This window comes from Arsukibacterium ikkense (assembly GCF_000987775.1).
In the GTDB taxonomy this organism is placed as follows: Bacteria; Pseudomonadota; Gammaproteobacteria; order Enterobacterales; family Alteromonadaceae; genus Alishewanella; species Alishewanella ikkense.
Genome location: NZ_LAHO01000001.1, coordinates 115,344 through 230,686 on the forward strand (window position 1 = coordinate 115,344; position 115,343 = coordinate 230,686).

Sequence of the window (115,343 nt, forward strand, 5' to 3'; positions counted from 1 at the left end):
TTCGGCGCTGCTGGTTGATGATACCAGTACGGTCCGGGAATTTCTGCGACAAATTCTTAGTCAGCTTGGTATTGCTACCATATATGAAGCTGCGGATGGCGCCACTGCGGACCACATCTTTAGCACTTACCATCCTCAGTTAGTTTTTCTTGATATTCAGCTGCCAGACATTAATGGCAAGGTATTATTACAGCGTTTTAAGCAACAGGATATGCGCACCCATGTGTTTATGGTGTCGGCTTACTCCAGTGTTGAAAACCTGAAGGATGCGATTGCCGGTGGTGCTAATGCTTTCGTGGTTAAACCGTTTTCGGCAAAGCGAATATGTAACTTAGTAACGTCACTGCCTCATTAGTTGTTATTTTGGCAGTGCTTATTTAATGTTCGTTTAATGTATAATCTTGTTAAATAAGAATGATTATCTTGTCGCGTTCGGGTCTAATCGGTAATAATGAACCCAATACAGATAGCCAGAGAACTGAAAAATGAACTTGAATGACATGCTGGAAAATTCAGCACACGCCGTTAAGCTGCTTAAGGCTGTATCGAACGAACGACGTTTATTAATTTTATGTCACTTGCTGGAAGGTGAGATGTCGGTTGGTGATATTAACGACAAGTTAGACTTAAGTCAGTCGGCATTGTCGCAACATCTGGCATTACTGCGGCGGCATAAGCTGGTAAAAACCCGCAAAGTGGCGCAAACCGTGTATTACCGGCTAAACAGTAGTGAAGCCGAGCAGCTGATCGCATTAATGCATAAACTATATTGCAGCTAATTTAATAAGGTTTAAAAACAAAAAAGCCAGCTTGCGCTGGCTTTTTTGTTGGTAGCTATCAATTAAGCTGTTTTTAATGCCTTAACATGCGCATTTAGACGAGCTTTATGACGTGCTGCTTTGTTCTTATGGATCAAGCCTTTGGCCGCCATACGATCAATTACAGGTACCATTTTGTTAAACGCTTCAGTTGAAGCGGTTACGTCAGCAGTTAATACCGCTGCGTAGGTTTTCTTGATGAAAGTACGCATCATAGAACGTTGACTGGCGTTTTGCTGACGACGTTTTTCTGATTGAATTGCGCGCTTCTTAGCAGACTTAATGTTAGCCAAGGTAACACTCCTAAAAACTAAAACCGGACTCTTTAAAGGCCGCATAATATGCCTATTTAATGGCCCGTTGTCAAATGCTTTCACGTTAAAGTGCAGCAATTAAATTGTTGCAGCTACTGGTAATCGGGTGTGATAACAAGCCAAAATAGCCCTGGCGTAAATAAAGGAGTTGCGGGTGTCGGGAAAATTACTAAAATCTGGCTTAATTGTCAGTGCTATGACGCTGATTTCACGAGTATTAGGCTTGATCCGGGATGTAGTGGTGGCTAACTTTGTTGGCGCCGGTGCAACAGCAGACGTATTCTTTTTTGCCAACCGCATCCCGAATTTTTTACGCCGTTTATTTGCCGAGGGTGCTTTTTCGCAAGCTTTTGTACCGGTATTAAGTGAAGTTAAAGCGCAGCACGGTGATGACGCGGTACGGGAATTAATTGCCAAAGTGGCCGGTACCCTGGGGGTCATTGTTACTTTGGTTACCCTGTTTGGCGTGATAGCGTCGCCGCTTCTGACTATGTTATTTATGACTGGCTGGTTTATTGAATGGCTGAACGACGGCCCCGACGCCCAGAAATTTGAATTAGCCAGCCTGATGCTGAAAATCACTTTTCCTTATTTATGGTTTATCAGTCTGGTGGCGCTCAGTGGTGCTGTGCTCAATACCTATAACCGCTTTGCCGTTGCCGCCTTTACCCCGGTTTTTTTAAATATTGCCATTATTGGCGCTGCCTGGTATCTGGCACCGCAGTTGAATGAGCCCGCTATGGCCCTGGCCTGGGGGGTATTTATCGGCGGCCTGGTGCAGCTGTTGTTTCAGCTGCCTTTTCTGGCCAAAGCGGGTTTGCTGGTGCTGCCAAAATGGGGCTGGCGTGACCCTAACGTGACAAAGATCCGCACCCTGATGCTGCCTGCATTGTTTGGTGTGTCGGTCAGCCAGATTAATTTATTGTTTGATACGGTGATAGCGTCGTTTTTACTGACTGGCGCCGTCAGCTGGTTGTACTATTCTGACCGACTGATCGAGTTTCCACTGGGGTTGTTTGGTATTGCCATTGCCACGGTGATTCTACCTAATTTATCGCGCCATCATGCCAGTGCCAGCGGCGCGAAGTTTCGCCATACTCTGGACTGGGCCATCCGCTTTGTCGCCATGTTTGGCTTACCGGCGATGGCGGCACTGATGGTGCTGGCGCAGCCTATTATTATGCTGCTGTTTATGCGCGGCGAATTCAGTCAGCAAGATGTGATGATGGTATCGTACAGCCTGATAGCCTACGCCACCGGCTTATTGAGTTTTATGCTGATTAAAGTGCTTGCCCCGGGTTTTTACGCCCGCCAGGATATTAAAACCCCGGTACGGATTGGTATTATTGCCATGGTTGCGAATATGGGGTTGAACCTGCTACTGGCACCCTGGCTTAGTTATGTTGGTCTGGCGCTGGCAACGGCTTTATCAGCCAGCTTAAATGCTTATTTACTATATCGGGGGCTGGTGTTGGCTGGTGTGTTTAGTTTTAGTAAATCCAGCTGGGTGTTTCTGCTGAAGATAGCTCTGGCCAGTAGCGTGATGGCCGCGGGCTTGTATTGGCTAAGCCCGCCGTTTGCGGCCTGGCTACTGCTGGATTTCTGGGCGCAGGCGAGCCGGCTGGGGTTGTTATGTGTGCTGGGTATTGTCAGTTATTTTGTTATGTTGTGGCTGCTGGGGGTGCGGTTATCCCATTTTCGTGTGCAAACTATTGCTGAAAGCAATTAAGTTAGTGGTTATAATGCCGCGTTTATCAGCAGTAACAGCAACCTTAAGGCAGGCATGGAGTTAATTCGCGGCTTACATAATATTCAACCCCGGCACCATGGCTGTGTGTTGACCATAGGTAATTTTGATGGTGTGCATCTGGGGCATCAGGCGGTGCTGCAAAAGGTGCAGGCTATTGCTAAGCGTTTAACCCTGCCATCCTGCGTGATGGTATTTGAACCGCAACCGCTGGAATTGTTTGCTGGTAGCGCTGCACCGGCCCGCTTAAGCCGTTTTCGGGAAAAATATACAGAACTGGCCCGGCTGGGCATTGACCGTTTAGTTTGTGTTGGCTTTAATCCGACGTTTGCTGCCATGCAACCTGCAGTTTTTATTGAGCAATTGTTGTTAAAACAGCTTGGTGCCCAGCAGTTGATTGTTGGCGATGATTTTCGCTTTGGTAACAACAGAGCGGGCGATTTTGCTATGCTGGCACTGGCCGCGGAACGCTATCAGTTTGGTTTGAACAGCACCTCCAGTTTAAAACTGGGACAACAACGGGTAAGCAGTACTTTGATCAGACAAGCCCTGCAACATGATGATTTATCGGCAGCGGCCGCGATGTTAGGCCGGCCGTTCAGTCTGACGGGGCGGGTGCGGCATGGCCGCAAGCTGGGGCGGGATTTAGGTTTTCCCACCGCGAATGTCTGGTTATACCGGCGCAAACTGCCGGTAGGCGGTGTCTATGCCATTACTGCGCAAACCAAATATGGCTGCTTTCAGGGCGTGGCCAATATTGGCAACCGACCGACGGTACAAGGTCAGCGTGAACAGTTAGAAGCACACCTTTTTGATTTTAAAGCTGATTTATATGGCAGCCAGATAGCGGTAACTTTGCATCATAAGTTACGCAATGAACAACGCTTTGCTGATTTGGCGGCGTTACAACAGCAAATTACGGCAGATATGCACGCTGCCAAAACTTATTTTAGTCGGCTGGCCAAAACTGCCAGCAGCCTTAGCTAACTTTAAAACGGAATAATACGGATGAGCGATTATAAGCATACCCTTAACTTGCCAGAAACGGCCTTTGCCATGCGTGGCAACCTGGCCCAGCGCGAGCCGCAAATGCTGGCAGAGTGGACGGCAGATGGCCTGTATCAGCAGATCCGCAGTGCCAAACAAGGCAAAAAGAGCTTTATTCTGCATGATGGCCCACCGTATGCCAATGGCAATATTCATATTGGCCATGCCGTTAATAAAATTTTAAAAGACATTATTGTTAAAGCGAAAACGTTGTCAGATTTTGATGCGCCCTATGTGCCGGGTTGGGACTGCCATGGCTTGCCGATTGAGCTGGTGGTAGAGAAAAAGCACGGTAAACCCGGCGTAAAATTATCGGTTGCGGAATTTCGCCAGCATTGCCGCGATTATGCGCAAAGCCAAATAGAAGCGCAGAAAACCGATTTTATCCGCTTAGGCGTTTTGGGCGACTGGGATAACCCGTACCGCACTATGGATTTCAGCTCGGAAGCGAATATTATCCGGGTGCTGGGCCGGATTATCGATAATGGTCATCTGCAGCAAGGTTCGAAGCCGGTACATTGGTGTACCGATTGTGGCTCGGCGCTGGCTGAGGCTGAAGTGGAATATCAGGATAAAGTATCACCGGCGATTGATGTGCGGTTTAAGGTGGTCGATGAGCAGCTGGTCGATAAATTTGATCACCCTGAGCAGCATAGCGGCCAGGGCCCGGTATCGGTGGTGATCTGGACCACCACCCCCTGGACTATTCCGGCTAACCGCGCGGTAGCTGTGCATGCCAAACTGGATTACAGCCTGGTGCAGATTGAGCAGGGGCCAAATGGCCCGGAGCGGTTAATTATTGCCACCGATCTGGTGAATGACGTGATGGCCCGCGCCAATATCGAACATTACCATGCGCTGGGCTTTTGTAAAGGTGCCGCATTAGAGTTGGCCCAGTTACGCCACCCACTTTATGATTTCAGTGTGCCGGTAATTTTGGGCGAGCATGTAACCACTGAGTCCGGTACCGGCTGTGTGCATACGGCCCCTGGCCATGGCCAGGAAGACTTTGTCGTCGGCAAGCAGTATGGCCTGGAAGTGGCAAACCCGGTTGGCGCCAATGGCGTTTACTTACCGGATACGCCGCTGTTTGCCGGCCAGCATGTGTTTAAAGCCAACGACAGTGTGGTGGAAGCGCTAAAAGCTGCCGGTGCGTTACTGGTGCATAAAGCCTATAAGCACAGCTACCCTCATTGCTGGCGCCATAAAACACCTATTATATTCCGCGCCACGCCGCAGTGGTTTATCAGTATGGATAAGCAGGGCTTACGCGACAAGTCGCTGGCTGAAATTGCTAACACCCGCTGGATCCCGGACTGGGGCCAGCAGCGGATTGAAAAAATGGTGGCAGGTCGTCCGGATTGGTGTATTTCGCGTCAGCGTACCTGGGGCGTACCTATTGCGCTGTTTGTCGATAAAGACACCGGTGCCTTGCATCCGGATACGCAAAGCTTACTGGAGCAGGTAGCCAGAAAAGTGGAGCAGGGCGGTATTCAGGCCTGGTTTGATTTAGAAGCAAGCGAACTGCTGGGGGTTGATGCTGAGCAATACGTCAAAGTCAGTGATACGCTGGATGTCTGGTTTGACTCAGGAGTGACTCATGCTTTTGTAGTTGACCAGCGCCCCGAATTTAAGCACGCCACACAGGCTGATTTATATCTGGAAGGCTCTGATCAGCATCGTGGCTGGTTTATGTCATCGTTAATGACCGGGGTTGCCAGCAAAGCGCATGCACCTTATCGGCAGGTGCTGACTCACGGTTTTACTGTGGATGGTGAAGGCCGCAAAATGTCTAAATCCTTAGGCAATGTGGTTTCGCCGCAAGACGTCATGAACAAACTGGGTGCTGATATTTTACGGTTATGGGTGGCCACGGCCGACTATACCTCTGAGATGACAGTGTCAGATGAAATTCTGAACCGCGCTGCCGACAAATACCGGCGCATCCGCAATACTGCACGCTTTTTGCTGGCTAACCTGAATGGTTTTAACCCGGCAACCGATTTAGTGCCGTTTAGCGAAATGGTTGAGCTGGACTTATGGATGGTTAGCCGCGCTGCCAAATTACAGCTGGAAATTGTTGAGGCGTATGACAACTATCAGTTCCATCAGGTGAGCCAGAAATTAATGAATTTCTGTACCGTGGAGCTGGGCAGTTTTTATCTGGATGTGATTAAAGACCGCCAGTACACCGCGCACCAAAACAGTGTGGCCCGCCGGTCCTGCCAAACGGCGTTGTACCATATTGCGCAGGCGATGGTACGCTGGATGGCACCAATTATGAGCTTTACGGCTCAGGAAATCTGGCAGGCGCTGCCTGGCGAGCGCAGTAAATATGTGTTTACCGAGGTTTGGTATGACGTGCTGGCGACCGTTGCTGCCGGCCAGTTTGACGACAATTACTGGCAACAGGTGCTACAGGTACGGGACGAGGTAAACAAGGTGCTGGAAGCAGCACGGCGCGAGGATAGAATTGGCGCCTCACTGCAAGCCGAAGTCACCCTGTATGCCAATGCAGAGCTTGCTGCTGCGCTAAGTAAATTGGGTGACGAGCTGCGCTTTGCCTTAATTACCTCTACCGCGCAGGTCAGTACCGAGGCGCCACCGGCTACAGCGGTGGCCACTGATATTGCCGGGTTAAGTGTGCTGGTAAGCGCCTCTGCGGCGCCGAAGTGTGAACGCTGCTGGCATCACCGGCACGATGTTGGCGCTGATACGGCCCATCCTGGTATTTGCTTGCGTTGTGTTAGTAATGTCGCAGGCAGCGGCGAGCAACGGAAGTTTGCCTGATGCGCTTGTTTAAAGAAACAGGCTGGCGCTGGTGGTGGCTGATTATCGGTTTTATTGTGCTGGATCAGCTGACTAAGCAAGTGGTGCATCAGCAAATGGCATTGTACGATTCGATTGAATTGCTACCCTTTTTCAACCTGACCTATGTGCGTAATTATGGTGCGGCCTTCTCTTTTTTAAGTGATGCCGGCGGCTGGCAGCGTTGGTTTTTTACCTTGATTGCCGTGGTTATCAGTATGGTGATTGCCGTGTGGCTGAGCCGGGTGGGGCGGCAGGAACTGAAATTAAATCTGGCACTGGCGCTGGTGCTGGCTGGTGCTATTGGCAACTTAATTGACCGGATGGTATTCGGTTATGTCATCGACTTTTTCCATTTGTACTATCAGAACTGGCACTACCCGGCATTTAATATTGCTGACTCAGTGATCTGTATTGGCGCGGGCCTGCTAATCTGGGATAGTTTTAGCAGTAAAGCAGAGGATAAAGCATGACGCAGTCGCAAATCGGCCCAACCAGTACGGTGTTGTTTCATTTTGACATTACCTTAACCGACGGCAGTGCTGCCGAAAGTACCCGGGTGCACAATAAACCCGCTAAATTGCAAATGGGCGATAACAGTATTTCTCCGGCGTTTGAAGCCCATTTGCTGGGTATGGTTGCTGGGGCAAAGAAAACCTTCACCCTGCAACCAGAAGATGCCTATGGCATGCCCAACCCTGACAATATTTATTATGTTGATCGCAGCAAATTCTCGATTGATGCACCGGCGAAAGTAGGCAGTATTATTGGCTTTGCGATGCCAGATGGCTCTGAGTTACCGGGGCTGGTGCGTGATGTGGTTGGCGATTCGGTGACAGTGGATTTTAATCATCCGCTGGCCGGGCAAACCCTGACCTTTAATGTTGAAATTGTAAAAGTGAGCTAAGCAGATGGATATTTTGTTAGCCAACCCCCGTGGGTTTTGTGCCGGGGTCGACCGGGCCATCAGTATTGTGGAGCGGGCACTGGAATTGTACGAACACCCCATTTACGTGCGGCATGAGGTGGTGCATAACAAATTTGTGGTGGATGGCTTGCGGCGCAGCGGTGCGGTGTTTGTCGATGAGCTGGACGAAGTACCCGATGGCAATATTGTTATTTTCAGTGCCCATGGCGTGTCGCAAGCCGTGCGCGAAACCGCCAAACAGCGCGGTTTAAAAGTATTTGATGCTACCTGCCCCCTGGTAACCAAGGTGCATATGGAAGTGACCCGGGCCAGCCGTAAAGGTATTGAGTGTATTTTGATTGGCCATGCCGGCCATCCGGAAGTTGAAGGCACCATGGGCCAGTACGATAACCTGGCCGGTGGTATTTATCTGGTAGAGTCTGCGGAGGATGTTGCTAGGCTACAGGTGAAAAATCCGGCGCAATTATGCTATTCCAGCCAGACTACCTTGTCGGTTGATGATACGGCTGATGTGATTACTGCGCTGCGTAATCGTTTTCCTGAGATCGACGGGCCACGCAAAGATGATATTTGCTATGCCACCCAGAACCGGCAGGATGCGGTGCGTGATTTGGCATCGAAGGCAGACTTACTGTTAGTGGTTGGAGCCAAAAACAGCAGTAATTCTAACCGCTTACGTGAGCTTGCTGAAAAAATGGGCTGTATCGCTTACTTAATAGATACCGCTAATGATATTCAGCAAAGCTGGCTGGATAATGTTAAGGCGGTAGGAGTAACCGCCGGTGCCTCAGCCCCTGAAGTATTAGTGCAACAGGTTGTGGCGCAGCTGAAAATGTGGGGTGGTAACACCGTGAATGAAAACCCCGGTCGACCTGAAAACGTGGTATTTGCTATTCCGGCAGAGCTGCGTTAACCGCGCAAAGGGAGCTAAGGTGAATAAAGCAGTGACTGCCACACCTTACCCGTTATTTCCGCTGCCTGATTTATGTCATGGCCGGATGGTAATGCGAATGCTGGTGCTGGCTCAGGCTGTTGCAATTATGCTGGCGTTTGCGCCCGCTGCAGCGGAAAGCCCCTGGCAACGTTTAGGCCTGATCAGTTTGTTTGTGCACTGGATTGCCCTGTTGTCCGGTTACAGCTATTGCAAGTTACGGCCGCAGCTGGCCCGGCAAAAGCCATTAATGATTGCCACTGCTTGTCTGAGTTTACTGTTTCTGATGACGGTGCTGGTCAGTAGTCTGGCCTGGTTATGGTTACATGATCTGGGTGTGTTAGGTTCCCAAAGCTTTTGGCATTTTATGCTGGCGAATCTGATGATAGCGCTGATCGTTGGCCTGATGGCGATACAACTGGGGTTAATGCATGCTGAGCGCAGCCAGCAACTAGCAGCGCAAAGCCGGGCTGAACTGGGTGCCTTGCAAGCGCGGATCCAACCACACTTTTTATTCAACAGTTTGAATACCGCCGCCGAATTAACCCAGCAGGACAGCCAGGCTGCCGAGCAGGCTTTACTTAACCTGGCCGATTTATTCCGGGCGGCGATGCACGCCGGTGAGCAGATCAGCCTGGCAGAAGAACTCACCCTGGCGCGGCAATATCTGGCGCTGGAACAATGGCGGCTTGGCGAGCGTTTACAGCAGAACTGGCAACTGCCTGAGACCTTACCTAAGCTGCAGGTACCGGCGCTGACTATTCAACCCTTATTAGAAAATGCGGTGCGCCACGGCATCGAGAGCGATCAGCGTGGTGGCAGCATAGACATTGAACTGATTAACAGCAGCCAGTCGGTGACTTTACTAATAACCAATCCTTTTTTACCTGCCCTTGATAAAAGCCGCAGCAATGGCGTCGCGCTGGTTAATATCCGCCAGCGGCTGCAGCTGTATTTCGGTGATAGCGCCAGTTTAAGTCGCAGTATTGTCGATGGCAAATTTCGGGTTAAACTGGTGTTACCTAAAACCCAGCCCGGCACAAACAGATGAAAGTACTGATTGTCGACGATGAGCCGCTGGCCCGCGCCCGCTTGCAGCGCTTACTTAGCGCTATACCTGATTTTAGTTGTGTGGGCGAAGCGCAGAACAGCCAGCAGGCCTTAACCTTGTGTCAGCAATTACAGCCCGATGTCTTACTGCTGGATATCGCCATGCCCGGTAGCGATGGTTTGCAACTGGCGGCAGAGCTGGCCAGCCAGCCGTTGCCACCAGCTATCATCTTTGTTACCGCCCACCCTCAGCATGCGCTGGATGCTTATCAGGTATGCCCGGCGGACTATATTTTAAAACCGGTATCGCTGGAGCGGTTAAGCGCTGCGCTGGCCCGCGTAGGCAACCGCACCCGGGCGCATCTAGAGCGCACGCCGCAACCGGCTGAGCTTATCAATTATCAACTGGGCTCAGCGACCCGCCAGATCAGTTTAGATAAGGTTCACTATTTTAGTGCTGACAGTAAATATGTGCGGATGGTGTTCGCCGGTGGCGAAGCTTTGCTTGAGCTAAGCCTGAACCAGTTGCAACAGCGTTACCCGCAGTACCTGGTGCGTATTCATCGCAGCACTCTGATTAACAAGCAGTACTTTAGCGCGCTGCGCTCGGCTAGCGACGGCAAACATTATATTGAATTAACCGGCGTTGCTGACCGGTTAGAGGTCAGCCGCAGAGCGCTGAGTCAGGTGAAACAGGCATTAAAACTTAATCTTAATTAGTTGCAGAGCCATATGAGAGTTATGTGCCGTTTATCGGCTGATCATACCTTTAGTCAGGCCCGGGCTGGGCATAGTCATTGTGGTTTGCTAGGGTGACGCTAGCAATAAAGTGATTACCTATTACTTAACCTAAGAAGTGGAAAACACTATGGCATTAGTGGTTGCAGATAACAATTTACAGCAACATAGGGTACAGCAACGCAGGCGCATGGCTGCACTGGGTGGTTTTACCCTGATCGAGCTGATGGTAACGGTAGCAGTGCTGGCGATAGTCCTGACAGTGGCGGTACCGAGTTTTGCCAATCTGGTTAATTCAAATCGGCTTAGTGCTCAGGCCAATGATATGCTGGCTGGCCTGATTCTGGCCAGAACTGAAGCGATAAAGCAAAACCAAAGCATGCTGTTTTGTCATACTACCGATGGTGAAAACTGTTCTGTACCGCCCGCTGCAGGCTGGCAAGGTTGGTTAGTGCGGGGTACGGTTGACACCGCGCCCGTTGCAACCAGTGTCATGCTGTCAGCCAATCTCAGAGTATTGTCCAGTGCCAATGTGGCAAATGCCACTGTAGACGCTACCGGGCATTCTATTCGCTTTAATCCGCAGGGGCTGGTTCGCAGTGGTAATGCTAACAATGCCCTTAATGGTGTGCTACGGATTTGCCTGCCAGATAATCAAATTAACCCTAACAGCCGGGATATTGAGTTGCGCTCTGGTGGCCGTACCCGGGTGGTCAGTAATAACGTGGCAGTCAATTGCCCGACGCCGGCTGATCCGGCTTAATAAGGGGCAAATTATGAAAAAACAGCCTTTAGGATTAAAAAAGCAGCAAGGTGTATCGTTGCTGGAAGTGATGATATCGGTGTTGGTGCTGGGTATTGGCTTACTTGGGGTGGCGGCGTTGCAAACTTCCAGCATGCGCAATACTAACAGCTCATTGGAGCGCACCATGGCGGTGATTCTGACCGATACCCTGTCGGAATTGCTTCGTGCAAACCCGGAGGCCGCCCGGCTGGGGAACTATGCATTCAGTGATTGCGCTGGTAGCGCTGAACTCGGCACGGCTGCCTGGGTAGAAGATGTTAAACAAGCGACCCGGGCAGATACCTGCCCGGTTGTAAGCTGGGAAGGCGATCGCTATACCGTAACCATTAACTGGGGCGATGAACGACTTGGTGCAGAGAATCAAATAGTAACGCAGGTAATGCCATGAAAATAAAACAACAGGGTTTCTCATTAGTGGAACTGATGATCGCCATGGTTCTGGGGTTGCTGGTAATAGGCGGCGTTATTGGTGTGTTTATTGCTAACCAGGCTACCAGCAGGGCAAATATGACGCTAAGTGAGCTGCAAAATACCGCCCGCTTAAGCTTCCAGTTAATGTCACAAGATATTCGTAATGCCGGTTTTATTGGTTGTAATAATTCACCCTGGGTAGGCAATAGCATCGCTATAGCAGGTGTGCGCCCGGCATGGGCTGACTGGGCAACTGGCTCAGGCATTTTAGGGCTGGCGGCACCTGTTGCTGCTATTAATGGTGTAACACCAACGAATGGTACTCAGGCGTTGCGGTTGATGTTTGCGGCAGGTAATAGTAATTCAATAAATAATTATGTCGGTTCAACCCTTAGTTTAAACACTAATTCAGTTGTTGCAGCTGGCCAGGTTGCCGTAGCATGCGACGAAACGATGTCTAGTATTTTTCAGGTGACAACCGCAGTTGCTGATGAAGTTACGCATAATGTTTCAGGTTTAAATGCAGATGCTGACTTGGGTTTTATCAGCCCCTGGGCTCCGGGTACTTCACCGCCACGTAACTTTAGCAACAATGCAATGCTAATGCGTTTTGAATCAATAGCATGGTTTGTGGCGCCTAGCCGCGATGATACAACCGTTAATTCGCTCTATCGGGCATCACTGATTGGTGATACACAAGTCAATGAAGAAGTATTGTTTGGTGTCAGTGATTTGCAGTTTGTTTATTTAAACGGTGATACGTTGAACTTCGAGACAGCGGCTGCCGTCAATGCCTCCAATACCTGGGGGCGGATAATAGCGGCAAATGTGACAGTAACGCTGGACGATGCGGTATTGCAAGGTATTAACATACCAGACAATGTTAAAAATATTAGTTTCCTGGTGTCGCTACGCAACAGGTTAGGGGGTGATGGTGTACGAGTCCTTTTCTAAACATTTTCCTAAGCAACAGGGCGCTGCCCTGGTTGTTAGTTTATTGTTGCTGTTGGCGATAACCTTGCTTGCAGTCACTAATATGAAACGCACATCGGTGCAGGAGAAAATGACCGGTAACTTATATGACCGCCAATTGGCGTTGCAGCAAGCTGAAGCGGCTTTATTAGTCGCTGAGCGCATTTTGGACAACGCTCCGCTACCTGGTGGCCCGGTGGCGCTGATTAATAATGCTGGTTTTTACGCTATACCCGATCCGACCCAGCCAGATCGTTGGGCCCCCGGAGAGCTTGTTACCTGGGTGGATGCGCCTGCAATGAATACCGGCCTGGCTAACCCTGCACGCTATATTGTTGAATATATGGATGATTGGCCCTTTCCACCGAATTGCGATCGGGCTACTACTCCTCCGGTTGGCTGCTTACAACCGACCTTCAGGATAACGGCCAGGGTGCCTGCGACTCCTGGCAGGGCGGAAGTTACCTTACAAACCATCTGGCGTCGCTGAGGATATACCAATGAAACTATTACGTTTAACCAGGATGCCAGTAAAATTTGCCTTTGTGGCCAGTATTTTATTTGGTTCTGCTGCCGCTCAGGCAGCGATTGAAATTGCTCAGACTCCGCTGCAAACCGGCAGCTCAGTGCCACCTAATATCATGTTTATTATTGATGACTCGGGTTCTATGCACTTTGAACTATTACCGGATGAAGCTATTCTGGCTAGTGCCCGCTATATTTTTCCGCGAGCGGACAACGTCTACGGCCCCAGTGACTATGACAACCGGGTGCCTACAGTTGAAGATGGCCAGCCTTATAACGCCTTTGCCCGCTCGGCCCAGATGAATAAAAGCTACTATGACCCCAGTGTTACCTACAAACCCTGGGTAAGTGCTGATGGTACAACCATGCCAGATGCCCGCCCTGATTGTGCCTGGCATAATCCAATGAGTACCGGTACTTGTCCCAGTGGCTCAGTGAACGATAATGCCCGTAATCTAACGGTTACTAATAGTAATTATAATAGTAGCCGCTGGGTGCGCTGCACCAGTAGTACAGGCGGTTGTACTACAGAGGCAACTACATCAAACAGAAACTTCTGGCCTGCGACGTATTTTTACCATAATGGTGGTGGCGATTGGGAATGGGCCAATTATAGCAAAGTTGAGATCCGCTCGACCATTCCAAGCTATAGCGGCCATGGTCGAAGCAGCCGCTCTGATTGTGCTGCCGGAGTTTGTAGCTACACCGCGGAAATGCAAAATTTTGCTAACTGGTATACCTATCATCGCTCGCGTATTTTAACCAGCCGGGCTGGTATTGGCCGGGCCTTTGTGGGTCAGTCAGAAAAAATGCGGGTGGGTTATGGTGCAATTAATAAAGGTAACTCCACAGTAGATGGTCAAGCCAATACCCGCGTAATAGTGCGGGGGGTGCGTGATTTTAAAGATGCAGCGAAAAGTGGTTTTTTCTCTGAGCTATATAACCGTGATATTCCTGCTGCAGGTACGCCGTTACTTTCAGCCCTGGATGCGGCTGGTCAATACTTTTCCAGAACGGACAGTCGTGGCCCCTGGGGGTTAAGCCCAGGCAGCGGTGGTGAGGCAGCGGTTGATCATATTTCCTGCCGGCAAAGTTTTACCATTTTAATGACCGACGGTTACTGGTCAGATGGTAACACCGCTGCAGGTGTAGGTAACGAAGATGGTACTGCAGGCAACACTATTCTGCGGCCAGAGGGTGATACCGGCAGTGACTTTACTTATATTCCGGTAGCGCCTTTTACTGACGGTCATACTACTACTCTGGCCGATGTGGCGATGAAATACTGGAAAAATGATTTACGCCCGGATTTGGACAACCGGGTACCCACCAGTACTATCAATCCTGCATTCTGGCAGCATATGGTTACCTTTGGCGTGGGACTGGGGGTAACTGGCGCGGAAGACCCTGAAACGGCCTTTGCCGCCATCAACAGTGGTGCCACTATTAACTGGGCCAGCCCATTTGCCGGTACTGTCGCCGAAAAAAATGCCGCTAAGATCGATGATTTACTGCATGCTGCTGTTAATGGCCGCGGTGGCTTTTTTACTGCCGATAAACCGGATGACTTTGCGTTAAAACTGGAGCGAACCCTTACTGCGATTATCGACCGGGTGGCCTCTGCGTCCAACCTGGCCGGCACTACTACTTCAATGCAAGCTGATAATTTTGTTTATCAGGGTAGTTTTAACTCGGGTGAATGGAGTGGTTCCCTTAAATCTTTTAATATAGATGATGTGACTGCGCCAGTATGGGAATCAAACTTCCCGGCCTGGGACTCCCGCAATATTATCTTTGGCAAAAGAAATGGTGGAGTCGCAGCTTTTACACCGGCTAATGTGACAACCGATGGTAATGCACTAAGCGGCAAAGATACTCTGGTTAATTATCTGCGCGGTAATCAAACTCTGGAAGTGGGCGATAATGCACAGTTCCGGCGGCGGGTGTCATTAATGGGTGATATTGCCAATTCATCACCGCTTTATGTCGCCGCGCCTGCCAATCGAAATTATCAGCGCTATAACTGGGATGGCGCCAGCAGTTACCGCGGTTTTCTAACGGCGAATGCCGAACGGGCGCCAGTAGTTTACGTTGGCGCGAATGACGGTATGTTGCATGCGTTCAATGGCACTAATGGCCGCGAAGTGATGGCCTATATTCCACAGCAGATCTTAACCGAAGCCGCCGACTTGGCCTCTTTTGCTGATCCTGATTACCAGCATAAATACTATGTTGATGGTTCATCAGTGGTGTTTGATGCTTATATCAACGGTGCCTGGCGCTCTATTTTACTGGGCTCGCTGGGGCGCGGTGGCGATAGTTTATTTGCAATTGATGTGACCGACCCTGCAGCGTTAGCGACGGTTGCTGCAACTGAAAAGGTGTTGTGGGATAAACGTTTTCCTGAACTGGGTATCACCACCAATAAACCGGTGATTTCCCGCCTGAATAACGGTAAATGGGTGGCGATAGCGGGTTATGGTTACAATAACAGTACCAACAAAGCCGGCTTACTGGTAATTGATTTAGCCAATGGTGAGGTGTTAAAACGGCTGGAAACCAGCAGTGGTTCGCCCAGCGGGCTGGGGCAGGTGGAGGGTTGGGATGCCAACGGCAATGGTAATTCTGATTGGTTCTTTGCCGGTGATTATCTGGGCAATATCTGGAAGTTTGATTTATCGTCGGCTAACCCTGGTGATTGGGTGGTTGCCTATAGTAATCAGCCGTTATTTACGGCAAAGGACGCCGCAGGGGAAACGCAGCCGATTACCGGGGGTGTGACTTTGTCATCTCAACCCGACACTGGCCATTTGTGGGTGTTTTTTGGTACCGGTAAAATGTTATCTACTGAAGACCCGTTGTTAAGCGAAGCCAATAGCTGGTATGGCATTAAAGATGGTCTGGTGATAAATGGCCGGGCAGATTTAGTTGACCGGGATATTATTTACCAGGACGGTAGCTCCCGATTAATCGAGGCTGGGGCACCATTTGATATGGCAGGTAAGCGTGGCTGGTATATTGATTTGGGTGATGCCAGAGAGCGGATAGTAAACCGGCCGCAATTAGTGGGTAATAGTTTAGTGATAAATACCATTACGCCGGGTGATAACGATTGTAACCCGCAAGGTAGTGGTTGGGTGATGTCGGTTAATCCTTATACCGGTGGACGTTTGAACTACCAGTTCTTTGACCGGAACCGTGACGGCGTAATTGATGCCGATGATGCGATAATGTTCCCTGATCCAGTGCCAACCAGTGGCCAGCGCTTTGATGGTATGCCCAGTGAGCCGGTGTTTTTTGAAGACAGGATGATTATTGGCTTAGCCGATACCCGGATTGCTGATGAAGCCGTAGCACCAGAAGTATTACGTGGTCGGGTGTCCTGGCGTGAGTTAACTAATCAATGAGTAATGTTATGAGACAAAAACAGCAAGGTATTACCCTGATAGAGTTAATGGTAGTGGTGGCGATAGTGGGTATTCTGGCCGCTATTGCTTATCCTTCGTATCAGAATTATGTGCAGCGCACTAATCGCGCCGCAGCCGCAGCTTGTCTGATGGAGCAGGCGCAGTTGATGGAGCGGGGTTATACCGCTGCCTTTTCATATGAAGGAATAGTAATGCCGCAAATGCAATGTATGAATGAAGTTGCCGGCCGCTATACTTTTAGTCTGACAAATGCGGCGGCCCGGACTTTTCTGCTTAGCGCTGTGCCTGGTGCGGCCCAGGCAGGAGACGGTTGTGGTACCTTGACCCTTAATCAGGCCGGACGTAAAGGTGCTAACGGCGGCTTTGCTGCGGCAGATGTGCAGCGTTGTTGGTAATTAATTTGCTTAAAATTTGATCTTTTGAAATATTGTTGTAACTTTATAGTTAAGTGAATTAGCTATGGCATATGGATATGCAGTTACAACACGGTTTTAGTCTGCTTGAAGTTCTGATCACCCTACTTATTTTAAAACTGGGGTTGCTTGGCGTGCTGGCCGGGCAAACCCTGGCTTTGCAATATGTGATTGACGCCACTCAGCGAACCACCGCTGTCGCTTTAAGCGCGGTGTTGGTGCAGGAGCTGGCTGCCAGCATCTCAGGGCAACCTGGTTTTTCACTGGAATTAACTACCCCAGACCCCATTGAGTTACCCAGCTGCAATGCAGCAGCATGGTGCACGGGCACTGAGCTACGCGACTATCAATTAGCGCGCTGGCAGCAGCTATGGCCATCCGCTTTACAAGCTGGATTAGCTGCGCCGTTATTTGCGCCGCAATTTTGCTTACAGTTTACTGATAACAATCTGCATATCCAAGCCAGCTGGCAGCAGCGAGCTCACAGCAGCAACATTGCGCAAGTTGCCGGCTGCGAGGCTGGTTTAGGCCGTTCAGCGCTGACCTTAACTGCAAGGCTGCCCTGAACATGATTAGCCGTGGCTTTTCACTGGTTGAGCTATTAATAGCAATGTTGTTGGCGTTGTTACTACTTGGCTTTACCGTGCAAATTTTTGCCAGTTTAACGGCGTCATCACGCCAGAGCCAGCAGTTGGCGCAGTTGCAGCAAAATGGTCAGCTGGGGTTAAATCTGTTGCACAACGAGTTACAAAATACCGGTTTTTGGGGCGGCGTCAGCTTTACTGATATTACCAACGCAACGGCTGAGATCACGTCACCAGCAGGCGATTGCCGGGAGGAAGAGCTGGATACAGGTAGTTTTCCAGCGCCGGGCCAACCTTTTATTGCTTTATATGCCAGAGTAGCCGCGCCTGGCCGCCAGCTTAATTGTTTAACCTCGCTGGCAGCTGACAGCGAGGTGTTGCAGCTAAAACGTGCGATAGGGCTGGCGGTTAACCGGGCAGAGTTGCGGCCCAACCGGTTCTACATTGCCCCAGACTGGCAACAAAGCCGTTTAGTTGACCTGGACAGCAGCGGGCTTGATGACAGAGAGTTTTATCCTTATCAGCATTTAGTTTTTTATATTCAGCAGCAGCGACTCGATGGCGAAACCGTGCCGGTATTAATGCGCAAAAGGCTGGTGCGCTCAGAAAATGGTTTGGCACGAATTGCCACTGATTCGCTGTTAGACGGGGTGGAGCGGCTGCATTTTGAATTTGGCATAGATGCAAATTACGATGGCCGTTTAAATTATATGCTGCCAACTGCACAAATGAGCCAGCAACATTGGCAGCAACAACTGGGCCGGATTGTCAGTATCCGCTTTTACATTCTGCTACGCAGCACCCTGCCCGACAACAGTTACGTTAATCAGCAAACTTATCAAATGGGTGCGGTGCAGTTTGTCGCGCCAGAGGATCATTACCGGCGACTTTTGCTGGCCGGCAGTGTGTATTTTAATAACGCCACTTTCTAACTTTCGATATAGCTTTAATCCAGTTTTGCAGTATCAAAACCTGAGTATTTTCACTACCCAGTAACAGGGAGGTTTTATGCCACAACGCGGTATGGCGCTGATCAGCGCTTTAATCTTTTTGCTGGTGATGTTGTTAATTGTCAGCGCAAATTTATTTATCAGTCAGATGAGCATAAAATCAGCGCAAGCTGCTCAGCAACAGTTATTGTTTGAGCAACAGGCCCTGGCCGAGCATCTGAGCTCAGTTAGCGCGGCAACGCAAGCCAATATTGAAGCCGATTTAATCGTCTTTAGTCGTTGCCCGGCGGGCTACGCGGTATGGTCTGAACTATTGGTGCAATGCGATGTGTTCAATATGGCGACCCGTTTATTGTCTGACGATAGCCGTTTTGCTGCCGGTTACAGCAGTATGTTATTGCGCCAGCATTTGGTGGCAGGTGAGGTGCTGTATGCCGAGGAGTAAACTGATTAAGTTTAGCCCGTTGCTGGCTATAGTGTGCCTTACTGTACTCGCCACTGCAGTGGTCAGTTTTAGCGCCCTGGCCACAGTGGCTGCATGCTGGCGGCAAGCAGCGGCGCCTCAACGGCTTGAGTTGGCGGCAGGCAACAGAGCTGGGCCGCGGCAGCGGTTTTTAAGCCATGCTGATTGGGAGGGCGCAGGCCAGTTGCTGTTATATCCAGCAGACAGTGAGGTGCCGCTGGCTTCAATACGAGACTGGCCCTTGCCTGATAGTCTGGGGCCCGCTGCGCCTTTTTATGCCAGCCCGTTGCCGCTAGACAGCAACTATGATGGCTTTGTTGACCAACTTGTCAGTGTCGATTTGAATGGCCGGGTGTGGCTAACAGCGGTATTTGCCAATCACTTTGGTGCCAGCAGTTTACTGGCAGATTTAACCCACACTGACTGGCGTTTTATTCAAACGGCTGGCCTGTTTGATCTTAACCTGCCGCTGCCATTACGTCCGGATGGCTTACCGGCCCGCTATAAACTGTTGCTGTTAGTCGCCCGCAATACGGGTAGCGGTGAAGATGCTTTGGTGGCCTTGCGACTGCCGGCAGTCATTGCTGCGCCTGCCCTGGTGCAGTTTGCTGAGCTCGTTGACCGCTCGTTGTTGGCAGACTCAGAGCACAATAATGGTTTGAGTTACCCGCAATGGCAGGCGTTAATGCAGGCTGCGGGCTGGTGGGTTAGGCTCTCCGGGCAGCTTACCCAGCCACCACAGGTGATAGCAGGGGTGATCTACAGCGCTGTCGCCAGCAGTGACTTTAGTGCTGAAGATTGTGCCAGCCAAAGCGGCGCACACAATGTTGTGGCAATGCATCTGCACAGCGCAGGCCTGGTATATAACCAGCGCTATTTCCGCCTGGCAAATGGTGAAGGCCAGCTTAAATTGCAGCAGCAAAATGATGGCAGTGCGGCGCTGATTTTACAAAGCGCGGATCAGCAGCAAACGGTGCTAAGTAACCTGCTGACGATAGCGCCGGCCTGCCCGGATTGCACTGAAGTGCTTAGGCTTGAGCAGTTTCCCCGCTGGCTTAAACTGGCGACGTACCGCCAGGAAACAGGAGCACATTAATGATACGCTCGGGTTTTAGTCTGATTGAATTAATGGTGGCCATTGCCATAGTGGGTATTCTTAGTGCCATTGCTTATCCGTCCTATCAGCAATACGTGCTGAGAACACATCGCGCTGAAGCCAGCAGGTCGTTACTCACCGCGGCCAATATTCAGGAGCGCCACCTGGCCGATTATGGCCGCTACACCGATAATCTGACTTTGCTGGGCGTAGCTGCTGACGGCAATACAGCCAGTGGCCGCTATCAGTTACAGGTTAGCCTGACAGATAACAGCAGCTTCATGTTGCAAGTTCAGGCGCAAGGCGCACAACGTGCCGATAGGGATTGTCTGGTGTTTACCCTGGACCACACCGGCCAGCGCAATGCCAGTTTAGCCAACTCACTATTTTGCTGGGATTAAGCGGGACAAGATTGCTGATGAAAGGTTAACCGATTGCGCCCTGCCTGGTTTAGTACCAATCGATAGTGCCATTGGAAGCTGTCTTGTGGGCAATAGTAAAAGGTACCGTTTTCAAGCGCGTTCAGGCTGCCGTCGCGCCGGAACTGCAGTTGATTGCGGTTGTATATTAAGCGGTGGCTTGCGAACACCGGCGGTATTTGCCGCAGGGTATACGCAGAGTCGGTGTGGGGGTTAAGCAGGCTTAACACTATGGGATAACGTTGCCAGTCACTTTGGCACTCAGTGCCAGACAGTGGACATAGCCGCACCGGTTGCTGGCTGTTTGCCGCCTGGATCCTGGCATAGCCCAGATGGCGGCTAAACTGTTGCATATAGCTGCCTGCCCGCTGCTTGTTAATTAGCTCAGCCATGGCTGGCAGGGCAATCTGCAGCATAATAGCCATAATTGCCAGGCCAAGTATTAATTCAAGTAAGGTTAGCCCTTGTTGTGTTAAATACGCTTTCATCTATGCACTCCTTGCTTACCAGTTGAAACCTGGTAAGCAAAGTGTAGCAAATATATTTAATAAATGTTCTAGGTGGGGGTGGTGGGGCTAGTCGTAAACGGTAGGAATAGGTTCGCGTTTATGCTGGGTTTTCAGGTAGATGCTGATTAAACGCTCTGCGACTTCGGGCGCAACGGCTTTACCTTCCAGAAAATCATCAATTTGCTGATAACTTAAACCCAGTGCGGCTTCATCGGCTTTTTGCGGACTCAGGCACTCCAGATCGGCTGTTGGCGTTTTGCCTACCAGCAGTTGCGGTGCACCAAGGGCAGCGGCAAGCGCGCGTACCTGACGTTTGCTTAAACCAAATAGCGGCGCTAAATCACAGGCACCATCGCCCCACTTAGTATAAAAGCCGGTAATATTCTCTGCAGAATGATCAGTCCCCAGCACCAGGCCATCATTCAGCGCGGCAATATGGTATTGCGCCATCATCCGGCAACGGGCTTTAACATTACCTTTAGCGAAATCAGCCTTTGCCTCACTAATGCGCTGCTTGTCTTCGCCGCTAAATGCGGCCAGCGTGCTCAGATGCAATGCATCGGTAGCCGCCTGAATATTAACCGTAACGGCTTTGGTTGGCTGGATAAAGCTGACGGCAAGTTGCGCCTCATCTTCGTCGCGCTGGCTGCCATAGGGCAATCTGACGGCAATAAACTGGTAACCGCCACCATGTTGCTGGTTTAAATCGTCTATAGCTAGCTGGGCTAAGCGGCCACAGGTGGTAGAGTCGACCCCACCGCTGATCCCCAGTACCAGCGAGGTCATGCCGGCAGTGCGCAACTGCTGCTTAATAAAATTAACCCGACGCCTGATCTCAAAGTCTGTATCTATTTCCGGTAAAACCCGCATCTGGGCAATAATCTGCTCTGCCTGCATTCTGGACCACCCTCCGTTAAAATATGCAGAATATCTTAACGTATCTGCACGAAATAGGATCAACTAATTCGCGCTAAAAAGCTGCTGCAAACCAGCGTATGTATTATACTGGCGCTAACTTCTGGCCCTAAGCTTTGGAAACCGTAATGAAAAAAATTGAAGCCATTATTAAGCCTTTTAAATTAGATGATGTGCGCGAGGCCCTGGCCGATATTAATATCACCGGCATGACTGTAACCGAAGTTAAAGGCTTTGGCCGGCAAAAAGGCCATACCGAGCTGTACCGTGGGGCGGAATATATGGTTGATTTTCTGCCGAAGGTTAAGCTGGAAATTGTCGTTGGCGATGAGTTAGTTGAGCGCTGCGTCGAAGCCATTATGAAAACCGCTCAAACCGGCCGGATTGGCGATGGCAAAATTTTTGTATTTGAAGTCGAGCGGGTTATTCGTATTCGTACCGGCGAAGAAGATGAAGATGCGATTTAGTCTGGTTTCTAACTCAATTTACCATTCAAAACTAAGCTGATCCCGGTTAACGTGTACCTTGCGGGCTACTGGCCGCTTGCGGCTGGCATGCCGGCTCAGTACGGCTTTTTTCTGTTGTTGCCAAGCCGTTTGTTGCTGACTATGCAACCACTGGCCTAGCTTGGCTCTGGCCCGTTGTTGTGCCTGTTGCAAATCGACTATTGGTGCCGGGTAATCAAGCCCTATCAGGCAGCCGTATTGTAGTTGCAGATTTTTTGGTAGTAGCCAGGGGCTGTGCAGCCAGCTGCCGGGCAGTTGTCTGAGCTCTGGCAGCCATTGGCGAATAAACTGGCCGTCCGGGTCTTTTTGCTGGCTTTGTTTCAGCGGGTTATACATCCGGTTGGGGTTAATGCCGGTGGTACCGGCTTGCATCTGAATTTGCGGGTAATGAATGCCTGGTTCATAATCGATAAAACATTGCGCTAAATGCAGTGCCACTGGCCGCCAATGCAGCCACAAATGATAACTGGCAAAGGCGACCAGCATGGCTCTGCCCCGAAAATGCAGCCAGCCGGTGGCCAGTAAACAGCGCATGGCGGCGTCAATTAATGGATAGCCGGTATGGCCGGTTTGCCAGGCGGTAAACTGTGCTGGGTTAAAATCGGCCTCGCGCATGCCATCAAAACCACGATGCATATTAAAAAATTCTATTGCCGGCTCATCTTCCAGCTTTTGCATAAAGTGGCAATGCCAGCGCAAGCGGCTGAAAAATGCCTGCAGCCCTTGCTTATGCCTTGGGTTGCTTTGCTGTTTTAATGCCAGCAGGCTTTGTTGTTGTAGCTGGCGCATACTGAGCTGACCATAACTGATCGCGGTGCTCAAGCGTGAGCAGCTAACCGCCGCTTTGGCTGGCAGGGAAATATGCTGGCGATAATTACGGCTGCGCTCGCGCATAAAATGATTAAAGTTGGTATCGGCATGGGCAACCTGCGGCAGTTTAGTTATTGCGGGCAAGTCTGAGCAACGCTGCGGTGCCAAGGTGGCTGGCGAGTTTGCCATCGTGGTTAACAATGGCAAGCTGGCCGGCGTCGGGCACAGTGCTGATTTTAGCCAGTTATCTGCCAGTTCAAACCAGTTGTCGCGGTTAGCCAGTGGCCGAAATACTGCAAACTGGCGGTACTGCTGCCAGGGAATGGCAAGGCTGCGAAGTAACTTTGCCACTGCCAGGTCGCGTTGATAGGTCCAGAGATTGCCGGTTTCTTCATGACTGTATACCGCGGTAATGGCATATTGCTGACACAGCTGGCGCAGCACCGCCGTTGCTGCGCCTTTCATCACGATTAAAGGTTGGCCCAGCACGCTCAGTTGTTTATCAAGCTGCTGCAGGGCCGGGGCGATATACTGCCAGTGGCGCAGCGACACATCCGGCTGTTGCCAGTAATCCGGCTCTACGATATATACCGGCAATACTGCACCTTGTTTGGCGGCTTGCCATAACGGCTGGTGGTCGGTCAGCCGCAAATCGCGTTTAAACCATACCAGGCTGGTCATCAGCTGTTACTTCTGTCACTCAGTTTTGCCAACCAGCTCTGCCAATGTGCCGGCACCTTAACACCAGGGGCTGGCTGATGAATTAAACTGCCGGTGGCAGTCAGCTCTGGCAGCATAATGCGTACAAAGTCGCCAGCTGGGTCATAGCATAGCGCTTGTTTTATCAGGTTAAACTGGCGCTCAGTGCTATTGCCACTGCCCGCAATATAGGCCCAGTTGCCCCAGTTACTGGCTACGTCGTAATCCAGCAGGCGCTGTTCAAAATAGGCAGCACCCAGGCGCCAGTCGATGCCAAGATCATGCATAAGATAGCTGGCGACATTCTGGCGGCCACGGTTACTCATTAAACCACTGGTGTTTAACAAGCGCATATTAGCATCAACAAAGGGCACACCAGTGTTACCGGCACACCACTGATTAAAGGCTTGCTGCTGGGCGTGGGGCAGGCTGGGCGGGCTGAAATCAGCCGGGCCTTTGATGGCATGGCGGCTAAACCAGGCCTTACCATATTTTCTGAATTGCCAGCGGAAAAACTCCCGCCACAGCAACTCAAATTTCAGCCAATAGGTTGAGTCATTTGCCTGCTGTTGTTGCTCAAACCGGACAATCTGTTGCCAGCAAAATCGAGCCGACAAACAGCCCGTCGCCAGCGGCGCCGAAAACTTACTGGCGTAGTAATTGCCCAGCAAACCGTTGCGACTGATTTTGTAATGGCGGATCGCCTGCTGCTGCCAGATATAATCATCCAGCCGTTGCAGGGCATCCTGCTCGCTGCTACCGGGTTGCGCCAAGGGTTGACTGAACATTGCCAGCTGGCTGAAGTTTTCAGAAAATGCGGCGACATCAGCAGGACAGTACCAGTGCTGGCCGGGTTGAATCTGATATTCAGCCAGGGCTGGTGTAACCTGCAACAGTGGCTCACGTTGTTTTCGAAAGGCACTGAAGCTATCTGGTAGCTGGTGCAGCTGTGGCGCTAAGTCAGGGCTGCCTAGCAGGCTGTTTACATCAAGGGTAGTGACCTGATGCTGCAGTTTCAGCCTGGCTATGGTTTGCTGTTCGTGATAACCGGTTGGTGTTGCGGCGAAGATCTGGTTGGCTTGCAGTGCGGTAGCAAGCGAGCTGATTTCCGTTGCCGGCTCGCCGAACAGGGTGACTAAGCCAATGTTCAGCCGGGCTAACGCCTGTCTGGTATTTGCTATCAGCTGTAATTGCTGCTGTAGCCGCAACAAGCTGGCACGCGCCACGCCATACTGGCGGGAAAAATACGCCGCCTGATCAACACACACCACAGCTACTAACCGGCATGAACTGCTGTTCTGGCCGGGGGTATTGGCGTTGCACCACAGCAGCGGATTGTCATGCAGACGCAGCGCCTGATCTAACCACACCAGGCTGGTCATAGCTGCTCCAGTTTAATCAGATACTCTGCAGCCTTGGCACGTAATGCCTGCTGTTGTTCAGGCGGTTTGTTATACCAGTTTTTATACGCCAGCTGCATTCTGGCATTGCCGCCCAGTTTATCTTCGTTACGGGCCAGAAAGTCCCAGTAAAATACATTAAAGGGGCAGGCATCTGCTCCGGTGCTTTCTTTAACATTATACTGGCAATGCTGGCAGTAGTTGCTCATCCGGTTAATATACGCACCGCTGGCTGCATAAGGTTTAGAGGCCAGCACGCCATCGTCGGCAAACAAGGCCATACCCAGGGTATTTGGCAGTTCAACCCATTCGTAGGCATCGGCGTACACAGCCAGATACCAGTCCGTAACCGCGCTAACATCCAGCCCGGTGAGCAGGGCAAAATTGCCGGTAACCATTAACCTTTGAATATGATGCGAATAAGCATGGGTCATGGTGTGGCTAATGGCTTGTTGCATGCAGCGCATCTTAGTTTTGCCATGCCAGTAATAGCCTGGCAGGGGCCGGCTGGCATTCAGGTAATTGCGCTCTTTGTATTCAGGCATCAGCAACCAGTACAGGCCACGCACGTATTCACGCCAGCCTATTAACTGGCGGATAAACCCTTCGGCGGCATTAATGGCTACCTTATCCTGCTGATAAGCCGCTTCGACCTTCTGGCACATCCAACGCACATCCAGCAAACCGCAGTTTAAATAGATGGAACAAATACTATGAAACAGAAACGGCTGGTCCAGCAGCATGGCATCCTGGTAATCACCAAACTTGGCCAGTTGCTCGGCAACAAAGTGATTAAAGGCCTGCCGCGCCTGCTTACCCGTTACGGCGTAACAAAAATTAGCAGCAGTTCCCGGGTTATCCGGGAACTGTTGCTTAACTAACGCTATTACCTCAAGAGTGATTTCATCCGGTACAAATTGCAGAGGGGCAATGGCTTGCAAATCAGCTGGCGGGCTTTTGCGGTTTGCCTTATCGAAGTTCCATTGGCCACCAACAGGCTGTTGTTTGTTGTCAAGCAACAGCCCGGTATAGCGGCGCATCTCCCGGTAGAAATACTCCATGCGCAGCTGTTTGCGACCATCAGCCCATTTGGCAAACATAGTGGCGCTACACAAAAAACGATCGTCTGCCAGCATGTCTAGCGGTAGCTGAAACCTGTTGTGCCAACTATTAATTTCCTGCTGCAGACGATACTCACCACATTCGGTCAGCATAATAGCTTGCAGTTGTGGCTGTTGTTGTAATGTATGCTGCACCGCAGCAGTGAGTGAATCAAAGCCTTGTTGATAATCGAGGTAGCTTACCTGATAACCCTGTTGGCGTAACACCTCGGCAAAATGCCGCATGGCGCTGAACAGTAATATGATTTTGTGTTTATGGTGGCTAACATAGCTGGCTTCTTGTTTCACTTCGGCCATTAAAATAAGGTCTTCACTGCTGGCTTCACGCAGGGATGCCAGCGCCGGGCTAAGCTGGTCTGCTAAAATCACGATAAGCTTGGCCATAAATCCGGACTCCTGATACTGGTTAGACTGTTACGCACGGTTTTTCAGCTCAGATCAATGGCTAACGGTATCTGATCGGCAGATTGTTGGCAGAGGATATTGCGCTGCTGTAACAAGCAGGTATGATAACAGCACATTTTTTGACGACGTTAAGGACTTTAGCTATGTCGACACTTCGACTGAGTGCTGTGGTTTGCAGCTATTTGAATGTCATGGCTATCGGGGCATTGTTATTGGCGGCACCAGCCAGTGTGGCGCAGCAGCACGCTGATGATCATCACCATAAAGCGCAACCAGAACATCAGCACGATCATAAACATAAGCATGATCAGGCACCTCAGCAGCATCAACACGAACATGACCACGAACATGATGATTTCAGCAGCCCGGGCGCTCATGTCCATGGGCAGGCGACGCTAACCATAGTGCTGGAAGGCAACGAAGCGATGCTGGCGTTGCAATCGGCTGCTTACAACATCGTTGGTTTTGAACATACGCCAACTACCGCTGAGCAACGCCAGGAAATTGCAGTGGCGCTTGATGTACTGCGTCAGGGTAAATGGTTTGCCATTAATTCGCAGGCAGGTTGTGATCTGACCGACGCCGATGCCAACACCGATTTAACCAGCAGTGTTGCAACTCAGCACGCTGATTTTTATGCGAATATCAGTTTGATTTGTCAGCAACCGGCGCGTTTTAATGAACTGACGGTGACGTTGTTTAATCTGGTGCCAAGCCTAGAGCGGGTGTCGGTACAGTGGGTAATCAATGGTCAGCAGGGCGCAACCAATTTAAGCTTAGCTAACAATAAGGTGGCGTTTTAACCGGCTGTTGTTATACCGGGAACCGGCGACGTGCTTAAAACAACAAAGCCCGGTTTGTGCACAGACCGGGCTTTGTTGCAGAGGGCTTTAAGCAAGGCTAATAAGTATATTCTTCTACCACATCGGCTTTAATACTATAGGCGGCATTGGCTAAATCATGGCTCATTGGCTGGGTGGTAATGGTACCGCTAATCCAGAATGGCGAATAAATCATATCGGCTCTGAGATTTTTGGCGCCGCTGACAAAAATAATCTGGTTAGGTGGTGGTGGTGGCACGTGGATACAGGCACCAAAATAGGGTACCAGAAAAAAACTGGTGACATTTTGCTCAGCGTCAAATTCCAGCGGCACGATAAAACCGGGGATCCTTACCTTGGTATTATTAAATTCTTCCTTTACCCTGGCCGATTGTAGTATTTGCTCCCATTGCCCGGCAACCGGGTCGTTACCATTGTAATTATCATCAAAAGGGGAGGGTTGGCTGTAGTCATGCTGAATTTCTGGCATGGCCATCAGCAATGCCAGGTCTTCCTCTGGCATTAAATCTGTCCATTCAATGGTTTTTACTTCACTGGCATTAAGCAGCAGGCTGAAACTTGCGACCAACACCACAGATAACGTAACAGATAACTTGTTAAGCATTGGAGCTTACCCTCTTAATTTTGCATAATAGACACCAACTAACGTGGTAATCATAACATGACCGGGATGAAACCTGTGACCGACAAGCCGATATTTCCTGCGATTGAGCTCAAAAATGTAGTGTTTTATTACCAGCCAGCCGGCTGGCAAATGAGCTTGCCAGAGTTGATATTGCAACCGGGCCAACACCTGTTTATTAAGGGCGCATCAGGCAGCGGTAAAACAACCTTGCTTAATTTACTGGCGGGCATTATCGCCCCCAGACAAGGCGAGATAATGCTGGGGGGTACGCCTTTTAGCCGGCTATCGCCTGGCAAGCGCGATACTCTGCGCGCCCGCAATATTGGTGTGGTGTTTCAGCAGCTTAATCTTATTTCATACTTATCGGTGCTTGATAATGTGTTACTCAGTGCCCACTTTGCCGGCTGCAATAATGCCGAAAGCCGGCAGCGGGCTTTGCTGCTGTTGCAACGTCTGGGGCTTGGCGCCGATCTTGCTGAGCAGCAAGCTGCAGCGCTTAGCGTAGGGCAGCAACAACGGGTGGCCATTGCCAGGGCCTTACTGACTAAGCCCGCTTTACTGATTGCCGATGAGCCCACGTCAGCGCTCGATGCCGATAACCGGGACAGTTTTATGCAGGTGCTGCTGGAACAGGCAAATGCCTGCGGCACTACCGTGATTTTTGTCAGCCACGATGCCGGTCTACGCCAATACTTTGCGTTACAACTGGATATGCAAAACCTGGCACAAGGAGTTCAGCCATGTTGTTAAAACTTGCCCGGCAAAGTTTATGGAATCGACGTGGTACGGCGTTAATGACCTTATTTTCACTGACGGTCAGTCTGGTACTGTTGTTTGGTATTGACCATATTCGCAAAGAAGCCAGACAAAGCTTTACCAGCACTGTGTCGGGTACCGATCTGATTGTCGGCGCCCGCTCCGGCCAGCTGAACCTGTTGTTATATTCGGTATTCAGAATTGGCAATGCTACGGCAAACGTCAGCTGGGACACCTATCAGCGGATCAGCAAACACCCGCAAATCAGCTGGACTATTCCACTGTCGCTGGGCGATTCGCACCGTGGTTATCGGGTACTTGGCACTAATACTGACTATTTCAGTCACTATCGTTATGCCAATCAGCAGACATTGCAATTTGCCAGTGGCCAGCCGTTTAGCGGGGTATATGATGCTGTGCTGGGCGCTGAAGTCGCCAGTAAGCTGGGCTATCAGCTGGGTGACAATATCACCCTGGCGCATGGTATTGGTGCGGTAAGTTTTAGTGAGCATAAAGATAAGCCCTTTACTGTCACCGGCATTCTGGCGCCCACCGGCACCCCGCTTGATCAAACCGTGCATGTCAGCCTGGAAGGCATTGAAGCAATTCATATCGACTGGCAACAAGGCGCACCTATGCCCGGGCGCAGAGTCAGCGCTGAGCAAGCGCTGCAGCTCGATTTAACGCCAAAATCGATTACGGCTTTTATGGTTGGGCTGGAATCGAGGATGGCCACTTTTGTGGTGCAACGACAAATTAACGAGTTTCGGGGGGAGGCCTTGTCGGCGATACTGCCAGGTGTGGCGTTAGCCGAATTATGGCAGATGCTGCGTATGGTAGAAAATCTGCTGCTGCTGATTACCCTGCTGGTACTGGTTGCCGGCCTGGTGGGGATGATGACTACCCTGCTGGCCTCAATGAAAGAGCGGCAGCGGGAGATGGCGATTTTGCGGGCAGTAGGCGCCCACCCCTGGTATTTATTTCTGCTGATCCAGTTAGAAGTATTGTTATTAACCTTAATCGCATTGTTGTTGGCAGCAGTGACATTGGTCGTTGCGTTGTGGGGGTTACAAGACACATTGGCCAGCAGTTATGGCCTGTTTATCAACATTAACCCTTTCAGCCTGCAAAGCCTGTACTGGGCGGGAGCCATTTTGCTGGCCAGCGCAGTGCTGGCCTGTATTCCGGCCTTTAGTGCGTATCGGCGTGCATTAAATGATGGCTTAACGATTCGCTTGTAAAAGGTTGCGGCTATTCAGCCGCGACCAACTGCTGCTGCATCCAGCGTACGGTGTTAGCCATATCGTAAGCACGCGGTAACGGCTCTGCCGGCACACTGGCATCTGGCGTTAGCGCAAAGGTAAAGGCATAGTTTTCCAGCAAGCCCATGCGCAGATCCGTTAAGATAAGTTGCTCACCCTGCTGGCGTAAACTATAAAAACCGTGGCTGAATGCGGCAATCCTGGCAACATCGGGGTGTGTGGCATAGCGTTGGCGCAGCGTTTTATCCTGCGGATAAAACTGATATGCAAGCGGGGCGCTGCGGTTCAGTAAGCTGTAGAAGCCTTCATAGTAACCCTGCTCAGTCATAATTAAAATGCGCCATAACACCGTATTAAAAGGGGTTGGCGTAACCAGAATATGTTGAACCACCGGCACCGGTAGTGCTGCCTGGGCCCGCTGCACTGCCCATTGCTGTGCGGCAAAACTCCAGCCTAAATACAGGGTGGATAAGCCTAAACCAGCAGCTGCCGCTTTGCTGCACCACTGCGGCCGGCGCCATGCAACAATCAGCCCGCACAGCAGTGGCAGGGTGTATAGCGGGTCAATGATAAAGATACTACCAACCCCAAACGGGGTATCGGTAAAAGGCAGGCCCAGGCGGGTACCATATACTGTCATCACATCCAGCAGCGGATGAGTAATAAGAACTAAACTGATTGCCAGCCACCAGCGTTTAAACAAAGCTGGCTGTTTATGAACGGCGCTGATAAACCAGGCTAACAGCGGGCTGAATAGCGCCAGATAAAAGGGTGCATGAGTGTGAGCCCGGTGGCTGACCATATTGGCAATGGCATCACCGGCATCAAATAACACATCTAAATCAGGCAGAGTGCCCGCCACGGCCCCCCAAAGTAAAGTTTGTTTTACCGGCACCCGCCGGCCCATCACCAGGACAGCCACGCCGGCGCCCAAACAAATCTGACTTAACGAATCCATAACGCCTATCTGTTAGTTAATCCTGTTTCAGATACGCAGCTTATCAGGCCATGGCCCATTGTAAATTGTTAGTGCCAGTTGTCTGCGGCGTCGCTTCTGCCTGTTCAGGCTCAACTAACAGTTGCTGCCTTAAACTTTGCATCAACTGCCGGTATTCCGGTTGCAAGTTAGCGATCACCTGACGGCCGTCTAAGTAATAAGGGGCCCGCTTACCATTAAATTCAATCACCTCACCAATAGGGGTAAAGTTAATGCCAATACGCTGGAGTATTCTGGCCAGGCTGGGCTCAATACTGACGAAGCCATGGTAGTAGCCTTTTTCCAGACACATAGCGGTGGCCATCAGGTACAAGCCTATGGCAATGTAACGATTAAAGGGCTGTGTGGCGCTGCTAAGCGCGGGTAAGTCTTTGGCTGTGCTATCTTTTAGCCGGCGTCTGAATTTAGCGGCAACGGCCAGACGGGAAATTTCACACACATGCTGCCGTGGAAAGCATTGCGGTGTTAAATGCGGCGCTGTAAAGCGGCCGGCAAAATACTTCTCAATCGGCAGTGGGCCAGGGTCTTGCTCGCAATGGATCAGTCGTACAGTGCCGGCAATTTCGTTGCTTTGCGCTTCTGCCAGGCTGCAATGCAACGCGCGCTGGTCAAAGCTATCTTGTTCTAAGCCTGACGGACGACAAGGCTCAAAACTCAGCTCTTCGCAATAAACCTTGTGCCGTAAACGGTAAACCTGGTTTTTATCCTGGTGGGTAATGGCTTGCGAGGCCTGAAAAAAAGTACTGAAATCGGATAGATTAAGGTCTTTAGTTGTATTTTCTGTATGCATTGCAGGCGCAAAAGTTTTCTGCTCCGCCTTGTGCAATGTCGGATTCAACAGTGTCATCGTTATGCCCTAAAGATGATAGTACGAACTAACCTATCGAATAAAATTACGGTTTATGTTTTTTATGCTTAGCCTGCTAAGACATAACCGTCCATGCTACAGTAGGGGCACTTCAATGTGCTCAGGCGCATTTACTATGCAGATGAACAGACGATGCGTCAAACCTGAAATTTGTTGATTTGTTTCAATTTAAGAAAATTTTCGAATAATGACTTGATTTCACAGTTGTTAATTTTTGAAACTTTTTTATCACCACTGTGGTAATAAATTAAGCTTAAGTTCATGAAATAGCAATTTGGGCTAAAAACGGCAGGAAAAGCGTGGCAATTACAATATCGAATAGCGTTAATATAGCTGAGAATGAATTAGAATGGCAATTTATCCGGGCATCCGGTGCGGGTGGTCAACATGTTAATAAAGTGGCCACCGCAGTACAGATTATTTTTGATATTAACGCCTCATCATTACCCGAATTCTATAAACAGCGGCTGCTGCAGCGCAGTGATCACCGCATTACCCAAAGCGGTAAAGTGATTATTAAGTGCCAACAAAGCCGCAGTCAGGAAATGAACCGCGAACTGGCGCTGGCGCAGTTTATCGAGCTGGTGCAGTCAGTTGCCAAAGTACAAAAAAAGCGGGTGGCCACCAAACCAACTTTTGGCAGCCAGCAACGACGATTAGAAGGCAAAAAGCAGCGCGGCAAAACCAAGTCATTGCGCCAGAGTAAGCCTGATGTATAACCAGTAAGTGTCTTAGAAGGTGTACATTTTGTAATTTTAGGCCATAAGCCAGTTTTCCAGCCTTAAAGCGGCTCCCGTTTGGGCTGATGTTGGGTGGCTCGCTCAGGCATAAAATCATCTGTTACGCTGGCGCTGTGCAGAAAGAACGAATCCCAGCTGCTCTCGACCGGCGTTAAAATACGATCATGACCAACCACCCTTACCGTTACGTTTTTTACGGTATCAGGAAAATGCGCCTCAGCCGGCAACCGCACGGCCTGGGTACTGTTGTTTTTAAAGACTGTTCCGGTTTCCATATTCACCTCCACATTTGCATAACGAAACTATAGCTCCACAGTGGTAGAAACTCGATGTATCTACCTTTGTTTTTTTAACCCGCTAAATGTTATTGAAGCTGAAAAACCAAAAGGCCAGCTTGCGCTGGCCTTTTGGTTTGTGTGGTGGAGCTGGGGGGAGTTGAACCCCCGTCCGAAAAACCTACATCGTCGGTACTACATGCTTAGCACATTCATTTAGTTAACCCTATGAGCGCCGAATGGCAGGCTATCGTCGGGCGAGCCTGATTGGTTTTAACGTGTTGTCTCCAGGCGAAGACGCGACGCGATTCTGTTAGGGGTGATCTTCCAGAGTCTCAGCTTACAGACATGCGTGAGGGGAAGAGCTCTCTACTGCCTATTAAGCAGCGAGTGCGTAGTTTTCGTCGTTTGCGACTAGTTTTTTGCGGTTTTTTTACGAGGCCTACCGCACCTCGGCATGCACCTAGGAGTTCGTGAATCCCGTCGAATCCAGTATCAGCCCCGAATTCTTTGGTGTAACACTCACACTCTCAGTGTTTGGCTATTGTACGCCTGCTGCTTGCGTATAACAAGGAGCATTACAAGGCAGCACATCCAATCGCCGGTTTTGTTACCTTACCAACTGTCACAACTATTAGATGGAGACGGCTGCTAATAGTTTCAAGTCTTAGAAAAATAAAACTCAGCGTTTGCTGTGTTTCATCATCCGTTCTTTTTCGCGTGACCAGTCGCGGTCTTTAATGTCATCGCGCTTATCGTGCTGCTTTTTACCCTTAGCCAGGTGGAACTCTACTTTTACCCAGCAGGCCTTCCAGTACATGGCGGTGGCGATCAGGGTGTAACCGTCGCGTTCCTTTAAACCAATAAGTTTATTTAACTCGCGTTTATTCAGCAGCAGCTTGCGGCTGCGATCCGGGTCGCAGATCACATGGCTGGAGGCGCTTTTTAACGCCTGAATTTGCGCGCCTAACAGAAAAGCTTCACCGTCTTTTAAAATAACGTAAGCATCCGACAGGTTAACTTTACCCTCACGAATACTTTTAACTTCCCAGCCTTGCAAGCTAAGGCCAGCCTCGTATCTGTCTTCCAGAAAATATTCGTGGCGGGCTTTTTTATTGGTTGCGATAGTGCCGTTGGTGTTTTTACTTGGTTTTTTTTTGCTCATAATCCGCTATTTTTGCTAACGCGCTGACCGGGTACGCTGCTCTGGATCCCGATGGGGCCGTGCTATACCGGCCTTGTTGCCCCGCGTTATTCTGTTACAATCAGCAGCGAGTTTAAGGGGAGTGAGTATGCCACAAATTGAGCGCAGTGCCTTGGTTTTTTACAGTGCGCAGCAAATGTTTGACCTGGTTAACGCAGTACCAGATTACCCACAGTTTTTGCCTGGCTGTACCTCTGCTAATATTTTAAGCCAGTCTGCTAACGAGATGGTGGCGAAGCTTCAGGTTTCCAAGGCGGGTATTGGCCAATCTTTTACCACCCGTAATATTTTGCATCCGCACGAGCGGATAGATATGCAATTAGTTGATGGTCCCTTTAAGCGGTTACAGGGAGGCTGGCACTTTATGCCGTTAAACGAGCATTCCTGCAAAGTGGTGTTGCATCTGGAGTTCGAATTTTCCAGCCGGTTGGTACAGTTTGCCTTTGGTAAAGTATTCTCTGAGCTGACAGCGGCTATGGTGCATGCCTTTACCCAGCGGGCTAAAGTGGTTTACGGGGCAAGTCATGGCTGAACATTTAACCGTTGAGGTGGCTTATGCCTTACCTGCTCAGCAAAGTCTATTAACAATATCGGTACTGCCTGGTAGCACCGTACAGCAGGTGATTGAGCAATCTGGCATTTTGCAGCAGTATCCACAGATAGATTTAACTGAGCAGAAAGTAGGGATCTGGAGCCGGCCGGTGAAACCGGATGAGCTGGTAAAAGACGGTGACAGAATAGAAATTTACCGGCCACTCATCGCCGATCCAAAAGACTTACGCCGGCGCCGGGCAGAAAAAGCCAAAGAAGAAGGGCGGGCAGATAAGGTTACCGGGGGGCGCAAGCAAGATCACTAATAATTAAGGCCTGTAAAACAGGCCTTAATTATATAAACGTGGCTAATTACTCAGATATCCAGCGGCGTATCGAAATCCGCGTGTTTGGCAAAATCGCCTGAAATATCCAGTAATTTATTGTCTTTAAATTCAATAATAAGTTGTTTCTGAAAGTTATTACCGCGGCCACCTTTTAGCGAATAAAAGTAATGCCAGGTGTCGTTGTCAAAAGCATTTTCGGCAACCGGGCTGCCCAGCACAAATTTCACCTGCTCTTTGGTCATTGCCACCCGCAGTTTATCGATGTCTTTTTGCTCCAGAAAATTACCTTGCGGCACATCAATGCGGTAAATTACATTCGAGCATGCGCTTAAGCTGGCTAGCAGGCCAATTACCACTAAAATTTGTACTACTTTATTCATCGTTTTCGTCTGTTAAGTCCGGTTGCGGCTATCATACCCTATGACAGCCTTGCTGAAAAATCTTCTTTCAGACTGCTGGCGCGCACAAAAGTTCGCGGGCATTGGCCAGGGCGCTGGCGCTGATGTTTTCGCCTGCCAGCAAGCGGGCGATTTCGCCAATGCGTTGTTCATCGTTTAGGCGCCGCATCCGGGTTTCAGTGGCCTGACCATCGGTATATTTTTCAACGAATAGCTGCTGATGCCCCTGGCTGGCAACCTGGGGTAAATGGGTAACACAAATAATCTGGGTGGTTTCACCTAACTGGCGTAACAACTTACCCACACCGGCCGCCACCGGGCCACTGATCCCAACATCCACTTCATCAAAAATCAGGGTAGGGGTGGTAATTTTATCGGCCAGAATAACCTGCACCGCCAAGCTGATACGCGATAATTCACCACCCGATGCCACTTTTGCCAGCGGCTGCAGCGGCTGGCCTGGGTTGGTTGATACGGTAAAGCTGATTTGATCCCAGCCATGGCTGCTGGCTTGCTCTAAGCTCAGCGCCTGTACGTTAATCTCAAAGCGCGAATTGGCCATACTCAGCTCATGCATGCTGTTAGCAATCAGCACACTTAGCTTACTGGCCGCCTGCTGACGTTGCTGATGCAATTCGCCGGCAAATTGCTGATAGTGCAGTTCTGCTTCAGTCAGTTCGGCTTCCAGCTGCACTAAGCGCTGATCGTCGCCGGCCAGTGCTGCCAGTTGTCCGGCCAGCTGCTGATGAAACTCAGGTAGCTGTTCAATGTTCAGCTGATGTTTGCGGCTTAACGTCAGCCACTGGCCCATCCGGTCATCAATCTGCTGCAAGCGTTCCGGGTCCAGCTCTACTTTGTCGGCATAACGGCGTAGCTCACGGCTGGCCTCTTCGGTTTGCATCAGGGCATCGGCCAGCATTTGCTGCAGTGGGCTTAAGCTGTTGTCTAACTGACAAAGCTGTTCCAGTTGCTGATTGACCATCGAGAGTGCCTGATAGATAGAGCCTTCATCGCTGTCGTACAGTTGCTCAATACATTGCTGGCTCTGGCTTAGTAATGTCTGGCCGTGGCTGAGCCGGCTTTGCTCGGCTTCCAGCTGCGCAAACTCGTCGCTTACTGGCGCAAATTGATCCAGCTCTGCTACCTGATACTCCAACAGCTGGCGCTGCGCCTCACGTTGCTGCTGGCTTTGTTGTAGTTGCTGGTATTCCAGCTTTAACGCCTGCCACTGCTGGTAGCATTGTTTTAACTGAGTGCGCAGCGGGGCATTGTCGGCAAAAGCATCTAATAGCTGGCGCTGGTAATCCGGTTTTAACAGCTGCTGGTGCGCATGCTGGCCATGAATGCTCAGTAAATACTGGCCAAGCGCTTTAAGCTGCTGGGCCGGCACCTGCACGCCATTTATGTAGCCGCGCGACCTGCCTTCATTATTAATTACCCGCCGTACAATACATTCGCTGCCCATCGCCAGGTCTTGTTGTTCCAGCCAGTGTTGTGCCTGCGGCAGCTTGCCAATGTCAAAGGTAGCCACAATATCAGCTTTGTCGGCACCGGGGCGCACCACAGTGGCATCGGCACGCTCACCTAAACAGAGTGACAGCGCATCAATGGCAATAGATTTACCGGCACCGGTTTCACCGGTAATGGTCGACATTCCGGTTTGCCAGTCTATTTCCAATGCCCGCACGATAGCAAAGTTGCTGATATGAAGGTGGCTTAGCATGCTGTGACTCCCGTCAGGAATAATTACTGTTGAACACTGTGTTTAGTTACAGTGTAAATTTATACAGTAATTATGCAAATGGCAAGGTGTCAGTTAATAAAGTTTTGCGCCCCAGCCCAGTTTGTTGCGCAGTACATGGTAGTAGCTGTAACCGGGTGGGTGCACTAAGCGCAGTGGTGTTGGGTGTTTGCGGATATAAATCTCATCGCCGGGCATCACCGCCAGGATCACATGGCTGTCACAGCTTATTTGCAGGTGGGCGTCGTTGCTGTCGGCCACTTTCAAACATATTTCACTGTTACCGGCAACCACCAGCGGTCGGCTACTTAAGGTATGCGGAAACATCGGTACCAGGCACATCGCATCCAGATCAGGGGTCAGGATAGGGCCGCCGCCAGACAGCGAGTATGCCGTTGAGCCGGTAGGGGTGCTGATGATCAGGCCGTCGGAACGCTGGCTGTAGACAAACTCGTTATTGATGTAGGCTTCAAATTCAATCATATGCGCCACTTTGTCGGCGTGCAGCACGGCTTCATTTACCGCACTGTTACTGCTTTTGATGCTGCCATGGCGATGGACTGAGATTTCCAGCAGGTTTCTTTTTTCGGTGACAAAGTTACCATCCAGTACATCAGACAGCGGCTGCTCGAAATACTCCGGCGCCAAATCGGTTAAAAAGCCTAAATTACCACGGTTTACCCCCAGCACCGCCACATCAAAGCGCGCCAGTACCCGGGCCGCACCAAGCATATTGCCATCCCCCCCTACTACTATAGCCAGGTCGCAGGTTTTACCCAGATCGACCAAATCAAGAATTTTTGCATCAGTCAGCGCTAGCGACTGCGCCACCCGTTCTTCGACGAAGACATCGAGGCCTTTGGCGCTTAAAAAATGATACAGGCTGACCAGCGTATGGTTAGCGCCCTGATGATTGGGTTTTCCGATCAGGCCAATTTTAGTAAAAGCATGACTCATAGTGAGGTTCCTGGCTGGCATTTTGCCAGTATAGCGGCCTCGCTGGCCGGCGACCAGCATCAGCGCTATTTTAGTGATTTATCAACTTGATATTGCCAGTTTAACCCCCAGATCACTAAGTAACACTGAACAAGGTAATAAGCAGTATGGCGGTGGCGCTAAGCAGGGCAGAACTGATTTTAAAGCTGATTGTTGAACAATACCTGGCCGATGGTTTGCCGGTATCCAGTAAGCTTATCGCTGAAAATCAGGCTTTGGCGGTCAGTTCAGCAACAGTGCGTAACACCATGGTGCAGCTGGAGCAGCAGGGCTTCATCCGTTCACCGCACACCTCTGCCGGCCGGGTACCAACTACCAGCGGCATTCGGTTATTTATTGATAAAATGCTGACCATGCAGCCGCTTAGTAGCCGCTGGCAAGCCGAAATTCAGCGCCGGCTGGTGCCTACTCTGCCGGTGTCATTACTGTGCCAGCAAGCCGGCCAGTTGCTGACCAACCTGACCGGTTGTGTCGCCATAGTGAGTGCGCCCAAAGCCAGTGGCCGCGAAGTGCGGCAAATTGATCTGGTGCGCCTCACCAGTGACCGTTTGTTGCTAGTGGTGATTGATGAAGATGGCGATATTCTGCACCGGGTGCTTGATTGCGCTCAAAGCATCGACAGCGCTACCTTGGGTAAAGTGCTGTGTTTATTGAACGCAGCCCTTGCCAATGGCCAGTGGCAGGATGGTATTGCCCGGCTGGCCGGCATCGCCAGAAACGAAAGCGGTTGCAGCCAGTTACTGATCAACAGCGTGCTGGGGCAACTTAGTCTGGATGAGTTTTTGCAGCATCAGCCACTTATTTTTGGTCAGCACCAATTATTATTGAGCCCGGAATATCAGCAAAATCCGGCGCTGCAGCAAGTGTTTCAAATGCTGGAGCAGCCGGCGGGCTTAATTAATTTGCTGCAAAGTGTTACCACTGATGAGCACCCGAAACTTATTCTGGGTAAAGAATCTGGTTTTATTGAATTGGCGCCGGTGAGTGTCATTAGTCAGCGTTACCAAACCACGCCGCATCGGTTTATTGCCTTACTGGGCCCGCGGCGGATGAACTATGCCCGGCTGGTGCCATTAGTGGAAGCGTGTGCCCATCGCTTAAATTTAAACTTGAATCGACAGATTCCATCCCCATAATAGACCTACTTTCATTTGGAGTAGTTAGCATGACAGAGCAAGCAAAGCCGAACGAGCAGGCTGAACAGATTAAGCAAGACAACCCCGCAGCAGAAGGCCCTGCCAATGAACACGCCGATACCGTGGAATTGTCTGGTGAGCAAGCCATTATTGCAAAGCTGGAAACGGAACTGGCTCAGGCTCAGGCTAAACTGGCTGAGCAGCAGGACTTAATGCTGCGAATTAAAGCCGATGCAGACAATGCCCGTCGTCGTGCCAGCCAGGACGTGGAAAAAGCCCATAAATTTGCTCTGGAAAAGTTTGCTGGTGATTTATTACCGGTAGTGGATAACCTGGAGCGGGCGCTGGCGTTTATTAACCGCGAAGATGAAGCTTTTAGCGGCATTATTGAAGGCGTAGAGCTAACGATGAAGAGCTTCCTGGATACCGTAGCGAAATACGGTGTGCAGCAAATTGACCCACAAGGCCAGCCATTTAACCCGGACCAACATCAGGCGATGACCATTCAGCCGTCAGCTGACGTGGCACCGAATACCGTGACGTTTGTGATGCAAAAAGGCTATGAGTTAAATGGCCGTTTGTTGCGCCCGGCGATGGTGGGTGTGTCAAAAGCACCAGAGTAAATGAACTAATAAAAAACCGGCGAAAGCCGGTTTTTTATTTGTTATAACAGCTCCCGATAGATGTAAGCGGCCAATGGGTGCTGCTGCGCTTTTAAATCGCGGATAAAAAACTGGGCCATTTTGCTGGCGCCCTGCACGCTAAGGTGGGTGTTGTCCTGGGTGCCATCCGGGAATTTGGCATAAAGATCCGCTGGCCCCAGCCCCGCTCCGGGTAGGCCAGGTTGGGCTTATCAGACATGGTCGAATCACCCACCAGATGCAGCGTTACCGGTTGCAAGGCTTTGGGGGCCTGCTCATCAGCTCTTAGTGGCTGCAGACTTAGTGGCAGCATAAAAAGCGATAACAACATTGCGTAGCGCAGAAAATCAGACATTAGGGTATTCCTGTTAAAAAAGAGCCGGCTTGCGCCGGCCCAAACTTAGGAAGAAGGTTATTGCGCCTGATAGCCCAGTAATTTTGCCATTTGCACCGCCGCCATAATAAAGGGGCCATTGGCTTTGGCATCGTTGCGAAACAGTGGCTCGCTCATATAATACTGATAACTGCCATCGCGACCAAAACCCAGGCCCGCCACCTGCACGGTATTAACCAGGCTGATAGTGCTATCGGGGTGTACCAGCACAAACTCATGCAGCAAGCCGTTAAACGCTTTGTCTGCCGTGGCGCGATAGCGCTCTGGCAAATAGCCTTTGTTTAATGCCTTGGTGTAAAAGTAGCTGAACATCGCACTGGCCGACGATTCCAGATAGTTGCCCGCCGCCCCGGGCTGGTCGAGGATCTGATACCAGACGCCACTGGCCGGGTCCTGATATTTTTGCAGAGTGGCGGCAATATCGGTGATCATCTGCAGCAACGGCTGGCGCAGCTCGGTTTGCTCAGCCGGGATATAATCTAAAACATCCACCAGTGCCATGGTCAGCCAGCCAAAGCCGCGGCCCCAGAAGTGCGGTGATAAACCTGTTTCTTTATCGGCCCACACTTGCTGTTTGGCTTCATCCCAGGCGTGATAATACAAGCCGGTGTTGCTGTCGCGAAGTTTGTCGCGGGTCAGGGTAAATTCTTTTACCACTTCTGTTAAGCCGCTGCCATTTTCAAATTCTGTGGTATAAAAGGCGTAAAAGGGCATCCCCATATAAACGCCATCCAGCCATAACTGGTGCGGGTAAATTTTCTTGTGCCAGAAGGCACCGTCTTTGGTACGGGGGTGTTCGGTAATTTGCCGGCGCATTAAATCCAGCGCCTGGCGAAACCCGGGCTTGGGCGTGTTTAAGTATTCACGCAGTAATATATTGCCGGTGTTTAAGCTGTCGATATTGTATTTATTTATATCGTAGGTGTGAATATTGCCATCTTCGGTTATAAAAGAAGCGACCACATCACTGACTAGCTGTTGCCATGTTGGGTTCGGTTTTAGCTGGTGTAAATCGTCAAAAGCCTGCAGCATCAAGCCGGTGGTATATTCCCAGGTCGCTGGACGCTTGCGCTCAAAGTCCCAGCCACCATAACGGTACTGCGGAATTTGCCGGATCATTTCGCTCTGTGCCAGGTGCTCAGCCCAGTACAGCGCCCGTTCGGCGGTTAATGGCTCAGCCAGCGCGGCCTGCGTAGCGGCCGTATTCAGACGCTGGCGTGGGGTTAAAGTCAGTTGTTCAATTTGTTGCTCTAAATAGCTGATAAACGCCGCTTCAGTTTGAATACCGTTTGGCTCGCCGTCCCAGGCGGCTAAAAAGTAATATTCCTGCTGCTTTGCTGCCGCGCGTAATACGGCGACATGGCTGCTGTCATCTTCGGTTTGCTGTAGCAGTTGGCCGCGTTTAAACAGCAATGCCATACCTAACTTGCTGTCTGGCGCTGACAGGCTTTGCTGGCCCCAGGTGGCGATATATGTCCAGGCATGACCGGTAATATCCATGTTGCCTTGCAGCAGTTTGGTATCAGGCAGCTTTACCAGGCCTATGGCGATATTCGCCAGCGGCTCAGATAAATTCAGCCGGGTATGTACCAGACGGCTGCCTGCTGTCATGCTTAAATCGGCAGTTAAATCCAGGGTTTTACCGGCAATTTGCCAGTCTCGATACTGAATTTGCAAGGCTGAGTACAGCGGACCGTTTTCAATCACTTTAGCGGTATGCTGGCCAACGGTTGATACCAGTTGCACCTGCTGGCCATCCCAGTAACCATAACTCCCGGCACCGAGCGATTTACCTACTTTTAAAATATCCATGCCCCAGTCTGCCATCTCGTGGTACGACTGATAGCCATCTTGGCCAACATTTTGCAGCACTAAGTCAGTCGTTTTCTTGCCAAAGATATCAAAGCCGTTGCGCCAGTCGAGATAAATCCGGTAGCCCACCTTGTCTGATTCAATACCCGGGCCTTCATAGCGGATCCACTCCGAATGGTCGGTATACTGGGCCGGCGGGGAGAGCTCCGTCACATTTTGAAAGGTACCACCAATATATTTGGCGTTTTGCCACTGGCCGCCCACTTTATGGGATATTTCAGCCTGAGTACGCGCGGGCCAGTTACTTGCAGCAAACAGGCCGGGGTTGTTTTCAATATGCAGGCTCTGCCGGCTGGCGCCAGCCAACGCTAATGGCACAAAGAGGGTATCGGCCTGGCCATCGCCGGCACGGTCAATCAGCTGCGAGGGGATAAGTTCACCCTCAACAGTTGCCACCAACGCCTGAGCCTCTGTCGCTGCCAGGCCTAAATCGGCAAAGGGAATATACAGGCTTTCAGTGCGGGCAAAGCTGGAAGGGTTGGCCACCTCCAGGCTGGCAACAGAGCCGGCCGCATGCTCCGTAGCATTGGCAGCAGTTGCGGTTTGTTGCTGGCCGGGCGGCGTCGCCGGGTTGCAGCCTGCCAGCAATGCCAGGCTTATCGCAGCCAATGAATATCGAATACGCTTGTTCACAATACAACACCTGTTTAATTAATCCGGCGATCCATCAGAAAAAAATCGGGCCGTCCCTGGCGCACGAAGGTTATAAGCAACCGCCCCGGGGGGAGGCTGGTCGCCGGGAGAAAAAAGCAGGCCGTAACAGCCTGCTACTAAGCGTTAGAACTTATATTGAGCACCCAGATAGTACTGGCGGCCAGTAGCGTGCAGATAGGTTAAGCGGTTGCCGCTGGAGTCAACCCACTGATCGTCTACTTCATCCGTTAAGTTAAGCGCTTCAAAGCTCACTTTCCACTGGTCGGTCAATTGATAAGATAGCGCTGCATCGACATTGCGGGTCGAGTTAGTACCTTCCATATCGTTGTTGTTGCGGCCCAGGGCATTGGTTAAGTATTTATCACGGTAAGCCATCGATACCCGCGCACTGAATTTTTCATCTTCATAATACAGCGTTGCGCTGTGGGTATTTTGTGATAAGCCCTGTAAATCACGAGTGACTAATACCTGGCCATCGGCATTTACGTAATCCAGCTGGGCTTTAACGTAGGTAAAGTTACCAATAAAACCAAAGCGATCCCAGAATTCCGGCAGGAAAGTAAAGGGCATCTGGTACTGTATTTCAAAACCATATAAATCACCACCAGGGCCGTTTAACGGTGTATTGGTATCCCATTGATCGTTTTCAGTACAGCCGGTTGCTGCACCATAACCCGGGCCAGCATTGCAGGCATCGATAGCCGCCTGAATGGGTAAACCGGTTTCGGTGAACGGTTTAGTTTCGCGCAGGCCTTGCACATAGCTGTCAATTTCTTTGCGGAACACCGCTAAGCCCAGCAAGGATTCATTGTCAAAATACAGCTCTAAGCCCAAATCATATGTTTTCGCTTTGGTCGGCTCCAGCGTGGGGTTGCCGCCACTGATGCTGCGGGCACCACCTGATACTGAGACTGACACGTTAGGGCGGATACTGCCCAAACCAGCGCGGGCCATGACTTCGGCATAGCCAAAGCGGATGATGACATCATCCATCGGTTCAAACACCAGATTCAAGGATGGTAAAAACTCGTCATAGTCGTGCTTTGCTGTGACCAGGGTTTGCGCACCGCCAATGGTAGCCCAGGCTGTTGATGACTGATCAGTTCGCACATAACGGCCGCCAACATCGCCTCGAATGGTGGTGTCGCCTAATTCGGTTTCAAAAGCCAGTTGCAGGTATGCGCCTAACGTCTTTTCTTCGGCTGAGTAGTTGTCTACCCGGCGAAAATCGGTACTGACAGCGAAGTCACCGGTATTACTGTAAATGTTGTAGCGGGCGTCGATAGCGGCCAAATCGGGTATTAACCAGGCACCTTGTGAACCCAGGCCTGAATCATAGCTGGCAATTAAATCCGGGGTCATTTCTATGCCGGCAGTGTTCTCAGAGCGGCGGCGGGCTTCGCGGGTTTCAAATTCAAAGGTTTTATAGTGTAAGCCACCGCGTAAGGTCAGGCTTTCGCTCAAGACATATTCCAGGTTTAGGGCCGCATTATCAAAGGTGTTTTCCGCGCTAAGAGGGCGCAAGCGTACGCTGTTGGTTGCCCAGCCCACCGGGTTGTATACCTCTGCACCAAACAGTAACTCAGGCGCAGCGCGTTTGCCGCCGCGGTAGTCATAGCTAAAATTAACACCACGTTTCTCCATAACAATGGTCGTTTGCACCGGATTATCAAATTCAGACTTAGCACGGCCTATCATGCCGTCAATTTTTAAATCATCGGTCAGCTGATGCTGCGCTGACAGGGTAAACTGCAGAAAGTCGGTAGATAATTCATCGTAGCGGTTTTCATTGCGCACCACAGCATTTTCAAACGAAGCATAAGTAACGGTGTTAGTATTATCGACTTCATAATCCAGCACATTCATCGCAGCGCCAATGGCGTTGTTATTTAAAATGCCCTGGGTAAATACTTCGTTCCGGGTTGAGTCGTCTTTAGAGTATAAAATATCCAGATTAAAACGGGTTTCCATACTGGGCCGGAATTCGAACGCCGCTGCAGCGCCAGTGCGTTTTACATTGTGGGTGTAGGAATCATAACGCGGTAAGCGAGGGCGGAAGCCATCGTTAATTGCCTGTAGCTCAGGCGCATCGGCAACGCCACGGTAACTGCCAAAATCGTTGCTATTATCCCAACGCACTGTACTGGCGCCTTCATCCAGAATATTCCGTTCAGAGAATGCCGCAGAAATCAGATAACCGAAGGTGCGATCATCATTGATATTACTAAATAAAAATGAGCCTTTAGGATCGATTTCTTCTGATTTATCGTTGTAACCTGCCTGTATATTAGCGGCGAAGGTCAGGCCGTCATAATCAAATGGCCGGGCGGTACGTAAATCTACCGTGGCGCCGAGTGAGCCTTCTTCTACGTTGGCAGAGGCGGTTTTACGTACTGTTAATTCGCTAAACAAATCAGAAGAGAAAGTATTAAAGTCAAAGCCACGGCCACGGTTGGCGCCACCAACGGCATCGGTACCGCCGCTGGTTGATTGCGCTTCCATGCCATTAATCCGAACCCGGGTAAAATCCGGGCCTAAACCGCGCACCGAAATCTGCCGGCCTTCACCGGCTACCCGGCTAATGGCGACGCCAGGAATGCGTTGTAATGATTCAGCTAAATTCAGATCCGGAAAGTCGGCAATATCTTCAGCTTTGATGGTGTCGGTAGAGCCGGTTTCAAAACGTTTCTGGTTTAAGGCACTGGCCAGACTACCGCGAAAGCTGCCCACTACTGAAATCACTTCAATCTCTTGTTCCTGCGCCTGTGCAGGAGTGGTTTCGTCAGTTTGCTGTGCCAGTAACGCCGGCGAGGCGCTAAGCAGCGTTGCCATACCAGCCAGTGTCAGTGCCCTTACCAGTTTGGTAGGGCGAAATTGCGTGTTGCGATAAGCCATTTGTGTTCACCTCGTCCTGATTTGTCTTGTTATCTTTGCCTGGGTCATGCCCGGCATTTTTCGATTTTGTCAGGAGCAAACCAGTTTGCTGCCTGTTGATTTGTTTGTTGCGTAATTCGTTTCTATACTAAGTTGGTGCTTTGTCTACCGGTGGCAAAAAAAGCTTGCAATTTTGTGCCACCGATGGCAAAAAGCTAACACCATCAACTAAAATCTGTCAATTAATGCTTTACATAAAATTAGTTTAAATTGTAACTAAAGCAAGCCAGGTTTTACTAAGTTGTTGTTTTATATGTGCTGTTGTGGCTGATTAAATTTTTGCACTGTTCCATATATGAACGATTTCATGCAAAAGCAGGCAAAGTCAAGCCGGCAGACAGTCACTATTCAGCCGTTATTTTAAAAATTGGAGGCAGCGATGACAGCATTATTTTCCCTGACAGGACAGCGGGCTTTAGTTACCGGCGCCAGTCGCGGTTTAGGCCAGGCTATCGCAGTAGCGTTGGCAGCGGCAGGCGCTGAACTGATCTGCACCAGCTCGACAGCCAACGGCTGCGTGCAAACGCTGCAGAAGATTACCGAAGTGGGGGGTAAGGCCACAGTGATAGCCGCTGATTTAAGTGATGAGCAGGCAGTAGAACACCTGGCCGCAGCGGCGATGGCGCTGGGTCAGATTGATATTCTGGTGAACTGCGGCGGTACGATTTTCCGCGCCCCGGCGCATCAGTTTCCGATGAGTGAGTGGCATAAGGTGATGGCGGTAAATGTCGATGCTGCCTTTTTACTCAGCCAGCGCCTGGGCGCGGCTATGATTGAGCGCAAGCGCGGTAAAATTATCAATATTGCGTCGATGCTGTCGTACAGCGGTGGTATTACCGTACCCGCCTATACTGCCAGTAAACATGCGATAGCCGGTGTTACCAAGGCGCTGGCCAACGAGTGGGCGCAGCATAACATTCAGGTCAATGCGATAGCCCCGGGCTATTTTCGCACCGATAACACCGCGGCACTGCAAGCTGACGTTGAGCGTAATGCGGCCATTACTGCCCGCATCCCCGCTGCGCGTTGGGGCGAGCCGGAAGATTTAGCCGGAGCTGCAGTATTTTTGGCGTCAAACGCCAGCGATTATGTCAACGGCCACGTGCTGGCCGTAGATGGCGGCTGGTTGGCGCGTTAAACCCATTTAATTTGCAACAGAGGTATCTATGACAGTGTTATTTGAAAGCCGTTACCCGACCCATCCGGACGATGTTAAACATTATGACACCGACGAGCTGCGCCAGCATTTTCTGGTCGATAACCTGATGCAGCCTGATCAGCTGGTGCTGTGCTACACCCACTACGAGCGGGTGATTGTCGGCAGTGCGGTTCCGGTGAACGCGGCCGTAAAGCTCGAAGCGCCAGAGCCACTGAAAGCGCAGTTCTTCCTGCAGCGGCGCGAGCTGGGTATTATCAATGTGGGGGGTACCGGCACGGTTAGCGTCGATGGTACCGACTATCAGCTGCAGAACACCGAAGCGCTGTATGTCGGCATGGGCGCCCGCGAGGTTAGTTTTCACAGCGCCGACGCCACTACCCCGGCAAAGTTTTATTTAAACTCGGCACCGGCGCACCATGCCTTTCCAACCAAACATCTGACTATGGACAATTGCACTGTACTGCAGATGGGGGCGCTGGAAACCTCGAACGAGCGGGCCATTCATCAGTTAATGATTAACGATGTGGTGCAAACCTGTCAGCTGCAAATGGGCTTAACCGTGCTGAAACCAGGCAGTGTCTGGAATACCATGCCAGCGCACCAGCACGATCGGCGGATGGAAGCGTATTTTTACTTCAATCTGGCTGACGATCAGCGGGTGTGTCATTTTATGGGCCAGCCACAGCAAACCCGCCATATCTGGGTAGCGAATGAGCAAGCGGTGGTATCACCAGCCTGGTCTATTCACAGTGGCTGTGGCACCAGCAATTATGCCTTTATCTGGGGCATGGCTGGCGAAAACCTCGATTACCACGATATGGATAAATTTCCAGCCAGCGCCATGAAGTAACAGCGGCTGTCGCGGCAATGCTAAGGCTGCATTTTACTGAGTAAGGCATGCAATAAGACATGCCATGCTCTGCAACAGGGTAGGACGAGTTATGAAGAGAATCACCCGACAGGCCACCGGCCTGTTGCTGCTAGCCGCTGTCTGGCTGACTGGCTGTCAGCCGCAGCAAGAGCACGTCACCTTGCGCCTGGCGCATACGCTGGATCAGGAGCATGTGGTGCACAAGGCGATGGTGCTGATGGGCGAGCGGCTGCATCACTATTCTGACGGCAGCATGCAAGTACAAATATACAGCGGTGGCCAGCTGGGCAATGAGCGCGAGTTAATTGAGCTGTTGCAAATTGGTAGTCTGGCCATGACCAAGGTCTCGGCCAGCTCGGTGGAAAGCTTTGTGCCGCAAATGCGCGTGTTTAGTGTGCCCTATATTTTTAATGATAACGATCACCTGTGGCGGGTGCTGGAAAGTGCAACCGGCCAGCAGCTGCTGCTGGATTTAGAGCCAGCCCGTTTGCGTGGTCTGGGTTACTACGATGCCGGTAGCCGCAGTTTTTATTCAACGAATACCGAAATTAACAGCCCGGCCGATTTACGCGGCAAGAAGTTCCGGGTGCTGGCCAGCCAGACTGCGGTGCGCATGGTGGAAGCACTCGGCGGTGCCGCTACGCCAGTCGACTGGGGTGAGCTCTATACCGCCCTGCAACAAGGGGTGGTCGATGGCGCTGAGAACAACCCCCCCAGTTTTTATTTATCGCGCCATTATGAACTCAGCAAGTATTACACCCTGGATGAACATACTTCCGTGCCGGACGTGATGATTGTCAGCCTGGCGGTGTGGCAAGGCTTAACGGCGCAGCAGCAGCAATGGCTGCAGCAGGCTGCCGATGATTCTATTGTTTACCAGCGTGACGCCTGGGCAGCAGCATCAGATCACGCGCTGGCTGCGGTAAAAGCTGCTGGCGTGAAGGTGATTTACCCGGACAAACAACCGTTTCACGATGCGGTTAAACCCTTTCATCAAAGTTTACAGCAAACTGAAATTGGCCCGGTATTGCTGCAAATTGCGGCCTTAGCCAACGAAGCGGAAGCAAAACATGATTAAGTTTATGCAGATAATTGATAACGGCCTGAAGTGGTTTCTGGCCTTTTTAATGGCGGCCATTGTGCTGGTGGTGTGCTGGCAGGTGGTATCACGCTTCGTGCTGAATGCGCCCAGTTCTATAACTGAAGAGCTGTCGCGTACTTTGCTTATCTGGATTGGCATGATAGGCGCTGCCTTTGCTTATCGTACCGGCGTGCATCTGGGGCTGGATATAGTGACCCAGAAATTCAGCCCGGCCGGGCGCAAACGGGTGGCGATGGTTCTGACCGCTGCGGTATCGGGCTTCGCGGTAGCGGTGATGGTGGTGGGCGGCGGTAATCTGGTGCGGCTGACTTATCAGTTAAATCAGATGTCGGCGGCACTGGATATCAAAATGGCGTATATCTATGTGGCGATCCCATTGTCCGGGGTGCTGATTGCATTTTATGGGGTGTGTCAGCTCTATGCACTGGCCACCCATCAAAGCTTACCGGTAGTGAAGGGAGTGCACTGATGGAACTCGCTATTGTTGTGTTATTAGTGGTGTTTTTTGGCTTATTGCTGTTAAACGTACCCATCTCGTTTTGTATTGGCCTGGCCACCCTGGCCACCATCTTACTCAGTGTTGATTTTATGCCGGCGGTGACCACTATGGCGCAGCGCATGGCGGGTGGCATTAACAGCTTTGCCTTATTAGCTATCCCGTTTTTTATTTTATCGGGGCTGATCATGGGCCGTGGCGGCATTGCCAAGCGTTTAATCGAATGTGCCATGGCATTAATCGGTATGCTGCCGGGTGGCCTGGCGCTGGTGAATGTGGTGTCCTGTATGTTTTTCGGCGCTATTTCCGGCTCGGCGGTGGCGGCGACCTCGGCGATTGGCAGCTTTATGCTGCCAGAAATGAAAAAGCAGGGTTACGATGTTAACTACAGCGCGGCTGTAACTGCAGCGGCGGCAACCACGGGTATGTTAATTCCGCCCAGTAATATTTTAATTGTGTACGCGATTGCCAGCGGCGGGGTGTCGATTGCCGCGCTGTTTATCGCCGGTTACCTGCCGGGTATTTTACTGGGGGTGGCCTTAATGATTGTCTGTGCCGGTTACGCCAAAATTAAAGGCTACCCGGTAGGCGCCCGCTTACCACTGAAACTGGTGGTGCAAAAAGTGGCGGCGGCATTGCCCAGCCTGTTTATGATTTTTCTGGTGATTGGCGGCATTATCAGTGGCATTTTTACCGCCACCGAAGCCGGCGCTATCGCCGTGGTGTATTCGCTGATTTTAGCGGTGGGGTTTTATCGCGAAGTTAAAACCACTGAATTACCCGGCGTATTAATGAAGGCGGCAGAAACCACGGCGATTGTGATGGCATTAATTGCTACCTCATCGGCCATGTCGTGGATTTTATCTTACGAGCAAATTCCGCAGGCCATTAGTGCGGCCATGCTGACCATCAGTGAAAACCCGTTGCTGATTCTGCTGATGATCAATCTGATCTTATTGCTGGTGGGGGCCTTTATGGATATGACCCCGGCGGTACTGATTTTTACCCCGATATTTCTGCCGGTAGCGGTAGAGCTTGGCATGAGCCCGCTGCATTTCGGCATTATGATGGTACTTAACCTGTCCATTGGCCTGGTGTCACCGCCGGTAGGCAGTGTGTTGTTTGTCAGTTGTGCCATTGCCAAAACCCGGATTGAGGCGATTATTAAACCGCTGATGCCGCTTTATCTGGCGATGTTTGTGGTGCTGATGCTGGTCACTTATATTCCGGCGATCAGTGAATGGCTGCCGGCCCAGTTTGGTTTTTAAGCTAACTGCTTTTGCAGGAGAGAACCGATGGTAAGCTACGTTATTCCTAATCTGGCCAATGCCTGTCGTATTATCAGCCTGGTCAGCGAATCAGAGCAGGGCCTGAGTTTAACTGAATTAGAGCAGGGGCTGGCATTGCCACGCACTACCGCTTTTCGGATTTTACAAACCTTGTGTCAGGAGCGGGTGCTGGCTAAGCAGGGTAAACGCTATCAGGTAGGGGCGCAGCTGTTTAAGCTGGGGCTAAACGTGCTTAGCTCGCAGCGCTTATCGCAGCAAGCGCTACCGTGCCTGCAACAACTGGCGTTAAAAACCGGCTTAAGTTGTCATTTAGCGCTGCCGCATGCAGAAGGTGCACTTTTGGTCGAAGTCTGTGACAGTCCCAATCCGCTGCGTCTGGCAGCAAGACCCGGCACAGTGGCCGCCTTTAATTGCTCGGCCGCCGGTAAAGTGTTTCTGGCCCATCATTACTTAGACCAACTGACTGAGCTGGCTGCGTCTGGCTTATTTGTCAGCCGCACTAAACGCAGCCTGACTGACCCTGTGCAATTACACAGTGAGTTGCAACGGGTGCTGGCCCGCGGTTATGCTGGCGATGAAATGGAATATCATAACGATGTGCGCTGTCTGGCGGCACCGGTTCGCAATGAGCAGGGCCAGGTGGTGGCAGCCATTGGCGTAACCGGGCCGCTGGCAGTGTTTGGTAAACAGCCAATCACTGCTATTATTGCAGTCTTAAAACAAACCGCCATTGATATCGCACTTAGCACCTACCGGCCGCAACTGCTGGCCAGCAAAGTCAGTGGTCATTAAGATGAGAAGTATGCAAAAACAAGCTACCATAAATGACGTTGCCCGCCTTGCTGGTGTATCAAAACGTACTGTGTCACGGGTGATTAACGGCTCGCTCAGCGTGGGCGACGGCACCCGGCTAAGGGTTGAAAAAGTCATCAGTGACTTAAAGTACTCGCCCAATACCCAGGCCCGCGGCTTAGCCTCCAGCCGCTCTTATCTGCTGGGACTGATTTACGATAACCCCGATGCCTTGTATCTGGATGACGTGCAGCGCGGCGTGCTGGAAGTGTGCTCTAACCTCGGCTACGAGCTGGTGGTGCACCCCTGCCGTTATCGTAGTGAGTCACTGGTGCAGGATTGTCTGCGCTTTATGCAGCGCTCAAAGCTGGATGGCGTTATTGTATTGCCGCCGGTGTCGGAGTCTGAAAGTCTGGCGCAGGCGTTAAAAGAATCGGGCAGCCCCTATGTGCGGTTAAGCTCGGTGGCGCTGGATGAACCTAAACATATCGTGGTATCAGACGACAGAGCCGCCGCAGCCGAAATGGCGCGCTATTTTGCCCAGCTGGGCCATGAAAAAATTGCCTTTATCAGCGGCCCGCAGCGCTATAAATCGTCTACCGAACGGATGGAAGGTTTTCAGTTGGGGTTATCTGCCTACGGTATTAAAATTGACCCTGAGCGGATTGTTGAGGGCAATAACACCTACGAAACCGGTATAGAATGCGCCCGCCATATCTTGCAGGGCGAGGATAAACCTACCGCCATTTTTGCCAACAATGATCAGATGGCGGCAGGTGTGCTGAAAGTAGCCCATAGCATGGGCATTAAAGTGCCAGAGCAATTATCCGTGGCTGGTTTCGATGACAATATGCTGGCTTCGCGGGTAATTCCGGCGCTGACTACTATTCGCCGGCCGGTGCGGCAAATGGCGTTACTGGCCACCAGCAAAATGATAATGTCGATTGAAAATAATGACAAAGCGGCCAGCAATGTCGCCGCCAAAGTGGCGCCAACTCTGGTGGTGCGGGAGTCCACTGCCCGGGTAGCCAGCACAACAACAGACGAATAAATTCCAGCTAAGCACCCAGCCTAATTGTGTGCTTTAGTTATTTTGCTACCGATGGCAAAAAAAATAGCGTTTTACTTGCCACCGGTGGCAAATTGGTTATTATATCAGTAACAGTCTATGCGACAGCCCGCTTGCAGGCTTTCAGTAATACAGCATACAGGAGCACCAGATGATAAATTCGCGTAAGCGCCTTCACTTGAAAACCCTTGGTCTGGCAGGCGCCGGCTTGTCTTTGCTGTCGTTACCAGGATGCTCAGGTATGGCCTTATCAGCTGCTGAGGTAGCGAGTGATGACGAAAAACAGTGGCAACAAGCTGATATGATTATTGCCAGTATTGCGCCCACTCAGTTTCCCGCGCGCGACTTTTTAATTACCCATTATGGCGCTAAAGCAGCCAGCAGTTTTGACAATACCAGTGCCATTAAAGCCGCTATTGCCGCTTGCCATGCCGCCGGTGGTGGTCGGGTAGTGGTGCCGCTGGGCCGGTTTGAAACCGGTGCTATTCATTTACGCTCTAACGTTAATTTGCACCTGCAGCAAAATGCGGTGTTGTCGTTTTATACCGATGCTAACCATTACCTGCCCTACGTGATGACCCGCTGGGAAGGGGTGGAATTAATGGGATTATCGCCGCTGATTTACGCCTTTGAACAGGAAAACATAGCGGTTACCGGGGAAGGTATTCTGGAAGGCAATGGCTCGAACAGCCAGTGGTGGCCCTGGAAAGGTAATTGGGAGCGTCGCAGCTGGGACTATGATGCCAGTGTCGATCAGGTATTAACCCGGGCGCCGTTATTTGAGATGGCTGAGCGCGGTACACCGGTTAGTGATCGGGTATTTGCCCAAAACTTTTTACGGCCGCCGTTTATTCAGCCCTATGGCTGTAAAAGAGTATTAATTGACGGCGTGACCATTCGCAACTCACCGTTCTGGTTAATTAACCCGGTGTTGTCTGAGGATGTCGTGGTACGTAATGTGAACTTCATCAGTTATGGCCCCAATTCCGATGGCTGTAACCCCGAGTCGTGCAACCGGGTATTAATTGAAAATTGCCTGTTCGATACCGGCGATGATTGTATTGCGCTGAAGTCCGGCCGCAACAACGACGGCCGCCGGCTGGCGACCCCGGTGCAAAATGTGGTGATTCAGGATTGCGTAATGCGTGCCGGCCACGGTGGGGTGGTGCTGGGCAGTGAAATCTCTGGTGGCGCCCGTAATATTTTTGCCAGGCGCTGTCGCATGAGCAGCCCTAACCTGGCGCGCGGTATTCGGATTAAAACCAATTCAGTGCGCGGTGGCCTGATTGAGAATATTTATATCCGTGATATTGAGATTGGTGAAGTACGGGATGCCATTGTGATTAACTTCTTCTATGAAGAAGGCGATGCCGGCCAGTTTATGCCACAGGTAAAAAATCTGCATATCAGTAACTTGCAGGTACATAAAGCGCAGCGTGCTTTTGTATTGCGCGGCTTTGAGCGGGCGCCGATTAACGGCGTCAGTTTGCATAATGTTCATTTTAAGCAAACCGAAAGCTTAGGCATCCTGGAAAATGTGGCGCAGTTGGATCAGCTGGATTTAACGCTGAATGGCCAGGAATTAAAATTGTGACCGCTATTTTTTTAAGAACTGTTTGCCACCGCTAGACAAATGAGACATAGGCTGAATGATGAGCACAGAGCAAAAACCAGGTTGTAGCGTTACGTTAAATGCCCCGGTTGACCCGGGCGAGCAATTAACCCTGTTACAGGTGCACCCGCGCGACAATGTATTAGTGGCATTGCAGCCACTGGCTGCCGGTAGCGCCCTGGCAGAGCCTTTTGCTCATATCAGCGCTAAACAAGCTATCCCGGCCGGCCATAAAGTGGCCTTAACCGCCATCGCTAAAGGCGAGAGCGTTATTAAATACGGTTTTGCCATTGGTGCGGCCACTAGCGATATTGCGGTGGGTGAGCATATTCACTCGCACAACCTGGCCACCCTATTAAGCGGCCAGGTCGATTACCGCTACAACGGCTGCCAGGCGCCAAAGCTCAGCTTCCCGGCTGGTGTAGCCACTGAATTTATGGGTTACCGGCGGGCCAATGGCAAGGTTGGTACCCGCAATGAGCTGTGGATCATTAATACCGTCGGTTGCGTTAACCGTGCGGCGATGCGGGTTGCCGAGCAAGCCCGCAAGCTGTATGGCGACCAGATTGACGGCATTCATGCCTTTACTCATCCGTTTGGCTGCTCGCAGCTGGGCGATGATTTAGCCAATACCCGTACCCTGCTGGCGGGGTTAATTCAGCACCCTAACGCCGGTGGCGTGTTGGTAATGGGCCTGGGCTGTGAAAACAATCAGTTAAGCAAGCTGTTAGCCGCCAGCCCGGGCGTTGATCAAAGCCGTATCCGCTCGTTTAACGCCCAGCAGGTAGAAGATGAAATTGAGCAGGGCCTGCAGGCAGTAGCCGAGTTGGTGGCACAAATGCGCGATGATAAACGCACTGCTTGCCCGGTAAGTGATTTAGTGGTGGGGATGAAATGCGGTGGCTCTGATGGTTTAAGCGGCTTAACCGCTAATCCGTTAGTAGGGCGGATTGCCGATTTAGTGGCGGCCGGCAATGGCAAAGTGGTGCTGACCGAAACGCCGGAAATGTTCGGCGCCGAGCAGGTGTTTATGGCCCGCGCCGCCAACGAGCAAGTGTTTGGCGATATCGTTACCCTGGTAAACGACTTTAAACAGTACTTTATCGACAACAAGCAGCCGGTGTATGAAAACCCCAGCCCGGGCAATAAAGACGGCGGCTTAACCACGCTGGAAGAAAAGTCATTGGGCGCTATTCAAAAGGGCGGTTCCGCCATTGTGCGCCAGGTTATTCGTTATGGCGAAATGGCCAGTCACAGTGGCTTAACCTTGCTGGAAGGTCCGGGTAATGATGCAGTGTCATCTACGGCGTTAACCGCAGCAGGCGCTACCTTGCTGTTGTTTACCACAGGTCGCGGTACGCCATTAGGTTTTCCGGCACCGACAGTCAAAATATCATCAAACTCAGCGCTGGCGGGTCGTAAGCCGCAATGGATTGACTATGACGCCGGCGGTTTATTGAAAAAAGGCCAGGACGCGACTGAATTCAGCCAGCAGTTCTTTAGTTACTTGCTGGACGTGGCGTCGGGTAAAACCACCCGCAATGAACAAACCGATAATCGCGAAATTGCCATCTGGAAAAACGGCGTGACGTTATAACAAGCGACGCTGTAACAGCATAGTTAAAAATGCCCTGGCGGGCCACGTACAACCTTGATAACAGTGAAACAGGATTTTAATATGACAGAGAAAAAAACGGTACAGCCATTAGCACTGCATCCCGACAGGCTATTCCCGTCAGATCCTGTGCAACGGGATATCGCCAGGCGCTTATATCAGCAAATTAAGAACTTACCAATCGTCAGCCCGCATGGCCATACCGATCCGCGCTGGTTTGCTGACAACGCTAACTTTGACAATGCCACCGCGCTGTTGCTGCTGCCGGATCACTATGTATTCCGCATGCTATACAGCCAGGGCATTAAGCTGGAAGAGCTTGGCATTCGCCGTAAAGATGGTGCAGTGGTGGAAAGCGACTACCGCAAAATTTTCCATATCTTTGCCAAACATTATTACCTGTTTCGGGGCACCCCATCACGCATTTGGCTCGACAGCGTGTTTTCGGAAGTATTCGGGCTAGAAGACTGCCTGTGCGAGCAAACTGCTGATCATTATTACGACAGCATTAACGCCCGGCTGGCTAAACCGGAGTTTAAGCCCCGGGCCTTGCTCGACCGCTTTAACATCGAACTGATCGCCACCACCGAAGGCGCCTTAAATGACTTAACGCACCACGCCAAATTAAAAGGCACTGGCTACGAGCGTAAAGTGATTACCACCTTTCGGCCAGACGACGTGGTAGATGCCGACCGTGCCGATTTTGCTGCCAATGTGGCAAAACTGGGCGAACTCACCGGTGAAAATACGCAAAGCTGGCCGGGTTACCTGGCTGCACTGCGCCAGCGCCGGGCGTTTTTCCGCGAGCATGGCGCTACCGCTACTGATCATGGCCACCCGACTGCCATTACCGCCGATTTAAGCGAAAGTGATGCCGCAGCCTTATTCGCCCGCTGCCTGGCCAGCAATGCCAGTGCCGCTGATGCCGAGCTATTCCGTGGCCAGATGCTAACCGAAATGGCTGGCATGAGCCTGCAGGATGGTATGACCATGCAAATTCACCCGGGTGCCCACCGTAACCATAACACAGTGATTTTTGAGCGCTTTGGCCCGGATAAAGGGGCTGATATCCCCAGCCCCACTGAGTTTGTCAGCAACTTAAAACCCTTGCTGCAAAAATACGGCAACGAAGCGGGCCTGAATATAATTTTATTTACCCTGGACGAAACCACTTATGCCCGCGAATTAGCGCCGCTGGCTGGCCATTACCCGGCATTAAAACTGGGCCCGGCCTGGTGGTTCCACGACAGCCCTGAGGGCATGTTGCGCTTTCGCCATCAGGTCACTGAAACCGCCGGTTTTTATAATACCGTTGGCTTTAACGACGATACCCGGGCCTTTTTATCGATACCGGCCCGGCATGATGTGGCCCGACGGATAGACTGTCGCTTTCTGGCCGGTTTAGTAGCAGAGCATCGCTTAACCGAAGCCGAGGCGCATGAGCTGGCTTATGAGCTGACTTATGGCTTAGTGAAAAAAGCGTATCAGTTGAAATAAGGTTTCACAGGTTATTAGAGCGGGGCATTTCGCTAAAATCGCAAGCGAAGCTCAGTAACAGCTAAACAAAGCGTCTGCCGCAAGGATGCGGCAGAGGAGCCCCCAGGGATGGGTTTACGGCGTCTTTGTGTGCTGTTACTGAGTGCAGCCTGCACAGCAAAATCAGACACAGGCATCTTATGAAACAATTAAACAATCAAACCCTGGCCAGCCTGAACGGTAAATTGCCTATTCCGGCCTATCGGCTGGCTGAGCGACAGCCGCAAATTGGTATAGTCCATATTGGCCCCGGCGCCTTTTTCCGTGGCCATCAGGCCTGGTACACCGAGCAGGCGCTGCAATTTGGCGGCGACTGGGCGATTAGTGCCGTATCGATGCGCTCGCCTGACGTTAGCCAGGCACTGAGCCCGCAAGATGGCCTGTATACTCTGGCGGTGCTGGATGCTGAGCAAAGCTATCAGGTGATAGGTTCTGTCGCGGAAGTATTGATTGCCAGCGAGCAATACCCGCAAGTGCAAGCCAGGCTAACCGCCGCCAGCACTAAGTACGTGACGTTAACCATTACCGAAAAAGGCTACTGCCTGGATAACGCTGGCAAGCTCGATCTAAAGCACCCGCAAATTCAGCAGGATTTAGCCGGCAGCTCACAGCCCATTACCGCTGTTGGCATGTTATTCAGCGCGCTGGCCGCGCGTTATCAGGCCAATATTGCGCCCTTTTGCGTGCTTAGTTGCGACAACCTGACCGACAACGGCCAGAAGCTGCGCGGCGCCATTATTGCCTATGCTGAACAGAAAGATGCCAGCGTCGCCAACTGGCTGGCGCAGCAACTGATTTGCCCCTGCACCATGGTAGACAGCATTACCCCGGCCACCGATGATACCCTGCGCGCGCAGGTAATAAAGGTGCTGGTGCTGAACGATAACTGGCCGATTAAACGCGAAGCCTTTGTGCAGTGGGTGATTGAAGATATTTTGCCGGCGGACCGGCCCGCCTGGCAGCAAGCCGGGGTGATTTATGCCCAGGATGTCAGTGCCTTTGAAAAAGCCAAACTGCGGCTGTTAAATGCACCGCACTCTACCCTGGCCTATGTCGGCAGCCTGCTCGGTTATGAAACCGTGTTTGATGCGATGCAGGACGAGCAGCTGGTTGGCTTTATCGAACACATGGTCACTGACGAGCTGATGCCCTCTTTTACGGCGCCGGCCGAGCTGGATGTAAAGCAATATAGCCAGGATATTCTGGCGCGTTTTCGTAACCCGGCTATCCACCATTTACTGGCGCAAATTGCCTGGGATGGCTCGCAAAAACTGCCGATGCGGCTATTGCCTGCTATCAGCGATAACCTGGCCAACGGCCAGCCGATTGCCAAACTGGCTTATGCCATAGCTGCCTGGTGCCGCTTTATTGTCAAGCGTTACCACGATGGCGAAAAGCTGGTTGACCCTTTGGCAGAACCATTGCTGGCCGTTGCAGCCCAGTGCAGTGGTAAGGCCGGCATAGATGTACCGTTATTTTTGGCGGTGGATGCGGTGTTCCCGCCCGAGCTTAGCCTAAACCCCAAATTTCAGCAGGCAGTTATTGCTGCCTATCAGCAAATTGTTACCCGCCAGGCGCTGCCTGCGGTCGCTGCAGGAGCGCGTTAATGCCAGCTTTATCTCCATCATTATCTTTACCTGTTTTGTTGTCAGGCGTAGTAAAAGGTCCGGCTTTGCTGCCTATTATTCAGGCCGATACCCCGGCGCAAGCGGTTAATATTGCCAAAGCGCTGAGTGAAGGTGGTATTGGTTCGGTGGAAGTGGTGCTGCGCACCCGCGAAGCGCTGGCTGGTATTACCGCTATTCGCAGCGCGCTGCCCCAACTACTGGTTGGTGCTGGCACGATTTTATCGGCCAGCGATGCCACTGCCGCCAAAAATGCCGGCGCCCAGTTTCTGGTGAGCCCAGCCAGTACGCCGACATTGCTGGAAGCGATGATCGATTGCGGCCTGCCATTTGCGCCCGGTGTGGCCACACCGTCAGAAATTGCCATGGCGTTTGAATATGGCCTGACCGAAGTAAAGTTTTTTCCGGCGCACTTATCCGGTGGCATTGAGATGCTAAAGGCGCTGAGCAGCATTTTTCAGCAGGTGCGGTTTTGCCCTACCGGTGGCATTGGCCAGCAAAACCTGGCCGATTTTCTGGCGTTGCCGAATGTATTCGTGGCTGGTGGCTCCTGGTTAACTCCAGCTGCTATGGTTAAAGCCGGGCAGTGGCAACAAATAAGCCAGTTGGCCGCAACGGCCAGCGCCATTGCTAATAAACTTAAAGCGGCCGCCTGAGGAGCAACTGATGAGTAAACGTATCGTTATAATGGGCGAGTGCATGGTCGAGCTGTTTCAGCTGGTCGAAAACGTCTATCACCAGAATTTTGCCGGCGATGTGTTTAACACTGCTGTCTATTTAAAGCGCACCTGCGAAGTGCCGTTGAACGTGCAGTTTTTCACCGCTGTAGGTACTGACCGCATCAGCGATAAGCTGGTACGGGCTGTCGAGCGCGAAAAAATTGATACCAAACTGATGCTGCGCAGCAAAACCGCCCGCCCTGGCCTGTATATGATTAACACCGACGCCTTTGGCGAGCGCAGCTTTGTCTATTGGCGCGACAGCTCCGCAGCGAAGCAGGTTATGCAGTGTTTTATGGCACAAAGTAACTACGAGGCGCTCAAAGGCTGCGACATGTTTTATTTCTCCGGCATTACCCTGGCGATTTTATCGGATGCCGACCGCACTATCTTATTTACCCTGGTAGAGCAGCTCAAGCAGGACGGCAGCCAGATTGTATTCGACCCGAATTACCGGCCGGCGCTGTGGCCCGATAGCGACACCGCTAAAGCGGCTTTTTTGCAGGCGTACCGCTTAGCCGATGTGGCATTGCCGGGGCTGGACGACCATAAAGTGCTGTTTGAGGCTGAGCGCACCGACCAGGTAGTTGAACATTTAACCGAGCTTGGCGTGGCGGAAATTATTGTTAAAGATGGCAAAAACGGCATTAATGGTCGCTTTGAACAAGAATGCTTTAGTGCCATGGCCCACCCGGTTAAAACGGTGGTGGATACCACCGCAGCAGGGGACTCCTTTAATGGCGGTTACTTAGCCGCCCGCCTTGGTGGTATAGCGCCACAGCAGGCGGTAAAGTTTGCCGCCCGCCTGGCCGGCTTTGTGGTAGAGCATACCGGCGCCATTGTCAGTAAAGAGCATTTTAATGGCTTTTGGGCGAAGCACCGGCCATCTAGTTTTACTAAATAATAAGATCCGGCTTAAAGCCGGACAAAAGCAACATCTGACCCTGACTAACAACCAAGGCAAATTTATTGTTAGAAGGAGCAAAGCATGAGTTTAGCAACACTGTTTCCGCAAGCGGCTGATATTCCGGCAGAGTTTGCCCACAACGCCCTGATCACCCAGCGCGAATACCTGATTAATGGCGAACTGTTAAGCTGGGCCGGCGAGCTAAGCCCGGTGCTGAGCCCGGTGCATATTCGTGCTGGCGACAGCTTAAGCCAGGTACTACTTGGCCATACGCCATTACTGGATGAGCAAGCTGCCTTGAGTGCGCTCGAGTCAGCCGTTAAGGCTTACAATTTAGGCCGTGGCGCCTGGCCCAGCATGCCCGTGCTGGAGCGCATTCAGCATGTCGAAAAATTCCTTGGTTTAATGCAGCTACAACGTGACGAAGTGGTGCGCTTATTAATGTGGGAAATTGGCAAACCTTATGCCGATGCTGCCAAAGAATTTGACCGCACCTGCGATTATATTCGCGATACCATCGCTGCACTGAAACAACAGGACCGTGACGCCAGCCATTTTATTATCGAGCAGGGCAGTTTAGGGAAAATTCGCCGGGTGCCGGTGGGCGTGGCGCTGTGTATGGGGCCTTTTAACTATCCGTTAAATGAAACCTTTACTACGCTTATCCCTGCGTTGATCATGGGAAATACCGTGATCTTTAAACCGGCCAAATATGGTGTACTGCTTATTCAGCCGCTGCTGCAGGCGTTTTTACAGAGCTTCCCGGCTGGGGTGATTAATATTATCTATGGTCGCGGTCGCGAAACCGTGGGTGCACTGATGGCCAGCGGCAAAATTGATTTATTTGCCTTTATCGGTACCAATAAAGGTGCCAGTGACTTAAAGCGGATGCACCCCAAGCCACACCGGCTGCGGGCGGTACTGGGGCTGGATGCGAAAAACCCGGCAATCGTGCTGGCTGATGCCGATATGCACCGCACGATAAAAGAGTGTGTGGCTGGCAGCTTGTCGTTTAATGGCCAGCGCTGCACCGCGTTAAAAATTCTGTTTGTACAGCGCAGTATTGCTGATGAGTTTGTTAGCCAATTAACGGCCGAAGTTTCCAAGCTAACCGCTGGTATGCCGTGGCAGGCCGGGGTTACTATTACGCCGCTGCCAGAGCCTGGTAAAACCGGGTTTTTAACCGAGTTGCTGCAAGACGCGCTGAGTAAAGGCGCCCGTTTACAAAACCCCGGTGGAGGCAACAGTGTGGCGTCGTTTTTTCAGCCAGCGGTGCTGTACCCGGTTAGTAGCGATATGCGCTTATACAGTGAGGAGCAGTTTGGCCCGCTGGTGCCGGTGGTACCTTGTGATCATATCAGTGAAGTGATTGATTATGTGGTGAACTCCAACTTTGGCCAGCAGCTGAGTATTTTTGGTCAGGATGCCATACAGGTGGGCGAGCTGGTCGATATTTTTGCTAATCAGGTGGGGCGGATTAACATTAACAGCCAGTGCCAGCGGGGCCCTGATAGCTTTCCGTTTAACGGCCGCAAAGATTCCGCTGAAGGCACCTTGTCGGTTGTCGATGCGCTGCGCCAGTTTTCCACCCCAACCCTGGTGGCTGCCAAGTACCAGGATAGCGACGTCGATTTCGTGAAACAAATGGTCAAAGCGCGCAGTTCGAATTTTCTGGCCACGGACTTTTTGTTTTGACGGCGCGCGGCGTACGCTGTTACTTAGGTTTGGCACTGTGGCTGGCGTTGCCGGACGCTGCCGCCGCCGGTGAGCATTGCCGTAACTTCGGTCTGGATACGCCAGGCGGCAGTGGCGGTGCTGTTGTCAAGGTCACTAACCTCAATGCCGCCGGCCCGGGCTCGCTGGCGGCGGCACTGGCGACCAGCGGGCCACGTATAGTGGTATTTGAAGTGGCGGGGGTGATTGATCTGGCGCAAAGCAATCTGACGATCAGCGAGCCCTTTTTAACCCTGGCCGGTGAAACGGCACCGGATCCGGGTATTACGCTGATTAAGGGCGGGCTGCGCATCATCAGCCATGACGTGATAATACGGCATCTGCATATCCGGCCCGGCGATGCCGGCTTGCCAAAGCGCGCCGGCTGGGATACCGACGGTGTCGCAGTGACCGGTAAAAACGCCTGCAATGTGCTGGTTGAGTATAACTCCATCAGTTGGGCTACCGACGAGCTGGTTTCGGCATCAGGCCCCCGTGATAAAGGGCCGCAAGCCACTTCTAAGCATATAACCTTTCGTTACAACATACTGGCCGAAGCGCTCGATTATGCGACCCATATCAAGGGTAAACACAGCAAGGGCGCGCTGGTGCATGACTTCAGCCAGCATATTGCCTTTATTGGTAATCTGTTTGCTCATAATGCCCGGCGTAATCCGTATTTTAAGGCGCATACCACAGGGGTGGTACTGAATAACATTATCTACAATGCCGATGCTAATGCGGTCAAGTTGGGGTTTATTGATAATGAGTGGACTCATACCGACTTTGTTCCGGTCAATCCGCAGGTGGCGGTGGTGGGTAATTTACTGCGTTATGGCCGCGATTCTTATTCTGACTTAGCCCTGGTGTCCTACCACGGTGATGCTTACCTGCGGGATAACCTGACCTTTAATCTGGATGATAACGCGATGTATGAGGCGATGGGGGTGATTAACCGCTTAGCCACAGCGCCGGTCTGGCCGCAGGGCATTAAGGTGATGGCAGCAAAAGATCTGGAACAACAGCTGTTGCCGTTGATCGGCGCCCGCTACTGGCAGCGTGATGCGATTGAGCAGCGCATAGTGCAATCTTATGTTGACCGTGATGGCCGTATCATCGACAGCCAGCAGCAGGTAGGCGGCTATCCGCAGTTTGAGCCTGTATACCGGCCGCTGCAGGTACCAACAGCGAATATCAATGCCTGGCTGGCTAGCTTTATACCGGCTGGCGAACAGTAATAGGAACTTAACAGATGCGTATAGAGCATGTGGCCTTTAATGTGGCCCAGCCGCAACAAATGGCTCTTTGGTACATCGAGCATTTGGGTTTTAGCCTGAAGCGAGCGTTACATGATCCGGCTCAAACCCATTTTCTGGCCGATGACAGTGGCGTAATGATGGTTGAAATTTATTGTAATCCGGCCGATCAGGTACCCGACTACGCCAGTATGGACCCGCTCATTTTACACCTAGCTTTGGTATCAGCTGATCCCGTCATCGACAGCGCCCGCTTAGTCGCCGCTGGCGCCAGCCATGTGACCGATGTGCATCTTGGCGACGGCTCACATCTGGCCATGCTGCGCGATCCCTGGGGTTTGGCATTACAACTGTGCCGGCGTGGTCCGAAAAGTAGTTGAGTAACATCAATCCTTAAACTGATAAAGACTTCAGATCATTGCCAGTCGGAGTTTTTTAGACTATTGTTTGTACGTAATTTTGTACCGTTGGAAGTCTATTATGAGTCGGATACGTTTTGATCAGGATATTCAGCCGCTATCAGAGTTTCGTGCTGGTGTTGCTTCTTATATAAAGCAGATTAACGAAACACGGCGCCCACTGGTTATTACCCAGCGCGGAAAAGGTGTGGCAGTGGTGCTGGACGTGTCTGAGTACGAAGCTATGCAGGAAAAAATTGAGCTTTTGGAAGAAATGCGCGTTGCAGAAACTCAGCTTGCGCAAGGTGCCGGAGTGTTAAATGAAGATGCCCGTGCACAAGTATTGGACCGCATTAAAAAATGAAGCTGGTTTGATTAAAGATGAACGTGGTTTGGTCCCCTTTAGCTTTAGAAAAGCTGACTGATGCAGCAGAATTTATTGCGCTGGATGACCCCGTTGCTGCTGGGCGTTGGGTAAATGATGTATTCGATAAAGCTCAGTTGTTGGCAACTATGCCTGAAATGGGCCGCGTTGTGCCTGAACTGCTAAATACTGATTATCGCGAAATTATTTTTGGTCACTATCGGATAATATACAGCCTAAGCCATGAGATCCGCATTTTGACTGTGCGCAATTGCCGGCAGATATTCACCCGAGACGATATTTAATCGAACAGCGCTAAGCTTTAAAGTTAAAAAGTTTCTGCAACTGCTCTGCTGTTACCGTTTTATCGGTTAGTCTAGGTTAAGTGTTTTGTCGCCAGAGGTTTGCATGCCACCGCAGTTTATTCAGGCCGTTAAACAGCTTATTCCTGCCGAGCGCTATTTTGACGATGCTATCGCTACGCTGGCGTATGGCACTGATGCCAGTTTTTACCGGCTGTTGCCCAAGCTGGTGCTGCGGGTAGAATCTGAGGCGGAAGTAGTGGCGCTGCTGAAGCTGGCCAATCAATACCAGGTAGCGATGACCTTTCGCGCAGCCGGCACCAGTTTGTCTGGTCAGGCGGTAACGGATTCGGTGCTGCTGGTGCTGGGTGAAAACTGGCAGCAACGTGAGGTGCGTGGCTTAGGTGAGCAAATTCGCTTGCAACCCGGCGTTATCGGCGCCGCGGCTAACAGTGTGCTAAGTAAGTTTCAGCGTAAAATCGGCCCGGATCCGGCATCGATTAACAGCTGCAAAATTGGCGGTATAGTGGCCAACAATGCCAGCGGTATGTGCTGCGGCACTGCCCACAACAGCTTTAATACCTTAGCGGCAATGCGTCTGGTGCTGTTTGATGGCACCGTGCTGGATACTGAAGATAGCGCTAGTGTGGCGGCATTTCGCCACAGCCATGCTGAGCTTTTGGCCGAGCTTGAGCAAATTGGCCGGCAAACCCGTGACAACACAGAGCTATGCGCGAAAATCCGCCACAAATACCGCTTAAAAAATACCACCGGCTTTTCGCTGAATGCCTTAACCGAATTTACCGATCCTATCGATATCCTGACCCATTTAATGGTCGGTTCTGAAGGCTGTTTGGGTTTTATCAGCGCTGTGACCTACAACACTGTGCCGGATTATCCGCACCGGGCCACCGGTATGCTGGTGTTTCCGTCAGTGGCATCTTGTTGCCAGGCGGTCAGGTTGTTAAAGCCGTTGCCGGTATCTGCGGTCGAGCTACTGGACAGGCGCAGTCTGCGCTCGGTTGAACACAAAGCCGGTATGCCTCAGTGGGTGAAACAGGTATCGGAAGGTGCTTGTGCGTTACTGGTTGAAAGTACCGCCGCGTCCAGCCACGTTTTGCAACAGCAATTAGCTGAACTGCGTATTGTCGTGCAGGGCTTTGTGCTGGAGCAGCAGGTTGATTTCAGTACTGACCCGGCGGTGTACAACCAGCTATGGGCCATTCGTAAGGGCACCTTTCCGGCGGTGGGCGCGGTGCGACCAAGCGGTACCACAGTGATTATTGAAGATGTCACTTTTCCATTGGCGCAACTGGCCGCAGGTGTGGCCCGCTTGCAGCAGCTCTTTGCCAAATACCATTATGACGAAGCTATTATTTTTGGCCATGCCTTAGAGGGCAACCTGCATTTTGTGTTTACCCAGGGCTTTGACGAGCCGGCTGAAGTTAAGCGTTACGATAACTTTATGCAGGACGTGACCCAACTGGTGGCCGTGGAATTTGGCGGCTCGCTCAAAGCCGAGCATGGCACCGGCCGCAATATGGCGCCCTTTGTTGAGCTGGAGTGGGGCACTGCAGCCTACCAGCTGATGTGGCGCTTAAAAAAACTGCTCGACCCGCAGCATATTTTAAACCCCGATGTGGTGCTCAGTCATAATCCGCAGCTGCATTTGCAAAATCTGAAACCCTTGCCGCCAACCCATCCGCTGGTCGATAAATGTATTGAGTGCGGCTTTTGCGAGCCAGTGTGTCCATCGCGTAAGCTCACCTTAACGCCGCGCCAGCGCATAGTAACCCAGCGCGAAATCTCCCGGCTGCACACCACGGGCGAGGATAAAAAGCGCCTGGCGGCATTACATAAGGCCTATCAGTATCAGGGCAATGATACCTGCGCCGCTTGCGGCATGTGCAGCAGCGCCTGCCCGGTCGGTATTAATACCGGTGAGTTAACCCGGGCGCTGCGTGCAGACAATAACCGGCGCTGGCAGGGCGTAGCGGCATTAATGGCTCGCCATTTTGCTAAGCTAAGCACCCTGGCGCGGCTTGGCCTGAGTGTCGGTCAGCGCGTTGGCAGGCTGTTGCCCGGCTGGCATAGTGCCATGCCCACCGCCAATCGCGCAAAGTTAACGCCTGGCGCTAGCAGCTTGACCCCGGTTATCTACCTGGCCAGCTGCAGCAGCCGGGTAATGGCGCCGCAGGCCAATAGCCAGGACAGCCGCAGCTTACAGCAGGTAAGTACTGACTTACTGGCCAAAGCCGGTTATCAGCTGCTGCTGCCACCGGGCCTGGCGAATCAATGCTGCGGCATGCCGTTTTTAGCAAAAGGCCAGTTTGCCGCGGCAGAGCAAAAACAACGCGAACTGAACCAGTGGTTACTTAACAATAGTAATAATGGCCAGATCCCGATTTATTCAGACAGCAGCCCCTGCAGTTTAACGCTTTACGGCAAGCTCGACCCGCGGCTGCGCATTTACGATAGCATTGATTTTATCAGCGAGTTTGTGCTGCCAAAGCTGCAGCTCACGCCATTACCACAGCCGGTGGCACTGCATATCACTTGCAGCGCCAGCCAGTTGGGTCAGGCAGCAAAACTAGAGCAATTAACAGCCGCCTGCACTACGCAGCTGGTCATTCCCGAGGGGATCAGTTGCTGCGGCTTTGCCGGTGATAAAGGTTTTATCCTGCCCGAGCTGAACGCCTCAGCGCTGTCGGGTTTGGCCGGGCAGGTGAGTAAGTGCTCACGGGGGGTATCGAGCAGCCGAACTTGTGAGATTGGCTTGTCACGCCACAGTGGCATCGAATATCAGCATCTGCTGTATTTGTTGGATCAACAAAGTGAGCAGATATCTGGTGATTAACGGCTGAAGTAGATATATTCAGTTGTTCTTAATGCAAATAGTGACGATGGCCTACTGTCCGTTTATCGGCAGTTGATAACGTAGCGTCCATTTTGGGAGAGCTTGATGAATGTATTAAAAAGAAACAATGTGCATGTCAGCGGCACTAAAAATTCACCAGTCATTATGTATGCCCATGGTTTTGGCTGCAGCCAGGCCATGTGGGCGGCTGTTACCCCTGCATTTAGCCATTGCAGCCAACAAATTTTGTTTGACTATGTTGGCAGCGGTCAGTCAGATATCAGTCAATACAGTTTTTCACGTTACGCAGATTTAAACGGCTATGCTCAGGACATTTTGGATATTTGCGATGCGCTTGAGCTCTCAAAAGATATTATTTTTGTTGGACACTCAGTAAGCTGCAGCATTGGCATTCTTGCCGCTAATCGACGGCCTGGCTTGTTTAAATCAATGATTTTACTTGGGCCATCCCCCTGTTTTTTAAATATGCCGCCTGATTATGCCGGTGGATTTGAGCAAGCCGATTTAGATGGTCTCATTGCACTGATGGACCAGAACTATCTCGGCTGGGCCAATTATCTTGGGCCCGTTGTTGCTGGGGTGGGCGCGGATCCGCAGATTGCGGGGCAGTTATCTGATAGCTTTTGCTCTACTGACCCTGTGATTACCAGACAATTTGTGCATGCCACCTTTTTTGCTGACAACAGAGCCGATTTTGCAAAATTAACCGTGCCAGCATTAATACTGCAGCATAAGGTTGACGCCCTTGCCTCAGTTGACGTTGGCCAGTTTGTTCATCATCAGATAAAAAATAGTCAATTGGTTATTCTGGATGTTGCCGGACATGCTGCGCATATGAGCCATCCGGCTATAGTGATTGACGCCATGCAAAGCTTCCTGCCACAGGAGTTTAACTGTTGAGTGAGCAGTATGAACTGAATGCGCTGCCCTGCGCGGTTATAGTGACTGACACGGTTGGCGCTATTCTGTTTATAAATAAGTGGGCAGAAACTGCGTTTGGTTTAAATAAGTCTGGCTTGCCTCAGACACTGGAACAATTGCTTCCTCTTGCCGCCCAGGTTTTTTTACAAACACATATATTGCCGATGCTTCGTAAGGAAGGGGTGATTAAAGAGATATATATACAAATAAAAGGCAGCCAGCCTGCTCAGATCCCAATGCTGATAAATGCTGAGCAAGGTTCATTTAATGGTGTAGATTGCTATCGCTGGGTAATGTTGCCAGCTCAGCACCGTGCTGAGTTTGAACAACAGCTATTAAAGAGCCGACGGCAAGTCGAAGATTTCGCCAGAGAGGCGGAGTCAGGCAGACTGATTTTGCAAGCGGTATTAGATGGTGTAAAAGATGTTGGTATTTTGGCGCTGTCTGCGGACGGCAGTATTGAATTTGCCAATAGCGGCGCAGAATTAATTTTTAACGCCGCGGCTGATGAGCTGGCGAACAGCCAGATAGTCGATTGGCTTCGTTTATCCGAAGAGTTTAGCCAGGCTTTTTCGGTGCTGTCAGATGCCAATGCTATTCAGCCAATCGAACAGCAACGCGATTTTGAAACCTTGCTGAATTTAAGTGATGGCCGGCAAATTGATGTACAAGTACAACTTAGACGGTTGGAACCATACCAAACAGTAAAAGCACTAAGTTTTATTCTTATTATCACCGATATTCAACAGCGTAAGCGTTATCAGGCGTTACAGGATAACTTTATTGCCAATATCAGCCACGAACTCAGAACGCCACTTACCACTATTCTTGCTGCGCTTAAGTTGCTGTCTGTGGATAAAACATCCAGTTTTTCGCTGAAAACAGAGAAGTTGGTCGACTTAACCTTAAAAAATGCTAACAGGTTGCATCAGCTAATTTTAGACATTTTAGATTTTTCAAAACTGTCCGCCGGAAAAGTGTCTGTGCAGGTACAATTTACACCCTTGGCAACGCTTCTTGAGCAGGCAATAAATGAACAACTGTATTACCTGCCTGAAAAGCAAATTTGTATAAAATTAGCGCCGGTTGAAACAGATATTAATATCCAGACGGATGCCTGTCGTTTTTTGCAGGTTATGTCTAACTTACTTTCAAATGCCAAAAAGTTTTCACCCGCTAGAAGTGAGATAACAATACAAACAGAAATTGCTGATGGTTTTGTTAAAGTAAGTATTGTGGACGAGGGAGCAGGTGTTTCTAAACATTTTATTCCAATGCTGTTTACCCAATTCAGCCAGCAGGACGATACCGCAAGCAAGGTATTCGAAGGGACCGGCTTGGGGTTGTCAATTTGTAAACAACTTACCGAAGCAATGGGAGGACAGATTGGCTATCAACCAGGTCCGGCTGGTGGGGCAACTTTTTGGTTTACGGCTTTGTTAGCACCAATGAACCACTAATATTTTGTCAAGGTAACAGTCAACTTAGAGCCTTGCTTAAGGCGTATTGAATTTTCCTGCAGAATATCAGCTTTGAGGCTTAAGTTTTGCCTATACTTAATCTGCATGACACGCCACTTATTAGTATCCATAGGCTTTATATCCATCATCAAAAAAACTTATATAAATCTTATAATTACCACAGCATATCGCTGCAAATTTGTTAATTTATTTTAAATATGGTTGCCACTTTATTCTTAACTTGCATTTAACCTATAAATGCCTAATTCTGTTTGTCAGGCTAACAAGGAGATTGCAAGTTGTTTAACATCATCTGGCAAAAAGCTAATCCTTATAAACTCTACGTGGTAGTGGCAGCTTTAGTTTTTTTTGTTTTTTTGCTGGCAGCCTGGCACTCCGCCACACAGCGTCAACATTATCACGAAAATTTAATTGCTGAGTTTGCTTCTGTACAGCAGGCTAAACAGCAAGTCTTGCAGCAAGAGGTCGGGCATCAATTGGAGATAGCGGTAAAACTTATTGCCGCTGATAGGCAATTAACCGAATTGATACTGCAAGCGGCAGCACGTTATCAACAAGAGGGCGCTAATGCTGATTTAAGCTCTTTGCGCCAGCAAATAGCGCCCATTTTAGACAGATATTGGCAAACGTTAACCCCTTCAGGCGCCAGCCAGTTGCACCTGCACCTTGCTCCCGATGCCTTTACTTTACTTCGTGCTCACCGCCCGGAACGGCACAGTGATAGTTTGGCTAATGTCCGGCCCATGATAATGCATAGCCTGAACACCGCCATGCCGGTCACGGCAACAGAGCAAGGCCGGCATGGTTTAGGTTTGCGTTCAGTAGTGCCAGTTTTTAATCAGCAGCAACAGATGGTGGCGGCGATAGAATTAGGTTTTGACTTGCAGAATGTGTTTGCGCAGCGACAGGGGCCTGGTGCCACAGCAGCACCGTATAAGGTGGCAGAACAGGGTATTGCACTACTGGTTAAATCTGAAATCACTGAAGTATTTCATCCTGACATAAGGAAGGATTGGCTGCAAACAGAAATGTGGAGTACCTATAACCCCTCAGATATGTTGCAGTTCTGGCTGGAAAATTATCAGATAAAAGGCACGGTTGCACAAGCAACGCAGCAGATACTTCATTTTAACCAGCATACCTTTGTGGTATCACTGCAGCCCTGGCCGGTTTGGGGTGAAACTTTACAGCAAAGCGGCCAGTTAGTGAGCATCAGTTGGCAGGATATCAGTTCGCAAATCAGCGCTCAGCAGAGGGCTGAAACGATTATTTGGTCTATGTGGTTGCTCGCAGGTGTGGTTACGCTGTTGCTGGGAATTTGGTTGGTATTATTTTTAAGGCGTCAGGCTCGCCGTGAAGTGTCCGGCCAACAAAAGTTATTAAAGCAATCTGAGCAAAAATTGTCGGCGCTTTATCAGTTATCGCCTTTACCTATTTTATTAAACCGTTTTAGTGATGGTGCTTTTGTTGAAGCTAACCCGGCAATGGAACAGTTAGTTGGTTATAAGCCGGAAGAATTAAAACAATTAAGTTATTGGGATTTAACCCCGGAGTGTTATGCCGATGCTGAACAGCAGCAGCTTAAAGCGCTGACCGAAACCGGTCGTTACGGCCCTTATATTAAGCAATACAAGCATAAAAATGGCGAGTTAATAGATATTGAGTTAAGCGGTGTGTTGTTTAGTGATGCAAAGGATGAAACCTTTATCTGGACTATTATCAAAGATATCAGTGATATAAAGCGTATTGAAAAATTAAAAGATGATTTTGTTTCCACCGTCAGCCATGAACTGAGAACGCCGCTAACGTCAATTGGCGGTTCACTGGGCTTAGTATTGGGTGGTGCTGCCGGCGAGTTAAGCCCTAAAGCTGCAAAGTTATTGAGCATAGCGCACAAAAATAGTCAGCGCTTAAATATACTGATTAATGACTTGCTGGATATTGAAAAGTTGGTGGCCGGAAAAATGGAGTTTAATGAGGCTGAAGTGCCATTACTCGTGATGTTAGAGGATGTCAAAACTCAAATTCAGCCCTACGCTGAACAATATCAGGTTAGCATTAAGCTTGATATAAAAGACAATGTAAAGTTGTGGGTAGATCAGAGCCGCATACAGCAAGTGCTGGCGAATTTTTTGTCAAATGCGATAAAGTTTTCACCTAAGGGAGGGGAGGTGCTGTTAAGCACGGCGCTTAACGCGCAGCGGGTACGTATTTCAGTTGCTGATAATGGCCCCGGGATTGCTGAAATTGATCAGCATCGGTTATTTAAACGGTTTTCACAACTGGAACAGAACACTGAAAAACTTAAATCCGGCACTGGTTTGGGCTTAGCAATAAGCCGTGAAATCATTTTACAGGCCGGCGGTGAGGTGGGTGTTTCTTCAGTGCCGGGGCAGGGAGCAACCTTCTGGTTTGAATTGCCGGTTTATCAAGTACCTGTCTTTAAAGATGCAGATAATGCAATACTGGTTATTGAGGATGATGCTGACACAGCGCATCTGTTATGTGAGTTTTTAAAAGCAGAAAACTATGCAAGTGACTGGGCGCCTGACATCAGTACTGCCTGGCAAAAATTGGCTAAGCGACAATATTCAGCTCTCACTTTGGATTTAAAGCTTAAAGATGAAAATGGCGCTGATTTTTTTCTGCGGCTGCGTGATAACCCGGCTACCGCCAATCTGCCAGTGTTAATTATTTCAGCCCATATTGAACAAGGGAAGCTACTGCTGGCTGCTATAGCGAATGCGCTAGACTGGATAGAAAAACCGATCAGCCCGGAGATGCTCAGCTTAAAGCTGGGCCAGCTGTTAAGCCAGTTACCCCGGCTGGATCGTGTTCATCGTATTTTGCATGTTGAGGATGACCACGATATTGTCACTATTATGCGATTGCAGCTGGAGCAGCTATGCGAATATCAGGCAGTAGCATCGCTGGCAGCGGCGAAAAAAATACTGCAGCAGCAATTTGATCTTATTTTACTGGATTTAGGCTTGCCCGATGGTGATGGCATCAGTCTGTTAAGCACAATTTCGGCAACTCAGGGTGATATTCCGGTGGTGATATTTTCAGCACAAGACGTAACGCCTGATAACACAGCCAGAGTAAAGGCGGTGTTTAGCAAAAGTCGTATTAATACGGAAGTTTTGGCGAAATACCTTAAAAATATGCTTAATTAAGCTAAGAAGAGGTTGTAAATGGTTTTAGAGCGAGTAATGCATGTTGAAGATGATGAGTCAATTCGCGCTGTGGCGGAAATTGCGCTAACCGATGTTGCGGGTTTTGAGTTGTTAAGCTGTGACAGTGGCCAACGTGCTTTGGCCCAGGTTGAAGCCTTTGCACCGCAACTTATCTTGCTGGATGTAATGATGCCGCAGATGGACGGGCTGCAGACGCTGGCCGGGCTGCGCCAGCTACCCAGTATGGCGCAAGTGCCGGTAGTGTTTATGACCGCAAAAATTCAGCAGGCAGAAAAGCAGCAATACCTGGACGCCGGTGCTATAGCGGTGATTGATAAACCTTTTGACCCTATGCTATTAGGGGATACCTTACATGGCCTGTACCAACAATACCTTGAACAACAGTAGGCCTTAAACTAATGCCAATACCTGTAGCCGCGGGTAAAACCTGGCTTTCTTTTGGTCTGTGGCCAACCTTAGCTGCTACTTTGCTGCTGGCACTGGTTGCCGCTGCGCTAAACTATTACAGATTACCGCTTTTTTTTGGCATCGATTTTATTTTTGGCTCCAGTATCGCCATACTTGCGCTGGTATTATTGGGCGGCAAGGCGGCTCTTGTAATCGGTTGTGCCGGCGCTGCAGTCACTTTTCTGATTTGGGGTCACCCCTATGCCTGGTTCGTTTTTACCCTGGAAATACTCTGGCTAGCGTGGCGTCTGCAACAGGATAAAAGTGCTAATCTGGTGTTGCTAGATCTGCAATTCTGGCTGTTTCTGGGGTTGCCGTTAATCATTCTGTTTTATGCAATGGCACTGGATGCCAGCTGGCATACGGCGGCTTTAATCGGTCTCAAACAAATGAGCAATGCCGTGTTTAATACGTTGTTAGCCAGTGTTGCGTTGCTGTTGCTACAGTTACACCATGGCTTTGCAGCACGTTACAGCCTACCTCAGGTGCAATTACGCCAGCTTATCTTTCACGTTATGATGACACTAACGCTATTAGCTGGCAGTGTGCCGCTGTTACTGGATACCCGCAATCTGCAGCAGGAGTATCAGGCAGGCATTGCGCAACAATTAGCGCAACTAGCTGCAACCGTTGAAAAGCAACTGCAACTACAGGCAACAGCAGCAGATGTTTTTGCAGCAGCTAACCAGCTTGACAAGCTGTTGCAGGCGTTACTCCCGGCAGGCAATTTTGGGCTGGTGCTTATTAACGAGCAGGGACAAATACGCAACGCCGTAGGGGTGATTGAACGCTTTCGCCCGTCCAGTCAGCCTGTACCTGGCCTGGGGTTTTCCCATCATTTACCGACAGATATCACCCTCAGGTTGCAGCGCTGGCGGCAAAGCCGTTACACCCTGTTACAGCCCGTTTCTGGTGTGGAAGGCGTGTTATTTATCGGTATAGAGCGCCCTGCCACTGATATTGTGAGCAAACTGGAACAGGATAGCTCCCGTAAGTTAATGTGGTTTTTTGCCTTTATCCTGCTTGCCATTGCCGTTAGTGCTTTGCTGAGCAAAGCCATCAGCCGGCCACTTCGTAAGCTCGACGCCGCCAGCAAGCAGATTAAAGACAATGTAGCAGCGGGTGTAAGCACCAGGATACCGGCCAGTAGCGTGCTGGAATATAACAGCATTGCCCAAACGTTGATGGCAATGAGTGACGAGCTGACGGCGGCTTTCACTCTAAGTAAAGCTAATCAATCTGATCTTGGCCGTCAGGTATCAGAACACTCAGCGCAATTACTGCAGACTAATAGCCAGTTAGAGGCCATTCTTGCTGCGGCATCAGATTTCTCCATTATTGCAACAAAGCCTGACGGCATTATTACCTTTTTCAGCCGAGGTGCTGAAAAATTAACCGGCTACCAGGCGGCAGAACTGGTTAACCGGCAATCACCCGCGATATTGCATTTGCCCAGCGAGGTACAGCAGCGCGCGGAGCAGCTCACTAAAGAGCTGCAGCAACCCATATCCGGTTTTCAGGCTTTTGTGGTGATGGCTGAGCAAAAGGGTAGTGAAAGCCGCGAATGGCACTACGTGCGAAAAGATGGTCAGACAGTGCTGGTGCAACTGACGGTAACGCCTATTTTCGATGCAAGCAGCATAATTAACGGCTACCTGGGTATTGCTAAAGATATCTCGGAGCGACATCGCAATGAAAAGCTGAAAAATGAGTTTATCTCTACTGTCAGCCATGAGTTACGTACACCACTAACCTCAATTTATGGCGCATTGCGGATGGTCAACTCAGGGCTGTTAGTTGAGCTGCCGCCCAAGGTAGTTAAACTTTTACAGGTGGCTGAAGCCAATAGTCAACGCTTAACCGTACTGATTAATGATTTACTGGATATGGAGAAGCTGTTGGCGGGTAAAATGCAGCTGAATATGCAGATACAGCCGCTGGCGCCTTTAGTGCAAGAGGCGCTGCAAGCCATTGATAGCTATGCTGAACAATATCAGGTAACACTGACTGCTGATTTAGCCATAATGCCGTTGTTTGCCAATGTAGATGCAGCCCGTTTTATCCAGATTTTGCATAACCTGTTATCCAATGCCATTAAGTTTTCAGCAAAAGCATCGACAGTGGTGGTAAGGTTATATCTGCAAAGTGAACAGCTTAAAGTTGAGGTAAGGGATCAGGGAGCCGGTATTGCTGATGAGTTTAAAGCGCGGATATTTGAGCGTTTTTCACAAAGCGATGCGGCCAGTACCCGCCAACATGGTGGCACCGGCCTTGGTTTGGCTATCAGTAAAGAGTTAGTGGTACAAATGGGCGGAGATATCGGTTTTGAATCAACCCTTGGCCAGGGCTCAACCTTCTGGCTGACTTTACCGCAGGCCGCGATGGAGCAGCAAAGCTAAATGTATTAAGCGCAGCACCTAACCAAAAGTCGGATGATAACCACAAAAGTAGGGCTTATGCAGCAACCAGAGATACCAAAAAATGAAAAGCAGCGGCTGGCGGCGCTGCTGAATAGCGCTTTGCTGGATACTGATGCCGAGCCGCGCTTTGATCGGCTGACCAGCCTGGTGCAGCAGTGCTTGGCTACCGAAATTGTCTTGGTGTCGCTGGTAGATACACAGCGGCAATGGTTTAAGTCACGCCAGGGATTAAATGCTTGCGAAACTAACCGCGACATCTCGTTTTGCGGTCACGCTATTTTAGCCGATGACATTTTCGAAGTGTCTGATGCCAGTCAGGATGTCATGTTTGCGGATAATCCGTTGGTAACTCATGCCCCCTTTATTCGCTTTTATGCCGGTGCACCACTACATTTTCAGAGCCAGCGCATTGGTACCTTATGCATTATTGACCCTAAACCCCGGCAGTTATCGCTAAGCGAGCGGCACTTATTGCGGCAGTTTGCTGATGTTATTGAACAGGAAATTGCCGACAGGCTGCAACAGCATTCACAGCAGCAGCTGGCAGCCAGTGAATTAATGTACCGCTCGGTGTTAGAAGGTACCCGCATTGGCACCTGGCAATGGAATGTGCAAACCGGTGAAACAGTATTTAACGAGCGCTGGGCAGAGATTGTCGGTTATGGCTTAGACGAGCTGGCTCCGATAGATATTAATACCTGGTTATCATTAGCTCACCCTGATGATTTAGCTGCATCAGGCAAGTTATTAGAGCAGCACTTCTCCGGCGAGTTAGCATTTTACGACTGTAAATGCCGGATGAAACATAAAAACGGCCACTGGGTGTGGGTGCATGATCGGGGGCAGGTAGTAAGCTGGACGGCAGACAATAAGCCACTAATGATGTATGGCACCCATGCTGATATTACTGAGCAAAAACAAGCGGAGTTAGCGCTTAAAGCCAGTCGTGACCAGTTTCAGACCTTGGTGGCCAACATTCCTGGCATTACCTACCGCTGTAAAGCCGATAAACACTGGACCATGCTGTATATGAGCGGCAGTATCGACCCTCTCTCCGGCTATCCGGCCACTGATTTTATTAATAATAGTGTACGCAGCTATGCCAGTGTTATTCATCCGGATGATCACGAAAGATTAGATTTGGCTGTGGGTCAGGCAATCAACGATAAACAAAGCTGGTTACTGCAATATCGTGTTATGCATAAATCGGGTGCCATACGTTGGGTAGAAGAGCGGGGCCGTGCCGAATATAACGAGCAAGGTGAAGTGAGCTTTCTTGATGGTTTTATTCTGGATATCACTGAAGAAAAAACATTAAAACAACAGTTGTTAAAGCTAACCTCCCAGTTGCCTGGCGTAGTATATCAGTATCAACAATGGCCCGATGGTCGGGCATGTTTTCCATACGCCAGCGCTAACATCCAAAAGATTTATGGTGCTTTACCGGAACAGGTCAAAGATGATGCGACAGCCATCTTTGGTAAAATTTATCCGGACGATCTGGCTGGTCTGGCCAACAGTATCGAACTATCAGCGGCAAACTTGTCGCTTTGGCAGCACCAGTACCGGGTTTGTCTGGACAACAAAAAAACAATCTGGGTGTCAGGTCGTGCTACGCCAGAATCTATCCCTGATGGCAGCACGTTGTGGCATGGCTATATTGAAGATATTACCACTTCAAAACAGCACTATTTAGAGCTGGAACGGCTTAATAAAGAATATCAACTCAGCCAGCAGCGGCTGGAGATGGCCAGTGAAACAGCATTAATCGGTTTCTGGCAGGCATCGTTAAAAACCGGCGAGCTGTGGTGGTCGCCGGTGATATATCAGATTTTTGGTTTTGATAGTAATATTACCCCCAGTGTTGCCTTATTTAAAAGCACCTTGCACCCGGATGATCGCCACCTGGTGGCTGAAAGTGAGCAGCGTGCACTGCAAAGCGGGCTGCATGATGTGGTGCACCGGATTATTCGTCCCGATGGTAATATTCGCTGGGTACATGAACTGGCCCGGTTGTTGCCAGCTGGCGATAGTCCTGACCAAGTGCTGGTAGGTTCAGTGCAGGATGTGACTGAGCGTATGCAACTGCAACAAATGAAAGATGCCTTTATTTCCACCGTCAGTCATGAGCTCAGAACGCCGTTAACGGCCATTAAAGGCGCACTTGGGCTGCTGCATTCCGGAAAGTTGGGGCAGCTACCTGAAAAGGTGCAAAAATTAATAGAAGTAGCCAATAGTAACAGTGAGCGACTGGCGCAACTGATTAATGACTTACTGGATGTAGAAAAACTGGCGGCAGGTAAAATGCCGTTTGATATTCAGCCACTGCTTGTGCAGGCAGAGTTGCAGCAAGCTGTCGACAATCTACAGCCTTTTGCAGGCTTGCATCAGGCAACTATTGCCTTGCAGCCAATAGTTGCAGGATTAAAGGTGCAAGCCGACTCCTTACGCTTACAGCAGGTGCTGACTAATTTACTGTCAAATGCTATTAAGTTTTCGCCTAAACAAGCAAAAGTATTGCTGACAGCAAAGCGACAGCAAAATAAGGTGTTATTTGAAATAGTGGATTGTGGCGCGGGTATTCCTGTTGATTTCCAAAGCCATATTTTTGAGCGGTTTGCTCAGGCAGATGGGTCTAATCAGCGGCAAAGCGGTGGTACCGGTTTGGGACTGGCTATTTGCAAAGAGCTGGTGCAACAAATGGGCGGGAACATAGGGTTTGACTCAGTGCCGGGCAAAGGCACGACTTTTTACTTTGCACTGCCAGTAAAGCCAGATACTATAAACTAAATGAAGGTTAGGAAGTGTGTAATGCCGTCATCCAGAACGCAGGTTGATATTAGCGAGGCTTTTAGCCGGGTAAGAATAAAGTTTGAACAAAGCTTACCTGCGCGCGCTGAAGCCATGCTGGCGTTGGCACTGCAACAAACAAGCGGTAATGAGCTTGGCCAACTAAAAGCGGAAGCGCACAAGTTGGCCGGTGCCTGTGGTACTTTCGGGCATGCCCAGCTTGGCACGCTAGCCAGGAAAATTGAGCAATATGTTGTTGATATTAATGCCTTATCCCCTGAGCTTTGTGCGCGAAAAATTCCTGAATTAAATCAGCTGCTTTATCTGTTTAAACAAAGTGTTGCACAGGCGCTGAGTTCAGCGGCGCCCGTTGCCGCACCAGGTGAGAGCGTCAGCAGTGAACCGCGCGCTATCTGGCTGATGCTTGGTAATCAGCTATTGTCCGCTGAACTGATTTCACAGCTGAAAGCTTTTGGCCATGCGGTGGTGCAACTGCCAGACTTTGATAGTTGTATTAAATTACTGCAAACCGAAACGCCAGCCTTGTTGTTTAGCCAGATAGAGCAGGCTAACGGCGCTGATTTATTTAAACAAAGTTTATTGTTAAATTCACTGCAGCAGCGGCAGTGCCGGCTAATGGTTTTTTCTGAGCAGGATGATTTTGCTTTACGGATTAAAGCCGCGCAGCAATATGCTGACGATTTTTTTGTTTCCCCGCTTGATGTACCCAATATGATAAGCCGTATTGCCGAGCTGCTGGAGCAGGCATCAGGTAGCAAAGGCCGGGTGTACATTGTAGATGATGACACCATGCTGGCAGAGCATTATGCTTTGGTGTTAAACCGGATAGGTATTGAAACGCTGATTAATAAGCAGCCGCAGGCCATTGTTAAAGAGCTTATCAACTTTCAGCCCGATTTAATTCTGATGGATATGTATATGCCTGATTACACCGGTGCTGAACTCGCCGGTGTGATACGGCAATATCCGCCACTGCGCAGGCTGCCTATTGTTTTTTTGTCGTCAGAGCAAAACAAAAATTTACAGAACCGTGCCATGTCGCATGGCGCCGATGACTTTATTACCAAGCCAATTGACGATAATCAACTGGCGCAGGCTGTGAAAGTCCGCCTGGCGCGTAGCATGCAAATAAAAAACCTGGTAGAAAAAGATAGCCTGACCGGATTAATTAAGCACAGCGCTATTAAAGAGGTGGCGGTACTTGAGGTTGAAAGATCTGAGCGAACAGGTAGGCCATTAAGCATTGTGATGCTGGATATCGACCACTTTAAAGCCGTAAATGATAGCCATGGCCATGCCACAGGTGATGTGGTGATTACCGCCTTGGCCACGCTGCTCAGAAAGCGCATCCGCAAAACTGACCGTGCGGGACGATACGGTGGCGAAGAATTTATGCTGGTGTTACCCGATTGCGATGCCGCCCAGGCGCGCCAACTCACAACACAAATATTAGCCAGTTTCGCGGTGCTGCACTTTAATGCCGCCAGCGAGCAATTTAGCTGTACCTTTTCCGCTGGCGTAGCCTCGACCGGGGACAATAGTTACAGCAATGCCGAGCAATTGATTGTCAGCGCTGATGAAGCTTTATATAAAGCCAAACATGCCGGCCGCAATCAAGTGTGTTAGTAATTTTGGTCCGCTCAACATAACTGCTGCTCATTCTAAAATTTTTTAGCTAATAACCTTGAATCGATCAGGGCTAATCCCCACTAATCAGTCAACGCAATTTTTAATTGTTCAGAATATAAGTGGAGAGCAGTTATGGGTAGAATAATCGGTATTGACTTGGGTACAACCAATTCATGTGTTGCTGTGTTAGATGGCGACAAACCTCGGGTGTTAGAAAATGCAGAAGGCACGCGTACCACGCCTTCAATTATTGCTTACGCTGAAGATGGTGAAGTGTTAGTAGGGCAGCCAGCAAAACGCCAGGCCGTGACTAACCCGAAAAATACCTTGTATGCGATTAAGCGCTTAATTGGTCGTCGGTTTGAAGACGAAGAAGTACAGCGCGATATCAAAATTATGCCGTTTAAAATTGTTAAAGCGGATAATGGCGATGCCTGGGTTGAAGTAAAAGACAAAAAACTGGCGGCACCACAAATTTCAGCTGAAGTGCTGAAGAAAATGAAGAAAACCGCTGAAGATTTCTTAGGCGAGCCGGTCACTGCGGCGGTAATTACGGTACCTGCATACTTTAATGATGCGCAGCGTCAGGCTACCAAAGACGCAGGCCGCATTGCAGGTTTAGATGTTAAACGCATTATCAACGAGCCAACGGCTGCGGCACTGGCTTATGGTATGGATAAAAAGAAAGGCGACACCAAGATTGCAGTGTATGACTTGGGTGGTGGTACTTTCGATATCTCTATCATTGAAATTGATGATGTTGACGGCGAGCAAACCTTTGAAGTGTTATCGACCAATGGTGACACCCACTTAGGTGGTGAAGACTTCGACAACCGGGTTATTAATTACCTGGTCGAAGAATTCAAAAAAGAGCAGGGCATGGACTTGCGCAACGATTCACTGGCGATGCAGCGTGTAAAAGAAGCTGCAGAAAAAGCCAAAATTGAGCTGTCATCAGCCTCGCAAACGGAAGTGAATCTGCCATATATCACTGCAGATGCTTCAGGCCCGAAACACTTAAATATTAAAGTAACCCGCGCCAAGCTGGAATCTTTGGTTGAAGACTTAGTGCAGCGTACTTTAGAGCCGCTGAAAAAAGCCTTAGCCGATGCTGATTTAAGCGTCAGCGAAATTAACGAAATTATCCTGGTGGGTGGGCAAACCCGCATGCCTAAAGTACAGGAAGCGGTTACTGCTTTCTTTGGTAAAGAGCCGCGTAAAGACGTTAACCCGGATGAAGCAGTAGCGGTGGGTGCCGCCATTCAGGGCGCAGTATTGTCAGGCGACATTAAAGATGTCTTGCTGCTGGACGTTACGCCACTGTCACTGGGTATTGAAACCATGGGCAGCGTAATGACCGCGCTGATTGAGAAAAACACCACTATTCCGACCAAAAAGTCGCAGGTGTTTTCAACCGCTGATGATAACCAGGCAGCAGTAACCATTCACGTGTTACAGGGTGAGCGTAAGCGCGCAACTGATAACAAGTCACTGGGCCAGTTTAACTTAGAAGGCATTCGTGCCGGTCGCCGTGGCGAGCCGCAAATTGAAGTGACCTTCGATTTAGATGCGGATGGTATTTTGCATGTGTCGGCCAAAGACAAAGACACTGGTAAAGAGCAGAAAATTACCATTAAATCGTCTTCAGGCTTGTCGGAAGATGAAATTGCCGCCATGGTGCGTGATGCTGAGTTGCATGCCGAAGACGATAAAAAGTTTGAGGAGCTGGTGCAAACCCGCAATCAGGCTGATGCTATGGTGCACGCTACCCGTAAGCAGTTAGAAGAAGTGGGTAACGATTTAGCGACTAACGACAAAGAAGCGATTGAAACGGCGATTAGCGAGCTGGAAACAGCGCTGAAAGGCAGCGATAAAGCTGAGATTGATGCTAAATCTCAGGCGCTGATTCAGGCCTCACAAAAGCTGATGGAAGCGGCCCAGGCCAAAACCCAGCAAGGTGGCGCTGATGCCGGCCAGCAGCAAGCTGCAGGTAATGACGATGTTGTTGACGCTGAGTTTGAAGAAGTTAAAGACGACAACAAATAATACGGGCCCGGGCTGCAGTTTACTGCAGCCCTTTGATTAAGAAGTAAACACTGAATTTATGTCAAAGCGTGACTACTATGAAGTATTGGGTGTCGCTAAAGGCGCCGATGATAAAGACATCAAAAAGGCTTATAAACGCCTCGCTATGAAGTTTCACCCTGATCGTACTCAGGGTGATAAAGCCATGGAAGAGAAGTTTAAAGAAGTCCAGGAAGCCTATGAGGTTTTATCAGACGAGCAAAAACGCGCTGCCTACGATCGTTTTGGCCATGCCGGGGTTGATCCTAACCGCGGTGGCGGTGGCGGCGGTGGTGCAGGCGCTGGCGACTTTGGTGATATTTTTGGCGATGTGTTTGGCGATATTTTTGGTGGTGGCGGACGCCGTGGCCAGTCGCGGGCACAGCGAGGCTCAGATTTACGCTACAATCTGGAACTGAATTTAGAAGAAGCCGTGAAAGGTAAGTCGGTCGATATTAAAGTGCCGACCTATGTTAATTGTGATAGCTGTGACGGCTCCGGCGCCAAAAAAGGCACCTCGGCTAAAAGTTGTCCAACCTGCAACGGTGCCGGTCAGGTAACCATGCGTCAGGGTTTTTTTGCAGTGCAGCAAACCTGTCCAACCTGTAATGGTCGCGGTAAGATTATTCCGGATCCGTGCACCAAGTGCCATGGTGAAGGCCGGGTTGAGAAAACCAAAACCTTGTCAGTAAAAATTCCGGCTGGCGTAGACACGGGTGATCGCATTCGCTTAACCGGCGAAGGTGAGGCGGGCATGCATGGTGCGCCAGCAGGCGACTTATACGTGCAGGTTAATGTTAAACCACATGCTATTTTCCAGCGCGATGGCAATAACCTGTATTGCGATGTGCCGTTAAGTTTTGCGACAGCAGCGCTTGGCGGCGAAATTGAGGTTCCCACGCTGGATGGCCGGATTAAACTGAAAATACCCGCCGAAACCCAAACTGAAAAAATGTTCCGGCTGCGCGGTAAAGGCGTGCAATCGGTACGCGGTGGCGGGGTCGGCGATTTGGTGTGCAAGGTGGTAATTGAAACGCCGGTTAACTTAAGTGACAAGCAAAAAGAATTATTGCGCCAGCTGGAAGACAGTATGGGCGGTGAGAGCGAAGCAAAACACCGGCCAAAGTCGAAAGGTTTTTTTGATGGTGTGAAAAAATTCTTTGATGATTTAACTGGTTAAGTAAACATAAAACCACCTTCGGGTGGTTTTTTTTTCAACAACCGATACAATTAGCAGCATGGGTGTATTCCGTGGACAGGCATTAATAAGGATTTCTTTATGCTGAAAAAGTTTTCACTGGCAGCGCTTGCTGCTGTATTCGTGGTTGCCTGCGCGCAATCGCCAACCGGCCGCAATCAGATTATGCTGTTTAATGATAGCCAGCTTAATGCTATGGGGTCGCAAACTTTCGAAACAATGAAAGCGGAAACGCCGATTAGCAAAGACGCCCGCACTAATGACTATGTACAATGCGTCGCCAGTGCCTTACTTAGGGTAACCCCGGAAAAATACCTGACTAACCCCTGGGAAGTGGTGGTATTTGAGAATGATCAGATCAATGCGTTTGCCTTGCCGGGTGGCAAGATTGGGGTGTATACCGGTTTACTGAAAGTGGCCGAGAATCAGGAGCAACTGGCGGCGGTGATTGGCCATGAAATTGCTCACGTGATGGCTGGCCACAGTAACGAGCGTTTATCGACCAATCAGTTTGTGCAATCGGCACTGGCCTTAGGTGATGCCGGCACCCGAGCCTATGGTGTGCGTTATCAGCAGGAAATTATGGCGGCATTAGGCGTAGGGGCGCAACTGGGCGTTGTGTTGCCCTTTAGCCGCACCCATGAATCTGAGGCTGATATCATAGGCCTGGATTTGATGGCCAAAGCCGGCTTTGAGCCGCGTCAGGCAATAAATTTATGGCAGAATATGGCGGCAGCCAGCAGTAACAACACGCCGCAGTTTTTGTCGAGCCATCCGGTGCCAGAGAACCGGATAGCCGAATTAAGGGCCAGAATGCCCGAAGCAATGTCTACCTTTAACGAACGGAAAAAAGCCGGGCGCCTGCCGGCATGCCGTCGCTAGTAGTTGAACATAAATAGCGTCAGCTAAATTTACAAAATTATGTTTTGCTGATGCTGTTTTTTTGCTATTTTTAGTTATATCAATTGATTATGTGATTGGATTGAATTTTGCATGTTTTAGGTTAATGACCAGTATTTGGCTAAAACATCAAGACAAGGGTGATAGTGTCTATGGACAATAAGGATATTAAAGCAGCGAGTGGCCGCCGTAAGTTTTTGGTGCGGGCGGGCATAGGGTCGCTGCCGGTGTTAATGGCACTAAAAAGTAAAGGTGCCTGGGGTTACAGTACGCAAAACTGTAACTTAAGTGCCAGTATGTCAAAAATGCAATCAGTGCAGGGTGATCAGTTTGAAAGTTGTGTGGCGTCGTTCCATTCGCATGGTGCGGCTAAACAATACTTTTATTTAGGGCCTAGCGGAGGCAACGAGCGCAAAGGCTATTTCCACTCTGCATCGGCTAATTATCATAAAAATGGTGTTTTTACCTATAGCTATGCCGGTATTGAGCTTAACGAAAACACCTTATTCAGCGATATTTTTGCCGGCGGTTTTGACGGAACCATCGCGGATGCCGTAGAAAAAGGGCCAAGCTCGTTAATCCGCGATATTGCCGGGTTATTTTTGCATGCCATGTTTTACCGTGGCCAGGGCATATATCCCGAGCCTGATGCGTTTGTTGATTCATATAACAACGCTATCATGCTGGGCAAAACTGACCAATTAGCGCAAGTATTGCAAATGTATATTGACGGCGAATAATGCCTGCTGCACCTATTGCCGCGGGATACGCTGCCTGGCTAATTCAAGCCAGGCAGGCGCTTAGTCAGCAGCAACATCTTACTACCACTACTTTTTCTGCTGACAGTACTACTGTCTGTTTTGATAATATCAGTTATGCTACTGTCAGGGTGACATCGGAACAGTCTGCTAAGCAGGAGTAAGCTTGCCGCTTTTTTCATTACATACACCACCATTTACGGTGCGTGTTGCCACTGACAGTTCGACATTATTTGATGATTTAACCGCATTGTACGCTTCCGATGTGTTGCGCCAAAGCAGCTGTCCGCAACATATTTACGACTTCCATATTGATTATAGCCGGCGCTTTAGTGGTAAAAGCCGGCCTTATCATTTTCGCACCGGCAGTGAGCATTTCCGGATGGCCGATGCCCATCAACTGATCCCTACCTTTGAGTGGGGCCTGAATTGGTGTGTGTCGGCTTATCAGCAGCAGTATCTGGCAATCCACGCTGCTGTGCTGGAAAAAGACGGCAAGGCACTGATTATGCCGGCACCGCCCGGTAGTGGCAAAAGTACCTTATGTGCCTTGCTGATGTTGCGGGGCTGGCGGTTGTTGTCGGATGAAATGTGCCTGATAGACCCGACAACCGGCCTGTTGCAACCGTACGTGCGGCCGGTGAGTTTAAAAAATGCTTCGATTGCTGTTATTCAGCAGCATCAGCCTGGTATAGCAGTATTTCATCGTACGCCTGATACCGAAAAAGGTACTGTGGCCTATTTGCGTCCCACCGATATCAGCTGGCAGCAAGCCAACCTGACAGCTAAACCTGCCTGGATAGTGTTCCCGGCTTTTCAGCCAACAGCAGAGCCTGTCGCCGTTTTTACCATGCCCAAAGCCGACACTTTGCTTTATCTGGCACAGAACAGTTTTAATTACGCCGTATTTGGCGCTGAGGGTTTTAAGTTGCTAAGTCAACTGGTGGAAAACACCGACAGTTATCGGCTGGAATATCATAACACTGAACAAATGCTGGCGTTGCTGGAGCAATTACTGTGCTAGTGCCAATGTTGATTCGTTGTTTTCGGGATCCGCAAACCTTTCAGGCTACGGCGACAGCAGACTGTTGGACAAATCTGTTGCAGCAAGCCCGTAGCCTTGGTTTAACGGCGCAGTTGCGGGCGTTGTTTAGCCGCCACCAGTTACTGCAAGACTTGCCAGATACCGTACAGAAACATTGTGCCTGGGGCTGGCGTTATTATCAGAAACAGCAAGCCAGCTTGTTTTATGAACTGATGCAGCTTGAACCCTGGATGGCAGCGGCCAGCTATAGCTGTGTATTGCTAAAAGGTGCGGCGTATCAGGCTGCAGGTCTGACGGTCAGTGAGGGGCGGTTATATTCCGACATCGATATGTTGGTAGAGCGGCAACAGCTGGACGACTGCAAAGCCAAGCTGTTTTTTGCCGGCTTTTTTGAACCGGCGATGTCCGCCTACGATAAGCACTTTTATCTGGAACTGTCTCACGAAAATCCGCCGCTGTATCATGTGAAGCGCGGTACGGCCCTGGATTTACATTTTGCTTTGTTTCCGCTGGCGGGTCGTAAAAATCTGGCAACCGGGCGGGTGTTTGCCAGTGCCGGCGCTATTGCCGGTTCCTGTTTGCAGGTACCCAGCCTGAGTTATTTGTATATTCATGCTGCCATTCATTTTTTCTGGCAGGAAGAGCAGCATAAGCTGGTAAAAGATTTAATTGATCTGGATTTACTGTATCAGCAGTTAGCTGATGGGCAATTGCTGCAACAATTATTGACAGACGCAAAAGACTTTGGCGCCTTGGAACCTGTGGTAAACACCTTGCTGCTGATTGAGCAATTGTTCTGCCGGCAATTGCCCGCGGACATTACCGCGCAATTGCAACACAGTGTTTACCGACGTAATGTTGCACGCGCCTTGGTAGTGCGCCAGTTAACCCCGGGCGTTAATGCCAAACTGGCGGCTGCCTTGTGGTATGTGCGGGGCTATCGGCATAAAATGCACTGGCGGGTATTAACCCGCCATATCTGGATAAAAAGTAAAGTTGCCTGGCAGCAGCGTAGCAAGCGCCCGCGCTAGCCTCCGATCAGCTTAGTTCAGGGCCTGGCACTGTTCCTGCGGAGCGGCGTAGCAAAATAATGCCACTGGCGACCAGCAGTAAAATAAGACAATAAAAGCTATAACTCACGACCTGCCATGGTGAAATGCCGAAACTGGCACCTAATAATAAGGCCTGAGCGCCATAGGGTACCAGGCCCTGGCTGATGCAGGCAAAAATATCCAGTAAACTGGCACTGCGTCGTGGCGAGATCTGATGCTGCTGAGCTAAAGTTTTCGCCACATCGCCGCTTAACACTATGGCTACGGTGTTATTGGCGATACACAGGTTGCTGCTAAAGGCCAGCGCGGCTATTGCCAGTTGCTGAGCCTTATTACCGGCCAGTTTTAACTTGCCGGTAAAGCTTTGAATTTTTCCGGCTATCCAGCTTAAACCGCCTTGTTGTTTGATAAACTCACTAAGGCCGCTGACCAGCATCGCCAGCAGGAAAATTTCCTGCACGCTGGCAAAGCCAGTCGCAATATCTTTACCTAAACTGGCCAGCTGGTAATCGGCAAACACACTGCCTTGCAAAGCCGCCAGTACTATACCCAGTAGCAGCACCACAAACACATTTAACCCCATTACCGCCAGCACTAAAATGGCTGCGTATGGCAGTACGCCGGTCCAGCTGAAGTCCGCTGCAGCAACGGGAGCCGTTGCGCTGCTAAGCAGGGTGTAGAGCAGTAATGTCAGGCCAGCTGCGGGCAGGGCAATCTTAATATTTTCTTTGAATTTATCCGACATCTTTGCACCCTGGGTGCGGGTTGAGGCGATAGTAGTGTCAGAGATAATGGATAAATTGTCGCCAAACATGGCACCGCTTAGCAGTACCCCGGCAACCAGTGCCGGTTCCAGGTTAGCCTGGGTTGCCAGGCCTGTGGCGATAGGCGCCAGGGCTCCTATGGTGCCCATAGAGGTGCCCATGGCAGTAGAGACCAGCGCAGCAATAATAAATAAACCCGGTAGCAGCCAGGCTGCGGGCACTATGCTCAGCCCGGCATTGACGGCCGCATCCACGCCGCCGCTGGCAGTGGCCACACTGGCAAAAGCGCCTGCCAGCAGGTAAATCAGACACATGGTAATAATATTATGATTACCTGCACCTTTAACCAGCACCTCTATGGATTGCTGCAGGGGCGCGCGGTGCAACCAGATAGCGAGCATCAGCGCAGGAATAATCGCGACATGGCCCGGCAACTGGTAAAACGCATATTCAACATTTTGCGCCTGGAAATATAAACCACTGCCTAAAAACAACAGCACAAACAGCCCCAGCGGGATCAGGGAGCGTTTAGCGCCTGGCGGGCTTAGTGAGCTAAGCGGGTTTGGCATGATTTACCTCGTAAAAAAATGGGTTGCGAACTATATAGATGGCCAGACGTCTTGTCAATATTTGCAGCGACTGCTGGCGCCAGGTCACTAACTTAGGGTATTTTTTTGGAAAAACCTACCGTTTTCAGCAGTTAACGGTTGCAACAGGGTATTGCTAGGGTTGTTATTTTTGATGGGCAGCCAATCGGCATTTTTTGGCCCGGTGAAATACGCTATTTTGCCACAGCTGCTTAATGACAAAGAACTGCTCGCGGGCAATGCCTGGGTAGAAATGGGTACCTTTATTGCCATTTTGCTGGGGACAATTCTCGGTGGGTTGCTGGTAGGGGTTGAACACGCTTTGCTGTGGATTGGCATTATCGTTGTTCTTTTTCGGTTGGGGTGTTGTTTGACCTGATGCTGATTGGCGTGTCGGGGGGGGGCTCATTTTTCAGCCATCATGGCAAGGGCGCGTTTAAATTGACAGGCCGCTGGTGGTCGAAAGTGCAGTTGGTCGCAGCTGAGCCGATACCCCCAGCTGGGGTTAGCGCAGCGGATTTAGAGCAACAGGTGCGCAGCCTGCGTGGCGATCTGGCGTAGTGACTAGCAGGTGTCAGCTTGTTTTACACGCTAAGCTTTTTTTTTGCCAGACGGCAGGCATGTCGTCTGGCTTTTTGGTGAAGTCGTCTGATGTTACATTGGTGAAAGCTTGAACCTGCCAGCTTTGCCCTCATAACCAAGGTATGTCTGTGAATCAGCAGTTACTTACTTTGGAGTCAAACATGCTTAATTTCTCGTATCAAAATCCTACCCGCATTGTGTTTGGTAAAGATCAGCTTAGCCAGTTAGCTAAACTTATTCCCGCAGGCAGTAAGGTGCTGTTGTTGTATGGTGGCGGTTCAATCAAACATAATGGCGTGTATGATCAGGTGGTATCAGCCCTTAGCGGCTTTGACTGGCAGGAGTTCAGTGGCATTGAGCCCAACCCCAGCTTTGAAACCCTGATGCGGGCCGCTGATTTAGTACGCGAGCAGAAAATTGATTTTCTGTTGCCGGTAGGTGGTGGCAGTGTGATTGACGGGGCTAAATTTGTTGCGGCAGCCGCGGTATACCCGGGCGATGCCTGGGATATTCTGGCCAACCGCGGTAAGGTGGCAAATGCAGTGGCATTAGGTTGTGTGCTGACGTTGCCAGCGACGGGTACCGAGAGCAATGGCAATTCGGTGGTTACCCGCTATGATACCCAGCAAAAATTGTCGTTCAGCAGCCCACTGGTGTACCCACTGTTTGCTATTCTCGACCCGACCGTGACCTTCAGCCTGCCACCACGGCAAGTAGCCAATGGTGTAGTGGATGCCTTTGTCCATGTGATCGAGCAGTACTTAACCTACCCGGTAAATGCGCCGGTACAAGACCGTTTTGCCGAAGGCTTATTGCAAACCCTGATTGAACAGGGCCCTAAGGCCCTTAGCCAGCCGGATGATTACGACGTACGGGCAAATATTATGTGGGCCGCCACCATGGCGTTAAACGGTCTGATTGGCCAGGGCGTGCCACAAGACTGGGCCACTCATATGATCGGCCATGAAATTACCGCCTTGTATGGCCTGGATCATGCGCAGACGCTGGCCATAGTATTGCCGGCATTAATGCAGCAGCAACGGGCGCAAAAGCGCGAGAAGCTATTGCAATTTGGCCGGCGGGTTTGGCAGCTGAATCATCAGGATGAAGAGCGCTTAATTGACGATACCATTAGCCACACCCGCACCTTTTTCGAGCAAATGGGTGTGCCAACCCGCCTGGCCGATTACGGCATTGCCGCCGATGCGGTAGATAAGCTGATGGCTAAACTGGAAGCCAATGGCATGTTAAAGCTGGGTGAGCATGGCGATATCAGCCTTGAGATATCGCGGCAGATTCTACAAAAAGCGGTGTAACGAGATTCAATCGGGGAGGGGGCTAATACCTGATGGGGCGACACAGAGTGTCTGAGCGAACGCGTAAGCGGTAGCGACAAATTCGTCTGGAACGAATTTGAACAGCTTAGCTGGCCCCAAGGGCGAAAGGCAGGATGCCTGACGTAGTTGCTGTGGCGAGCCCGGCAGGTGTTAGGACCCGGACTACGAGCTATCATTTATAATTAGTCAGAAATAGCCATTAAGATGGCTATTTTACTTCCTACTAATAGCGGCTTTTGCTTTAATAGCCGCCATTGTTCATTATTTTCAGAGTAAATTATGCCAGCTATTGGAATTTTCGGCGCGAACGGCCGCATGGGTCGCGCCCTTACCACTGTTGCCAACGAGCAGCAGTTAAACTTAACTGCGGCCACTGTGCGTGCCGGTTCGTCATTAATTGGCGTCGATGCCGGTGAGTTGGCCGGTTGTGGCAAGCTGGGGCTGGCGTTAAGCGAAACGGGCACGAATAGCATTAACAGTGCCGACATCTGGGTCGACTTTACCATGCCCGAGGCTATGCTGACGCATCTGCAGTTAGCGGTGGCGGCGAAAAAAGCCATGGTAATAGGTGTTACCGGCTTAACCGATGCACAGTATCAGCAGCTACAGCAAGCCAGTGAGCATATACCTATCGTTTGGGCACCTAATATGAGCGTTGGCGTTAACCTGCTGCTGCATCTGGTGCAAACCGCGGCACGGGTAATGGGTCAGACAGCTGATATTGAAATTATTGAAGCGCATCACCGCTATAAAAAAGACGCGCCCTCGGGCACGGCTATGGCCATTGGCGCCACTATTGCCAAAACCCTGGGCCGCGATTTAAGCCAGGTGGCGGTGTATGGCCGTGAGGGCATTACCGGTGAGCGCAAGCAACAAAGTATCGGCTTTGCCACGGTGCGCGGTGGCGATATTATTGGCGATCATACTGCCCTGTTTGCAGATTTAGGTGAAAGGCTGGAAATCAGCCACAAAGCTTCCAGCCGTAACACCTTTGCCCAAGGCGCACTGCGCGCTGCTTTGTGGTTGCAAAATAAACAGCCAGGACTTTATTCTATGCAACAAGTGCTGGGATTGGCCGACTTAACATAAGCTTTTGAGCAACTAAAGATAAAAACGTGTTAAAGCAGGTATTTTTGTAAAAAAATAAAATAGCCATAGCCAAAAGTACGCTTTTCGCCTAAAATAAGCAGGTTTGCCCGGCCTCTGGCTTGCGCCATTTGCCCGGGCCTCTCACCCGATAACAACGGGATAAGAATTTTGGGTCAAAACGGGTTGTAAACACAGTGAGTTTTCGCCCGTTTTTTGCTGTTTGGAGGTTATTTTGACTAAGTCCGCCCTGCTCGTACTGGAAGACGGCACCGTATTTCACGGTACAGCCATTGGCGCTGAAGGAGTTTCTGTAGGTGAGGTGGTGTTTAACACCTCGATGACCGGGTATCAGGAAATATTGACTGATCCCTCATACGCAGAGCAGATTGTAACACTTACTTACCCGCACATTGGTAATACCGGCACCAATAGTGAAGACGAAGAATCCGGACAAGTCTGGGCCAAGGGCCTGATTATCCGTGACCTTCCTCTGTTAGCCAGTAACTTTCGTAACCAACTCTCTCTTAGTCAATACTTGTCACAACATAACATTCTTGGCATCGCCGATATCGACACCCGTAAGCTTACCCGTATTCTGCGTGAAAAAGGCGCCCAAAACGGCTGCATTATGGCAGGTGATAATCTGGATCAAGCCAAAGCACTGCAACTGGCCCAGGGCTTTGCCGGTTTAGCCGGTATGGATTTAGCCAAAGAAGTCAGCGTTAAACAACCCTATCAGTGGACTGAAGGCAGTTGGCTGTTAGGTGAAGGCCACCGGCCAGCCGCGGCGCAGCAGTTTCATGTCGTTGCTTATGATTTTGGCGTAAAGCGCAATATTTTGCGCATGCTGGCCGATCGCGGCTGCAAGCTGACTGTGGTGCCGGCGCAAACTCCGGCCAGTGAGGTATTGGCGCTTAACCCTGACGGCGTTTTCTTGTCGAATGGCCCTGGCGATCCGGCCCCTTGTGAGTATGCTATCGACGCTATTAAAACCTTGTTAGACAATGATATCCCGCTGTTTGGTATTTGTTTAGGCCATCAGTTACTGGCGCTGGCCAGTGGTGCTAAAACCTCGAAAATGAAATTTGGCCACCACGGTGCTAACCACCCGGTGCAAAATCTCGACACTAAAAAAGTGCTGATCACTGCGCAAAACCACGGTTTTGCGGTAGATGAAGCCACCTTACCGGCCAGTTTAAGGGCCACCCATAAATCGCTGTTTGATGGTTCTTTGCAGGGCATTCACCGCACCGACAAGCCGGCATTTAGTTTTCAGGGCCACCCTGAAGCCAGTCCGGGTCCGCATGAAGCCGCTGAGCTGTTCGACCACTTTATTGCGCTGATGCAACAGCATAAAGCCTAAGCAAACACGAATTACGGAGATATAGCTGCGATGCCAAAACGTACCGACATAAAAAGCATTCTGATCATAGGCGCCGGCCCTATCGTTATCGGCCAGGCCTGTGAATTTGACTATTCAGGCGCTCAGGCCTGCAAAGCGCTGCGCGAAGAGGGGTACCGGGTTATTCTGGTTAACTCGAACCCGGCGACCATTATGACCGATCCGGAAATGGCTGATGCCACCTACATTGAGCCGATCCACTGGCAAGTGGTCGAAAAAATTATTGAAAAAGAGCGGCCCTGTGCTGTGTTGCCAACCATGGGCGGCCAAACCGCGCTGAACTGTGCGCTGGAACTTGAGCGCTATGGTGTGCTGGCCAAATACAATGTCGAAATGATTGGTGCCACCGCCGATGCTATCGACAAAGCCGAAGACCGCGGCCGCTTTGATAAAGCCATGCGCTCTATTGGCCTGGCCTGCCCGCGTGCCGGTTTCGCCCATTCTATGGAAGAAGCCTATCAGGTACTGGAAGACATTGGGTTTCCGTGTATTATCCGGCCGTCGTTCACCATGGGTGGCTCAGGCGGCGGTATAGCATACAACCGCGAAGAATTTGAAGAAATTTGTACCCGCGGCCTCGATTTATCGCCAACCAATGAGCTGCTGATTGATGAATCGTTAATTGGTTGGAAAGAGTACGAAATGGAAGTGGTACGTGATAAAAACGATAACTGCATTATCGTTTGTGCCATTGAAAACTTCGACCCGATGGGCGTGCACACCGGCGACTCTATTACTGTGGCGCCAGCACAAACCCTGACCGACAAAGAATACCAGATCATGCGTAATGCCTCGTTGGCGGTACTGCGCGAAATCGGCGTGGAAACCGGCGGCTCAAATGTGCAGTTTGGCATTAACCCGGTGGATGGCCGCATGGTGATCATCGAGATGAACCCGCGGGTATCACGCTCATCGGCGCTGGCCTCTAAAGCTACCGGCTTTCCGATTGCCAAGGTAGCTGCCAAGCTGGCGGTCGGTTATACGCTGGATGAACTGGCGAACGATATTACCGGTGGCCGCACCCCGGCGTCGTTTGAGCCAAGCATCGATTATGTGGTCACCAAGGTGCCACGCTTTAACTTTGAAAAATTTGCCGGTGCCAACGATCGCTTAACCACCCAGATGAAGTCAGTCGGCGAAGTGATGGCCATTGGCCGTAACCAGCAGGAATCGCTGCAAAAAGCGCTGCGCGGTTTGGAAATTGGTGTGTCGGGTCTGGATCCAATTATTGATATTCAGCAGCCGGAAGCCAAAGAAAAACTGACCCGCGAGCTGCGCGAGCCTGGCTCACACCGCATCTGGTACATTGCTGATGCGTTTCGCTTTGGCATGAGCATGGATGAGATTTTCACCCTGACCAATATCGACCGCTGGTTCCTGGTGCAAATTGAAGATTTAGTCAAAGAAGAGCAGTTATTAGCAACAGACGGTTTTGCCGCCCTGGACGAAGCCCGCTTAAAGCGTTTAAAGCGTAAGGGTTTCGCTGATGCGCGCATTGCAGATGTACTGGGCGTCAGTGAAAACGAAGTGCGCAAAAAGCGCCATGGCTACAAGTTACACCCGGTGTACAAGCGGGTAGATACTTGCGCCGCTGAGTTTGCCTCTGACACCGCCTACATGTACAGCACCTATGATGAAGAGTGTGAAGCCGCGCCGACTAAGCGCGATAAAATTATGATTATCGGCGGTGGCCCTAACCGCATTGGTCAGGGTATCGAGTTCGATTATTGCTGTGTGCATGCGGCCTTAGCACTGCGCGAAGACGGTTATGAAACCATTATGGTGAACTGTAACCCGGAAACCGTATCAACCGACTACGATACCTCAGATCGCTTGTATTTTGAGCCTATTACGCTGGAAGACGTGCTGGAAATCGTGCGTATTGAACAGCCCAAAGGCGTGATCGTGCAATATGGCGGCCAGACGCCATTAAAATTAGCCCGCGCTCTGGAGGCTAATGGCGTGCCGATTATCGGCACCTCGCCGGATGCGATTGACCGCGCTGAAGACCGTGAGCGTTTCCAGCAGGCAGTAGAGCGTTTAGGCTTAAAACAGCCGCAAAATGCGACGGTGACCAGCGTGGAAGAAGCGCTGTCACGCGCCCATGAAATTGGTTTTCCGATGGTGGTACGGCCTTCTTACGTGCTGGGTGGCCGGGCGATGGAAATCGTTTATGACGATCAGGATTTGCGCCGCTATATGACCGAAGCGGTAAGTGTGTCGAATGACTCGCCGGTGCTGCTGGATAACTTCCTGGATGATGCGATTGAGGTTGATATTGACGCCATTTGTGACGGCACCGAAGTGATCATCGGCGGCATTATGGAGCATATCGAGCAAGCCGGGGTACACTCAGGTGATTCGGCCTGCAGCTTGCCACCGCATAGCCTGAGTAAAGAGATCCAGGATGTAATGCGCGACCAGGTGAAAAAGCTGGCGCTGGAGCTGGGTGTCGTGGGTTTAATGAATACCCAGTTTGCGGTAAAAGACAACGAAGTGTATTTAATCGAAGTGAATCCGCGTGCCGCCCGCACCGTGCCTTTTGTATCAAAAGCCACTGGTGTTGCCGTAGCCAAAGTGGGTGCCCGTTGTATGGTGGGTCAGTCGCTGGCTGCTCAGGGCATTACCCGCGAAATCATTCCGCCGTATTTCTCGGTGAAAGAAGTGGTGATACCGTTTAACAAGTTCCCGGGTGTAGACCCTATCCTTGGCCCTGAAATGCGCTCGACTGGCGAAGTAATGGGCATTGGTGATACCTTTGAAGAGGCTTTTGCCAAAGGTGAGCTGGGTGCCGGTACGCTGATCCCGACCGGTGGCCGAGCCTTGCTTTCGGTACGCGACAGCGATAAAGTGCGGGTGGTTGAACTGGCCAGACGGATGGTTGAAATTGGTTTTGAGCTGGATGCCACTGGCGGCACCGCCAAAGCACTGACAGCAGCCGGTGTGCCTTGCCGTACTGTTAACAAAGTATACGAAGGCCGGCCGCATATTCTGGACCGGATTAAAAACGGCGAGTACAGCTACATAGTTAACACCACTGAAGGGCGCCAGGCGATTGAAGACTCTAAAGTTTTACGCCGTGGTGCACTGCAGCATAAAGCTAACTATACTACAACGCTGAACGCCGCCTTCGCCACTTGTAAAGCGAATGCGGCCAGTGCTTTTACTAACGTTAATTCTATTCAGGAATTACATAAGAGAGTGAACGGATGAGTCAAATTCCGATGACAGTGCAGGGTGCAGAAGCATTGCGCCTGGAGCTGCATGAGCTTAAATCGGTAAAACGGCCGATAATTATTCAGGCAATTGCCGAAGCGCGCGCCCATGGCGATTTAAAAGAAAATGCCGAATATCATGCTGCCCGTGAGCAGCAGGGTTTTTGTGAAGGCCGCATTCAGGATATTGAAGGCAAGTTATCCAACGCCCAGATCATCGATATCAGTAAAATGCCCAATACCGGCAAGGTGATTTTTGGTTCAACCGTCACCATTTTAAATCTGGATACGGACGAACAAGTCACTTATCGGATTGTCGGTGACGACGAAGCCGATATCAAAAATAACCTGATTTCGGTCAATTCGCCGATCGCCCGTGGTTTGATTGGTAAAACAACTGACGATGTGGTTAACATTACTACGCCCAAAGGCGTGGTGGAGTTTGAAATTACCGACGTTAAATATATCTAACGGTGTTAGCCGGTTGGAATAAAAAAACGCCAGGCTAGCCCTGGCGTTTTTTTAGCCCCAGAACCAGCGGCCACTGCACATTAAGCCAATAATTAAGCCGCTATAGCCGGCTACACCACCACCAAGCATGCCAATCCAGCACCATAAGCGGTTACGCTGATAGGTTTTTTTTGCTTTTTCATCCTGTTGTGCCCTGGCTTGTAAGCGCGGTTTAATGCTTCGCCAGACCCCATATTGCAGATAAGCGAGGCCGGCTAACAACAGGCTGAAGCTAAGCACCGGTGCCACTGCGCCAGCGGTAAACTGATAGGCCAGCGCAAGCAAAATACCGCTCAGTAGCACCCAGCCAATACTGATATTGCGGTATTTCAGTAGCTGCTGCCGCTCCTGTATACTTTCGGCCCGCTTTAACGGCTGGCGCATACCCAGTATCACCCCCAGCACCCCGCCCAGCGCGCCGAGCATAGCGCCGCCAAACAGCCAGCCGAATTTGGCCAGGCCACTGCTGTTAGCAGCAAAGGCACTGGCTGATGCGGCGGCCACCGGTGGGCTGGCCAGCGTTAGTGCACTGCAGATGGCGGTGGTTAAGCCCAGCCCTGGTGCAGTGCTTAAAATAAGCTTGCCGTATTTGGCCAGTAGCTGTTCTTTTAATAACTCTCGCACCCGCTGCAATTTTTTGCGCACATTGCTCTCGCTTAGCCCCAGAAGCTCAGCTACCTGCTGGCTGTTTTGCTCTTCGCGGTAAAACAGCAGCACAATTTCCCGGCTATCTGCCGGTAACTGGCTGATAAAATCCGCCATTATCTGGTTTTGCTGAGTTTGAGCTAAGTCGTCACTGAGCTCAGTGTCGCTGGCAAACCCGGCCAATATGGCTTCTGCTTGCTCACCACCTACTTTGCGGTTGACTTTATTATCCCGCAGATAATTAAAGGCGCGGTAACGGGTAACCTGGCGCAGCCAGGGTAAAAAGCTGGCTGGGTTTTGCAAGCTGGGCAGCTGTTGCCAGCAGTGAATAAACACCTGCTGGGTAATATCTTCGCTGGCATCTAAGTCTTTGACGATGGCCAGCGCTATGCTGCTGATACTGCGCTGGCAGCGCGTTACCAGCCGGCTAAAGGCATTAATATCACCCTGCTGTGCCGCTGTCACATCTGGTAGCAGTTGCTGCTCGGTAATCGACATGCTCATAGTGTTAGTCCTTTAAGGCTGCAGCGATGCGTTGGGTAAGCCAATCGGGTTGATCCAGCATGATAAAATGCCGTGAGTCGGCATTAAACTCAAGTGTAGCCCTGGCGATAGTATCAATTTGTTGCTGATACAGTGCGGTTTGCCGCCATACCCGGGCGTCAGACAGTAACCCCGGGATCAGAATCACCGGCTTACCACTGCCGATAACCTCGACGTTAAAACTACTGGCTGGTGTCGTGTCGGCTTTCAGATTACTGCTGAGCATACCGGCAACGATAGTCATCGTAATGGCGAAGTAGGTCCAGAAACCGGGTTGTTTTTTAGTGCTGTTCATACGTGTTCCTTAGTAATAAGTGAGTGACATTACTAAGTACCGGCAGCCTGAAGTGCTGTGACAAAAAAGCGTAAAAATATTTAGGATTGAAAGTTGGAGCGGGTGGCGGGAATCGAACCCGTGTTTAAAGCTTGGGAAGCTTTCGTTCTACCATTGAACTACACCCGCAATTCAAAAAAGTGGCGTAACTGCGGCTAAATTAATGGAGTAGCCAGCTTACTGTCAATGCATACCCGACAATAAATACCTTGTGGTTTTTGTACGGTAATGGTTTGCGCCTATAAGCACGACGTTATAAAGTGTCGCGATAAATATGCTGGAGAAGAGCTAATGAACAGCGCAGCAAGACATGGTGCCTTTGTTTATACCAACGATATAACAGCGCTTGCTAAGTTTCACCCGGTGCGCTTTTCTATGCACGTTGCTGTGCAATGATGCAGTATGAAAAGCAGTTTGTTGACTATATTCAAACTGAAATGCGCCAGGATATCGCTCATGATCTGAACCATGTTTTAAGAGTAGTGAGCACGGCCAAAAACCTGACTGAACAAGAAGGGGCCTGCCTGGAAGTGGTGTTACCCTCGGCGTATTTGCATGACTGCTTTTCATTTCCTAAAAATCACCCTGAACGTGCGCAAAGCTCTGGCGTGGCTGCAGAGAAAGCTATTGGTTTTCTCTCGTCAATTGGTTACCCGGCTGTGTATTTTGAAGCGGTGAGGCATGCGATAGTGGCGCATAGTTTCAGTGCCAATGTGCCGCCACACAGTTTGGAAGCAAAAATTGTGCAGGATGCTGACAGGTTAGATGCGCTTGGCGCCATTGGCATTGCCAGATGTTTGCAAGTTAATACCAGCTTAGGCGTCGGCCTTTACCAGAGTGAGGATCCGTTTTGTACGCAGCGCCAGCCTGATGATGGCAGCTATGCCATTGATCATTTTTATAACAAGTTATTTAAACTGGCCGGTACCATGCATACTGCATCAGCCAAAGCCGAGGCCGAAAAGCGAATTGCCTTTATGCAGGCGTATTTGCGCCAACTTGGCACAGAGCTGTAACCGCCGAGAACCAAAAAGATAAATTTGCTTTAATAGCGCACAATTTTTATGCTGCAGTAACGTTAAGAATGGAAGCGCAGCATGTTTGAATTGATGGCGGTGTTAGCGGTATTGCTGGTACTGGTTGGCTCGGTATGTGGCATTGTTGCTATGGTGCAACTGAGTGGGGTACGCCAGCAACTGGCAATGCTGGCTATGCAGCTGCAGCCAACTGCGGACAATAACGCCTCTGCACAAGTTACGAAAGCTGCTGTTACCTCAGACACTGAGCCGGCAATTAAGCCTGTTATGAAAGCTGCGTCGGCAGATACCATCACTGCTGAAATAATTACGCCTCTTTCTGTCAACCTGCGTGCTACCACAACCATCGATATGACTCTGGCTCCTGCCAGCAGGTCTGTGCAACAGGCTGGCTCGCAGGCAGAACTCCAAGCGCCAGCAAACTGGCTGGGCTGGCTGGAGCGGCAGTTGATTGATCGTGGCATGGTATGGCTGGGCGGGCTGGCGCTGGCGTTTGGCGGTATTTTTCTGGTGCGTCACTCGCTCGACGCTGGCTGGTTCTCGCCTACCTTGCGAATTGTCAGTGGTGTGGCCATGGGGTTACTGCTGGTAGCTGGCAGCGAATGGTTGCACCGCAAGCGGCTGTTTAGTCAGGCTTTAGATAATTACATACCGGCGGCGCTGGCCAGTGCCGGCTTTATTACCCTGTATGCGGCGTTGTTAATGGCGTATCAGTTTTATCAGCTGTTACCGGCAGGGCTCACCTTTGCTTTACTGGCGCTGGTGGCGCTTAGCGCGTCGTGGTTTTCATTACGCCAGGGGTCGATTTTAGCCGTTATTGGTATTGTAGGAGCCTATGCTGTGCCCTTACTGGTCAATACCGGCAGTAATAATTTACTGGCGTTGTTGTTATATGTCGGGGTTATTACCAGCTCGTCGGTATTGGTTGAACAACGGGTGCGCCGGCCCTGGCTATGGTACTTGCCGATGGCTGCCCATTGTTTATGGTTGCTGGCGGCGCTTGGCAGTGCTGCGCCAGGGCAGGTTTGGCTGCTGTGGCTGGCGTTACTGCTTAGCATGGTGTTGCTGGTATGGTTGCCGCGAATTGGCTGGCGCGGCCAGAGGTTGCGACTGGCCAGCGTGCCGCTGGCACACTGGTGGCCACCACTGCGCGAGCATGGCCTGGGTGCGGTATTACTTCTACTTAGCGTCTGTTGCCTATGGCAATTTAATAACCCTATCAGCTATATAGCGCTGGTTGCTCTGATCACACTGTTGTATCTGATGGCGCTGAGCGATGGCCGCTCTGAGCTATGGCTCTGGGCCGGTGGTGGTCTGGCGCTTTGCTGGGCCGCGTTAAACCCCATTCAGCCGCCATCTTTGCTGGAGCCATTACTAGATTGGTTTAGTGGCAGCTTGCTGCAAACGCAACTGTTGCTGCTGCTGTTGTGCGCGCCATTGTTAGTGCGGGTCTGGCTGGCTAACCGGCTGCAGTGGTCAGCGGTACTGGCGGTATTACCTGTGCTGTTGCTGGGGCTGAGCTATCATCTGGCAAGCGCAGCGGTTCAACAGCAACTGCAACCGGCCTGGATGCTGTTTGCCGCCTTACTGGTGATGTTGCAGGCGCTACTGGCTCATCGCACCAGCTTAGCGGCACTGGCCTTTATTCACAGTGCTGGCGCGAATTTTGCGCTGACGTTTTGTTTTGCCCTGTACTTGCAGGCGGCCGCGCTTACTGTGGCGATTGCCGTGCAACTGGTGCTGATGTCGCTGTTAAGTTTTAAAGCGCGGCTACCCTTGCCCGCCTGGCTGGTTAAAGGCTTATTGGCGCTGATATTGCTGCGCCTGACGTTAGCGCCACTGACGGGCAGTTATGAGGGCATTACCATGCTCGGGCTGCACTGGTCGCTAGTGGTGTATCCGCTAACCCTGGGCTGTCTGCTTACTGGCTGGTGGTTGTGGCGCGGCAGTGCCTTACAAGCAGTGCTGGAAGGGGCTTGTCTGCACTTGCTGGCGGTATTTATCAGCGTGCAAACCCAGTATTGGTTAAATGCCCAGGTACTGGATTTTAATCAGCTGAATTTTACTACCATGGTGGTACACAGTTTTAACTGGTTATTGCTGGCGCTGGTGTATCAATGGCGCAGCTATCAGGCCGGCGCATTGCAACGGTTGTATCGGCTGGCGGCCGGCGTATTACTGGTGCTGGCCGGACTGCTGCAACTGCAGCTGAACACCAGCCTGAACCCGTTTTTCAGCGATCAGGCGCTGGGGCGCTGGCCGTTGCTGAATTTACTGTTGTTTCTATGGGGCCTGCCGGCGTTGCTGTGCTATTTGCTGGCCAGGCTGGGGGCAAAACAGCAAGTGGTGAATCGTTACCAGCCTGGCGGCTATTATCTGGCGGCCGGGTTGGCGCTGTTGTTTCTGATTGGCAGTGTGCGCCATTTCTGGCAAGGGCCGGGCATTAACCTGGCATTGGCTAGCAGTAACGCTGAGCACTACAGCTATTCGCTGGTGTTTTTAGTGCTGGCGGTGTTAGTGGTGGTGCTGGCGGAATTAAGGCGCCTGGCAAAACTTCGTAAGGCCGGTTTTGCCTTGTTATTTGCCGTGGTGCTAAAGGTGTTTATTTTTGATTTAAATGAACTGAGCGGTTTATTAAGGGCAGCATCCTTTATCGGTCTGGGGCTGAGCCTGGTGTTGTTAAGCGCCTTGTTTCAGCGACTGCAACACCAGCAGCCCGCTGTAACAGCGCCAGAAGCCGGTTCAGTCAGTTGAGCCGGAGAAAGTCGCGCTGTTGTGATAGCGGCCGCTGTAGTCAAAAAAGCAGAGAGTATAGAGGCAGTGTAAGTGGCAGTTGCTGCTGATATCTGCCTACTTACTTCTACGGCGCTTGTTGCAGGTAAAGTAGCGCGTTTTTATGCTGACTGGCTGGAATGCCCTGTAGCATAAGCTGTTGGTACGCAGGGTCCTGGGTAAGGGTGCGGATCGCTTGATTCAGCAATGGCATTAACTCGGTCATTGCTGCAGTATTGGAGCAGGCAAAATGGCCGAGCTGAAACGGCTCTGTTTCCTTAAAAGCAAAATAGACGAGTTGCTCATCCTGGTTGATTAACAGGGTTTCATATTCAATGATAATATCTACAAATTCACGCTGTAGCATGGGCAGAAGCTCAGTGATTTGATTGCTGGAGCTGGTTCGGGTGTATACAGCAGGAAAATCTTTGAGCCCTTGCAGTAATATGTCGGCCTGGGTGCCGTAGCTGCGGTTAGATTCAATGCCCAGTACTGGCGGCTGCTTTTGCGTCATCAGATCTCGAAGCGAAATTTCGCCATGGTTTAGCTGCTCAGTCAGTGTGGCGGCCCATTTGGAATCTTTCTTAACCACCAACCGCAATGAGTTTTCTAGCATGTAAGGTAGGCTAAATTGAAAACGGTCTGCTCTGTCTAATGTTTTAATCAGCCATGGCATACAAGCCAGCGGCTGCTCGCTGACCCATATTCTGGCGCGATTACGGGTTATCTGCTGAGAGCTGTAAGGAATGCTCAGGTTATCGAGGATAGTTTGCAACAGCGCTGCTTGGTGCATTTGCGGCTGGTCTGCCCCAAGCCAGTTCACTACATCGGCAATGATCAGGGTTGTATCTGTGCCGGAAGGATCTGCAGCTAATGCCGGGCCTGCCATACCCAGCGCTATAGCAAACATTGATGTACCAAGCGGTCGCTTCATGATGAAGGGAAACCCGAATATATAATTATCTAGTATAGCCCGGCAGCTTAAACTTACAAACTCTCAGGTGTTTGATAGCGGCCACTGTAATCAAAAAAACTCTCCAGCAGCTGCCAGCCTTTACTGGTTTTCTTCAGCAGCATAAGCTGTGGTGGGCGGAATGTATGCTGATCGGCCACCAGTGCGCTGGCGCTTTGGTAGTTTTTCTGCTTTAACCCCGGAGTACGGCTGTGTGGCTGCACAAACACGGCATATAACGCCCGGCGCTGGGCGGGTGTGTCCAGTTTAAAATGGCGATAAAACGGGTTGCCGTCACTATCGAGATACTGCACCTGCAGCACACCTTGCTGCTCGCTTAGCACCATGTGCTGGCAACGAAATAAGTGATGGTGTTTTTGACTTAATACTTCTTTTAAGCGTTTATCCGGATCAATCAGCTGTGACTGACAGTGCTGGCATTGCCTGGCAGCAATATCGTTTTCTGCGCCGCAATCGGGGCAAATTCTGGCGCGAAAGCGATAACTGCATTGCTGGGGGGCAGTGGCGGTTGCATGTTGCAGTAACCCCTGACAACGCCGGCCATAGTGTTCAATAATATCACCGTCGTTATCCACCAACCCCCAGAAAATATTGGCAAAGCCACATTCAGGGCAGGGTACTTGTACCGGCACGGCTTTGCTGACGGGTCTTGGGCTGCCCACTTCCGGGTAGAATAAATCGTAGCCATTAGCGGCGTAATCAATGATCAGGCAATGTGTTTTTGCCGGGCTGCTGCGCAGGCCGCGGCCGACCATTTGCTGAAATAAGCTAACCGAGGCTGTCGGCCTCAGAATGGCAATCAGATCAACATGCGGCGCATCGAAACCTGTGGTTAACACCGCAACATTCACCAGAACTTTCAGTTGCTGTGCTTTAAAAGCACTGATCAGCTGGTCGCGCTCGTTGTGGGGCGTGCTGGCGGTAAGCAGCGCCGCGTCCTGGCCATGCTGCTGTAGCAGACTAAGCACTTCGTTGGCGTGGCGCACCGTGGCCGCAAAAATCAGTATGCCTTGTTTACTGGCGGCCAGTTGGCACAGTTGGCCGACAATCAGTTTGGTAGCCCGGCCCATTTTGCCAAGAATGGAGTCTATTTGCTGCTCGCTGTAGTCAAGGCTATTGGCCGGTTGCAGGCTGCTGAAGTCATACTGGGCTGCCAGGCCATCCAGCAGCACAGGCTTGGCTAAGTATCCCTTATTAATTAACGGCCGCAGCGGCAACTCAAAAATACAGCGCTCGAAACTGGCCTGCTCAACCGAGCCTACCCGGCCGTGGTAATGGCTGCGGTAAATCCAGCCTGTGCCCAAGCGGTAAGGGGTGGCAGTAAGGCCAAGTATTTTAAGTTCGGGGTTGTGCTGGCGTAAATGTGTAAACAACAGTTGATACTGACTGCTCTCCTCCAGGCTAACCCGGTGGCACTCGTCGATGATAAGTAACGAAAAAGGCTGGTTAAACTGCGCCAGATTACGCGCCGCAGACTGGACGCTGGCAATCACGGTTTTAGCAGAGCTGTCTTTTTGCTGCAGGCCGGCGGCGAAGATGCTGCCGTTGTCGCCTAACAGGCCTACTTTCTCGGCATTTTGCGCCACCAGCTCTTTGACATGGGTCAGAATAAGCACCCGCCCTCTGGCGACTCTGGCCAGTTCCGCCAGCACCAGGCTTTTACCGGCACCGGTAGGCAATACCATCACGGCTGACTGATTGCTGTGTTGAAAATGGCTGATAGCCGCATTTACAGCTTGCTGCTGGTAGTCTCTTAATTGCATAAATTCTTTTTTCAGCCGGGGGCCGGGATGCCCGTTTTGCCAACTTTACCACAGGTCAGAGTTTTGATTTACCATCGATAGGTTACAGTATTGGCTGGTTGACTGGAGTAACAAATGAAAAATAAGCAAACTTTTAGTCTGAGCCTGGAACAACGGGCGCTGTGGGTGCGGGCAGATGGCATCTGGAATGAGCGCACCGCCAAAGACTATGTGCGGGAATTCCGGCAGTTGGTACAACCGATCCTGACTGAGCCCTGGGCGGCAGTGCTGGATATCCGCCAGTGGCAATTAAGCCCGGCTGACGTGTTCAGTATTCTAAAAGACAATACGCAGTGGTGTTTTGCGCACAATCTGCGCCATGTGGAAACCATCTATGCCGACAATGCGGTAGTAATGTGGCAGTTTGTCAAAGCGACTGAGGTAACTAACCGGCCGGCAAACCTGATAAGCCAGGTTGCTACAGACGAACAAGCTGCCCGCAAGGTGTTACAGGCAGCTGGTTTTTTAACGGGCTAATCAGCCACGTGGTAACTGAATTTTTTTCGCTTCACTCTGGCGGTACAACACCAGGGTTTTGCCAATCACCTGCACCTTGTCGGCTTTGGTTTCACGAATTATCGCATCCATGATCAATACTTTTTGTTCGCGATCTTCAGTGGGCACTTTTATTTTTATCAGCTCATGAAAGCTAAGCGCTACTTCAATTTCAGCGACCACGCCTTCGGTAAGGCCATTGCCACCCAGTAAAATAACCGGTTTTAGCTCATGCGCTTTAGCTTTTAAAAATTGTTTTTGTTTATTGGTTAAACTCATATAGGTAGAATATCCGGATTCAAGCTTGATTTTTGTCTATTGTAGCGCCATCTCAGGCATAACACTATTTAAGAGTGGTACCATGACCAAGAAAAAACGCTCTGCCAGCTCAACGCGTTGGTTAAAAGAGCATTTTGATGATCACTTTGTGCAAAAAGCACAGAAGCTGGGGTTGCGTTCCCGTGCCTCGTTTAAGTTAGAAGAAATTCAGCAGCAGGATAAGCTGATGAAGCCGGGCATGACAGTAGTGGATTTAGGCTCGGCACCGGGTAGCTGGTCGCAGTATGTGGTTGGTGTAGTAGGGGCCTCTGGCACCGTTATTGCCTGTGATATCCTGCCAATGGACCCGCTGGCCGGGGTGGCGTTTTTACAGGGCGATTTTAGGGAAGAGGCTGTGTTAAATGCTTTACTGAGCCGGATCGGCGGTAAGACCGTAGATGTGGTATTATCTGATATGGCACCGAATATGAGCGGCAATGATACAACCGATCAGGCCCGCTCGATGTATCTGATAGAGCTGGCGCTGGATATGTGCCAAAAAGTTTTGAAGCAAAATGGCAGTTTTGTGGTCAAAGTGTTCCAGGGGGACGGCTTTGAGGCCTTTTTAAAGGACGTTCGAGCGCAGTTCACCACAGTAAAAATACGTAAGCCCGATTCATCCCGCGCCAGATCGCGGGAAACATATATCGTGGCCACCGGCTTTAAAGTTTAGTACAGTAGCCGGTAACTTTTTTTAAGCGAAGAATGAGGTTATAACCTTGAGCGACATGGCAAAAAATTTGATTGTCTGGTTGGTTATTGCAGTAGTACTGATGTCGGTGTTTAACAGCTTCGGCCCCAGTGAAAGTGCAGACAGACAAACCAGTTACACTCAATTTATTAAAGACGTGAATCAGGGCCAGATCCGCGAGGTCAAGATTGAACGCAGCGGTGTGATCACCGGTTTACGCGCCAGCGGCGAGCGTTTCGAAACGGTATTGCCGGTAAACGATCCTAAGCTGATGGATGACTTGCTAAGCAATAATGTCAGAGTAATTGGTGCCAAACCTGAAGAAAGTAGCTGGTTGGCAACTATTTTTATTTCCTGGTTCCCAATGTTGCTGTTAATCGGCGTCTGGATCTTTTTTATGCGCCAGATGCAGGGCGGCGGTGGCAAAGGTGCCATGTCGTTTGGTAAAAGCAAAGCGCGTTTAATGGGTGAAGACCAGATTAAAACCACCTTTGCAGATGTTGCCGGTTGTGACGAAGCAAAAGAGGAAGTGTCTGAGCTGGTCGACTATTTAAAAGATCCGTCGCGCTTTCAAAAACTCGGCGGCAAAATTCCAAAAGGTATTTTAATGGTTGGCCCACCGGGTACCGGTAAAACCTTGCTGGCAAAAGCGATTGCCGGTGAAGCCAAGGTGCCATTCTTTACCATTTCAGGTTCTGATTTTGTTGAGATGTTCGTCGGTGTCGGTGCGTCCCGGGTGCGTGATATGTTTGAACAGGCCAAGAAAGCTGCACCTTGTATCATCTTTATTGATGAAATTGATGCGGTAGGCCGTCAACGTGGTGCCGGTTTAGGCGGCGGTCACGATGAGCGTGAACAAACCTTAAACCAGATGCTGGTTGAGATGGACGGTTTTGATGGCAATGAAGGCGTAATTATCATTGCAGCCACTAACCGGCCGGACGTGCTAGATGCGGCTTTACTTCGCCCTGGCCGCTTTGACCGCCAGGTAGTGGTGGGTTTGCCGGATGTGCGTGGTCGTGAGCAAATTTTAAAAGTGCATATGCGTAAAGTGCCATTAGCAGATGATGTTAAAGCCAGCGTAATAGCGCGTGGCACGCCGGGTTTTTCCGGCGCTGATTTAGCCAACCTGGTGAATGAAGCGGCGCTGTTTGCTGCTCGTAGTAACAGCCGGGTAGTCAGCATGGAAGATTTTGAACGCGCCAAAGACAAAATTATGATGGGCGCTGAGCGGCGCTCGATGGTAATGACTGAAGCCGAGAAAGAAATGACGGCTTATCATGAAGCAGGCCACGCCATTATCGGTTGCCTGGTACCGGAGCATGATCCGGTACATAAGGTTACTATTATTCCGCGCGGCCGCGCCCTGGGCGTCACCTTCTTTTTACCGGAAGCCGATGCTATCAGTATCAGCCGGCGTAAATTAGAAAGTAAAATCTCCGTAGCCTATGGCGGGCGTTTGGCCGAAGAGCTTATTTTTGGTAGCGATGCGGTCTCTACCGGTGCCTCGCAAGATATTAAATATGCTACCTCTATTGCCCGTAACATGGTGACCCAGTGGGGTTTCTCTGACAAGCTGGGGCCGCTGTTGTACGCGGATGAAGAGGGTGAAGTATTCTTAGGGCGCAGTATGGGTAAGTCAAACCATATGTCTGATGAAACGGCCAGCATTATTGATATGGAAGTGAAGCAGATTATTGACCGTAATTACCTTCGTGCCAAAACCCTGCTGGAACAGAATATGGATATTTTACATGCGATGAAAGATGCGCTGATGAAATACGAAACTATTGATTCCAGACAAATTGACGATTTAATGAAACGCGTTGAAGTACGTCAGCCTGAAAACTGGGAGCCGCGTGATAAGGGTAACAGTGATGATGACAGTGCGGGTAAAGCAAAAACCGACAGCGATGGTCCGGTTGCCACTGACAAGCCGTCAGAAGGTAATTTACACTAACCATATGCATTAACTGCATTCGATGTTTATAATCCAAACCCCGGCATGCCGGGGTTTGTTTTTTTGAGCACGCTTGTTAAAGGTAATCGTTATGCTGATCCCTCTTCCCCGCCAGCGCCAGTTAGATTTGTCCCGCCCTGTGGTGATGGGCATTTTAAATATTACACCTGATTCATTTTCTGATGGTGGCCAGCATTTATTGCCCGATGCTGCACTGCGTCAGGCCCGGCAGATGTTAGCCGATGGTGCCGCTATTTTAGATATTGGCGGTGAATCAACCCGCCCCGGGGCTGTGCCTGTGCCGTTACAACAGGAATTAGACAGAGTAGTACCGGTGATTGAAGCTATTCGTCAGCACTTTGACTGCGTTATCTCAGTGGATACCAGTAAAGCTGGCGTGATGTCAGCGGCGGTTAAGGCTGGCGCCGATATGATCAATGATGTACAGGCGTTGCAGGGCGAAGGGGCGCTTAGCTGCGCTGCAGAGTTAAATGTACCGGTTTGCCTAATGCATATGCAGGGTGAACCACGCACTATGCAATTACAGCCCGGGTATGATGATGTGGTAGCCGACGTGGTGAAGTATCTGCAACGTCGGGCGCTGGATTGTCAGTTTGCGGGTATCGCTAAAAATCAGCTTATACTCGACCCCGGTTTTGGCTTTGGTAAAAGCCTTAGCCATAACTATCAGCTGTTGGCTGCATTGGAACAGCTGGTTAAACTGGGTTATCCCGTGCTGGCGGGGATGTCACGTAAATCAATGGTGGGCCAGTTGCTGAACTTAGCGGTTGAGCAACGTTTGGCAGGCAGTCTGGCCTGTGCCACAATTGCAGCATTACAGGGAGCCCGGATTATCCGGGTACATGATGTGAAAGACACGGTACAAGCAGTGCAGGTTGCCACTGCGGTACGCTATGGAGTAGAGGCATGACAAGAAAATATTTTGGTACCGATGGCGTACGGGGCCGGGTTGGTGAGTTTCCGATAACGCCTGAATTTGCGATGAAACTGGGCTGGGCTGCGGGCCGGGTTTTGTCGGCGCGGGGTACCCGCAAAGTGTTAATTGGCAAAGATACCCGCATTTCCGGCTATTTGCTGGAAACTGCATTAGAAGCAGGTTTAGTTGCTGCCGGTGTGGATGTGCGGCTGTTAGGGCCTATGCCGACTCCGGCCGTCGCCTATTTAACCCGAACCTTTCGCGCCGAAGCCGGCATTGTGATCAGTGCTTCGCACAACCCTTATTACGACAACGGTATTAAGTTTTTCTCAGCCGATGGCACTAAATTGCCTGATGAGGTAGAACTGGCAATAGAGCATGAGCTGGAACTGCCGATGGTATGCGAGCCCTCGGAGAACCTGGGCCGCGCCATGCGGATTGACGACGCCGCCGGGCGTTATATTGAATTTTGTAAAAGCCATTTAAAGAATCATTTATCGCTAAAGGGCCTTAAAATTGTCATCGACTGCGCACATGGTGCCACTTACCACATTGCCCCTGCGGTATTTAAAGAGTTAGGTGCCGAAGTCATTGCCATTGGCTGTAAGCCGGATGGGTTTAATATTAATGACAAATGCGGAGCCACCCATACCGATTTAGTGCAGCAAACGGTATTAGAACAGCAGGCTGATTTAGGCATTGCCTATGACGGCGACGGTGATCGGGTAATGATGGTTGATCAACATGGCCGGGTGCTGGACGGTGACGAGATTGTTTATATTATTGCCCGCTGCGCCCAGCGTGAAAATACCTTGCAAGGCGGCGTGGTCGGTACCCTGATGAGTAATATGGGGCTGGAACTGGCGTTAGCGGCACTGAATATTCCTTTCGTCCGCAGCGGTGTTGGCGACAGGTATGTGATGGAATTACTGCGCGAGAAAAACTGGCGTATTGGCGGCGAAAATTCCGGCCATGTACTTAATCTGGATCATGCCTGTACCGGCGATGGCATTATCGCCTCGCTGCAGGTGTTAAACGCGATGCTGGTCAGTGGTGAGAGCCTGGCGCAGTTAAGCGAAGGCATGCATAAGTTGCCGCAGGTGTTGGTGAATGTGAAGTTTGAGAAAGGCACCGCGCCACTTGAAAAACAGCATGTAAAACAAAAAATAGCCGAAGTGGAAACTTTACTTGCCGGTAAAGGCCGGGTGTTAATCCGCAAATCCGGTACTGAGCCACTGATCCGGGTAATGGTGGAAGGCGAAGATGCAGGTCTGGTACGTGACTATGCGGAGCAAATCGCCGCGGCAGTCAAGCTGGCCAGTTAAGTGCAGCCGTAAAGTATCGTTTGGCCATTTAAACCGCAGTTAACCGGCTATGCTACTGTTAATGCTTGTTCTTGGCGCCAGGCTTGGTTAGTATTCCGGCGCTTTTAATCAGGAAAACATGTTATGTCTGCAAAAAAACTGATCGCTGCCAACTGGAAAATGAATGGTTCCAGGGCACTGGTAGAGGCTGTTTCCCAGCAGTTAACGAGCATAAATGCAACGGTGGATGTATTAATCTGCCCACCAGCAACCTTGCTTGCCCACTTTCCTGTGAGTGAACATTTTAGCCTGGGTGCGCAAAATATCAGTGAACACCAGCAGGGAGCTTATACCGGAGAGCTGAGTGCCGGGCTGCTACTGGAAGCCGGCGCCAGCTTTGTGTTATTAGGTCACTCTGAACGTCGGCAATACTATGCAGAAACGGATGCGCTGGTTTGTGCAAAATTGCAGCAGGCAGTTGCTGCAGGGTTAACGCCAGTGCTTTGTATTGGTGAAACTTTAGCTGAGCGTCAGCAAGAAAATACCCAGCAGGTTATTGCGAAACAATTAGCGGCGGTGTATGCTTCGCACCCCGAATTGCTGGTGAAATCGGTGATAGCATATGAACCGGTTTGGGCAATAGGCACCGGGGAATCGGCAACACCGGAGCAAGCGCAGGCAACCCATGCGTTTATCCGCGCGCAGCTGGCACTGTATGATAGTGCAGCCGCTGCGAAGGTAAGAATTTTATATGGTGGCAGTGTTAACGCGGCAAATTGCCAGGCGTTATTCGCGCAAGCCGATATTGATGGTGCTTTAGTTGGCGGTGCCAGCTTAAAACCAGATGAATTTATGCAAATTTGCCAAAGCGCAAAGGACTAAGCATGTACGAGATTATAATTGTAGTTTACTTACTGGTGGCATTGGCTTTAATTGGTCTGGTGTTAATTCAGCACGGCAAGGGTGCTGATATGGGCGCGGCCTTTGGTGCAGGAGCGTCAGCCACAGTATTTGGTTCGTCAGGCACTGGCAACTTCTTAACCAAAACCACCACTGTACTGGCCACCTTATTTTTTGTGTTAAGTATAGTGCTGGGTAACTACACAGCCAAGCAAAGTGTGCCTGTTGACGAGTGGGATTTATCGGCCCCGGCCATTGAACAGGCCCCGGTTAAGAAAGACGATAACAGCGACATTCCGGTAGGCTAACCTCTCTTTTCTGCCGAGGTGGTGAAATTGGTAGACACGCTATCTTGAGGGGGTAGTGTCTTCGGACGTGCGGGTTCAAGTCCCGCTCTCGGCACCAACTAAATCAATAGCTTTGTAATGCAAGGCTTGCGGTAACAGGCAAGGCGCTATATAATATGCGCCATTAGACGGACGCGGGATGGAGCAGTCTGGTAGCTCGTCGGGCTCATAACCCGAAGGTCGTCGGTTCAAATCCGGCTCCCGCAACCAACTTAAGGTTAAACAGTTATATCGAGATTGCGCCCTTGGGCTCCTCTTTATAACCGCAGGGCGAAGGTCGTAAATCCGGCTCCCGCAACCAAATTACAACAACACTTCATTGGCGATATGGGTGTTGTTCGGATGTTAATTCGCCCCGCTTGTTCGGGGCGTTTTCGTATCTGGCGTGTCAGTTTTATGCAGTAATGGGCGCTATGCCCATTTTTTATTGGTGTATTCGGAGGTCTTTTTGACTAAACAAGAACAACAACTGGTTGAGTTGTTGAACCCGACAGTAACTGCTGCCGGTTTTGATTTATGGGGTATTGAGTTGCTGCGGGCTGGCCGCCATACCACGTTGCGGTTGTATATCGACCATAGCGACGGTATTACGGTTGAAAATTGTGCTTTGGTAAGTCGTGAAGTCAGCGCTGTGCTGGATGTCGAAGACCCTATTCCTGCTGAGTATACTCTTGAGGTGTCATCACCGGGTTTAGCCAGACCACTGTTTACCGAAGCGCATTTTATGAGTGCGGTAGGTCAGCAAATCGAAGTAAAGCTGACAATAGCACAAGATAACAGAAGAAAATTCAAAGGCATGTTGCAGGCGATAGACGCTGACATGTTAGTTATGGAAGTAGATGGCAAACCCTATCGTTTGCTGCTGGATAATATAGACAAAGCAAACGTAGTACCGGTTTTTTAAGGTATTAGGGTCGCGTCAGAACGAGGCAGATACAATGGCAAAAGAAATATTATTGGTTGTCGATGCAGTATCGAATGAAAAATCAGTACCACGGGAAAAGATTTTCCAGGCACTGGAGTTCGCACTAGCTGCAGCCACTAAAAAGAAAAATGAAGCCGACATAGAAGTGCGGGTAAATATTGACCGTAAAACCGGTTCATATGAAACCTTTCGCCGCTGGGAAGTGGTGGCTGATGATGCGGTGCAGGAACATCCTACCCGTGAAATCACCTTATCGGCTGCGCAATATGATGCGCCGGAAGTAAACATTGGTGATTTTTACGAAGAACAAATTGACTCTATCGAATTCGACCGGATCACTACCCAGATGGCCAAGCAGGTTATCGTGCAGAAAGTACGGGAAGCCGAGCGTTCTCAGGTGGTTGAAGCTTATATTGATCAGGTGGGCGAGCTGGTTACCGGTATCGTTAAAAAAGTAAACCGCGACAGCATTATTGTCGATTTAGGCAACAATGCTGAGGCAATATTGCCGCGGGAAGAAATGTTACCGCGCGAAACTTACCGTCCGGGCGATCGCATTCGCACCTTATTGTATGATGTAAAACCAGAAGCACGTGGCGCGCAGTTATTTTTAAGCCGTGCCCGCCCGGAAATGCTGCTGGAACTGTTCCGGATTGAAGTGCCGGAAATTGGCGAAGAAATGATTGAGCTGCGCGGTGCGGCTCGCGACCCAGGTTCACGTGCTAAAATTGCCGTGAAAAGTAATGACCGCCGGATTGACCCGGTGGGGGCTTGCGTTGGTATGCGTGGTTCTCGGGTGCAGGGCGTGTCAAACGAGCTGGCCGGCGAACGGGTTGACATTGTATTGTACGATGATAACGACGCCCAGTTTGTAATTAACGCCATGGCTCCGGCGGAAGTCGCGTCGATTATCGTTGATGAAGATACCCATTCAATGGATATCGCCGTTGAAGATTCTAACCTGGCGATGGCGATTGGTCGTAACGGCCAGAACGTACGTTTAGCCAGCCAGTTAACGGGCTGGGAACTGAATGTAATGTCAGTGTCAGATATGAAGAAAAAGCATCAGGAAGAAACAGAAAAAGTACGGCAGGCCTTTATGGACGCGCTGGAAATTGATGAAGACTTCGCCGATGTGTTGGTTGAAGAAGGGTTTTCCACCCTGGAAGAAGTGGCGTACGTACCTATCAGCGAATTATTGTCGATTGATGGTTTTGATGAAACTATTGTTGAAGAGTTACGAGGCCGGGCGAAAGCCGTATTAACCACCCGTGCTCTGGCCAGTGAAGAATCGCTGGAAGATGCCAAGCCAACCGAGGCGCTGTTAGCGCTGGAAGGTTTAGATACTCATACCGCTTATGTGATTGCCAGCAAAGGTGTTACCACCCTGGATGACTTAGCTGAGTTAGGTGTCGACGATTTATTAGATATAGCAGATGTAACTGAACAAAAAGCGGCTGAGCTGATTATGGCTGCGCGTAATATTGTTTGGTTTAGTGAAAGTAACTGAGTAGTCAACGGAGGTAACAACACAAATGGCAGAAGTCACCATAGAGAAGCTGGCCAGTGATGTCGGTACAACTGTTGATCGGTTAGTACAACAATTTGCTGATGCAGGTATCACTAAAGCTGCGGGGCAGCAGGTATCTGAAGATGAGAAAAAAACGCTGTTAGATCATTTAAGTAAGCAGCATGGCGGCAAATCGTCAGAGCCTTCAAAGCTGACGTTAAAACGCAAAGAAAAAACCACACTAAGTGTTGCTGGTGGCGCTGGCCGTAACCGCGAAATTCAGGTTGAAGTGCGTAAGCAAAAAACCTATATCAAAAAGCCAGTGCTTGATGAAGCAACGCTAAAAGCCCAGGAAGAAGCGCGTTTAGCAGAAGAAAAAGCCAATGCGGAGGCCACACGTGCCCGCCAGGAAGCTGAGCAAAAGGCGCGGGAAATAGCTGCCGCCAAAGCGAAAGAAGAAGCCGAGCGTAAGGCCGCTGAAGCGAAAAAGCGGGAAGAAGCCAAGCAAGCGCAATTATTAAAAGACGATCCGGAAGAAGCGGCACGTCGCGCAGCAAAAGAAGAAGCCAAACGCGAAGCGGACCATATTCGTCAGCAGCAGGAAGCCGAAGCCTTACGCAAGCTGGAAGAAGAAGCGAAAAAACAAGCTGAAGCCGCCCGTAAACTGGCTGAAGAAAACAGCGAGCGCTGGGCGCAGGAAGAAAAAGCCAAGT

Annotated in this window: 105 protein-coding genes, 3 tRNA genes and 1 other RNA gene (2 of these 109 cut by a window edge); 84 read left to right on the forward strand and 25 right to left on the reverse strand. The window is 50.5% G+C overall.

Annotated elements, in window-relative coordinates:
* Window positions 1-355, forward strand: partial view of a response regulator transcription factor gene (locus tag WG68_RS00515; protein ID WP_046555702.1) — the 3' portion only. It extends 23 nt beyond the left edge of the window; the window shows 355 of its 378 coding nt (coding positions 24-378); its start codon lies beyond the left edge, outside the window; it ends in the stop codon at window positions 353-355.
* A 130-nt stretch (window positions 356-485) separates the two neighbouring features.
* Entirely contained in the window at window positions 486-779 is a 294-nt protein-coding gene (locus tag WG68_RS00520; RefSeq protein ID WP_046555703.1) for an ArsR/SmtB family transcription factor, read from the forward strand.
* Between the two features lie 62 nt (window positions 780-841).
* On the opposite strand, the gene rpsT is transcribed toward WG68_RS00520, so the two are convergent.
* The gene (rpsT, locus tag WG68_RS00525) at window positions 842-1,111 is read right to left on the reverse strand and encodes a 30S ribosomal protein S20 (RefSeq protein ID WP_046555958.1); all 270 of its coding nucleotides are present in this window, start codon (window positions 1,109-1,111) and stop codon (window positions 842-844) included.
* 175 nt (window positions 1,112-1,286) lie between these two features.
* Between rpsT and murJ the strand changes: the two genes are divergently transcribed.
* The 19 genes from murJ (at window position 1,287) to WG68_RS00620 (ending at window position 20,429) form a co-directional block, all read left to right on the forward strand.
* Window positions 1,287-2,861, forward strand: coding sequence for a murein biosynthesis integral membrane protein MurJ (gene murJ / locus WG68_RS00530; RefSeq protein ID WP_046555704.1), 1,575 nt, complete (start codon window positions 1,287-1,289; stop codon window positions 2,859-2,861).
* A gap of 54 nt (window positions 2,862-2,915) precedes the next feature.
* Complete coding sequence (ribF, locus tag WG68_RS00535; protein ID WP_046555705.1) at window positions 2,916-3,866, forward strand: bifunctional riboflavin kinase/FAD synthetase; 951 nt, start codon at window positions 2,916-2,918, stop codon at window positions 3,864-3,866.
* A 21-nt stretch (window positions 3,867-3,887) separates the two neighbouring features.
* Window positions 3,888-6,716, forward strand: a complete 2,829-nt coding sequence (gene ileS / locus WG68_RS00540) for an isoleucine--tRNA ligase (RefSeq protein ID WP_046555706.1) — start codon at window positions 3,888-3,890, stop codon at window positions 6,714-6,716.
* Window positions 6,716-7,207, forward strand: a complete 492-nt coding sequence (gene lspA, locus WG68_RS00545; protein ID WP_046555707.1) for a signal peptidase II — start codon at window positions 6,716-6,718, stop codon at window positions 7,205-7,207. Before ileS ends, lspA begins: the two co-directional genes overlap by 1 nt.
* The gene (fkpB, locus tag WG68_RS00550) at window positions 7,204-7,641 is read left to right on the forward strand and encodes an FKBP-type peptidyl-prolyl cis-trans isomerase (protein WP_046555708.1); all 438 of its coding nucleotides are present in this window, start codon (window positions 7,204-7,206) and stop codon (window positions 7,639-7,641) included. Before lspA ends, fkpB begins: the two co-directional genes overlap by 4 nt.
* A 4-nt stretch (window positions 7,642-7,645) precedes the next feature.
* Window positions 7,646-8,575, forward strand: coding sequence for a 4-hydroxy-3-methylbut-2-enyl diphosphate reductase (ispH, locus tag WG68_RS00555; protein WP_046555709.1), 930 nt, complete (start codon window positions 7,646-7,648; stop codon window positions 8,573-8,575).
* A gap of 19 nt (window positions 8,576-8,594) precedes the next feature.
* The gene (locus tag WG68_RS00560; RefSeq protein ID WP_052748900.1) at window positions 8,595-9,644 is read left to right on the forward strand and encodes a sensor histidine kinase; all 1,050 of its coding nucleotides are present in this window, start codon (window positions 8,595-8,597) and stop codon (window positions 9,642-9,644) included.
* A complete protein-coding gene (locus tag WG68_RS00565) occupies window positions 9,641-10,363 on the forward strand; it encodes a LytR/AlgR family response regulator transcription factor (protein ID WP_046555710.1) in 723 nt (240 codons plus the stop codon). The genes WG68_RS00560 and WG68_RS00565 overlap by 4 nt, the downstream gene beginning before the upstream one ends.
* Before the next feature lie 148 nt (window positions 10,364-10,511).
* Window positions 10,512-11,144 carry a GspH/FimT family pseudopilin gene (locus tag WG68_RS00570; RefSeq protein ID WP_052748901.1) on the forward strand — a complete coding sequence of 211 codons (633 nt, stop codon included), beginning with the start codon at window positions 10,512-10,514 and terminating at the stop codon, window positions 11,142-11,144.
* A gap of 13 nt (window positions 11,145-11,157) precedes the next feature.
* A complete protein-coding gene (gene pilV, locus WG68_RS18970; RefSeq protein WP_052748902.1) occupies window positions 11,158-11,574 on the forward strand; it encodes a type IV pilus modification protein PilV in 417 nt (138 codons plus the stop codon).
* Complete coding sequence (locus WG68_RS00580) at window positions 11,571-12,551, forward strand: PilW family protein (RefSeq protein WP_046555711.1); 981 nt, start codon at window positions 11,571-11,573, stop codon at window positions 12,549-12,551. The genes pilV and WG68_RS00580 overlap by 4 nt, the downstream gene beginning before the upstream one ends.
* Window positions 12,529-13,059 (forward strand): pilus assembly PilX family protein, encoded by a 531-nt coding sequence (locus WG68_RS00585; protein ID WP_046555712.1) that lies wholly within the window; start codon window positions 12,529-12,531, stop codon window positions 13,057-13,059. Before WG68_RS00580 ends, WG68_RS00585 begins: the two co-directional genes overlap by 23 nt.
* Window positions 13,060-13,069: 10 nt before the next feature.
* Window positions 13,070-16,501: a pilus assembly protein gene (locus WG68_RS00590; protein ID WP_046555713.1), complete on the forward strand. Its 3,432-nt coding sequence runs from the start codon at window positions 13,070-13,072 to the stop codon at window positions 16,499-16,501.
* Window positions 16,502-16,509: 8 nt separating this feature from the next.
* The gene (locus WG68_RS00595; protein ID WP_152663001.1) at window positions 16,510-16,917 is read left to right on the forward strand and encodes a type IV pilin protein; all 408 of its coding nucleotides are present in this window, start codon (window positions 16,510-16,512) and stop codon (window positions 16,915-16,917) included.
* Between the two features lie 77 nt (window positions 16,918-16,994).
* Window positions 16,995-17,501 carry a prepilin-type N-terminal cleavage/methylation domain-containing protein gene (locus tag WG68_RS00600; RefSeq protein ID WP_161796336.1) on the forward strand — a complete coding sequence of 169 codons (507 nt, stop codon included), beginning with the start codon at window positions 16,995-16,997 and terminating at the stop codon, window positions 17,499-17,501.
* 2 nt (window positions 17,502-17,503) lie between these two features.
* A complete protein-coding gene (locus WG68_RS00605) occupies window positions 17,504-18,451 on the forward strand; it encodes a PilW family protein (protein ID WP_046555716.1) in 948 nt (315 codons plus the stop codon).
* Window positions 18,452-18,527: 76 nt separating this feature from the next.
* A complete protein-coding gene (locus WG68_RS00610; protein ID WP_052748903.1) occupies window positions 18,528-18,914 on the forward strand; it encodes a hypothetical protein in 387 nt (128 codons plus the stop codon).
* Window positions 18,901-20,028, forward strand: coding sequence for a hypothetical protein (locus WG68_RS00615; protein ID WP_046555717.1), 1,128 nt, complete (start codon window positions 18,901-18,903; stop codon window positions 20,026-20,028). The genes WG68_RS00610 and WG68_RS00615 overlap by 14 nt, the downstream gene beginning before the upstream one ends.
* Window positions 20,028-20,429: a type IV pilin protein gene (locus tag WG68_RS00620; protein WP_046555718.1), complete on the forward strand. Its 402-nt coding sequence runs from the start codon at window positions 20,028-20,030 to the stop codon at window positions 20,427-20,429. Before WG68_RS00615 ends, WG68_RS00620 begins: the two co-directional genes overlap by 1 nt.
* On the opposite strand, the gene WG68_RS00625 is transcribed toward WG68_RS00620, so the two are convergent.
* Both WG68_RS00625 and nadE read right to left on the reverse strand, forming a co-directional pair.
* A complete protein-coding gene (locus WG68_RS00625) occupies window positions 20,426-20,935 on the reverse strand; it encodes a GspH/FimT family pseudopilin (protein ID WP_046555719.1) in 510 nt (169 codons plus the stop codon). The genes WG68_RS00620 and WG68_RS00625 overlap by 4 nt on opposite strands.
* 87 nt (window positions 20,936-21,022) lie before the next feature.
* Window positions 21,023-21,853, reverse strand: coding sequence for an ammonia-dependent NAD(+) synthetase (gene nadE, locus WG68_RS00630; protein ID WP_046555720.1), 831 nt, complete (start codon window positions 21,851-21,853; stop codon window positions 21,023-21,025).
* A 146-nt stretch (window positions 21,854-21,999) separates the two neighbouring features.
* Here nadE and glnB point away from each other — a divergent pair, with 146 nt between their 5' ends.
* On the forward strand, window positions 22,000-22,338 hold the full coding sequence (gene glnB, locus WG68_RS00635; RefSeq protein ID WP_046555721.1) for a nitrogen regulatory protein P-II: 339 nt from the start codon (window positions 22,000-22,002) through the stop codon (window positions 22,336-22,338).
* 18 nt (window positions 22,339-22,356) lie between these two features.
* Here the strand turns inward: glnB and WG68_RS00640 are convergent, their stop codons facing one another.
* From WG68_RS00640 to WG68_RS00650, 3 genes are read right to left on the reverse strand one after another with little or no spacing between them, the layout of a single operon-like run.
* Window positions 22,357-23,868 (reverse strand): FAD-binding domain-containing protein, encoded by a 1,512-nt coding sequence (locus tag WG68_RS00640; protein ID WP_046555722.1) that lies wholly within the window; start codon window positions 23,866-23,868, stop codon window positions 22,357-22,359.
* Window positions 23,868-25,268: a DASH family cryptochrome gene (locus WG68_RS00645; RefSeq protein WP_046555723.1), complete on the reverse strand. Its 1,401-nt coding sequence runs from the start codon at window positions 25,266-25,268 to the stop codon at window positions 23,868-23,870. Before WG68_RS00645 ends, WG68_RS00640 begins: the two co-directional genes overlap by 1 nt.
* Window positions 25,265-26,791 (reverse strand): cryptochrome/photolyase family protein, encoded by a 1,527-nt coding sequence (locus tag WG68_RS00650; protein WP_046555724.1) that lies wholly within the window; start codon window positions 26,789-26,791, stop codon window positions 25,265-25,267. Before WG68_RS00650 ends, WG68_RS00645 begins: the two co-directional genes overlap by 4 nt.
* A 164-nt stretch (window positions 26,792-26,955) precedes the next feature.
* Between WG68_RS00650 and WG68_RS00655 the strand changes: the two genes are divergently transcribed.
* Window positions 26,956-27,615, forward strand: coding sequence for a ZrgA family zinc uptake protein (locus tag WG68_RS00655; RefSeq protein ID WP_046555725.1), 660 nt, complete (start codon window positions 26,956-26,958; stop codon window positions 27,613-27,615).
* Between the two features lie 97 nt (window positions 27,616-27,712).
* Here WG68_RS00655 and WG68_RS00660 read toward each other — a convergent pair whose 3' ends face one another.
* A complete protein-coding gene (locus WG68_RS00660; RefSeq protein WP_046555726.1) occupies window positions 27,713-28,258 on the reverse strand; it encodes a DUF3299 domain-containing protein in 546 nt (181 codons plus the stop codon).
* Window positions 28,259-28,324: 66 nt separating this feature from the next.
* On the opposite strand from WG68_RS00660, the gene WG68_RS00665 reads away from it, so the two are divergent.
* On the forward strand, window positions 28,325-29,029 hold the full coding sequence (locus WG68_RS00665; RefSeq protein WP_235357598.1) for an ABC transporter ATP-binding protein: 705 nt from the start codon (window positions 28,325-28,327) through the stop codon (window positions 29,027-29,029).
* Window positions 29,020-30,276 (forward strand): ABC transporter permease, encoded by a 1,257-nt coding sequence (locus WG68_RS00670; protein WP_046555727.1) that lies wholly within the window; start codon window positions 29,020-29,022, stop codon window positions 30,274-30,276. Before WG68_RS00665 ends, WG68_RS00670 begins: the two co-directional genes overlap by 10 nt.
* A gap of 10 nt (window positions 30,277-30,286) precedes the next feature.
* Here WG68_RS00670 and WG68_RS00675 read toward each other — a convergent pair whose 3' ends face one another.
* Entirely contained in the window at window positions 30,287-31,255 is a 969-nt protein-coding gene (locus WG68_RS00675; protein WP_046555728.1) for a metal-dependent hydrolase, read from the reverse strand.
* Window positions 31,256-31,298: 43 nt separating this feature from the next.
* Window positions 31,299-32,141, reverse strand: a complete 843-nt coding sequence (locus tag WG68_RS00680) for a PEP-CTERM/exosortase system-associated acyltransferase (protein WP_083981753.1) — start codon at window positions 32,139-32,141, stop codon at window positions 31,299-31,301.
* Between the two features lie 320 nt (window positions 32,142-32,461).
* On the opposite strand from WG68_RS00680, the gene arfB reads away from it, so the two are divergent.
* Complete coding sequence (gene arfB, locus WG68_RS00685) at window positions 32,462-32,881, forward strand: alternative ribosome rescue aminoacyl-tRNA hydrolase ArfB (protein ID WP_046555729.1); 420 nt, start codon at window positions 32,462-32,464, stop codon at window positions 32,879-32,881.
* Between the two features lie 62 nt (window positions 32,882-32,943).
* Here the strand turns inward: arfB and vapB are convergent, their stop codons facing one another.
* The 3 genes from vapB to smpB all read right to left on the reverse strand — a co-directional run bounded on the left by vapB (window position 32,944) and on the right by smpB (window position 34,342).
* Complete coding sequence (gene vapB, locus WG68_RS00690) at window positions 32,944-33,177, reverse strand: type II toxin-antitoxin system VapB family antitoxin (protein ID WP_046555730.1); 234 nt, start codon at window positions 33,175-33,177, stop codon at window positions 32,944-32,946.
* 142 nt (window positions 33,178-33,319) lie between these two features.
* Window positions 33,320-33,680, reverse strand: a transfer-messenger RNA (tmRNA) gene (ssrA, locus tag WG68_RS19275).
* A 179-nt stretch (window positions 33,681-33,859) separates the two neighbouring features.
* On the reverse strand, window positions 33,860-34,342 hold the full coding sequence (smpB, locus tag WG68_RS00695) for an SsrA-binding protein SmpB (RefSeq protein ID WP_046555731.1): 483 nt from the start codon (window positions 34,340-34,342) through the stop codon (window positions 33,860-33,862).
* A gap of 127 nt (window positions 34,343-34,469) precedes the next feature.
* Between smpB and WG68_RS00700 the strand changes: the two genes are divergently transcribed.
* Together WG68_RS00700 and WG68_RS00705 are read left to right on the forward strand one after the other, a co-directional pair.
* Window positions 34,470-34,913, forward strand: coding sequence for an SRPBCC family protein (locus WG68_RS00700; RefSeq protein ID WP_046555732.1), 444 nt, complete (start codon window positions 34,470-34,472; stop codon window positions 34,911-34,913).
* Window positions 34,906-35,238, forward strand: coding sequence for an RnfH family protein (locus tag WG68_RS00705; RefSeq protein ID WP_046555733.1), 333 nt, complete (start codon window positions 34,906-34,908; stop codon window positions 35,236-35,238). The genes WG68_RS00700 and WG68_RS00705 overlap by 8 nt, the downstream gene beginning before the upstream one ends.
* A gap of 50 nt (window positions 35,239-35,288) precedes the next feature.
* Here WG68_RS00705 and WG68_RS00710 read toward each other — a convergent pair whose 3' ends face one another.
* From WG68_RS00710 to nadK, 3 genes are all read right to left on the reverse strand, one after another.
* A complete protein-coding gene (locus tag WG68_RS00710; protein WP_046555734.1) occupies window positions 35,289-35,639 on the reverse strand; it encodes an outer membrane protein assembly factor BamE in 351 nt (116 codons plus the stop codon).
* Window positions 35,640-35,706: 67 nt separating this feature from the next.
* Window positions 35,707-37,380 carry a DNA repair protein RecN gene (recN, locus tag WG68_RS00715; protein ID WP_046555735.1) on the reverse strand — a complete coding sequence of 558 codons (1,674 nt, stop codon included), beginning with the start codon at window positions 37,378-37,380 and terminating at the stop codon, window positions 35,707-35,709.
* A 93-nt stretch (window positions 37,381-37,473) separates the two neighbouring features.
* Window positions 37,474-38,355 carry an NAD(+) kinase gene (gene nadK, locus WG68_RS00720; RefSeq protein ID WP_046555736.1) on the reverse strand — a complete coding sequence of 294 codons (882 nt, stop codon included), beginning with the start codon at window positions 38,353-38,355 and terminating at the stop codon, window positions 37,474-37,476.
* Between the two features lie 146 nt (window positions 38,356-38,501).
* Here nadK and hrcA point away from each other — a divergent pair, with 146 nt between their 5' ends.
* Both hrcA and grpE read left to right on the forward strand, forming a co-directional pair.
* A complete protein-coding gene (gene hrcA, locus WG68_RS00725; RefSeq protein ID WP_046555737.1) occupies window positions 38,502-39,530 on the forward strand; it encodes a heat-inducible transcriptional repressor HrcA in 1,029 nt (342 codons plus the stop codon).
* A 29-nt stretch (window positions 39,531-39,559) separates the two neighbouring features.
* Entirely contained in the window at window positions 39,560-40,153 is a 594-nt protein-coding gene (gene grpE, locus WG68_RS00730; RefSeq protein ID WP_046555738.1) for a nucleotide exchange factor GrpE, read from the forward strand.
* 91 nt (window positions 40,154-40,244) lie between these two features.
* On the opposite strand, the gene WG68_RS19745 is transcribed toward grpE, so the two are convergent.
* The 3 genes from WG68_RS19745 to WG68_RS00745 all read right to left on the reverse strand — a co-directional run bounded on the left by WG68_RS19745 (window position 40,245) and on the right by WG68_RS00745 (window position 45,986).
* On the reverse strand, window positions 40,245-40,526 hold the full coding sequence (locus WG68_RS19745) for a hypothetical protein (protein ID WP_046555739.1): 282 nt from the start codon (window positions 40,524-40,526) through the stop codon (window positions 40,245-40,247).
* Window positions 40,527-40,583: 57 nt separating this feature from the next.
* The gene (locus WG68_RS00740) at window positions 40,584-43,070 is read right to left on the reverse strand and encodes a glycoside hydrolase family 88 protein (protein ID WP_046555740.1); all 2,487 of its coding nucleotides are present in this window, start codon (window positions 43,068-43,070) and stop codon (window positions 40,584-40,586) included.
* 144 nt (window positions 43,071-43,214) lie between these two features.
* Entirely contained in the window at window positions 43,215-45,986 is a 2,772-nt protein-coding gene (locus tag WG68_RS00745; protein ID WP_046555741.1) for a TonB-dependent receptor, read from the reverse strand.
* 418 nt (window positions 45,987-46,404) lie between these two features.
* Here WG68_RS00745 and WG68_RS00750 point away from each other — a divergent pair, with 418 nt between their 5' ends.
* The 33 genes from WG68_RS00750 (at window position 46,405) to WG68_RS00910 (ending at window position 87,630) form a co-directional block, all read left to right on the forward strand.
* Window positions 46,405-47,163: an SDR family oxidoreductase gene (locus tag WG68_RS00750; protein WP_046555742.1), complete on the forward strand. Its 759-nt coding sequence runs from the start codon at window positions 46,405-46,407 to the stop codon at window positions 47,161-47,163.
* Between the two features lie 28 nt (window positions 47,164-47,191).
* A complete protein-coding gene (gene kduI / locus WG68_RS00755) occupies window positions 47,192-48,034 on the forward strand; it encodes a 5-dehydro-4-deoxy-D-glucuronate isomerase (protein ID WP_046555743.1) in 843 nt (280 codons plus the stop codon).
* A 91-nt stretch (window positions 48,035-48,125) separates the two neighbouring features.
* Entirely contained in the window at window positions 48,126-49,133 is a 1,008-nt protein-coding gene (locus WG68_RS00760) for a TRAP transporter substrate-binding protein (RefSeq protein WP_046555744.1), read from the forward strand.
* Window positions 49,126-49,626 carry a TRAP transporter small permease gene (locus WG68_RS00765; protein WP_046555745.1) on the forward strand — a complete coding sequence of 167 codons (501 nt, stop codon included), beginning with the start codon at window positions 49,126-49,128 and terminating at the stop codon, window positions 49,624-49,626. The genes WG68_RS00760 and WG68_RS00765 overlap by 8 nt, the downstream gene beginning before the upstream one ends.
* On the forward strand, window positions 49,626-50,921 hold the full coding sequence (locus WG68_RS00770) for a TRAP transporter large permease (protein WP_046555746.1): 1,296 nt from the start codon (window positions 49,626-49,628) through the stop codon (window positions 50,919-50,921). Before WG68_RS00765 ends, WG68_RS00770 begins: the two co-directional genes overlap by 1 nt.
* A gap of 27 nt (window positions 50,922-50,948) precedes the next feature.
* Window positions 50,949-51,734, forward strand: coding sequence for an IclR family transcriptional regulator (locus WG68_RS00775; protein WP_046555747.1), 786 nt, complete (start codon window positions 50,949-50,951; stop codon window positions 51,732-51,734).
* A gap of 10 nt (window positions 51,735-51,744) precedes the next feature.
* Entirely contained in the window at window positions 51,745-52,785 is a 1,041-nt protein-coding gene (locus WG68_RS00780) for a LacI family DNA-binding transcriptional regulator (RefSeq protein WP_046555965.1), read from the forward strand.
* Window positions 52,786-53,044: 259 nt separating this feature from the next.
* Entirely contained in the window at window positions 53,045-54,397 is a 1,353-nt protein-coding gene (locus tag WG68_RS00785; protein ID WP_200897513.1) for a glycoside hydrolase family 28 protein, read from the forward strand.
* A gap of 55 nt (window positions 54,398-54,452) precedes the next feature.
* Complete coding sequence (locus WG68_RS00790) at window positions 54,453-56,012, forward strand: UxaA family hydrolase (protein ID WP_235357604.1); 1,560 nt, start codon at window positions 54,453-54,455, stop codon at window positions 56,010-56,012.
* Between the two features lie 81 nt (window positions 56,013-56,093).
* A complete protein-coding gene (uxaC, locus tag WG68_RS00795; RefSeq protein ID WP_046555750.1) occupies window positions 56,094-57,527 on the forward strand; it encodes a glucuronate isomerase in 1,434 nt (477 codons plus the stop codon).
* A 179-nt stretch (window positions 57,528-57,706) separates the two neighbouring features.
* Window positions 57,707-59,173: a mannitol dehydrogenase family protein gene (locus WG68_RS00800; protein ID WP_046555751.1), complete on the forward strand. Its 1,467-nt coding sequence runs from the start codon at window positions 57,707-57,709 to the stop codon at window positions 59,171-59,173.
* A complete protein-coding gene (gene eda / locus WG68_RS00805; protein ID WP_046555752.1) occupies window positions 59,173-59,847 on the forward strand; it encodes a bifunctional 4-hydroxy-2-oxoglutarate aldolase/2-dehydro-3-deoxy-phosphogluconate aldolase in 675 nt (224 codons plus the stop codon). Before WG68_RS00800 ends, eda begins: the two co-directional genes overlap by 1 nt.
* Before the next feature lie 10 nt (window positions 59,848-59,857).
* A complete protein-coding gene (locus tag WG68_RS00810) occupies window positions 59,858-60,814 on the forward strand; it encodes a sugar kinase (protein ID WP_046555753.1) in 957 nt (318 codons plus the stop codon).
* Window positions 60,815-60,898: 84 nt separating this feature from the next.
* Window positions 60,899-62,512 (forward strand): NADP-dependent glyceraldehyde-3-phosphate dehydrogenase, encoded by a 1,614-nt coding sequence (locus WG68_RS00815; RefSeq protein ID WP_046555754.1) that lies wholly within the window; start codon window positions 60,899-60,901, stop codon window positions 62,510-62,512.
* A complete protein-coding gene (locus tag WG68_RS00820) occupies window positions 62,509-63,768 on the forward strand; it encodes a pectate lyase (protein ID WP_046555755.1) in 1,260 nt (419 codons plus the stop codon). The genes WG68_RS00815 and WG68_RS00820 overlap by 4 nt, the downstream gene beginning before the upstream one ends.
* A 14-nt stretch (window positions 63,769-63,782) precedes the next feature.
* Window positions 63,783-64,166, forward strand: a complete 384-nt coding sequence (locus WG68_RS00825; protein WP_046555756.1) for a VOC family protein — start codon at window positions 63,783-63,785, stop codon at window positions 64,164-64,166.
* 100 nt (window positions 64,167-64,266) lie between these two features.
* On the forward strand, window positions 64,267-64,548 hold the full coding sequence (locus tag WG68_RS00830) for a type II toxin-antitoxin system Phd/YefM family antitoxin (RefSeq protein ID WP_046555757.1): 282 nt from the start codon (window positions 64,267-64,269) through the stop codon (window positions 64,546-64,548).
* Between the two features lie 17 nt (window positions 64,549-64,565).
* The gene (locus WG68_RS00835; protein WP_046555758.1) at window positions 64,566-64,853 is read left to right on the forward strand and encodes a type II toxin-antitoxin system RelE/ParE family toxin; all 288 of its coding nucleotides are present in this window, start codon (window positions 64,566-64,568) and stop codon (window positions 64,851-64,853) included.
* 103 nt (window positions 64,854-64,956) lie between these two features.
* Window positions 64,957-67,707: an FAD-binding and (Fe-S)-binding domain-containing protein gene (locus WG68_RS00840; protein WP_046555759.1), complete on the forward strand. Its 2,751-nt coding sequence runs from the start codon at window positions 64,957-64,959 to the stop codon at window positions 67,705-67,707.
* Between the two features lie 105 nt (window positions 67,708-67,812).
* Entirely contained in the window at window positions 67,813-68,628 is an 816-nt protein-coding gene (locus WG68_RS00845) for an alpha/beta fold hydrolase (protein ID WP_046555760.1), read from the forward strand.
* Complete coding sequence (locus tag WG68_RS18975) at window positions 68,625-70,109, forward strand: sensor histidine kinase (RefSeq protein WP_052748905.1); 1,485 nt, start codon at window positions 68,625-68,627, stop codon at window positions 70,107-70,109. The genes WG68_RS00845 and WG68_RS18975 overlap by 4 nt, the downstream gene beginning before the upstream one ends.
* Before the next feature lie 299 nt (window positions 70,110-70,408).
* Window positions 70,409-73,306: a response regulator gene (locus tag WG68_RS18980; protein ID WP_052748906.1), complete on the forward strand. Its 2,898-nt coding sequence runs from the start codon at window positions 70,409-70,411 to the stop codon at window positions 73,304-73,306.
* Window positions 73,307-73,324: 18 nt separating this feature from the next.
* Window positions 73,325-73,714 (forward strand): response regulator, encoded by a 390-nt coding sequence (locus WG68_RS00860; RefSeq protein ID WP_046555761.1) that lies wholly within the window; start codon window positions 73,325-73,327, stop codon window positions 73,712-73,714.
* 11 nt (window positions 73,715-73,725) lie between these two features.
* Window positions 73,726-76,173: a HAMP domain-containing histidine kinase gene (locus tag WG68_RS00865; protein WP_046555762.1), complete on the forward strand. Its 2,448-nt coding sequence runs from the start codon at window positions 73,726-73,728 to the stop codon at window positions 76,171-76,173.
* Window positions 76,174-76,230: 57 nt separating this feature from the next.
* Complete coding sequence (locus tag WG68_RS00870; RefSeq protein WP_046555968.1) at window positions 76,231-78,984, forward strand: PAS domain-containing protein; 2,754 nt, start codon at window positions 76,231-76,233, stop codon at window positions 78,982-78,984.
* A gap of 21 nt (window positions 78,985-79,005) precedes the next feature.
* Window positions 79,006-80,631, forward strand: a complete 1,626-nt coding sequence (locus tag WG68_RS00875; RefSeq protein WP_046555763.1) for a diguanylate cyclase — start codon at window positions 79,006-79,008, stop codon at window positions 80,629-80,631.
* 135 nt (window positions 80,632-80,766) lie between these two features.
* Window positions 80,767-82,680: a molecular chaperone DnaK gene (dnaK, locus tag WG68_RS00880; protein WP_046555764.1), complete on the forward strand. Its 1,914-nt coding sequence runs from the start codon at window positions 80,767-80,769 to the stop codon at window positions 82,678-82,680.
* 58 nt (window positions 82,681-82,738) lie between these two features.
* The gene (gene dnaJ / locus WG68_RS00885; protein WP_046555765.1) at window positions 82,739-83,878 is read left to right on the forward strand and encodes a molecular chaperone DnaJ; all 1,140 of its coding nucleotides are present in this window, start codon (window positions 82,739-82,741) and stop codon (window positions 83,876-83,878) included.
* A 99-nt stretch (window positions 83,879-83,977) separates the two neighbouring features.
* On the forward strand, window positions 83,978-84,778 hold the full coding sequence (locus WG68_RS00890) for a M48 family metallopeptidase (protein ID WP_046555766.1): 801 nt from the start codon (window positions 83,978-83,980) through the stop codon (window positions 84,776-84,778).
* A gap of 170 nt (window positions 84,779-84,948) precedes the next feature.
* Window positions 84,949-85,536: a hypothetical protein gene (locus tag WG68_RS00895; protein ID WP_046555767.1), complete on the forward strand. Its 588-nt coding sequence runs from the start codon at window positions 84,949-84,951 to the stop codon at window positions 85,534-85,536.
* Window positions 85,536-85,718, forward strand: a complete 183-nt coding sequence (locus WG68_RS00900; protein WP_046555768.1) for a hypothetical protein — start codon at window positions 85,536-85,538, stop codon at window positions 85,716-85,718. Before WG68_RS00895 ends, WG68_RS00900 begins: the two co-directional genes overlap by 1 nt.
* 2 nt (window positions 85,719-85,720) lie before the next feature.
* Window positions 85,721-86,578 (forward strand): HprK-related kinase A, encoded by an 858-nt coding sequence (locus WG68_RS00905; RefSeq protein WP_046555769.1) that lies wholly within the window; start codon window positions 85,721-85,723, stop codon window positions 86,576-86,578.
* A 5-nt stretch (window positions 86,579-86,583) separates the two neighbouring features.
* Window positions 86,584-87,630 (forward strand): nucleotidyltransferase family protein, encoded by a 1,047-nt coding sequence (locus WG68_RS00910; protein ID WP_046555770.1) that lies wholly within the window; start codon window positions 86,584-86,586, stop codon window positions 87,628-87,630.
* A gap of 7 nt (window positions 87,631-87,637) precedes the next feature.
* Here the strand turns inward: WG68_RS00910 and WG68_RS00915 are convergent, their stop codons facing one another.
* Window positions 87,638-88,984, reverse strand: coding sequence for a Na+/H+ antiporter NhaC family protein (locus WG68_RS00915; protein ID WP_046555771.1), 1,347 nt, complete (start codon window positions 88,982-88,984; stop codon window positions 87,638-87,640).
* 169 nt (window positions 88,985-89,153) lie between these two features.
* Here WG68_RS00915 and WG68_RS00920 point away from each other — a divergent pair, with 169 nt between their 5' ends.
* The 7 genes from WG68_RS00920 to greA all read left to right on the forward strand — a co-directional run bounded on the left by WG68_RS00920 (window position 89,154) and on the right by greA (window position 97,098).
* Window positions 89,154-89,381, forward strand: a complete 228-nt coding sequence (locus WG68_RS00920; protein WP_235357606.1) for a hypothetical protein — start codon at window positions 89,154-89,156, stop codon at window positions 89,379-89,381.
* The gene (locus WG68_RS00925) at window positions 89,369-89,563 is read left to right on the forward strand and encodes a hypothetical protein (protein ID WP_152663002.1); all 195 of its coding nucleotides are present in this window, start codon (window positions 89,369-89,371) and stop codon (window positions 89,561-89,563) included. Before WG68_RS00920 ends, WG68_RS00925 begins: the two co-directional genes overlap by 13 nt.
* Window positions 89,564-89,745: 182 nt before the next feature.
* Window positions 89,746-90,900, forward strand: coding sequence for an iron-containing alcohol dehydrogenase (locus WG68_RS00930; protein ID WP_046555969.1), 1,155 nt, complete (start codon window positions 89,746-89,748; stop codon window positions 90,898-90,900).
* A 300-nt stretch (window positions 90,901-91,200) separates the two neighbouring features.
* Window positions 91,201-92,010: a 4-hydroxy-tetrahydrodipicolinate reductase gene (gene dapB / locus WG68_RS00935; protein WP_046555774.1), complete on the forward strand. Its 810-nt coding sequence runs from the start codon at window positions 91,201-91,203 to the stop codon at window positions 92,008-92,010.
* A 232-nt stretch (window positions 92,011-92,242) separates the two neighbouring features.
* Window positions 92,243-93,373 carry a glutamine-hydrolyzing carbamoyl-phosphate synthase small subunit gene (carA, locus tag WG68_RS00940; RefSeq protein ID WP_046555775.1) on the forward strand — a complete coding sequence of 377 codons (1,131 nt, stop codon included), beginning with the start codon at window positions 92,243-92,245 and terminating at the stop codon, window positions 93,371-93,373.
* A 30-nt stretch (window positions 93,374-93,403) separates the two neighbouring features.
* Complete coding sequence (gene carB / locus WG68_RS00945; RefSeq protein WP_046555776.1) at window positions 93,404-96,625, forward strand: carbamoyl-phosphate synthase large subunit; 3,222 nt, start codon at window positions 93,404-93,406, stop codon at window positions 96,623-96,625.
* On the forward strand, window positions 96,622-97,098 hold the full coding sequence (gene greA, locus WG68_RS00950) for a transcription elongation factor GreA (RefSeq protein ID WP_046555777.1): 477 nt from the start codon (window positions 96,622-96,624) through the stop codon (window positions 97,096-97,098). The genes carB and greA overlap by 4 nt, the downstream gene beginning before the upstream one ends.
* 51 nt (window positions 97,099-97,149) lie before the next feature.
* Here greA and WG68_RS00955 read toward each other — a convergent pair whose 3' ends face one another.
* The 3 genes from WG68_RS00955 to WG68_RS00965 all read right to left on the reverse strand — a co-directional run bounded on the left by WG68_RS00955 (window position 97,150) and on the right by WG68_RS00965 (window position 98,788).
* Window positions 97,150-98,286: an RNA polymerase sigma factor gene (locus WG68_RS00955; RefSeq protein ID WP_046555778.1), complete on the reverse strand. Its 1,137-nt coding sequence runs from the start codon at window positions 98,284-98,286 to the stop codon at window positions 97,150-97,152.
* Window positions 98,287-98,290: 4 nt separating this feature from the next.
* Window positions 98,291-98,620, reverse strand: coding sequence for a hypothetical protein (locus WG68_RS00960; protein ID WP_046555779.1), 330 nt, complete (start codon window positions 98,618-98,620; stop codon window positions 98,291-98,293).
* 94 nt (window positions 98,621-98,714) lie between these two features.
* Window positions 98,715-98,788: transfer RNA gene (locus tag WG68_RS00965), tRNA-Gly, on the reverse strand.
* A 263-nt stretch (window positions 98,789-99,051) separates the two neighbouring features.
* Here WG68_RS00965 and WG68_RS00970 point away from each other — a divergent pair.
* Complete coding sequence (locus WG68_RS00970; protein WP_046555780.1) at window positions 99,052-99,675, forward strand: HD domain-containing protein; 624 nt, start codon at window positions 99,052-99,054, stop codon at window positions 99,673-99,675.
* Window positions 99,676-99,756: 81 nt separating this feature from the next.
* The gene (locus WG68_RS00975; RefSeq protein ID WP_046555781.1) at window positions 99,757-102,450 is read left to right on the forward strand and encodes a DUF2339 domain-containing protein; all 2,694 of its coding nucleotides are present in this window, start codon (window positions 99,757-99,759) and stop codon (window positions 102,448-102,450) included.
* Window positions 102,451-102,556: 106 nt separating this feature from the next.
* Here the strand turns inward: WG68_RS00975 and WG68_RS00980 are convergent, their stop codons facing one another.
* Both WG68_RS00980 and WG68_RS00985 read right to left on the reverse strand, forming a co-directional pair.
* On the reverse strand, window positions 102,557-103,402 hold the full coding sequence (locus WG68_RS00980; protein WP_152663003.1) for a type 2 periplasmic-binding domain-containing protein: 846 nt from the start codon (window positions 103,400-103,402) through the stop codon (window positions 102,557-102,559).
* Window positions 103,403-103,455: 53 nt separating this feature from the next.
* Complete coding sequence (locus WG68_RS00985) at window positions 103,456-105,204, reverse strand: DEAD/DEAH box helicase (protein WP_046555783.1); 1,749 nt, start codon at window positions 105,202-105,204, stop codon at window positions 103,456-103,458.
* Window positions 105,205-105,318: 114 nt separating this feature from the next.
* Between WG68_RS00985 and WG68_RS00990 the strand changes: the two genes are divergently transcribed.
* Window positions 105,319-105,720, forward strand: coding sequence for a hypothetical protein (locus tag WG68_RS00990; protein WP_046555784.1), 402 nt, complete (start codon window positions 105,319-105,321; stop codon window positions 105,718-105,720).
* Here WG68_RS00990 and yhbY read toward each other — a convergent pair whose 3' ends face one another.
* On the reverse strand, window positions 105,721-106,017 hold the full coding sequence (yhbY, locus tag WG68_RS00995) for a ribosome assembly RNA-binding protein YhbY (RefSeq protein WP_019675844.1): 297 nt from the start codon (window positions 106,015-106,017) through the stop codon (window positions 105,721-105,723). It lies immediately after the preceding gene.
* A gap of 82 nt (window positions 106,018-106,099) precedes the next feature.
* Here yhbY and rlmE point away from each other — a divergent pair, with 82 nt between their 5' ends.
* The 11 genes from rlmE to infB form a co-directional block, all read left to right on the forward strand.
* A complete protein-coding gene (gene rlmE / locus WG68_RS01000) occupies window positions 106,100-106,729 on the forward strand; it encodes a 23S rRNA (uridine(2552)-2'-O)-methyltransferase RlmE (RefSeq protein ID WP_046555785.1) in 630 nt (209 codons plus the stop codon).
* 46 nt (window positions 106,730-106,775) lie between these two features.
* Window positions 106,776-108,707: an ATP-dependent zinc metalloprotease FtsH gene (gene ftsH / locus WG68_RS01005; RefSeq protein ID WP_046555786.1), complete on the forward strand. Its 1,932-nt coding sequence runs from the start codon at window positions 106,776-106,778 to the stop codon at window positions 108,705-108,707.
* 91 nt (window positions 108,708-108,798) lie between these two features.
* A complete protein-coding gene (gene folP / locus WG68_RS01010) occupies window positions 108,799-109,638 on the forward strand; it encodes a dihydropteroate synthase (protein ID WP_046555787.1) in 840 nt (279 codons plus the stop codon).
* Window positions 109,635-110,969: a phosphoglucosamine mutase gene (glmM, locus tag WG68_RS01015; RefSeq protein WP_046555788.1), complete on the forward strand. Its 1,335-nt coding sequence runs from the start codon at window positions 109,635-109,637 to the stop codon at window positions 110,967-110,969. Before folP ends, glmM begins: the two co-directional genes overlap by 4 nt.
* 123 nt (window positions 110,970-111,092) lie before the next feature.
* Window positions 111,093-111,830 carry a triose-phosphate isomerase gene (gene tpiA / locus WG68_RS01020; RefSeq protein WP_046555789.1) on the forward strand — a complete coding sequence of 246 codons (738 nt, stop codon included), beginning with the start codon at window positions 111,093-111,095 and terminating at the stop codon, window positions 111,828-111,830.
* Window positions 111,831-111,832: 2 nt separating this feature from the next.
* The gene (gene secG / locus WG68_RS01025; protein WP_046555790.1) at window positions 111,833-112,156 is read left to right on the forward strand and encodes a preprotein translocase subunit SecG; all 324 of its coding nucleotides are present in this window, start codon (window positions 111,833-111,835) and stop codon (window positions 112,154-112,156) included.
* Window positions 112,157-112,168: 12 nt separating this feature from the next.
* A tRNA-Leu gene (locus WG68_RS01030) sits at window positions 112,169-112,253 on the forward strand.
* 75 nt (window positions 112,254-112,328) lie between these two features.
* A tRNA-Met gene (locus WG68_RS01035) sits at window positions 112,329-112,405 on the forward strand.
* Window positions 112,406-112,643: 238 nt separating this feature from the next.
* Window positions 112,644-113,099 carry a ribosome maturation factor RimP gene (rimP, locus tag WG68_RS01040; RefSeq protein WP_046555970.1) on the forward strand — a complete coding sequence of 152 codons (456 nt, stop codon included), beginning with the start codon at window positions 112,644-112,646 and terminating at the stop codon, window positions 113,097-113,099.
* A 34-nt stretch (window positions 113,100-113,133) separates the two neighbouring features.
* Window positions 113,134-114,630: a transcription termination factor NusA gene (nusA, locus tag WG68_RS01045; RefSeq protein WP_046555791.1), complete on the forward strand. Its 1,497-nt coding sequence runs from the start codon at window positions 113,134-113,136 to the stop codon at window positions 114,628-114,630.
* Between the two features lie 25 nt (window positions 114,631-114,655).
* A protein-coding gene (gene infB / locus WG68_RS01050; RefSeq protein ID WP_046555792.1) for a translation initiation factor IF-2 crosses the window boundary here: on the forward strand, window positions 114,656-115,343 show its 5' portion. Its footprint extends 1,997 nt past the window's final position; only the first 688 of its 2,685 coding nucleotides appear in the window; its start codon is at window positions 114,656-114,658; its stop codon lies off the right edge, out of view.

What these genes read in the sequence shown, in the direction of transcription:
- WG68_RS00640 (WP_046555722.1), bottom strand. Translation starts at nt 23,868, where the DNA reads ATGACCAGCCTGGTATGGTTTAAACGCGATTTGCGGCTGACCGACCAC.
- WG68_RS00980 (WP_152663003.1), bottom strand. Translation starts at nt 103,402, where the DNA reads ATGAAGCGACCGCTTGGTACATCAATGTTTGCTATAGCGCTGGGTATG.
- ileS (WP_046555706.1), top strand. Translation starts at nt 3,888, where the DNA reads ATGAGCGATTATAAGCATACCCTTAACTTGCCAGAAACGGCCTTTGCC.
- WG68_RS00870 (WP_046555968.1), top strand. Translation starts at nt 76,231, where the DNA reads ATGCAGCAACCAGAGATACCAAAAAATGAAAAGCAGCGGCTGGCGGCG.
- WG68_RS00985 (WP_046555783.1), bottom strand. Translation starts at nt 105,204, where the DNA reads ATGCAATTAAGAGACTACCAGCAGCAAGCTGTAAATGCGGCTATCAGC.
- yhbY (WP_019675844.1), bottom strand. Translation starts at nt 106,017, where the DNA reads ATGAGTTTAACCAATAAACAAAAACAATTTTTAAAAGCTAAAGCGCAT.
- WG68_RS00700 (WP_046555732.1), top strand. Translation starts at nt 34,470, where the DNA reads ATGCCACAAATTGAGCGCAGTGCCTTGGTTTTTTACAGTGCGCAGCAA.
- WG68_RS00970 (WP_046555780.1), top strand. Translation starts at nt 99,052, where the DNA reads ATGATGCAGTATGAAAAGCAGTTTGTTGACTATATTCAAACTGAAATG.
- WG68_RS00865 (WP_046555762.1), top strand. Translation starts at nt 73,726, where the DNA reads ATGCCAATACCTGTAGCCGCGGGTAAAACCTGGCTTTCTTTTGGTCTG.
- WG68_RS00660 (WP_046555726.1), bottom strand. Translation starts at nt 28,258, where the DNA reads ATGCTTAACAAGTTATCTGTTACGTTATCTGTGGTGTTGGTCGCAAGT.
- dnaK (WP_046555764.1), top strand. Translation starts at nt 80,767, where the DNA reads ATGGGTAGAATAATCGGTATTGACTTGGGTACAACCAATTCATGTGTT.
- rlmE (WP_046555785.1), top strand. Translation starts at nt 106,100, where the DNA reads ATGACCAAGAAAAAACGCTCTGCCAGCTCAACGCGTTGGTTAAAAGAG.
- ribF (WP_046555705.1), top strand. Translation starts at nt 2,916, where the DNA reads ATGGAGTTAATTCGCGGCTTACATAATATTCAACCCCGGCACCATGGC.
- WG68_RS00600 (WP_161796336.1), top strand. Translation starts at nt 16,995, where the DNA reads ATGCAGTTACAACACGGTTTTAGTCTGCTTGAAGTTCTGATCACCCTA.
- glmM (WP_046555788.1), top strand. Translation starts at nt 109,635, where the DNA reads ATGACAAGAAAATATTTTGGTACCGATGGCGTACGGGGCCGGGTTGGT.
- WG68_RS00615 (WP_046555717.1), top strand. Translation starts at nt 18,901, where the DNA reads ATGCCGAGGAGTAAACTGATTAAGTTTAGCCCGTTGCTGGCTATAGTG.
- WG68_RS00955 (WP_046555778.1), bottom strand. Translation starts at nt 98,286, where the DNA reads ATGAGCATGTCGATTACCGAGCAGCAACTGCTACCAGATGTGACAGCG.
- WG68_RS00780 (WP_046555965.1), top strand. Translation starts at nt 51,745, where the DNA reads ATGCAAAAACAAGCTACCATAAATGACGTTGCCCGCCTTGCTGGTGTA.
- WG68_RS00645 (WP_046555723.1), bottom strand. Translation starts at nt 25,268, where the DNA reads ATGACCAGCCTGGTGTGGTTAGATCAGGCGCTGCGTCTGCATGACAAT.
- WG68_RS00620 (WP_046555718.1), top strand. Translation starts at nt 20,028, where the DNA reads ATGATACGCTCGGGTTTTAGTCTGATTGAATTAATGGTGGCCATTGCC.
- WG68_RS00705 (WP_046555733.1), top strand. Translation starts at nt 34,906, where the DNA reads ATGGCTGAACATTTAACCGTTGAGGTGGCTTATGCCTTACCTGCTCAG.
- WG68_RS00775 (WP_046555747.1), top strand. Translation starts at nt 50,949, where the DNA reads ATGGTAAGCTACGTTATTCCTAATCTGGCCAATGCCTGTCGTATTATC.
- grpE (WP_046555738.1), top strand. Translation starts at nt 39,560, where the DNA reads ATGACAGAGCAAGCAAAGCCGAACGAGCAGGCTGAACAGATTAAGCAA.
- WG68_RS00960 (WP_046555779.1), bottom strand. Translation starts at nt 98,620, where the DNA reads ATGAACAGCACTAAAAAACAACCCGGTTTCTGGACCTACTTCGCCATT.
- WG68_RS00520 (WP_046555703.1), top strand. Translation starts at nt 486, where the DNA reads ATGAACTTGAATGACATGCTGGAAAATTCAGCACACGCCGTTAAGCTG.
- vapB (WP_046555730.1), bottom strand. Translation starts at nt 33,177, where the DNA reads ATGGAAACCGGAACAGTCTTTAAAAACAACAGTACCCAGGCCGTGCGG.
- dapB (WP_046555774.1), top strand. Translation starts at nt 91,201, where the DNA reads ATGCCAGCTATTGGAATTTTCGGCGCGAACGGCCGCATGGGTCGCGCC.
- WG68_RS00810 (WP_046555753.1), top strand. Translation starts at nt 59,858, where the DNA reads ATGAGTAAACGTATCGTTATAATGGGCGAGTGCATGGTCGAGCTGTTT.
- nadK (WP_046555736.1), bottom strand. Translation starts at nt 38,355, where the DNA reads ATGAGTCATGCTTTTACTAAAATTGGCCTGATCGGAAAACCCAATCAT.
- WG68_RS00590 (WP_046555713.1), top strand. Translation starts at nt 13,070, where the DNA reads ATGAAACTATTACGTTTAACCAGGATGCCAGTAAAATTTGCCTTTGTG.
- eda (WP_046555752.1), top strand. Translation starts at nt 59,173, where the DNA reads ATGCCAGCTTTATCTCCATCATTATCTTTACCTGTTTTGTTGTCAGGC.
- WG68_RS00990 (WP_046555784.1), top strand. Translation starts at nt 105,319, where the DNA reads ATGAAAAATAAGCAAACTTTTAGTCTGAGCCTGGAACAACGGGCGCTG.
- WG68_RS00625 (WP_046555719.1), bottom strand. Translation starts at nt 20,935, where the DNA reads ATGAAAGCGTATTTAACACAACAAGGGCTAACCTTACTTGAATTAATA.
- WG68_RS00610 (WP_052748903.1), top strand. Translation starts at nt 18,528, where the DNA reads ATGCCACAACGCGGTATGGCGCTGATCAGCGCTTTAATCTTTTTGCTG.
- fkpB (WP_046555708.1), top strand. Translation starts at nt 7,204, where the DNA reads ATGACGCAGTCGCAAATCGGCCCAACCAGTACGGTGTTGTTTCATTTT.
- WG68_RS00890 (WP_046555766.1), top strand. Translation starts at nt 83,978, where the DNA reads ATGCTGAAAAAGTTTTCACTGGCAGCGCTTGCTGCTGTATTCGTGGTT.
- smpB (WP_046555731.1), bottom strand. Translation starts at nt 34,342, where the DNA reads ATGAGCAAAAAAAAACCAAGTAAAAACACCAACGGCACTATCGCAACC.
- WG68_RS00845 (WP_046555760.1), top strand. Translation starts at nt 67,813, where the DNA reads ATGAATGTATTAAAAAGAAACAATGTGCATGTCAGCGGCACTAAAAAT.
- WG68_RS00840 (WP_046555759.1), top strand. Translation starts at nt 64,957, where the DNA reads ATGCCACCGCAGTTTATTCAGGCCGTTAAACAGCTTATTCCTGCCGAG.
- WG68_RS00595 (WP_152663001.1), top strand. Translation starts at nt 16,510, where the DNA reads ATGAGACAAAAACAGCAAGGTATTACCCTGATAGAGTTAATGGTAGTG.
- ispH (WP_046555709.1), top strand. Translation starts at nt 7,646, where the DNA reads ATGGATATTTTGTTAGCCAACCCCCGTGGGTTTTGTGCCGGGGTCGAC.
- WG68_RS00650 (WP_046555724.1), bottom strand. Translation starts at nt 26,791, where the DNA reads ATGGCCAAGCTTATCGTGATTTTAGCAGACCAGCTTAGCCCGGCGCTG.
- greA (WP_046555777.1), top strand. Translation starts at nt 96,622, where the DNA reads ATGAGTCAAATTCCGATGACAGTGCAGGGTGCAGAAGCATTGCGCCTG.
- WG68_RS00710 (WP_046555734.1), bottom strand. Translation starts at nt 35,639, where the DNA reads ATGAATAAAGTAGTACAAATTTTAGTGGTAATTGGCCTGCTAGCCAGC.
- WG68_RS00585 (WP_046555712.1), top strand. Translation starts at nt 12,529, where the DNA reads ATGGTGTACGAGTCCTTTTCTAAACATTTTCCTAAGCAACAGGGCGCT.
- WG68_RS00875 (WP_046555763.1), top strand. Translation starts at nt 79,006, where the DNA reads ATGCCGTCATCCAGAACGCAGGTTGATATTAGCGAGGCTTTTAGCCGG.
- WG68_RS00790 (WP_235357604.1), top strand. Translation starts at nt 54,453, where the DNA reads ATGATGAGCACAGAGCAAAAACCAGGTTGTAGCGTTACGTTAAATGCC.
- pilV (WP_052748902.1), top strand. Translation starts at nt 11,158, where the DNA reads ATGAAAAAACAGCCTTTAGGATTAAAAAAGCAGCAAGGTGTATCGTTG.
- hrcA (WP_046555737.1), top strand. Translation starts at nt 38,502, where the DNA reads ATGGCGGTGGCGCTAAGCAGGGCAGAACTGATTTTAAAGCTGATTGTT.
- WG68_RS00580 (WP_046555711.1), top strand. Translation starts at nt 11,571, where the DNA reads ATGAAAATAAAACAACAGGGTTTCTCATTAGTGGAACTGATGATCGCC.
- WG68_RS00815 (WP_046555754.1), top strand. Translation starts at nt 60,899, where the DNA reads ATGAGTTTAGCAACACTGTTTCCGCAAGCGGCTGATATTCCGGCAGAG.
- WG68_RS00675 (WP_046555728.1), bottom strand. Translation starts at nt 31,255, where the DNA reads ATGGATTCGTTAAGTCAGATTTGTTTGGGCGCCGGCGTGGCTGTCCTG.
- lspA (WP_046555707.1), top strand. Translation starts at nt 6,716, where the DNA reads ATGCGCTTGTTTAAAGAAACAGGCTGGCGCTGGTGGTGGCTGATTATC.
- WG68_RS00670 (WP_046555727.1), top strand. Translation starts at nt 29,020, where the DNA reads ATGTTGTTAAAACTTGCCCGGCAAAGTTTATGGAATCGACGTGGTACG.
- WG68_RS00910 (WP_046555770.1), top strand. Translation starts at nt 86,584, where the DNA reads ATGTTGATTCGTTGTTTTCGGGATCCGCAAACCTTTCAGGCTACGGCG.
- WG68_RS00570 (WP_052748901.1), top strand. Translation starts at nt 10,512, where the DNA reads ATGGCATTAGTGGTTGCAGATAACAATTTACAGCAACATAGGGTACAG.
- WG68_RS00975 (WP_046555781.1), top strand. Translation starts at nt 99,757, where the DNA reads ATGTTTGAATTGATGGCGGTGTTAGCGGTATTGCTGGTACTGGTTGGC.
- WG68_RS00680 (WP_083981753.1), bottom strand. Translation starts at nt 32,141, where the DNA reads ATGACACTGTTGAATCCGACATTGCACAAGGCGGAGCAGAAAACTTTT.
- WG68_RS00770 (WP_046555746.1), top strand. Translation starts at nt 49,626, where the DNA reads ATGGAACTCGCTATTGTTGTGTTATTAGTGGTGTTTTTTGGCTTATTG.
- WG68_RS00930 (WP_046555969.1), top strand. Translation starts at nt 89,746, where the DNA reads ATGCTTAATTTCTCGTATCAAAATCCTACCCGCATTGTGTTTGGTAAA.
- kduI (WP_046555743.1), top strand. Translation starts at nt 47,192, where the DNA reads ATGACAGTGTTATTTGAAAGCCGTTACCCGACCCATCCGGACGATGTT.
- WG68_RS00900 (WP_046555768.1), top strand. Translation starts at nt 85,536, where the DNA reads ATGCCTGCTGCACCTATTGCCGCGGGATACGCTGCCTGGCTAATTCAA.
- WG68_RS00800 (WP_046555751.1), top strand. Translation starts at nt 57,707, where the DNA reads ATGAAACAATTAAACAATCAAACCCTGGCCAGCCTGAACGGTAAATTG.
- tpiA (WP_046555789.1), top strand. Translation starts at nt 111,093, where the DNA reads ATGTCTGCAAAAAAACTGATCGCTGCCAACTGGAAAATGAATGGTTCC.
- WG68_RS00750 (WP_046555742.1), top strand. Translation starts at nt 46,405, where the DNA reads ATGACAGCATTATTTTCCCTGACAGGACAGCGGGCTTTAGTTACCGGC.
- secG (WP_046555790.1), top strand. Translation starts at nt 111,833, where the DNA reads ATGTACGAGATTATAATTGTAGTTTACTTACTGGTGGCATTGGCTTTA.
- WG68_RS00765 (WP_046555745.1), top strand. Translation starts at nt 49,126, where the DNA reads ATGATTAAGTTTATGCAGATAATTGATAACGGCCTGAAGTGGTTTCTG.
- WG68_RS00605 (WP_046555716.1), top strand. Translation starts at nt 17,504, where the DNA reads ATGATTAGCCGTGGCTTTTCACTGGTTGAGCTATTAATAGCAATGTTG.
- WG68_RS00830 (WP_046555757.1), top strand. Translation starts at nt 64,267, where the DNA reads ATGAGTCGGATACGTTTTGATCAGGATATTCAGCCGCTATCAGAGTTT.
- WG68_RS00835 (WP_046555758.1), top strand. Translation starts at nt 64,566, where the DNA reads ATGAACGTGGTTTGGTCCCCTTTAGCTTTAGAAAAGCTGACTGATGCA.
- nadE (WP_046555720.1), bottom strand. Translation starts at nt 21,853, where the DNA reads ATGCAGGCAGAGCAGATTATTGCCCAGATGCGGGTTTTACCGGAAATA.
- WG68_RS00785 (WP_200897513.1), top strand. Translation starts at nt 53,045, where the DNA reads ATGGCCTTATCAGCTGCTGAGGTAGCGAGTGATGACGAAAAACAGTGG.
- WG68_RS00895 (WP_046555767.1), top strand. Translation starts at nt 84,949, where the DNA reads ATGGACAATAAGGATATTAAAGCAGCGAGTGGCCGCCGTAAGTTTTTG.
- glnB (WP_046555721.1), top strand. Translation starts at nt 22,000, where the DNA reads ATGAAAAAAATTGAAGCCATTATTAAGCCTTTTAAATTAGATGATGTG.
- uxaC (WP_046555750.1), top strand. Translation starts at nt 56,094, where the DNA reads ATGACAGAGAAAAAAACGGTACAGCCATTAGCACTGCATCCCGACAGG.
- recN (WP_046555735.1), bottom strand. Translation starts at nt 37,380, where the DNA reads ATGCTAAGCCACCTTCATATCAGCAACTTTGCTATCGTGCGGGCATTG.
- folP (WP_046555787.1), top strand. Translation starts at nt 108,799, where the DNA reads ATGCTGATCCCTCTTCCCCGCCAGCGCCAGTTAGATTTGTCCCGCCCT.
- nusA (WP_046555791.1), top strand. Translation starts at nt 113,134, where the DNA reads ATGGCAAAAGAAATATTATTGGTTGTCGATGCAGTATCGAATGAAAAA.
- WG68_RS00665 (WP_235357598.1), top strand. Translation starts at nt 28,325, where the DNA reads ATGAAACCTGTGACCGACAAGCCGATATTTCCTGCGATTGAGCTCAAA.
- WG68_RS00760 (WP_046555744.1), top strand. Translation starts at nt 48,126, where the DNA reads ATGAAGAGAATCACCCGACAGGCCACCGGCCTGTTGCTGCTAGCCGCT.
- WG68_RS00745 (WP_046555741.1), bottom strand. Translation starts at nt 45,986, where the DNA reads ATGGCTTATCGCAACACGCAATTTCGCCCTACCAAACTGGTAAGGGCA.
- WG68_RS19745 (WP_046555739.1), bottom strand. Translation starts at nt 40,526, where the DNA reads ATGTCTGATTTTCTGCGCTACGCAATGTTGTTATCGCTTTTTATGCTG.
- WG68_RS00655 (WP_046555725.1), top strand. Translation starts at nt 26,956, where the DNA reads ATGTCGACACTTCGACTGAGTGCTGTGGTTTGCAGCTATTTGAATGTC.
- WG68_RS00915 (WP_046555771.1), bottom strand. Translation starts at nt 88,984, where the DNA reads ATGCCAAACCCGCTTAGCTCACTAAGCCCGCCAGGCGCTAAACGCTCC.
- WG68_RS00860 (WP_046555761.1), top strand. Translation starts at nt 73,325, where the DNA reads ATGGTTTTAGAGCGAGTAATGCATGTTGAAGATGATGAGTCAATTCGC.
- dnaJ (WP_046555765.1), top strand. Translation starts at nt 82,739, where the DNA reads ATGTCAAAGCGTGACTACTATGAAGTATTGGGTGTCGCTAAAGGCGCC.
- WG68_RS00565 (WP_046555710.1), top strand. Translation starts at nt 9,641, where the DNA reads ATGAAAGTACTGATTGTCGACGATGAGCCGCTGGCCCGCGCCCGCTTG.
- WG68_RS00825 (WP_046555756.1), top strand. Translation starts at nt 63,783, where the DNA reads ATGCGTATAGAGCATGTGGCCTTTAATGTGGCCCAGCCGCAACAAATG.
- carB (WP_046555776.1), top strand. Translation starts at nt 93,404, where the DNA reads ATGCCAAAACGTACCGACATAAAAAGCATTCTGATCATAGGCGCCGGC.